This window comes from Methylomicrobium agile (assembly GCF_000733855.1).
Classification (GTDB): domain Bacteria; phylum Pseudomonadota; class Gammaproteobacteria; order Methylococcales; family Methylomonadaceae; genus Methylomicrobium; species Methylomicrobium agile.
Genome location: NZ_JPOJ01000001.1, coordinates 1,771,157 through 1,886,499, shown reverse-complemented (window position 1 = coordinate 1,886,499; position 115,343 = coordinate 1,771,157). Strand labels below are relative to the sequence as shown.

Here is a 115,343-nt window from a genome sequence, read left to right as displayed (position 1 = left end):
TCGTCTGCCCGCCGGCGTCGCACTATCGAGCTTGAACCAGACTTCGCCGCCGAACCGGCTCAGCGCTTTCAGGCCTTCCCGGACCTTGGGCCGATGCACCAGGCTGCCGTTGGTGATCAACACATACCGGCTGGCGGGGAACAGCCCGGCTTCGGTTGCAATACCGCCGATCAGTTCAATCGCCTCGGCAAACCGCAGCACGCTGGTCGGCTCGCCGTTTCCCGAAAGGGCGATATCCTTGATCGTCCGCCGATCCTCCGGAACCTGAAAGCGGCGGAAAAACGCCCCGGACCGGACCTGTTCCAGAAAACCGCGTAGTTCGGCTTCGAGCAGCCCGAAATCGAGTTCCGGCGCGGCGCCGATCGCCAAATCCGGCACCTGGCAATAAATGCACTGCCAGTTGCAGGCATTGTTCGTATTGAAATTGACGCCGATCGATATGCCGCCGGCGCGCCGGGACAAAACCGGGTAGATATAGGTCAGGCCGGCGCGGTCCCGGCTATGGTCGGAGGCGGTGAGCGGCGTCGACATCGTTCAATGCGGTTTGCTGCGGATAAAGCCCGCCCTGCAGATCGACTTGCTCGAAAAAGTGAAGGCCGGTTCCATTACCCTTATCCTTTGGCCATTCCGAACAGGTTTTTAATTTTTTTCATTTGGCTTTTCGCGGAATCTGACTCAACGGCATCCGGGGAGGCGGGCGCAGCGGGTTCAGCCGCACGGGATTCGACAGGCTCCGCTTTCGCCTCGGCGGCTTTTTGCCTGGACAATCCCAACAGGCCCTTCATTTTACCCAACGGGTCCTGCACGGAGCCGGCCGAAGGTTGCGGCTGCGGCTCGGGCCGCGTTTCGGGCGGAATTTCCGCCGCGGAATAACGGGTTGCCTCGGCTCTCTCGACGGGCGCGCCGGATTCCGGTTTGGATTCCGGTTGAGACTTGCCGAACAGGCCCTTCAATTTGCCGGCAAAACCGGCTGCCTGCCCCTTGGACGCGGATTGCGCTTCCGCTTTTGTCGGGACGGCTATTTCCGGTTGGTAATCCCAATCCGGCAGCACGATCGCTTGCGGCTGATCCGGCGCCCCTGCCGCCTGCTCGATCGCCGCCGGAGCCGGGATCACGGCGGCTTCGGCTGCCGCAGGCAGGGAAGCCGGGGTAAATGCCACAAGCTCCGCAGGCGCCTGGGGAATGATCGCTTCAACCAGTGACGACGCAGCCGCCCGAACCGGTTCGGGATGAATTTCCGGCAGAACCTGCTCGGCTTCCGCAACCGGCTCAGGATGAATTGGCGCCGGAGCCGGTTCGGCTCCCTGACGGGTTTCTACCGCTTTTTGCAGCCGGCCCAGTTCGGCCTCCATCGCCGCCAGCTTTTCCGCCATTTGCTGCCGTTGTTTTTCCGTATCGTCCCACTCCAGGCGCTGCCGTTCGAGTTCCGTGAGCCGCGCCGATTGGGCGCTATGTTTTTCGAGAATTTCGGCGACCTGCCGTTCCAGGCCGGTGATTTGAAGCGTTTTCTCGGCCAGCGTATTCTGCAGATTGTCGATGATCGCCTCTTTTTCGGCGCGACGCTCCTTCTCGGTTTGATAAGATTGCTGCAGCTCGGCTTTGGCCTGCCGCTCAACGCGCAAAGAGTCCGCCAATTGGGTAACAATCCTCTCATGCTGCTGCCACAAATCCTCGGACACCAGATCTTCGCTGACCGCGGGCACAGGTTGTTCGCCTACATCGAAACCGGCCGCCAGCGCCTGAACCGTGCCGGAAATCTGCTGATTGCGCAGCACCAGGCGCTCCTGCAGACCGGCGGTCTGTTGCTGCGTCATCGAAAGCTGGTCCGCCAGCTCGGCGCGCGCCTTCTCGCTGGCGGCCGCCCTTCTTTTGAGCGGCACCCTCCTGATCATGCCGACGAGGGAGGCCAGCAGCGCGGTGGCGAGTACCAGGGCCGCGGCAAACAACGGGTTGCCAAGCGCAAGTTGCGCCCACTCCAGCAAAGTGGCTTTTACGACGGGTAAGAATTCTTGCATAATTATTTCCTCATTCAAAAGAGCGTTCATGTGCAGCGGATTGGGGCATTTATTTTTTATTCTTGGACGCCCGCACACGGGTAAGTATCCGTCCGAACAGACAAACTATCGAATAACCGTCCTCGTTTCCCCGCTCCCCGGATTCACGATTCCGGCTATATTTCGGCCTCAGGATTTTCAGGGCGCCCGAAGCGCACCGACACGAGAGTTTTTCGACAGCCTTTCGTTCCGACAGTCATTTGGCGATCTCCCTTGCATTTATCGTTATTCGTCGAGATCGCGGCATTCGTATTCATCATCATTTCATTGATAGTCCTCCCCGAACGTTGCCAGCCGCCTTGTATACCACACCTTCACGGCATGCTTCAATGATTCCGGCTTTTTCTCCGCCGCGGGCAGATGCCGAAGAGACTTGCCGAAAACAGGCCAAATGAGCCTGCGCCCGTTTGACAACGGCTTTCTTGTCCAGTAATTTCCCTCATTTTGTAACTTAAATGAATACGGTATGAATACGATGAATCCGAAACACGCCGCGGAGCTTTTATTCGAGGGACCGCTTGCCGAAGAATACGGGATGCTGGCGGTGATTTGCCCGTCCGCGGCGGAAATAAGCCGCCGCGTAGGCGAATACGTCGACGGCTGGATGCCGCCTTATCCCGAGGCCTCGCTGAATCTGCTCGAAATCGGTTCGGGCACCGGCATCACTACCGCCTGCCTGCTGGCCAGCCGCAAGGTTGCGCTTGTCGAAAGTGTCGATAATGCGCCCGCGATGCTGGCGCAGGCGCGGCATAACCTGGCCGCAGCACTGGCCGCAAAACGGCTGCGGCTGATCGAGCGCGATGCGCTGTCGCATTTGCAGGCAACGCCGGATGCCTCGGTTGATGCCGTCGTCAGCGCGTACACGCTGCACAATTTTTTGTACGGCTACCGGCAAAGCGTGCTGAAAGAAATCCTGCGCGTACTGAAACCCGGTGGCCTGTTCGTGAACGGCGACCGTTACGCGCTCGACGATGCCGCCGAACATCTCAAAAGCACCCAGGCAGAGGTCAGGCATTATTTCCGGGTGTTTACCGAACTGAAGAGGCACGATCTGCTGGAGCAATGGATCGTCCACCTGTTCAGCGACGAGTCCGAGGAGCACATCATGCGCCTTCAGCCGGCGCTGGAAATGATGGCCGACACCGGTTTCGCAAACACGCGCCTGCATTTTCGGGACGGCGCAAATGCGCTGGTCAGCGCGGTCAAACCGGCATGATCCGGCCGCGAGCCCTCTCCCGGCCAAAACGTCTCGTTTGACCGTCCCGCCAACTCGGGGCGAACGCTTTTTTGAAACAGGGTTATAATCGGCGAAATTCAATACGGGTTAAGAGCTAAAGGCTGTCATGCTGTGGGAGCAGCCTAATTTAAAATCCCCCCCCTTTTTCAAAGGGGGGGGGAAGCGGCATTGTCAAACGTTATTTGGTTGTCGACGTGGTCAATGCTCAACTGAGCGGGACAGGTTATAAACCCCGTCCCCACTGTTTGAAAATTCTCCGCAAACATAAAATCATCCTCCCTGTCCACCCCGCTTTAAACGTTACGGACGGGATCAATATCCCGTCCGGGCCTGAAACAAGGTAGGATGGGTAGAGCGAAGCGAAACCCATCAATCGGAGAAGTACTATAATAGCTATCCACGATGGGTTTCGCTTCGCTCTACCCATCCTAACAGACTACAGACTGGCGACATCCCCCTTTGAAAAGAGAGCGATTCTGCCGGCAACATCCCCCCTTTGAAAAAGGGGGGCAGGGGGGATTTGCTCTGCATAGTTGATGGAGCAACGCCGATGCAGTGCTTAATTCGCATTTCAATGCCACGGAAGGCTTGCCTTTTTGCTCCGTTGATTGAAAGGTCCTCCAAATGAAGCCTACACTGCAGCGCCTGGAATCGATCGACATGATGCGCGGACTCGTGATGGTTCTGATGGCGCTGGACCATACCCGCGATTATTTCTCGAACGCGATGTTCAATCCGGTCGATCTGAGCCGGACCGATGCCGCCTATTTTTTGACGCGCTGGATCACGCATCTGTGCGCGCCCACCTTCATGCTGCTGGCCGGCGCCGGCGCGTTCTTGTCGACCTACCGCAAAAACCTGACGCAAACGCAGCTTTCCGCTTATCTGGCCAGCCGCGGGCTCTGGCTGATCGTATTGGAATTGACGCTGGTGCGTTTCGGCTGGACGTTCAACTGGGATTACAGTTACGCGCTCGGCCAAGTGATCTGGGCGCTGGGCTGGTCGATGCTGGCGCTGGCCGCGCTGGTCTTTCTGCCGCGCCGGGCGATTGCGCTGTTCGCGGTGCTGCTGATCGCCGGCCATAACGCCTTCGACGGGATTCACGCCGGCAATAGCCCCCTTCCCCGTTGGCTGTGGATACTTCTGCACGAACCGGGCACATTCGAATTCTGGCCCGGCCGTTCCTTCGATTCGCTCTATCCGCTGATTCCCTGGATCGGCGTGATGGCGGCGGGCTATTGCCTGGGGCCGGTGTTTCTCGAACCGAACAGAAAAACCGTGCTGTTCCGGCTGGGCCTTTTATGTCTCGGATTGTTTCTATCGCTGCGCCTCGGCAACTTCTACGGCGATCCCCAGGCCTGGGCGCCGCAAGAAAACGCGCTGTTTACGCTGTTTTCGATCCTGAATTTCCAAAAATACCCGCCCTCGCTGCTGTATTTGCTGGCAACGGCGGGCCTGATGTTTATCGGCCTGGCGTTTTTCGAGGGGTTCAAGCCGGAACCCATCCGGCGCCCGTTGCTGACCGTCGGCAAGGCGCCGTTATTTTTCTATCTGCTGCATATCTATCTGATTCATGGCGCGGCTCTGGCCGTCACCCGCTACCGGCAACTGCCAGCCAACTGGCTGCTGACCGGTTCCGCCGAAAGGCCGTACCCCGAAATGCCTTCCCCCGAATTCGGCTACGACTTGCCGATGGTTTACGGGATCTGGCTGGCATTGCTGTTGCTGCTGTATCCCTGCTGCGACGCTTTCATCCGAATCAAACGCCGATACCCGCATCTTGCCTGGCTGAGCTATTTCTAACTACAGCGTGGCGGCAATTCGGCCGGTCACCACCGATGCCACCCCCGAAACGGCCAATAAAGAATTCGATCTACGGGAAATATTCCGAAGCTTTGCGGTCGAACGATCGGAGTGAATTTAATTCGCGGCATTGAGACCGGAAGAAGAGGTTCTGCCGCATCACTAAATCTCTCGCTTCGTCACTTTTTCTAAAGGGCGCCGATGCACGATTCAGGATCCGAATATCGACATTGCGTTGCGGCCGGGAGCGCTTTTTTTCCGCTTGCCTTTGGAGGTATGCCGGACATGGCGATGGCGGCCGAAGCCGCGCCGCTGAACTATTTTCTGCATAGCGATGGCCCGGCCTCCCTGCCCACGATGCACCTCGGATGGGTGTTTACGGCCGTCGTGGTCGCGGTTTTGGCGATTATCGCGCTGCTGCTGGCGGGCGCCTTGTTTCGCAAACGCACGCTGGCGGCCCCTCGGACGGTCGGCCGCGAAAACGAGGGCATGCGCTGGATCTACATCGGCACCGGCCTGTCCACCGCGGCGCTGTTCGCGCTCGCCGTCTATATGCTGATCACGCTGGATAAGGTCGCCCAACCTACGCAAACCCCGGCATTGGCGGTGACAGTCACCGCTTACGACTGGTGGTGGAAGGTCGAATACGACGATGACGACCCCAGCCGCCGCTTTGTCACCGCGAACGAAATCCATATTCCGGTCGGCCGGCCCGTGCGGGTCAGACTGCAAAGCGCCGATGTGATTCATGCGTTTTGGGCGCCGCGGCTGGCCGGAAAAACGCAAATGATTCCCGGCCTGCAAAACCGGCAATGGCTCCAGGCCGACGCCGAAGGCATTTATCGCGGGCAATGCGTGCAGTTTTGCGGCCTGCAGCATGCGCACATGGGGTTCGAAATCGTCGCGCAAAGCCCGGTCGCTTTCCAGGCATGGCAGGACGCCCAGCGCAAAGCGGCCGCACCCGCTTCAGAGCCCGATGCCGCCGCCGGCCGGAAGTTTTTTATCGAGCAGTGCGCCGGCTGCCATTCGGTACGCGGCACTGATGCGGGAGGCAAGCATGCGCCCGATTTGACGCATCTGAACTCCCGCCGAATGCTGGCGGCGGGATTGTTGACCAATACGGCCGAACACCGGATCGAATGGATCACCCGTGTCCAGGCTCTCAAGCCGGGCGCCCGCATGCCCGCTTTCGCGCTGACACCCGGCGAAACGGCCGCATTGTCGGCATTTTTATCGACCCTCGATTAGGAGCGCTGGCTATGAAGGACGCAGTCGAAACCCCACCCGATCGCACGCTCGCACGCATCCCCGAAGTCGGCAGCGCTCCGATCGGCTCGGACGCGGAAAGATACCTCTCCGAACTGTGGGAATCGCCCCCCGGCTGGCGCGGCTGGCTGTCGACGGTCGACCATAAGGAAATCGGCCTGCGCTACCTGGTCACTTCGTTTATTTTTTTGCTGATCGGCGGGGTTGAAGCGCTGATCATGCGCGTGCAGCTCGCCGGGCCGGACCGGCACCTGTTGACCCCGGAACAGTACAACCAGCTCTTCACGATGCACGGCATTACGATGATTTTCCTGTACGCGCTGCCGGTGCTGTCCGGGTTTTCCAATTACCTGTGGCCGCTGATGCTGGGCTCGCGCGACATGGCGTTTCCGCGCCTGAATGCGCTTTCTTATTGGCTGTTCCTGTTCGCCGGCCTCTTTCTCTACGCCAGCTTTCCGTTAGGGGAAGGGGCCAATGCCGGCTGGTTCAACTATGTGCCGCTGTCCGGCCCGGAATATAACACCGGCCCGAATATCGACGTGTATGCGCTCGGCATGGTGCTGCTCGGCATTTCGACGACGGTCGGCGCGGTCAATTTCATCGTCACGCTGTTCCGGATGCGCGCGCCCGGCATGTCGATCGACAAGGTGCCGATCCTGGTCTGGGGCACGCTGACCGCGTCGGTCGCCAACCTGTTCGCGGTGCCTTCGGTCAGCCTCGCTTTTTTCCTGTTATGGCTGGACCGGCAGAACGGCACGCATTTCTTCGATCCGCTGAACGGCGGCAAGCCGATGCTCTGGCAGCACCTGTTCTGGATGTTCGGCCATCCCTGGGTCTACGTGATCGTGCTGCCCGCGATGGGGATCGTTTCGGATGCGCTGCCGACGTTCTGCCGGCGCCCGCTGGTCGGCTATGCGGCGGTGGCGTTGTCGACGATGGCGACGATGCTGCTCGGTTTCGGCGTGTGGATTCACCACATGTTCGCGACCGGCCTGCCGGCGCTGGCGATCTCGTTTTTCGGCGCGACCAGTCTGGCGATTTCGATCCCGAGCGCGGTCGCGGTATTCGCCTGGATCGCGACGATCTGGCTCGGGCGGCCGGTATTCCAGACGCCGTTTCTGTTTTTTGCCGGGTTCGTCCTGTTGTTCGTGATAGGCGGCCTTTCCGGCGTGATGACGGCGGCGGTACCGCTGGATTTACAGCTGAACGATACCTATTTCGTGGTGGCACATCTGCATTACGTGTTGCTCGGCATCAACGTGTTTCCGGTCATCGGCGGCGTCTATTACTGGTTCCCGAAATTCTGCGGCCGGATGATGAACGAAACCTGGGGAAAATGGAGCTTCTGGGTGCTGTTCATCGGCTTCAATCTCGGCTTCTTTCCGATGCATGTGGCCGGCCTGTTGGGCATGCCGCGGCGGATCTATACCTATGCCCCGAACATGGGCTGGAACACCGTCAACCTGATCACTTCGATCGGCTCGTTCGTGTTTGCGGCCGGCGTTCTGATCTTTCTGGCCAACATTGCCGTCAGCCTGAAGCGCGGCGCCCTGGCCCCGCAGAATCCTTGGGACGCGCCCACCCTGGAATGGGCAGTGCCTTCTCCACCGCCGCCTTACAATTTTGCGGTGATTCCTTTGATCGCCAGCCGGCATCCGTTATGGGAGGACCGGCTCGATGCCGCGGAAGGCCGTTCGAATCTTCAGACAGGCTATTTATTGATGGACGGGCGGGAAACGCTCGGAACGACGGCGCTCGACGCGGTTCCGGACGTGATTCTGAAAATGCCGGACGATACTTATGCGCCGTTTTTCCTGGCATTGTTCAGCTCCTTGGGATTCGCGGGCCTGCTGCTGGACTGGAACCGATTTACTTTTCTGATGACGGCTGCCGCCGGCCTGTCGCTGGTCGCCTGGATGTGGCCCAGGCAAAAACTGGTCCAGCGGGTGCCGGGCGTTAGCCGTGTAACGGAGGCGGGCCGTGGCTGAGGCGCTGACGACGTCGGAAAAACCGTTGCCGATCGGCAGCGCGGGCAAACGCTCGGGCGGCTGGTGGGGCGTGATGGCGCTGATCGCAACCGAAGGTGCGCTGTTCGGCTACCTGCTGTTTTCTTACTTCTATCTGGCGTCTCAAACCGAGCGGCACTGGCCGCCGGAAGGGTTGCCGAGGCTGCTGGTGCCGGGGATCAATACCGTCATTTTATTGTCCAGCAGCGTCTTCGTTTGGGCAGGCGAACGCTGCTTGCGGTTGAGACAGCCGCGCCGTAGCTTGGCGGCGATGGTCGCCGCGTCGCTGCTCGGTGCAGGCTTCGTGGCGATCCAACTGGGCGAATGGCACAACAAACCCTACGGCCTGGCGTCGAGTTTGTACGGCTCGCTGTATTTCACGATCACCGGCTTTCATCTGCTGCACGTAGCGGTAGGGCTCGTCATGCTGGCGCTGCTTGCGATCTGGATCGCGCTCGGTTATTTCGATCACCGGCGCCATGCCGCGGTCACGATCGGCGGCCTGTACTGGCACTTTGTCGATGCGGTCTGGCTGTTCGTGTTTTCCGCCTTATATCTCTTTCCGTATTTGGGTTAGTCAAGAACGATGAATCCGATATCCGAATTGGAAGTTCCGGCTCGCCGGCAAAACAGGCTGAGCACAGTGCGTATCTTGCTGGGCTTGTTCGGGGCGCCGGCGGCGTGGACGGCACAGCTCGTACTGAGCGAGCCGCTGGCCGCTTATGCCTGTTATCCCTACCGGACGCCGCTGTCCGCGCCGCTTTGGGCGGAGTTGCCCTGGCTGCTCGCGGCGATCAATGTGGCCTGTATCGGCCTGGCGCTGTTTTCGGGAAGCATGGGCTGGCGCGCGTGGCGGCTGGCAGCGCGCCGGCCGCCCGGAACCGGCGGATTTTCCTCCGAATCGGGTAAAGCGCGGAACCGCTTTTTGGCAACGCTCGGCCTGATGTCGAGTTTTATCTTCATCGCGGCGGTCATTTTCAATGCCTGCGCACTATTGCTGGTGCCGCCGTGCGGCTCGCCGTCGTGATGAACCGGTCATTCGCAACCCTCTTCGCCGCCGGCGCGGCCCTGTGCATCGGGCTGGCGGCGATCCCTCAGATCGAAGCGGCGGACATGAGCCGGGGCGCCTATCTGGCCAAGGCCGGCGACTGTATTTCCTGCCATACGGCCGGGCCGGAGGCGGCGCCTTACGCGGGCGGGCTGCCGATCGAATCGCCTGTCGGAATCATTTATTCGACCAATATCACCCCGGATCCGGTCCACGGCATCGGCCGCTATACGCTGGACGATTTCACGCGCGCGGTCCGCGACGGGATCGCCAAAGACGGCAGGAGGCTCTACCCCGCGATGCCTTACACATCCTTTACCGCGCTCAGCGATGAAGACATCCGTGCGCTTTACGATTATTTCATGCATGAAGTCGGCCCGGTCAGCTCCGCGCCGCCGGAAACCCGGCTGCCTTTCCCGTTTAACCAGCGCGTCGGCCTGTTTTTCTGGGATTTGGCTTTCGTCGAGCACGCACGCTTCAAGCCGAATGAAAAACGGAGTGCGGAGTGGAACCGCGGTGCCTATCTGGTGCAGTCGCTCGGCCATTGCGGCGCCTGCCATACGCCGCGCGGGTTCGCCTTTCAGGAAAAAGCCTATTCGGAAGCCTCGCCGCATTATTTGAGCGGTGCCGTGATCAACCACTGGTATGCGTCGAACCTCCGGGGAGACCCGGCCTCCGGACTCGGACGCTGGCGGGAAGCGGACATCGTGGAATTTCTGCGGGTCGGACATGGCGGAGGCGCGATGGCGTTCGGCAGCATGACCGACGTGGTCGAAAACAGCATGCAGTATCTGCGCGACGACGACTTGAAAGCGATCGCTCTTTATTTGAAGTCGCTTCCCGCCCGCGGCGAAGACGCCTCGTATCGGCCCGAGGGGCCGGAGGTCGCGGTCAAGCTCGCGGCGTTACAACGCGGCGAAGTCGAACGGCCGGGCGCGGGCCTCTATGCGTCGTTTTGCGCCAAATGCCACCGGCTCACGGGGGAAGGGAAGCCCGGTCATACTCCGAAACTGGCCGGAAATTCGCTCGTGCTGGCCGACAACCCGACCTCGCTGATCCGGCTGCTGCTCGAAGGCGCCGAGCCCCCGAAAACCGTGGCCACACCGAAACCCCATAAAATGCCGGGGTTCGCCGCGAAATTTACCGACGGGCAAATAGCCGAAGTGCTGAGTTTCATCCGCAGCAGTTGGGGTAATGCCGCTTCGCCGGTCACGACCCGCCAGGTGGCGACTTTGCGCCGTGCCTTGCGGAAAACGCCCTGACAGGCTTTTGCGGAGCTTGTTATCCCGGTTACCGGTAATTGAAATCCGCCATCGCCTGCCGGATTTCCTCCTGGGTATTCATTACGAACGGTCCGTAACCCGCGATCGGTTCGGCGATCGGCTCGCCGTTCATCACCAGCAGTATCGAATCCGAAACCGCGTTCAGCTCGATACGGTCGCCCCGGTTTTCGAAAAAGGCCAGTTCCGCCTCGTTCAGCATGGCTTCGCGGTTGATTTGCAGGCACCCGTGCAGAGCAAGCAGGATCGTCGTGTAGTTTTCGGGCAGGTCGAGGGCGAGAGTTTGTCCGGCCGACAGTCTGAGGTCCCATAAATTGACCGGCGTGTAAGTATCGGCCGGGCCTTTTACGTCCTGATAGCTGCCGGCGATCACCCTGATCAGGCTGCCTTTCCCGTCCAGCCTGACTTCCGGAATCTGCGCCTTCGCGATCGCCTGATAATGCGGGTCCACTTGCTTGTATTGGGCGGGCAAATTCACCCAGAGCTGTATCGCTTCGAAGGTTCCTCCCTGCCGGGTAAACGCGGCCGAGTGCATTTCCTGGTGCATCAGCCCTTTTGCCGCGGTCATCCACTGCACCTCGCCGGGGCCGATCAAACCGCCATTGCCGGCGGTGTCGCGGTGTTCGACCTCGCCCTGGTACAGGATCGTGACCGTTTCGAAACCGCGATGCGGATGGAATCCCACGCCTCGGGGTTTGGATGCGGGAGGAAATTCGGCGGGACCGGCATAGTCCAGCAGCAAAAACGGGCTGACCTCGGCGTCGGGCGTCGCGTAAGAGAACAGCGTCCGCACCGGAAATCCGTCGCCGACCCAGTGAAACTGGCCTTTTCTGACGATTCGATGAAGCTTTTTCATGCGGCGCTCCTTTGGTGGAAAGCATCAATTCGCGCGAGACAGCCCGTACGTGACGGGTAATGTATCCTTGGTTTCCCGGTTGATTCGATAAGTTCCGGAGAAACGACCGTAAAACCCTTGGCGCGATAACGGTCAGCGGTTGCGCGCCGAATTCCGCCCAATCCGCGGCAGCTTGACGGCAGCAATTTTTGTCATTATCTTGCCGGCAACCGGATTTTTCCGAACCGTCTGCCTTTTGAGGAAAGCCCAGTGGATGCCCTAGCCAACAATATCCCCCCCGTTGCCCATGCGATTCAGCAAGCCGTTGCCCCGGTCTTTCTGCTGACCGGCATCGGCTCGATCTTGAGCGTGCTTGCCGGACGTCTCGGCCGGGTGGTGGACCGTTACCGTCTGCTGAACAAAATGGAAGGCGATGCGCTGCGGCAGCACCATGACGAGATGCGCACCTTGTCGCAGCGGGCGCTCTGGAACCATTGGGCAATCTCCTTATGCACCGTCTCGGCCCTGTGCATCTGCCTGTCGATCGCGGCGCTGTTCATCGGCGCCGAGTTGCGCGCGGATCTGTCGGGTACGGTGGCACTGCTTTTCGTCGCGGCGATGCTAACGCTGATCGGCGGCCTGTTGTGTTTTCTTCGCGAGATCGCGTTGGCAACCGGGGTGATTGAGGTTCGGAAGCTTTAGTTTTTCGTTCCAACCCGGCGCCTCCGACGAAGCGTCGGGCATGGCGATACGCTCCGGGGGTGTCTCGCGGCGGCGAATCCGATACGCTCTGCACTGGAGAACAGAACCGCCGGCTCGGTTTCATTTCTCGTATTGAAACAAGATTACGTTTCACAAGAAACATCATCGAAACAAAACGTCCGCAAAAAACCTGCCTCGCACGAAGGCCGGCGGCGAAAACCGGGATTCCGGAATCGTGGCATGACCCTTGCATTATGTTTCTTCGAGAGCAAAGCCAATGCTTATTCGTCATCCTCATCCTCGCCTTCTCCGGAATGGCTCCGTCCGCGAAGGAGAAGGCCCTTTTTTGCCGGCTGCGGCTTTACGTCGGGAGCCGAATTTGCACTGAACGCCTCGCAGCCGATTTTGTCTTCGGTAAGTTACGCTGAAAATCCATTCGAGACTCGCCATGCCGAAACTTCAGGGGTTATTTCGCCGCCGTAAAAAACCGGACGGCTCCGGCAATGCCGATTTGGCGCGCGATCTTTCGATAGCGCTATGTATCAAATTTTGTTTGCTGGGCATTTTATGGTGGGCTTTTTTCGCGGGGAAGAAAGTTCCGGTTGATGCGGGCAGCGTAGCGCAAGCCCTGCTGAATCCTTCAATGAACCGTTTACAGGAGAAACCCTGATGATTGTCGATGAGGTCGTCGAACTGTCGCGGCTGCAATTCGCGCTGACCGCAATGTATCATTTTCTATTCGTGCCGTTGACGCTCGGGCTATCGTTTTTGCTGGCGATCATGGAGTCGGTCTATGTGATGACCGGCCGGCTGATTTACAAGGACATGACCCGCTTCTGGGGCAAGCTGTTCGCGATCAATTTCGCGATGGGCATAATGACCGGCATTACGCTCGAATTTCAATTCGGCACCAACTGGGCTTATTACTCGCACTATGTCGGCGATATTTTCGGCGTGCCGCTGGCGATCGAAGGCATGATGGCGTTCTTCCTCGAATCGACCTTCGTGGGTTTGTTCTTCTTCGGCTGGGACAAGCTCGGCAAATTGCAGCATTTGTGCACGACCTGGCTGTTGGCCCTGGGCACCAGCCTGTCGGCACTGTGGATTCTGATCGCGAACGCCTGGATGCAGCATCCGGTCGGTGCCGCCTTCAACTACGACAGGATGCGGATGGAGCTGAGCAGTTTCGAAGATCTGTTTTTCAGCCCGGTCGCGCAGGTCAAGTTCGTGCATACGGTGGCGGCGGGTTATGTGACCGGCTCGATGTTCGTGCTCGGGATCAGCGCTTATTACCTGCTGAAAGACCGCGACAGCGCCTTTGCGCGGCGCTCGTTCCGGATCGCGGCCGGCTTCGGCCTGGCCTCGGTACTGTCGGTGATCGTGCTCGGCGACGAAAGCGGCTATACGGTCGGCGAAGTGCAAAAAGTCAAGCTCGCCGCGATCGAAGCCGAGTGGGAAACCGAAAAGCCGCCGGCATCGTTCACGCTGATCGGTTTTCCGAACGAGGAAACGATGCACACCGACTACGCGGTCAAATTTCCCTGGGTGATGGGCCTGATCGCCACGCGCTCGGTCGACGAGCCGGTACTCGGACTAAAGGAGATACTGAATACGAATCGCGAACGGATCAAGAACGGAATCATTGCGTACGAAAACCTGCAGATCATCCGCCAGGATAAAAACAACGCCGCCGCCAAAGCGCTTTTCGAGACTCATAAGGCCGATCTCGGCTACGGCTTGTTGCTGAAACGCTATGCGCCGAACGTCGTCGATGCGACAGAGGAGCAGATCGAAACCGCGACCCGCCGGTCGGTGCCGAAAGTCGCGCCGATTTTCTGGAGTTTCCGGATCATGGTGTTTTGTGGCGTCGCGATGCTGTTCATCTTCGCGGCGGCATTTTATTTCAATGCCAAACACACCGCGCATGCCCAACGCTGGCTGCTGCGCTTGGCGTTTTACGGCATTCCGCTGCCGTGGATCGCTTCCGAACTGGGCTGGGTGGTGGCCGAATACGGCCGGCAGCCCTGGACCATCGCCGAAATTCTGCCGACCCATCTGAGCAGTTCGAGCCTCAGTGCCGAGCAACTGTATCTGAGCCTGGCGGGTTTCGGGTTTTTCTATACGGTGCTGCTGGTCATCGAATTGTTACTGATGGTCAAATACATCCGCCAGGGACCGAGTAGCCTGCATACCGGCCGCTATCATTTTGAACGGGAGCAAGGCCATGCTTGATTTCGAAATTTTGCGGCTGATCTGGTGGGGCATTCTGGTCTTTCTGGTGTGCGGCTTCGCGGTTCTGGACGGTTTCGACTTCGGCATCGGCATCCTGCTGCCGTTCGTCGGCAAGACCGACGACGAACGCCGGGTTATGCTGAATACGATCGGGCCAACCTGGGAAGGCAGCCAGACCTGGCTGATCACCCTGGGCGGCATCAGTTTCGGCGCCTGGTCGATCGTATACGCGGCATTTTTCTCGGGGCTTTATACCGGCTTGCTGGTGCTGCTGTTCGCGTTGTTTTTGCGCCCGGTCGGGTTCGACTACCGGAGCAAGCTGCCGGATCCGCGCTGGCGCAATGCCTGGGACTGGGCCTTGTTCGTCGGCGGCCTGGTGCCGGCGACGGTACTGAGCCTCGCGGCCGGCAACCTGATCGTGGGCCTGCCGTTCCAGCTCACCGATGAACTGCGATCGGTTTACTCGGGCGGCTTCTGGGACTTGTTCCGGCCTTTTCCGCTGCTGTGCGCCGCCACCGGCGTCGCCCTGTTCACGTTGCACGGGGCGGTGTTTTTGCACTGGCGCACCGAAGGCGCACTGGCGGAGCGCGCGCTGCGGGTGATCCGCCGGAGCAGCCCGCTATTCGCGGCCGGTTTCGTACTGGCCGGCGTCTGGGTCGGACTCGACGTGGATGGCTACCGGATCGTTTCGCCGATCGACACCTCCATAGCCGCAAACCCCTTGGCCAAAACGGTCGTCAAGGCGCCGGGCCTATGGCTGAACAATTACCGCCTCTTTCCCTGGCTGGCCGCGGCGCCTGCAGTCGTACTGGCCGGTTCCTGGCTGGTCGTCAAGTGCAGCGCGGGAAACCGTCACGGGTCGGCATTCGTGGTCAGCAGCCTGATGGTGATCGGCGCGGTCGTGACGGCGGGCGGTTCGATGTTTCCGTTCATCATGCCGTCGAACACCCATCCGCACAGCAGCCTGACGGTCTGGGACGCAAGTTCGAGCCAGTACACGCTGCAATTGCTGCTGGCCGCCACGGCAGTGCTGATGCCGATCGTGCTGGCTTATACGATCTGGGTATACCGGGTATTGCGCGGCAAGGTGACGGTGGAGCACATCCGCGGCAACGAACATACGCTTTATTAGGAGGTGCATCATGTGGTATTTCGCTTGGATATTGGGTGTGAGCTTGGCCTGCGCGCTGGCGGTGATCAACGCCATGTGGCTGGAACTGGACGACAACGCCGAACAGGACGAGTGATTTTCAGAATTATTGCCGACATTTCGGCCTTTTACGATCGGTTAAAGCGCAAATCAGCTTGAAAACTCGTTGACAATTTAGTAGAATTCGCAGTCTTTTTTATTGTTCCTTTAAAAGCAAGACCGAACTTACGATGAAAACATTTAGTGCAAAACCTGCAGAAGTTAAGCGCGATTGGTACGTGGTTGATGCGGAAGGGAAGACGCTTGGCCGTCTTGCTTCTGAGATTGCACGTCGTCTGCGCGGCAAACACAAGCCCGAATATACGCCGCATGTGGATACCGGGGATTACATCATTGTCGTGAATGTCGAAAAAATCGGCGTGACCGGCAACAAAGAAAAGGACAAGCTGTATCATCACCACACCGGCTATATCGGTAATCTGAAAACCGTCAGCCTCGGCAAATTGAGAAAAACCTACCCGGACCGCATCCTGACCACCGCCGTCAAAGGCATGCTGCCGAACAACCCGCTCGGCCGCGCGATGTTCAAGAAGTTGAAGGTCTATTCGGGCCCGGAACACAATCATCAGGCGCAACAGCCCAAAGTTTTAGAATTTTAAGCGAGTAACCCATGGCAGCAGCTCAATATTACGGAACAGGTCGTCGTAAAAGTGCAGTAGCACGGGTTTACGCCACCAAAGGCACCGGCAAAATCACTATCAACCAAAAATCGATCGAAGAATACTTCGGCCGCAAGACCGATCAGATGGTCTCCCGTCAACCGCTGGAATGCGTGAAGATGGAAGGCGAATTCGACGTCAACGTGGTCGTCAAAGGCGGCGGCCCATCCGGCCAGGCCGGTGCGATCCGTCATGGCCTGACCCGCGCCCTGATGGAATACGACGAAACCTTGCGCCAAGCCCTGCGTAAGGCAGGCTACGTCACCCGCGACTCGCGCGTGGTCGAACGCAAGAAAGTCGGCTTGCACAAAGCCAGAAAACGTCCGCAATACTCCAAACGTTAAGCTTTCGGGCATCTTGCGGGTGGCCCGGCCGCTCATCGAAAAAGGCTGCATTTCATTCGGATGCAGCCTTTTTTATTGCTTGAAATTACCGAAAAACTAGATAGTGTCGTCACAAGATAAGTCTTTGTCAGGTATAATACGGAGATTGTCGTTGCTGATGAGATTAAAGAGCCATGTCCCAACCTGCCCACCGCCGCCATGACATTTCCGATACGGTTTGGAGCTTACTGGAACCCCATCTGCCCGGCCGTGCCGGGGCCTGGGGCGGAAAAGCGCGAGACAACCGCTTGTTTATCAATGCGGTCTTCTGGATTTTGCGTACCGGTGCGCCATGGCGCGACCTGCCACCTGACTATGGCGATTGGAAGAACACCCATCGCCGGTTTTGCCGTTGGCGAGATCACGGCGTCTGGGAAGCCCTGTTGGAACAGTTGGTCACCGAACCCGACTATGAATGGTTGATGATTGATGCCAGCCACATCAAAGTCCATCCGCATGCGACCGGCGCGCAAGGCGGCAATCAGGGCATGGCGGTCACAAAAGGGGGCTCAACAGTAAGATACATCTGGCCGTGGATGCGCATGGTATGCCGGTCAGAATCCTTATTACAGCAGGTACCACAGCAGATTGTTCGCAGGCTTCAGCCTTGATCGAAGGCGTGGATGCTCAGTACTTATTGGCGGACAAAGGCTACGATAGCGATGCTATCGTAGCCCAAGCCGAAGCAAATCAGATGACGGTGGTCATTCCGCCACGCCGCAATCGAAAACAACCCCGCGACTACGATCGCGACCTGTACAAACTGCGGCATTTAGTAGAAAACGCGTTCTTGCACCTCAAGCGCTGGCGAGGTATTGCCACACGCTATGCCAAGAACACCGCATCGTTCCTGGCCGCTGTGCAGATCCGGTGCATCGCCCTGTGGACAGCTATCTTATGACGACACTATCTAAATCATTCTCAAATCCGCCCGGATTGTGGGCGGCTGTCATCATTTCGTAAAATTTACGCCGTATAGTATTCGGTTCGCTGCAAAACACCTCAATGAAAATTTCCATCGTCGTTCCTGTCCATAATGAAGCCGGCAATATTTTGCCGCTGATCGAAGAAATAGAATCCGCCATGACACAAGCCGAAGCTTATGAGATCATTTACGTGGACGACGGCAGCCGCGACCGGACCGAAACCGAACTGAAAGAAGCCATGCGGCACTACAAGGCATTGCGCGTGATCCGGCACCGGCAAAGCTGCGGCCAAAGCACGGCGGTCCGCACCGGTGTGAAGGCTGCGGTTTATCCCTGGATCGCCACGCTGGACGGTGACGGACAAAACGATCCCGCCGACATTCCCCGTCTGTACGAGACCTTGCTTGAAAAGAGCCGGAACAACGCCGACTTGTGGATGATTGCAGGCTGGCGCAACAAGCGCTACGATTCGAAATGGCGCCTGTTCTCGTCCAAATTCGCGAATGCGGTCAGATCCACGCTGCTCGGGGACAATACGCCGGATACCGGCTGCGGCCTGAAAGTCTTCGCCAGGGAGAAATTCCTGGAACTGCCTTATTTCGACCACATGCACCGGTTTTTGCCGGCACTGGTGATTCGGGCCGGCGGCGCGGTCGTTTCCGAACCGGTCAATCATCGGCCGCGCGGCGTAGGCGTTTCCAACTACGGAACGCTCGATCGCCTGTGGGCGGGCATCACCGATCTGCTGGGCGTGATCTGGCTGCAAAAACGCGCAAAATTACCGGAGACCCACGAAATTGAACTTGGATAAAGAAACCCTTTGGCTGGCTGTCGGCTTTCTGGGCCAGGCCCTGTTTTCCGCCCGCTTTCTGGTGCAATGGATCCAGAGCGAAAAGCAGAAAAAAAGCGTGTTCCCGATCGCCTTCTGGTATTTCAGCATCGCCGGGGGCATCACCCTGCTGGCCTATGCGGTTTATCGGCAAGACCCGGTTTTCATTCTCGGCCAAGCCAGCGGCCTGTTCATCTATCTCCGCAACCTTTATTTCGTGATCTACGAACGCCGGCAGCTCAACACCTGAGTGTCCACCTGAATCCGCCCGGCACGGGCCACTCTATGTATCATTTTCTGTCCGTCAAAACCTGGGTATTCGTCATCTGGGCGATACTCGTCAGCGTTGCGCTCTATGCCAGACCTTTGCTGCCGGTCGATGAAACCCGCTACGCAGCGGTGGCCTGGGAAATGTGGCTGCGCAGCGATTTTCTGGTGCCGCACCTGAACGGCGAACTTTACAGCCACAAACCGCCGCTGCTGTTCTGGCTGATGCAGCTCACCTGGCTGCTGCTCGGCGTCAATGACTGGTCGTTGCGGCTCGTTTCGCCGCTGTTCGCGCTGGGTACCGTTTATCTGACTTCCGCCATCGCCCGGTTATTATGGCCGGAATGCAAAACGGTCGCCGACATGGCGCCGATCATGCTGCTGGGTTCGGGCTTCTGGATCGTCTTCAGCACGTTGACCATGTTCGACATGATGCTGGCGTTTTTCGTCGCTCTCGGCATTTACGGCCTTTTGAAACTGGCCGACGCGGGACTGACGCTGCCGCGCTGGCTGCTGCTCGGCGCCGCCGTCGGCGGAGGCGTACTCTCCAAAGGCCCGGTGGTCCTGCTGCACTTATTGCCGGTGGCGTTGACGGCGCCCTGGTGGCACCGCGAACTCCGGCCCGGATCTTATTGGAAAAGGTGGTATGCCGGGCTCGCCTTCAGCATTCTACTGGGTGCCGCGATTGCGCTGTGCTGGGCGCTTCCGGCCGGCATGGCGGGCGGTGAAGTTTATCGGAATGCGATTTTCTGGGGACAAACGCAGGGGCGCCTGGTCGAGTCGTTCGCCCATCCGTTACCGTGGTGGTGGTATGCGCAATTTATGCCGGCCGTGTTATTACCCTGGCTATTGATGAAACCGATCTGGCAGGGTCTGAAAACGTTGAATCCGAAAGAGGCGGGCCTGCGTTTTTGCGCGGCCTGGGGCGTGCCGTTGTTTATCGTGTTTTCGGCGATCAGCGGCAAGCGCATCCACTACCTGTTGCCGATGTTTCCGTTATTGGTGCTGGTGCTGGCCAGAGCGGCGGAACAGGCCGACGAGCGCCGATCCGACTGGCGGCACGCCCACCAAGGGATAACGGCCTCATTGGCGCTGCTCGGCGGCGTGATGGCAGCCCTACCCTGGACCGACGCATTCCAGCACCGCATTGCCGAACTCGCGGCATTGTCCCCGCTATGGGGGGCAGGCGTATTGATCGTGGCGGGATTATTATGGCGATACCGGGCCAAAAATGCTCCGGAGTCGGTTTTTGCCGTCAGCACCGCCATCGTGATCAGTGTGCTGATTATCTCTTCGGCGGTTTTTTCCGTTATCGGCGAACGTTTCGACACGCGCCCCATCGGCGCCCAAATTACCGAAGTTTTAAATCAAGGCAAGGAAGTGGCTTATATGGGCGCCGTCTATCACGGTGAATATATTTTTACCGGACGCCTGACGAAACCCGTTAAGGTCTTCCACTTTTTACCCCTTCTTGAGGAATGGATGCCCGAGCATCCGGATGATTATTTACTGATGCGTTTTAAAAGAGAATCCGATCTGCCGGCGCAATTCCCGTATTATCGGCACCGCTATAAGAACACCTATGTAGCGGTGGTACCGATTCGGGAATTTCTGGCGCATCCCGAACTGAAAAAGATATTGTATTATTAATGCCGGACCCTGGTTTTTTTGCCCATTGCGTCCCCTCCCCCAATAGCTCTTGTAGGGCGGATTCGCCGCCAGGCAATCCGCCATGGCTTTGAAGCCTGTTGGCGTTTTGCTATCGCGAAAACGCCCTACAACGCTGCTCTTCATAACGCTTGACGTGGGTAACAATATCTATTTGGGTATCTTACGGTCCCTTGGCGAGGCGGCATTTAGCTCTTGTAGGGCGGATTCGCCGCTAGGCAATCCGCCATGGCTTTGAGGCCTGCTGGCGTTTTGCTATCGCGAAAACGCCCTACAACGCTGCTCTTCATAACGCTTGGCGTGGGTAACAATATCTACTTGGGTATCTTACGGTAAAGGCATATCCCCTTGGCGAGACGGCATTTAGCTCTTGTAGGGCGGATTCGCCGCCAGGCAATCCGCCATGGCTTTGAGGCCTGTTGGCGTTTTGCTATCCCGGAAGGTTTATTTCCAGATCGTGACGATATTCGTGAAATCGTCGGTCCACGGCTTCAGGCCGAAGGTGATCGGCAGCTTCTGCCATCTGCCGAGGCCGCTGGCACGTAGCGAATCCAGCGTTTCCGGCTTTTCCGCCATTACGACCCAGTCGGTGGCCGCGACCAAAGGAATTTCCTGCTGCGGGACGAATTCCTGCAGCAGCGCGTCATAATGCAGTTGCTTGGCATGGTCAGCCAGCACTTTCTTCAACGCCAGATGCCGGTTGGTGATGTGCAGCGCCAGGATGCCGTTTGGCTTCAGTTTTTTGAAATACAGCCGGATCGCTTCCTGGGTCAGCAAATGCGTCGGGATCGAATCGGAGCTGAACGCGTCGATGATGTACAGATCGAATTTTTGATCCGGCTCTTTTTCGAGCGACAGGCGCGCATCGCCGACCTTCATGTTCACCTTCGGATTGCAGCGGCTGATGTAGGTGAAGTATTTCGGATTGCTCGCCACATCGACGACCAGCGGGTCGAGCTCGTAAAACGTCCAGCTTTGGGTCGGTTTCGCGTAACAGTTCAACGTGCCGGCACCGAGGCCGACGACGCCGATCTCCCAATTTTGATCGACGTTGTCGAACACGCTGAACACTTGTCCGATCGGTCCCGGCCGGCTGAAATAGGTCAACGGCGTCAAAGCCTGGTCGGAATTGATGCGTTGCGCGCCGTGCTTGGTGGTGCCGTGATAAAACTCGTGGAATCTTTCCGGCCGGCCGGCTTCATCAGTCAGCACGCTCTCACGAACCGACAGCACGCCGAAGAAGGTGCGTTCCTGGTACAGCGTGTTCGACAACAGGCCGTGCAGCCCCATCGTGAAGAAAATCAGCACGCCGGTCGACAGCGCCAGCGTCAGCGGCCGGCTTCTGAACGCGTACAGCAGGCCGGCCAAAACCAAAAGGCCGACGCCGATCGTATCGAGATATTCCGGTAAATTCCCGATCCCCAGATACACCGCGATCCCGAATACGAGCAGCACGGCCGGAAACAGCGCCTGCTTCAGCCAATCGAGCTTTTCCGCGCCGATCGACAGTTTCAGGCCAGGGCGCAACAGCAAGGCGGCCACGATCATGATCGGGTATTCGTAAACGCCATTGAACACGAACGGCGCGACGAAAGTATTGAACATACCCCCGAGCATGCCCGCGAACGACATGATCAGATAATAGGTGGTCAGGTGCCGGGTATGCGGCCGGGCCTTGGCCAGCTCGCCGTGGCAGACCATCACCGCGATGAAGAACGCGGCCAGATGCAGGGCCAGGTTGACCCAGTACGGAATGATCGCCGGGTTGATGAACGAATAGGCGATGAACGGCAGCAGGATCATCGGCTGCAGCTTGACCATCCACGGATGGATCGCATCGTGCCATTTCGAAAACACGATGATGAAAGTCAACAGGTACAGCGTCAGCGGAATGATCCACAACAGCGGCACCGAAGCGATATCGGTGCTGATGAAGTTGGTCAGGCCGAGCAGCAGGCTGGAAGGCACGAAGGCCAGCGCCAGCCAGTGCAGTTGTGTGTAAGGGCTCAGGCCGTTATCGCCGCCGACTGCCTCCTCGACGATCGGATTCAGCCGATGCGATTTCCACAGCGCAAACGCGCAACCGGCAATCAACAGGCACAGCAGCCCGTAACCGATGCTCCAGTCTGCCTTTTGCAGGTCCAGCCCGATGTTCGGCTCCAACAAAAACGGGTAGCTGAGCAGCGCGATCAAGCTGCCCGCATTGCTGGCTGCATAGAGGTAATAAGGGTCATGGCTGGTATGGTGTCCGGCGTTCGCAAACCATTTCTGGATCAACGGCGCCGTCGTCGAAACCACGAAAAAAGGCAGGCCGATCGCAATCAACAACGTCCAGAGCAGCCAGAAGGTCGGATTGCTTTCGGTTGGCGGCGCCGCGTTTTCGGGCATCGCGACCGGCAGCGCCAGCAGACTGACCAGAATCACCGCGCCGTGAATCAGCACCTGCCGGTGCGTGTTTTGCCGCGTCGAAATCAGGTGCGCATACAAATAGCCGAGGAACAGCAGCGTTTGATAGAACACCATGCAGGTATTCCAGACCGACGGCGAACCGCCCAGCAAAGGCAGTAGGATCTTTCCGAACATCGGCTGCAGCACGAACATCAACGACGCGCTGGCGAACAGGGTGGCGGCGAATAAAAGAATCAGGGACAGGCGGCGGTCGTTCGAATTTTCTGGAGACAGACTCATAGTGGTTTGAAGCGGTTCGCGGTTATTATTTTTTTGAGGCGCTAATGATAAAGCATTTGGCCGTCATTGCGGCACTTTAAAGCCGGATGGACAAAAAAAAGCCGCGTCACTGATGCTTTTCATGCCGTTTCCATTCGGCAATCAGTTTTTTGCACTCGGAACGCCACTTGCAGTCCGGGACTTGGCGGCAGGTCTCCTCGGTACCGATCCTGAAACACGGTATCGTTTGGCAGGCGCATTGGATGGCCTGAATCAGGTCGGTTTTGGCAGGGAAGCGTTCCGGCCGTTCGACGCCGATGGATTGGGCCAGGGCTTGCAGGCCGCGCATTGTCGGCGCGCCGTCTTCTTCGAGGATTTGCAGGAAATTTTCGACCCGGCTTTTCGCGTATTCAAGCTCCGCTTCGAGCCAGTCTTCCAATTCGCGGCCGGGGGTAAAGCCGCGTTTTTCGGCCTTGAAATAGGCGGCGACCGCAATCCATTCATGGCGGCTCCGTTTCCCCTCCGGCCCATACGCGCCGCATGGGTCCGGACTGTCGTCATGGCAATCCCGGCCATTCGGCCGCGGCGGAAATTCGGCGCTCATGTTCATGCGGCCCCTCGCGAATCAAAAAATCGATCTGACGCCCCAGCCAGTCCGGCCGTTACGACAACGCTACGGTAAAAACCGATTTTAACCCGGTAACTGCCGTTCTGAAACGACCGGTGGCAGCCGCTGATTTCAATGCGCCTCGTCCCAGTTATCGCCGACGCCGATATCGACGAGCAGCGGCACCTTCAAGTCGGCGGCGTAGCTCATGATCGATTCGATTTTCGCCCGGCAATCGTCGAGCTGGTCTTCGGCGACTTCGAACACCAGTTCGTCGTGGACCTGCATGATCATTTTCGCGTCCGCGCGCTCCTCGGTCAGCCAGCGGTCGACCGCGATCATCGCCCGCTTGATAATGTCCGCCGCGGTGCCCTGCATCGGCGCATTGATCGCGGTGCGCTCGGCATACTGGCGCTGCGACGCGTTGCGCGAGTTGATGTCGGGCAGATACAGCCGCCGGCCGAACAGTGTCTCGACATAGCCTTGCTCCCGGGCCAGCGCCCGGATCGAATCCATGTAAGCCTTCACGCCGGGATAACGCTCGAAATACAGGTCGATGTACGACTGCGCCCTGCCCCGCGGCACGCCGAGCTGTTGCGCGAGACCGAACGAGGACATCCCGTAGATCAGCCCGAAATTGATCGCCTTGGCGGAGCGCCGCAAGTCGTGCGTGACCATTTCCGGCGCGACGCCGAACACTTCCGCCGCAGTGGCGGTATGCACGTCCACGCCGTCGCCGAACGCGCGCAGCAGTCCCGCATCGTCGGACAGATGCGCCATGATGCGCAGTTCGATCTGCGAATAATCGGCCGCGAGAAGCTTGAAGCCGCGCGGCGCGATGAAGGCCTGACGGATCTTGCGCCCTTCGCCGTTCCGGATCGGAATGTTTTGCAGGTTCGGGTCCGAGGACGACAGCCGCCCGGTCGCGGCGACCGCCTGATGGTAAGAAGTGTGAATCCGCCCGGTCTTGGGATCGACCTGTTCGGGCAGCCTGTCGGTATAGGTCGATTTGAGCTTGCTAAGGCCCCGGTGTTCGAGAATCAGCCGGGGCAAAGGATAATCGGCGGCCAGTTCCTGCAGCACCGACTCGTCGGTGGAAGGCAGGCCCTTCGGCGTTTTCTTCAGCACCGGCAACTGCAGCCGGTCGTACAGGATTTCCTGGATCTGTTTCGGCGAACCGAGATTGAAGCTGTGCCCGGCCAGCTCGTGCGCATGCTGTTCGAGGCTGACGATCTGGCTGGCCAGCTCCAGGCTTTGCTGCGCGAGCATCTCCGTATCGATCGCGACGCCGTTGCGTTCGATCCGGGCCAGCACGCTGACCAGCGGCATCTCGATCTCGCTGTAGAGCCGGTACAGCGCATCGTGTTCGGCAAGCTGCGGGCACAGTTTGCGGTGCAGGCGCAGGGTGATGTCCGCATCCTCGGCCGCGTACGGAGCGGCCTGTTCGATCGGGATTTCCTCGAACGACAGCTGCTTCGCGCCCTTGCCGGCGATGTCCTCGTAGCGGATCGTGTCGACGTCGAGGTATTTCTTGGCCAGATCGTCCATGTTGTGCCGGGTCGCGGTGCTGTTATAGACGTAGGACTCCAGCATCGTGTCGTACGCGATGCCTTGCAGGCCGATGCCCTCGTTGGCCAGCACGTGCAGGTCGTATTTGATGTTTTGCCCAAGCTTGGACTTGCGCGGATTTTCGAGCAGCGGCCGGAGCCGTTCCAGTACGTGCGCCTTGTCGAGCTGTTCCGGCGCGCCGGGATAGTCGTGAGCGAGCGGCACATAGGCCGCCTGTCCCGGCTCGACCGCGAACGACACGCCGACGATCCGGGCCTTGCTGTAATCGAGGCTGGTCGTTTCGGTGTCGAAGGCGAACAGTTCGGCTTTCTCCAGTTGCTCCAGCCAGCGTTCGAATTGTTCTTCCGTCAAAACCGTTTCGTACTCGGTTTTGCCGGCAAAAGCTTCCGGCGCGGCAGCGGGGGGTGCAGCCGCCTCGCTGCCGAGCGCCTTCAGCCAGGTAGTAAAGCCGAACTCGGACAGCAGCGGTCTCAGTTCTGCCGGGTCGATCGGTTTGCGCGTCAGTTCGCCGATCTCGTGCGGCAATTCGACTTCGCACTTGATCGTGGCCAGCTGCTTCGACAGCGGCAACTGGTCGAGACTCGCACGCAGATTCTCGCCGATCTTACCGGTAATCTCAGCCGCATGCGCGACCAGATTGTCCAGCGTGCCGTATTGTTCGAGCCATTTCGCGGCCGTTTTCGGACCAACCTTCGGCACCCCCGGAATGTTGTCGACCGTATCGCCGATCAGCGCCAGATAGTCAACGATCTGGTCCGGCCGAACGCCGAACTTTTCGATCACGCCCTGAACGCCCATCCGGACATTGTTCATCGTGTTTTCAAGCGAGATGTGCTCGTTGACCAGCTGCGCCATGTCCTTGTCGCCGGTCGAAATAATGATGTCGAAACCTTCCTTCTCCGCCTTCCTGGCCAGGCATCCGAGCACATCGTCCGCCTCGATCCCCGCCTCGATGATCAACGGCAGCCCCATCGCCTTCACCATCCGATGCAGAGGCTCGATCTGGCAGCGCAGATCGTCCGGCATCGGCGGCCGGTGCGCCTTGTAGTGCTCGTAAAGATCGTGCCGGAAGTTGTTGCCGGGCGCGTCGAAAACGACCGCGAAATGCGCGTCCGGATAATCGCCGAGCATCTTTTTCAGCATGTTCGAAACGCCGTAGACCGCGTTGGTCGCCAGGCCCTGCGGGCTGGTCAAAGGCGGCAGCGCATGGTAGGCGCGGTACAGGAAGGACGAGCCGTCGACGAGAATCAGGCGTTTCGGAGCATTCATAAAAGCGGATAAAAAGATAAAGGCGCAAGGCTAAAGGAAAAAGACGCGGGACGCAAGATCAAACGGGAGAGCCGGCGTAGGGCGCAATAGCACAACGTATTGCGCCGCACGGAGGCTAACATTCGGCGCAATACGGCTATCGCCTATTGCGCCCTACGGTCCTTGAGAATTATTCGGGCAGGGTGAATTTGAGCGTGGCGCGATTGTTTTTCCGATAGTTTTTCGTTTCTTTGGTGGCCGAGGCGGCTTTGGCCCTAAGAGCGATTGTTCCGGTTCTTTTTTTGACTTGCATGCTCAATTCGACGTGGATTTCGGAACCGGGCGCTAACGCGTCGAAACGGCATTGCAAATGTTTTTTCACATCGCAAGCGCCGCTGTCGGATACCGCGGACATCAGTTTAAGACCGAATGGCATTCTGCCGCTCAGCTTTATTCTTTCGAGAGCTTTGCCGCCCTAGTTGATCACCTTTATCGTCAATTGAAGGTCATCGCCATTCTGACTCAGTTTGTATCGACCGAATTCGACGCCGAGGTCTACCGTATCCTCGTCGCCAGCCGATTGCGTGACAATGATGTCCGCAACGCCGTTGTCGTCGCCGCTTATCCGCTGTTCCGAATCCGTCGTGAACGACGTGATTCTCCCGTCGGCGGATACGCCGCCCAGATGATCGCGCGCAGCCGGGCCCGTCGGCGGGATGGCCGGGTCGTAGCTTACCGGTTCCGATGACCGGGATATTCTGTCGTAACGCATGACGTGGCGGGCTTGATTGAAAAATACATAATGTTCATTGCCGGATAGCGCGATCGTTTCGAACGCTTCGATCGGATTTTCGACCCACATACCGGGATCGATCGGGGTGTACTGCGGAAGGGTAGCGAGAACAAGACAGCTCCCGCTCATGCCACTGAAATAACGATAGTAATCCTCTTCGAGCGGGACGACAGTCTTTCTGTTGACATTTTGCAGGTAGGCGTAATCGTTTATGCGGCCGCCGCAAGAAGGGCCAAAAGATTGAAAAGGCGTCGCCAGAAATACGGCTTCTTCTCCATTATTTGCAACGGCTGGCATGGCCGAGGGGGAAAAAAATTCGATGCGCTTGTTATCGATGGCCGAGGTTTGACCGGTTTTCCGGTCGTGCACGAATACGTTGGTATTTCTTGCGTAACCCAACTTGGCGGAAGGCGCCCAGGATTGGCTATCGGAACTAAAAATGACATAGTATCCGTTGGCCGAGATGCGGGCCGAGCGGGTCGTCGCATCCGTGGGTTGGCCGCTGCCGCTCACGTTGACGCGTTCTGTCGCACCGTTTGAGCGATCCGTGACGAACACGTCGATTTCACCGTTACTGTCGCCGGCTATCAAATTGTCCGCGGCGGACAAATAAGCGACAAAACGCCCGTCTTGTGACAGCGACGGCAAAAATGAGCGGCCATTGGCTTCGGCCATGCCGGGGCCGTGGCTCACGCGTTCGATCGTTCGATTTTGCCTGTCGTAGACAAAGATATCTTGCTTGTTATTGGTGTCGTCGGCGACCAGATTGCTGGCGCGCGAGCTGAAGGCGATGAAGCGGCCATCGCCGGACATCGCCAAGGCATCGATGCGGCCTATGCCGTGGTTACGGGGGGCCGGGCATACCAGGTCGGATTCGGGATCGGGTTGAGAGCAAATGGGGATATCCCATGATCGGTAATCGCCCTCCGCTTCACTCCGATAGACGTCGATGCCGCTGGCCGCGTTTCCTTCCTGGCCCTCCGCGTTGATGCTGATCCGCTCGGTGGTGCCGGTTTGCCGGTCACGGACGAATATATCGACCGCCCCGTTCGTATCGCCTTCGACCAGGTTGCTTGCCGCCGACGAAAACGCCACGTAGCGGCCATCGGCCGATAAGGCCGAATGATAACTCGCGGCATTCGCTTGGTCGCCCTGGCTGGAAATACTGATCCGCTCGATCAGAGGAGCGGCGCTGTGCGCGGGAAGGGAAAGGGCCAATAAGAAGGCGGCGTGAACGATAGGGCGCATGATTAAGAGATTAAGGGCTGATTTTGGATAACGGCAACTCTAACATTTATTATGAAGTTTTCAAAGCCCGGCATTTTCGATGTTTGAATGGGCCTCGGTTTCGGATCATCGCCTATCTGCGGCATGATTGTCGATTTATTGGGGGAAAGAAGTAAACTGTAGGGCGTTTTCGCGATAGCAAAACGCCAACAGACTTCAATGCAAGGCGGATTGCCTGCCGGCGAATCCACCCTACAAACGTTGTAGGGCGTTTTCGCGATAGCAAAACGCCAACAGGCTTCAATGCAAGGCGGATTGCCTAACGGCGAATCCGCCCTACAAACGCTGTAGGGCGTTTTCGCGATAGCAAAACGCCAACGGGCTTCAAAACGATGGCGGATTGCCTGCCGGCGAATCCACCCTACAAACGCTGTAGGGCGTTTTCGCGACAGCAAAACGCCAACAGGCTTCAAAACGATGGCGGATTGCCTGCCGGCGAATCCGCCCTACAAACGCTGTAGGAAAAGAGGTGGTGCCAAGATCACAGGCGTCCGATTACGCTAACCGGACCTACGCGAGCCGGATATTTTTATCTCCTTCAAACCGTCTGCCGCCGCGAAACCTCGACAATGTTCGGCAGGCAGCTGATCCGGTTCAATACCTGGCTCAGCTGGCCGATGTTCTCGATCTGGATGGTCAGGTTCAGGTCGGCCGAGAAATCCGGATGCGTGTTCAGCGAGGCGTTCGAGATGTGAATCTTCGAATGGGCCAGAAGCTGGGTCACGTTGCCCAGCAAATCCTTGGCGCTCTGGGCCTGAATCCGAATCGGCACCGAATAGTAGGATTTGTCGCCGCCCCATTCGACCTGAATTAACTGCGCCTGCTTTTCGGGCGGCAAGTGCAGGATATTCTCGCAGGCCGTCCGGTGGATAATGATGCCTTTTTTGTGCGAGATGTAGCCGATGATCTCGTCGCCCTGCACCGGCGAACAGCAGTGCGCGAAGGTGGTCAGCACGTTGTCGATCCCGTCGACGGTAACCGCCGATTTGGCGGACGGCTTTTTTTGCCGCACCTTGGCGGGCGGCGCTTCCAGCTCGGGAATCTTGACAAACGCGGCGAGCTGGCGGCTGTTGATGTCGCCGCGGCCGATCGCCTCGAAAAACCTGTCCTTGTCGGTATGCTTGAAGTGCTTCGCCAAGTCGTTCAAGTTGACCATTTTCAGGCCGAGCCGCTGCGTTTCCTTGTCCAATATGCTCTTTCCGGTCGCGATGTTCTGCGCCATCTGCTGGTTCTTGAACCAGCTTTTGACGCGCCCGATCGCGTGCGGCGATTTCAGGTAGCCCAGATTCGGATCGATCCAGTTGTGGTTCGGCCCGCCTTCCTTCGCGGTCAGAACTTCGACCTGTTCGCCCGATTTCAACGCATAGGTCAACGGCGTAATGCGCCCGTTCACCTTGGCGCCGCGGCAGCGGTGGCCGATTTCGGTGTGGATCGCATAGGCGAAATCGAGCGGCGTCGAGCCTTTAACCAGGTCGATCAGTTTGCCGGCCGGGGTCAGCACATAAACGCGGTCGGAGAACAGTTCGGTCTTGAAATCCTCGGCCAGGGTCTCGTCATTGTCCTTTTCTTCGAGCAGCTTGCGCAGGGACGCGATGTTTTTTTCGACCGCGGCGTTGTGTCGGCCGCCTTCCTTATACGACCAGTGTGCCGCAACCCCCATTTCGGCGAACTCGTGCATTTCGCGGGTGCGGATCTGCACCTCGATCCGGTTGCCTTCGTTGTCGACGATGACCGTGTGCAGCGACTGATAGCCGTTTTCCTTGGGGTTGGCGATGTAGTCGTCGAACTCTTTCGGAATGGTCTGCCACAGGCTGTGCACGAGGCCCAGCACGGTATAGCACTGGGTCAGATTGGTCACGATCACGCGCACGGCCAGAAGATCGTACAGGTCCTCGATGTCGAGCTGCTTCCGCTGCATCTTTTTCCAGATACTGTAGATATGTTTCGGCCGGCCGTACACTTCGGCGGTGATGCCTTCGAGGCCGAGCGCGGCGTTCAGTTGTTCGATGAAACGGTTCACGCAGCGCTCGCGCTCCGTCCGCTTGTCGGCCAGCGATTTGGCGATGCTCTTGTAGACCAGGGGTTCCAAATAGCGGAACGCCATGTCTTCGAGCTCCCATTTGAACTGGTGAATCCCCATCCGGTTGGCGAGCGGCGCATAAATGTCGAGCGTTTCGCGCGCGATGAAGTGGCGCACTTCTTCCGGTTCGCCCGCGAGGCTGCGCAGCCGCTTGATCCGATAGGCCAGCTTGATCAATACCGCCCGCACGTCGTGCGTCATCGACAGCAGCATCCGCCGCAAGGTTTCGGTCTGGTTCGGCTGGTGCGTCATTTCGGGCGTGTAAACGGAAAGCTTGTTCAGCCAGTTCACGTCCTTGACCAGGGAGTCGACCGTTTCGCCGAACAGGCCGGCGATGTCCGGCTGGGGATCCAGGGTGCTCAGCCGCGGGTCGCTCAGAATGGCCGCCAGCGTGGTTTTCAGATCGACATGAAAATCCGTTAAAATAGCCGCCACTTCAAATCCTTTCGGGCGGTGATAATCAGGATCGTCGGGAATCCTGGCAATAATGGCGAGCGCCTGGTTCAGTTGCTCGCGGTCAGGCTCGGAAAACCCGTCCAGCAGCGATTTATTGGGATCGATTTTTTTCGACATCGTTAAGAGGATGCAAGAGCCGCACGGGCTGTTGACTCGATTACTCGGAAGCGTAGACAGGCGTTACCGCCGTTTAGAATCAAATTCTTCTTCTAATAATAAAACGAATGATATGAAAATTACAGTATTCGGTAGCGGTTATGTCGGTCTGGTGACGGGCGCCTGTCTGGCGGATGTCGGCAACCAGGTCGTTTGCATGGATATAGACGCGGAAAAAATCGCCAAGTTGCAGCAGGGTGGGATTCCGATCTTCGAACCGGGCCTCGATGCGATGGTCAGGGAAAATCAGGCGGCAGACCGCCTTCGGTTTACGACCGACGCGCAGGAAGCGGTTGAGCACGGCGTTTTCCAGTTCATCGCGGTCGGCACGCCGCCCGACGAAGACGGCTCGGCCGATTTGCGTTATGTGCTGGCCGTCGCCGAAAGCATCGCCGAGCACATGACCGATTACCGGGTCGTGATCGACAAATCGACCGTGCCGGTCGGCACCGCCGACAAGGTCAGGGCAAAAATCGGCGAAGTACTGGCAAAACGTGGCGAAGAAATCGAATTCGACGTGGTTTCGAATCCGGAGTTCTTGAAGGAAGGAGCGGCGCTGAACGACTTCATGCGGCCCGACCGGATCATCATCGGCGTAGACAACCCGCGCACCGCGGAATTGCTTAGAGCGCTGTATGCGCCGTTCAACCGCAGCCACGAAAGGATCATCACGATGGACGTGCGTTCCGCCGAACTGACCAAGTACGCCGCCAACGCGATGCTCGCGACCAAGATCAGCTTCATGAACGAGCTGGCGAATCTGGCCGAATATCTGGGCGCCGATATCGAACAGGTCCGCCAGGGCATCGGCTCGGACAGCCGGATCGGCTACAGTTTCATCTATCCCGGCTGCGGCTACGGCGGCTCCTGCTTTCCGAAGGATGTGAAGGCGCTCGAACGCACCGCGCGCGAACAAGGCTACCATGCCGAACTGTTGAACGCGGTCGAAAATGTGAACAACCGCCAGAAGAACCGGCTGTTCGAAAAAATTGCCGATTATTACCAGAATAAGCTCGAAGGCAAGGTCTTCGCGCTCTGGGGGCTCGCCTTCAAGCCCGACACCGACGACATGCGCGAAGCGCCGAGCCGGGTGGTGATCGAAAGCCTGTGCGGGGCCGGCGCGGCCGTTCAGGCCTACGATCCCGAAGCGCTGGCCGAAGCCCGGCGGATTTACGGCGGCAATCCGCGTTTGAAACTCTGCGCTTCGCCCCACGAAGCCCTGGAAAATGCCGATGCGCTGGTCATTGTGACCGAATGGAAAGAATTCAGAAGCCCCGATTTCGACGCGTTAAGCCGCTCGTTGCGCGACAAAGTGATCTTCGACGGCCGCAACATGTACGAACCCCGGTTTGTACGCCGCAGCGGCCTGGATTATCATGCCATAGGCAGACCTTAATCAATACTGTTATGATAAAAGTGTGATAAGGCGCGCCGCGGAGCGTACCCTGAACTTAACAATCGGAAAAATCTCCGAAAAAGGAGAAGCGTTGCGTTTCCTGTCCGATCTTCGAGATCACACTCCTAACTCTCCCTCCTGTGGAAGAACTCAACCATTTTTTTAACGCCCAACATGACTAAACAAGAGAAATCCCTCGCGATGACCGTGCTGATGACGCCGGACATGGCCAATTTCGCCGGCAATGTGCACGGCGGCTCGCTGCTGAAACTGCTCGACCAGGTCGCCTATGCCTGCGCGGCGAAATACTGCAAGAATTACGTCGTGACCGCGGCGCTGGATCAGGTGTTTTTCAAGGAAAATATCAACGTCGGCGATCTGGTGACCTTTTATGCGCATGTGAACCATGTCGGCCGTTCCTCGATGGAGGTGGGGATCAAGGTCGTCGCCGAAAATCTGACGACCCACGAAAAGCGGCACACGACTTCCTGCTATTTCACGATGGTCGCGATCGACGGGCACGGGCACAGCATCGAAGTGCCCCAATTGATACTCGAAACCGACACCGAGCGTCAGTTGTTCAAGGATGCCGAACAGCGCAAGAAAAATCGCGAGGAATTGCTCGAAAAAAACCGCGCGATCCGGGTCGATCTGCCGGAGGGGCTGCTCTAAGTGGGCATTCAGGACAATTTCGAACAGCAGCCTTTAAAAGAGTTCGCCGAGAAAGCCTACCTCGATTATTCGATGTACGTGATCCTGGACCGGGCGCTGCCGCATATCGCGGACGGCCTGAAGCCGGTACAACGGCGCATCGTCTACGCGATGTCCGAACTCGGCCTGACCGCGCTGGCCAAATATAAAAAATCGGCCCGCACGGTCGGCGACGTGCTCGGCAAATACCATCCGCACGGCGATTCGGCCTGCTACGAGGCGATGGTGCTGATGGCGCAGAATTTTTCCTACCGCTACCCGCTGATCGACGGCCAGGGCAACTGGGGCTCGCCCGACGATCCAAAATCGTTCGCGGCGATGCGCTACACCGAATCGCGCCTGACTCAATACGCGCAAACCCTGCTCAGCGAGCTCGGCCAGGGCACCGTCGAATGGACCGATAATTTCGACGGCACGCTGAAAGAGCCGGAACTGCTCCCCGCCCGGCTCCCGAACGTGCTGCTGAACGGCACGATGGGCATCGCGGTCGGGATGGCGACCGACATTCCGCCGCACAACCTGCGCGAAGTCGCGGCCGCCTGCATCCGGCTGCTCGACGCCCCGGACAGCACGCTCGACCAGTTGCTTGAACATATCCAGGGCCCCGATTACCCGACCGACGCCGAAATCGTTTCGGCGAAAGACGACATCCGCAAGATGTATCTGAACGGCGGCGGCTCGATCAGAATGCGCGCGAAATACGAAGTCGAGGACGGCAACATCGTGATCACCGCGCTGCCGTACCAGGTTTCCGGTTCCAGGCTGATGGAGCAGATCGCCGCGCAAATGCTCGCGAAAAAACTGCCGATGATCGAGGATCTCAGGGACGAATCGGACCACGAGAATCCGACCCGTCTGCTGGTGATTCCGAAATCGAAGCGCACCGATACCGACGCGGTGATGTCGCACCTGTTCGCGACCACCGACCTCGAAAAAAGCTACCGGGTCAACCTGAACATGATCGGCCTGGACAACCGGCCACGGGTCAGAGACCTGCGCGAAATCCTGGTCGAATGGCTGCAGTTCCGCACCGAAACGGTCCGGAAGCGCCTGCAGCACCGGCTGGATAAGGTGCTCGCGCGCCTGCATATCCTCGAAGGCCTGTTGATCGCCTACCTGAACATCGACGAAGTGATCAGGATCATCCGCGAGGAAGATCATCCGAAGCCGGTGCTGATGGAACGTTTCGGCATCACCGACATTCAGGCCGAGGCGATCCTGGAACTGAAACTACGCTATCTCGCCAAGCTCGAAGAAATGAAGATCCGCGGCGAACAGGACGAACTGCAGCAGGAGCGCGCCGCGCTCGAAAAGACGCTCGGTTCGCCGCGCCTGTTGAATCGGCTGATCCGCAAGGAACTGGAGCGCGACGCGGAAAAATACGGCGACGACCGCCGCTCGCCGATCGTCGAACGGGAAGCCGCGCAGGCGATGGAAACGACCCAATTGATCAACAACGAACCGTTGACCGTGATCCTGTCGCAAAAAGGCTGGATCCGGGCCGCGAAGGGCCACGACTTCGACGTCGAAAGCCTGAACTACCGGGCCGGCGACAGTTTTCTGGAAGCGGTCAAATGCCGTTCGACGCAGCCGGTTTACCTACTCGACTCGACCGGCCGCGCCTACGGCACGACCACTCACGACCTTCCCTCGGCCAGATCGCAGGGCGAACCGTTGACCGGCCGCCTGAATCCGCCGCCCGGCGCGCTGTTTGCGCATCTTCTGGCCGGCGATCCGGACGACTGGTATCTGGTCGCGAGCAGTTACGGCTACGGTTTCCGGGTGCAGATGAAAGAGTTTTACAGCAAAAACAAGGCCGGCAAAGTCCTGCTGACGCTGTCGGAAGGCGCCAGAGTGGTCAAACCTGTCCAACTCCACGGCGAGAAGGATCTGCTCGCGGTCGCGACCCTGCAGGGACGCTTATTGATATTTCCGGCGCAGGAACTGCCCGAACTGGTCAAAGGCAAGGGCAACAAGCTGATCCAGATGCCTACGGAGGATCTGGCGGCCGGCAAGGATGCGGTAGCCGCGGTGGCGGCACTGCCCGCAAACGGCCGGTTGAAAATCACCGCAGGCAAGCGCCAGTTGACATTGAAAGAGGGAGACATCGCCCAGTATATAGGCTCGCGCGCGAAACGCGGCCTGCACCTGCCGCGCGGATTCCAGCGGGTCGAGGCGCTGGAGGTAGAATGAAAAAATAGGCCGCGGCATGAATTAGGCGAATTTCACGCGGTCTTAATGTGAGGTGGATAATTGCCGAGTATAGTCGAGAGCGCGTTATTTTCTTGAATATACTGGCTACGCATAACAGGAAACGAATCGGGCCCGGGAAAAATCCCCCAAACCGTCTTCGATACTCCCTGATTTATGCCCACTCGATAAAATTTTTGCCGATAAGGTGCAAGAGCACCGACTACGGGAGGTTGATAGATGAACACATTACGTTTTTATTCGACGGTCGCGATTGCCGCACTATGGCTGGGCATCGCCGCCAACGCCAATGCCGACAATACGGCAGCCGGAAAATTCGGGCGCGGCCTCGCCGGAATGACTTGCGGGGTTCTCGAAATTCCGGGCAATATCGTGCATGAAACGCGCCGCAACGGGGCAATGGGCTTTCCGGTAGGTCTGGCCAAAGGATTGGGCATGACGGTAACGCGTGAATTGGTCGGCGTTTATGAATTTATCAGCGCGCCTTTTCCCGTGCCCGCCGGTTTCAGACCCATTTTAAGCCCGGAATATCCTTGGGATTATTTCTAGTCGACAAATCGTTCAACCCTTTCATCGCTCCCACGCGCGGCGCTCGCCGTTATATACATCGGATAGCCCGATCCCATCAACGGACCGGCAGAAGTCCAAAGCTGGCTTTGGATCGCTCCCGAATACGCCTTTCAAAGCGGGCTTTGAACTCCCCGGGATGAATATTGCAGGATTTGCGTATAACGACGAGCACGCGGCGGGAACGATCAGCGAAAGTTATTTTTGACCGGATCCTGAACATCTTAACCGGTTGGCACCAAGCCCTGTAGCCCTGTAGGTCGGGCACGCTTTTTGTGCCCGACATTTTCAAGACGACGATATCAGGTCACGGTTACGGATCATCGAACGGCCGCTTCGTCGCCCAAATGTCGGGCAACGGTGAAGCGGTTGACGCTAGGCCGTCATCCGCCGAGGCGATAACCGAGCGTCTGGCGCGACTTTACCGGCCACCTTCCGTTATCCATTATTTCGAGCCCCGAATCCCCGGCGTCAACAATGAACCGGACGCCAAACGGACGAGTCCAACCTTCAAGTAAATCCTCCGTGCAGCCTGCATCCGAACTTATTTTCGGGACAGGTTCTTAACCGATCGAAATTGAGAGGGCAACGCGATGAGACGCATCTATTTTCTAGTGCCGGACATCAAAACCACGCATCACATTGTCGACGAACTCCACCGGGAAGGCTTCAACGACCGCCACATCCACATACTCGCCAAGCGCGACACTCCGCTCGAAGACCTCCCGGAAGCCACCATTCTGGAAAAAACCGATTTCATCCCGGCCGTCGAACGCGGCATCGTACTGGGCGGCACCTCCGGGTTGCTGGCCGGCTTGATCGGCCTGTCCTACGCCGGCTTCGTGATCGCCGGCGGGCCGCTCCTGGGCGTTATCCTGGCCGGCGCCACCATCGGCTCGCTGGCGGGCGGGCTGACCGGCATGAGCGCAAGCAATTCCAAACTCAAACAGTTCGAAGAGGCGATTGAAAAAGGCGAATTGCTGGTGCTGCTCGACATTCCGATCGAACGAATCACCGAAATCACCCAAAAGATCCTGAAACACCATCCGAATGCCGAATTCGACGGCATCGAGCCGATTTTACCGCCGACGCACTGATCCTCGCGGCACGCGCTAAAACCTCAAGGCCGCCGAAGACAAGGCGAAACGGGCGTTTGCCGGCACGGCTTTGACGGGTTGCAATCCGTTCGCTCCGGCGGTAGAGTTGTCCGCTCACTCAGCTTCTCACTTTTCTGGAGTTTGTCGATATGACTTTCCGATCCATCTTGATGGGCCTGCTGGCGATCGGCTTTTACGGAATGGCTTGTGCGGCCGAGATCGACCGTGCGGAAGTCGAAAAGCGCCTTGCCGCGGCCAGCAAGAACCGTCCCGCCGACCTGCGCCGGAAAGACCTGACCGGCCTGGACTTGTCCGGTCTGGACTTCCGGCAGGCGGATTTGTGGGGCGCCGATCTGCGCCGGGCGAATTTCAGCCGAAGCAACCTGTCGGGATTGAATCTGGATCTGACCGTGATGACCCGCATCAATTTGTCCGGCGCAAACCTCTCCAACACCAGCATCTTCGGGGTTTCGATCATGAACGCCGACCTCAGCGGCGCCAACCTGACCGGCAGCCGGATCATCGCGAATCTGGACCGGTCCGATCTGAACCGCGCCGATTTGTCCCATGCGAACTGGGGCGCGGACATGAAGAACCAGCCGATGGGCTTGATGCGGGTCAGCCTGAACAACGTCGATCTGTCGGGCGCCGATCTGAGCGATGCGAATCTGAGCCGCGCCTTGATGCGGCACGCGAACCTGAGCGGCAGCCGTCTGCACAATGCAATGCTGGCCGGCGTCGATTTATCCGGCGCGAACCTGACCCATGCCGACTTGAGCGGCGCCGACCTGTCCGGCAGCCACCTGGAAGACGCCGATCTGACCGGCGCCAATCTGGCCGGCGCCCGCTTGACCGGGATAGGCAACAAGTCCACGATCAAAGGCCTGGATGCGGCAAAAAATCTGCAATCGGCGATTTTCGACTGACCGCGCTTTTTCCCGATAAATTCGCCGGCCGAAGAAATCCCGGCCGGTTCCGCACTGTCTTATTTATAATGACGCCAACTCGATTTCATTACCGGATATTTTCATGAGCAACCCATTACTGGCCCATACCGAACTGCCGCTATTCTCGCAAATCAAACCCGAACATGTCGTACCCGCGATCGATCAGCTTTTGGCGGAGGCGCGCGCTACCGTCGAAAGCTGCCTGAACACCGCCGACCGCTACACCTGGAAGAACCTGATCGAGCCGATCGAAAACGCCGAGGACCGGCTCGGCAAGGCCTGGTCGCCGGTCAGCCACATGAATTCGGTCGTGAACAGCGACGAACTCCGCGAAGCGTATAACGCCTGCCTGCCGAAACTCAGCGCCTATTCGACCGAAATGGGCCAGAACGAAGCGCTGTTCAGGGCCTACAAGTCGATCGCCGAGAGCGAAGAATATGCGGCGCTGGATACCGCGCAGCAAAAGATCATCCGGAACGCGCTGCGCGATTTTCATTTGTCCGGCATCGATCTCGACGCCGAAAAAAAGCAGCGCTACAAGGAAATCAGCCAGGAACTGTCGCAATTGGCGAGCAGCTTTGAAGAAAACGTGCTCGATGCGACGAACGCCTGGACGAAACTGATCACCAACGAACTCGACCTGACCGGCCTGCCCGCATCGGCCCTGGCGCAGGCCCGGCAAACCGCCGAACAGAACGGGCAGGAAGGCTGGATGATCACGCTGCAGTTTCCGTCCTACCACGCAGTCATGACCTACGCGGACAACCGCGAGTTGCGCCGCGAGCATTACGAAGCTTATGCGACCCGTGCGTCGGACCAGGGCCCCGATGCCGGCCGCTGGGACAACAGCGAAATCATGGAGAAGATTCTTGCATTGCGCCACGAGAAGGCGCGCCTGTTGGGTTTCGAAAATTACGCCGAACTCTCGCTGGCAAAGAAAATGGCCGAAAAGCCCAATGAGGTGACGCATTTTCTCGAAGACCTGGCCGACAAGTCCTGGCGGCAGGCACGGCGCGATCTGGCCGAACTGCGCGACTTCGCCCGCACCTATTATGGCGTGGGCGACCTGCAAAGCTGGGATATCGGCTATTACTCCGAAAAGATGCGTCAGCATTTTTATCAGCTGTCGCAGGAAGAAGTGAAAGCCTATTTCCCGATCACCAAAGTATTGCCCGGCCTGTTTGCGGTAGTGGAAAAGCTGTACGGCCTGCGCATCGCCGAAATCCACGATTTCGATACCTGGCACCCGGCCGTCCGCTTTTTCGAGATTATCGACCAAAACGGCGAACTGCGCGGCAGATTCTTCATCGATTTATACGCGCGTCCGAAAAAACGCGGCGGCGCCTGGATGGACGACTGCGTCGGCCGCAAAAAGATCGACGGCAAAGTGCAAACGCCGGTCGCCTACCTGACCTGCAACTTCACCCCGCCGGCCGGGAATGAACCGGCCCTTTTGACGCACGATGAAGTGACGACGCTGTTCCACGAATTCGGCCACGGCCTGCAGCACATGCTGACGAAAATCGACCATCTCGGCGTGTCGGGCATCAACGGCGTCGAATGGGACGCGGTCGAGCTGCCGAGCCAGTTCATGGAAAACTGGTGCTGGGAAAAAGACGCGCTGCCGTTGATGTCCGGCCAGTATCAAACCGGCGAACCCTTGCCCGATGAACTGCTGAACAAAATGCTCGCAGCAAAAAACTTCCAGTCCGGCATGCTGATGGTCCGCCAGCTCGAATTCAGCCTGTTCGATTTTAGAATCCATCGCGACTACGAGCCGGCCAAGGGCGGACGCATCTACGAAACCCTGAACCAGGTCCGGGAACAGATCGCGGTCGTGATTCCACCCGCCTTCAACCGTTTCGCGCACAGCTTCGGACATATTTTCGCGGGCGGCTACGCAGCCGGCTACTACAGCTACAAATGGGCCGAAGTGCTGTCCAGCGACGCGTTTTCGCTGTTCGAAGAGAAAGGCATCTTCGACTCCGCAACCGGCAATGCCTTCCTGACGAACATCCTCGAAAAAGGCGGCAGCGAAGAGGCGATGGACCTGTTCGTCAAATTCCGCGGCCGCAAGCCGACGATCGATGCACTGCTCCGGCACAACGGCATCGAAGTATGAAATATAAAGACCTCCGCGATTTCATCGCACAACTCGAAAAGGAAGGCGAACTGAAGCGCGTCAAAGTACCGGTCGACCCGCGCCTCGAAATCACCGAAATCTGCGACCGTACGCTGAAAACAGGCGGCCCCGCGCTGCTGTTCGAAAATCCGCTCGACTCGACGGTTCCGCTGCTCGGCAACCTGTTCGGCACCGCGCGTCGGGTCGCGATGGGCATGGGCGCCGATTCGGTCAGCGAACTGCGCGGCATCGGCGAACTATTGGCTTATCTGAAAGAGCCCGAGCCGCCGAAAGGCATGAGGGATGCGTTCGAAAAGTTTCCGGTGTTCAAACAGGTCCTGAACATGGCGCCGAAGCTGGTCAAGGAGCCGCCCTGCCAGCAGGAAGTGATCGAAGGCAGCGACATCGACTTGAGCCGCTATCCGATCCAGACCTGCTGGCCGGAAGACGCCGGGCCATTGATCACCTGGCCTTTGGTCATCACGAAGGGGCCTTTCAAGGAACGGCAAAATCTCGGCATCTATCGCCAGCAAGTGATCGGCAAGAACAAGGTGATCATGCGCTGGCTGGCGCACCGGGGCGGCGCGCTCGATTTCCGGGAATGGCAGAAAGCCCGCCCCGGCGAGCCGTATCCGGTCGCGGTCGCACTGGGCGCCGATCCGGCGACGATTCTCGGCGCGGTCACGCCGGTGCCCGACGCGCTGTCCGAATACGCGTTCGCGGGCCTTTTGCGCGGCAGCAAAACCGAAGTGGCGAACTGCCTGAGCAACGACTGGCTGCAGGTGCCGGCCAGCGCCGAAATCGTGCTGGAGGGCTTCATCTATCCCGGTGAAACCGCGCCCGAAGGCCCGTTCGGCGACCATACCGGCTATTACAACGAAGTCGACGAATTTCCGGTATTCACGATCGAAAAGATCACCCAGCGCCGCAACCCGATCTACCACAGCACCTACACCGGACGCCCGCCCGACGAACCGGCGATCCTCGGCGTCGCGCTGAACGAAGTGTTCGTGCCGATCCTGCAGAAACAGTTCCCGGAGATCGTCGATTTTTACCTGCCGCCGGAAGGCTGCTCGTACCGGATGGCGGTGATCAGCATGAAAAAGCAGTATGCCGGCCACGCCAAACGGATCATGTTAGGCACCTGGTCGTTTCTGCGCCAGTTCATGTATACGAAGTTCGTGATCGTGGTGGACGACGATGTCGACGTGCGCAACTGGCAGGATGTGATCTGGGCGATCACCACCCGGATGGACCCGGCCCGCGACCTGACGATCCTCGAAAACACGCCGATCGACTATCTGGACTTCGCCTCGCCGGTTTCGGGACTCGGCTCGAAAGTCGGCTTCGACGCAACCAACAAATGGCCGGGGGAAACGAACCGGGAATGGGGCCGGACGATCGCCATGACCGAAGAAGTCGTCAAAAAGGTCGACCGAATCTGGGAAAGTTTGTTTTAGGGGATGTAGATGCGATTGGCGCAGCGTAATCGCACGCACGTGAGCGGCAACCTTCCTCCGATTACGCTATCGCTAACCGGAGTACAGGTCCTGCCCGCTACATATCCGCCCACATGCGCAGCAGGTTGTGATAGCAGCCGGTCGGTCAGGTTGACTACTGCCGGAGTGTCCCCCTGCGTTTCGCGCAGTTCCAGAATCGCCATGTCCATTTCGAACAGCAAGCGACGGCGTTCGGTTTCGCGCACCCGGCTCTCGATCCAGAAAAACGACGCCAGCCGGGCGCCGCGGGTAACCGGCTCGATCCGGTGCAGGCTGAACCCGGATACAGCACCATGTCGCCGGCCGCCAGTTTCACTGCGTGCTCGCCGAAGGTGCCTTCGACCACCAGTTCGCCGCCGTCGTAGCTATCGGGATCGCTGAAGAACAAAGTTACGGACAGATCGGTGCGGACCCGAACGCCGGAGCCGGCGCAGACGCGCACCGCATATTGTCGATGTGATTGCCGAAGGCGTTGTAGGCGCCTTCGTAGCGGTTGAACAGCGGCGGAAAGATCCGTTTGGGCAGGGCCGCAGACAAAAAACAGAGCGTTCCGGCTCAGCGCGTCGAGCACAATCTAGCGGACGGCCAGGCTGGCCTCGCAAAGCTCCGAGCGCCCAGCCGATGCCCATGCCGACGCCTTTATGCAGATTGGTCAGCAACACAAACAGGTTGCCGGTGCCGCGCTTGACGGTCACGGAACGGTTGCCCGGCCAGTATTCGGCCTGCCCCGATTCCCGCGGCGTACGCAAGGTGACCTCTGCCAGCGCGGCGGCTGCTCGACACTGATGCCGTTCCAGACGACCGTTCTCGCCGGTTCGCGCTGAATCCTGGCATGACGAGCGTCTAGCCCGAACTCCTGCCCGAGCCATTCCGCCAGTACTTTCGGATCGGCAGGAAGCGGCTCCGGCAATGCCAGATGCGCTTCGGACTTTTCGATTTTAGCGGCGGGAATCTTCATCGCTTCATGGTGATTCAACAAAATGCCGGTAATCCCGAACAGCAGCCCCAGCGATGCCCCCCCAGAGCCCGAACCAGCCGTGGGTTCGGCGCAACCATTTCAAAAAACTGCCGCGCGCCCAGCGTTTCGGCAGGAGCAGATAGCCGCCCCCGGTTTTGGGGCGGGGATTGACAGTAATATTTTGCGATTTATGCATAGAGTCTCAGGATGTGATGGCCGCGTCCCTATCGCTCCGATGTTCCCCGCGAACCCTCAGCATAACAACGCCTTGGATACGACATACGGTAGGGTACGCTGTGCGTACCTTTTCAGAATGTTCTGCGGCTGAGGTGTTGTCAAAGGTACGCGCAGCGTACCCTACGCGCGTCCTTTCGCCGAATGCCTGCCGTCCAGGAGCAAAGGATATACCTGTACGGCCTGCATGTTAATATTTCAGCCTGACCGACAGTTGCCCGAACGCCGGAGCGCCCGGCAACGCGGAACGGGTCTGCCCGGACGCGTAATAGACCGTGTCGGTATGCCGCTCGCTGCTGTAGAACACCCCGCCGCCGATCTCCCAGGCACCGGTCAGATGATAACCGAGCCAGGTTACGCCGCTGTGCCGGGGCACGTTGACCGGGATCATGCCCTGCAACGACTTATTAACGTTGCTGACCGTACCGACTGCCTCCGTATTCGATTTGGTCACTTCGGCATCCAGATAGGCATAGGTCATCGACAAATCCAGACGCGGCAGAATTTCGCCGAACAGCCCCAGTTCAAAACCGTCGGTGCGCTGTTCGCCCGACAGTACGGTCAGATCGGATTGATTCGCCGCCACGGTGCGGGCATTGGTCTTTTCGAGCCTAAATAAGGCGGCGGTCGCCGATAGCCTGCCGTCGAACAGGTCGTACTTCGCGCCGATCTCGAAATTGCGGTTCCTTTCGGGCGGCAACGGGCCGGTCTGATTGCTCAGAGCGTAGGCTTCGGCGGACGGATTGAACGAGGTGCCGTAACTGAAATCATACGATTGCGCTTTGGTCGGCTGCCAGACGATCCCGGCGCGCGGATTCCACTGACGGTCGATGCGCTCGAAATCGCTCGCATCGTTCAGCCGGTCGTTCTGCGAAGCCGAGAACACATCATAACGCACGCCGCCCAGCAGTTTCATCCGGGGTCAGCTCGAACTGATCCATCAGGTAGCCGGCATAGGTGCGGGTTTCGGTGTAGCGGTCAGTATCCAACTTTCCGTTAAGATCGGTAGCGAGCCCCGTCCCGACCGAATATGGGTTTTATCCCGACGCCAAGCGCCAATTGAACGCAACGCAAATGCGGCCGATTGCCTAAATGAGACCGGCATGCTTATAATCCCCAGCAGAGCGGATCGAGCCCGGCCGATGCATTTTCCCTGCAACGTCCGGTTCGTATTTTTAATTCTTTGGAAATAGAACGCATGCAAGGCAATCAACAAGTCATCGAATATCTGAATCAACTATTGACCGGCGAACTGACCGCGGCGGATCAATACCTTATTCACTCCCGGATGTACCAGAACTGGGGCTTCGAAAAGCTGTACGAGCGCATCGCCCACGAAGTGCAGGACGAATTGGGCCACGCGGACGCCCTGATCAAACGCATCCTGTTTTTGGAAGGCACGCCCGATGTCGCCAAGCGCAATCCTCTCAACGTCGGCAACAGCGTTCCGGAAATGCTGAAAAACGATCTGGCGCTCGAACTCAGCGTCGTGGCGGCGCTGCGCGAGGCGATCGCCGTGTGCGAACAGCAGCGCGACTACCAGACGCGCGAAATTCTGCGGGTGATGCTGGAGGATACCGAGGATGACCACACGCACTGGCTGGAAAAACAACTGGGGTTGATCGGGCGGATAGGGCTGGAAAACTATCTGCAATCGCAGCTTTAGCCGGCGGCATAAAACCGCGCAGCAGATCGCCTCTTCGCCCAGCGCATTTTGGTTACGACGAATAGCTTACGGAGCAGGAAGTGAATTTTTCTCCGTTCCGGGCGAAGCGAAGGCGAACGGACGCGCTTCGGCCCACGCATTAAAACGCAATCCGTCGGCCGCGCGGAGCCGAAGCCGGCCATTTTCTGCTGCGTGCGAAATGGAAAGCGCTAGCGAGAGACTTCCGGCTCGGAAATAAAACCGATCCGGCTGACTCCGGCCGTGGCCGCATCGGCGAGCGCCTCCGCGACTTTGCGGTACGGCACGTTCTGGTCGGCGCGGACGTGCAGTTCCGGCTGCGGCGTCTCGGCTGCGATTCGCTGCAGGTTCTCCCGGAGCTGATCGCGGCTGACAGCGGCCGCATCCCAAAAGATCTGGCCCTCCGCATCGATCGCCAGATCGATGTGCGGGGTTTCCTGCGTCTGGGCGATGCTGTCGGCTTTCGGCAGATCGATCTTGACCGCATGCGTCATCAAGGGCGCCGTAATCATGAAAATGATCAACAGCACCAGCATCACGTCGATCAGCGGCACCATGTTGATCTCGACCACCGGGTGCGCATTACTGTTTTGATTGAAGCCTCCGAATGCCATCAGCGTTCTCCCTGCACGACAGGCAAAGCGCCTGTGGTCAACAGCGCGAACAGGTCATGCGCGAAGGCGTCGAGTTTCGCCAGCACCAGCCGGTTCGAGCGCGCGCAGGCGTTGTAGGCAAGCACGGCCGGAATCGCCACCGCCAGCCCCAGGCCGGTCATGATCAGCGCCTCTCCGACGGGACCCGCGATTTGTTCCAAAGTGGCCGCCCCGCCCTGGCCTATGTTGGTCAAAGCGTGAAAAACCCCCCAAACGGTGCCGAACAGGCCGACGAACGGCGCCGTACTTGCAATCGAAGCCAACGCCGTCAACCCCCATTCCAGACGCGCCGTTTCTTCATCGATGATACGACGCATCGCGCGGGTCAGAAATTCGGATGCGGAACCCGCTTCCTGAAGCCGCTCTCCACCGTGCCGGGCATGATGGCGCCGGGCGTTTATCGCATGCAGCGTCAACAGCGAAAACGACTCTTCCGGCGTTTTCTCTTCCAATCGTTCGGCAATCTGTTCCAGAGATGCGGCACTCCAGAACGCTTGCAGAAACTGTGCGGAGCGGCGGCGTGCGCGGATACCCTGCCAAGCCTTGATCAGAATGAAGTACCAACTGGCGACCGACATGGCCGCCAGAATAAAGAACAGCGTCCGGCCGACGCCGTCACTTTGAGCAAGAAAATGTTGCAGGGAGGTTGTCGTATTCATTGTTATCCTTCCAAAGAAAAAGAGATCGGCACCACGACCCAGGCCGAAACGGCCGCCGCGCCGCGCCGCGCCGGCACGAACCGCCATTTTTTGACCGTTTCCAGCGCGGACCGGTCGAGGTCGGGAAAACCGCTGCTTCGCTTCATCGCAAGCTCGGCGACGGTGCCGTCGGCATTGATCAGCGCCCGTACCAGAACCTTGCCCTGTTCGCCGCGTTCACGCGCGCCCTCGGGATAATGAGGCGCCGGGTTATCCAGATAATTGGCATTCAGATTCGGCAGAGTCAGCGGCAGACTGCTGTCGGCCGAGGGCGCCGCGGGAGCCGGCCGAACGGCAGTGGACGCCGGTTTGGCGACCGGCGCTTCATGAGGCTTTGTCATGGGCGGTGCGGTTCTCTCCGTGTTTTCTGCCAGTGCCGGAGCCGTTACCTGCGCCGGAGCATGGGTAGAAAGCACGGCTTTGGGACGGCTTTTTTTCGGCTTAACGGCCTTCGGCTTCGGTTTGGGCTTGTTTACCGTCTGCTGTTTCGGTGGCGAGGGCGGCGCGACCGGTGCGACCGGCGGTTTTTCTGTCTTCGGTTGGGGCGCAGCAATCCAGGTAACCTGGATCGGGGCCGGCGCAGTCAGCGGCTCTTCATGCTCCGCCGCAGACAGCCAGGCAAACCCGGCAAAATGCAGACCCACCACCAACAGCAAGGCAAAGACGCCCTCATGGCGTCGACAGCAAGGATACGCCTCTAAAGGGCGATACATCGCAAGATGTTCGGACTCCGGCGCGAAAGGAATCACCTTCCGGCCGATAAGGCTCGATTGGCTCGAACCGTCCGGGCGGTTCGCAGGCGCAGAAAAATCGACTTTATGAATAATAGTGGGCATGGCCGTACCTCCTGTATCGGAATTCAGAGTGGCCGCCTACCCGGTACGGGATAGCTGGCTATGGGTTGGCAAGAACACTATTTGGTCAGCATCGGCTTGCCGTTGCGGGTGATGCGCAGGCGGCATGCTTCTTCATTGGAAGAATCACGCTTTCGTTCCGGGTTCCGAACGAAACGTTGCTGCTGATCCTGCGCTTCTCGCCGAGCGAATCCATTGGCGGCATCGCACCCGCCGCTACGGAGAGCTTTCCGCTTTTCATCGACCCGCTCAATGGTAAACCGCGATTCTACGGGCGTGGTGTTGTTGTTCCAGAAGCTGCGCGGCGATCTTTTGCCAGTGTTCGAGCATTTGCAGGTACATGTCGCGCGCGCTCGAAACGGGTTCCAATTCCGGATGGGCCAGCAGTTGGTTTAATTGGTGAACGATCATGTGCGCCAGCTTGGGACATTGGTGTCCATTGATGAACCGCGTCATCGACAGGCAGGTTGCCGTATGCAGACGCGCCAATTCCCCCTTATCAACAGATTGTGATTCGAGCATAAGAGTCCTCGCTTCGAGTAATACGAAAAAATGTTCGACGCATCCGCAGAGAGGGTTGCAGATGCGCCGAACAAGAGCGACGAGAGGTCAATGTTATGGCCCTCGGATAAATGATAATCATTATCATTAATTAATGCAAGAATTGGCGGATCGTTTGCCGAATGAATGCATGCACAGCATGCCCATCAACAATCAAATTATTGATTAATAAATATTATTATCTCAGAGACGCGCCGGCCCGCGGTATTGATGAAATTCCGCCATTGCCGCTTATCGAATATTTGAAGGAAAAGAGCGCCGTCCCTTTACGGTCCGGCGCGAAACATGGAGAATTGGAAAGACAATTCAGTCTGCGGCCTCGGTCGAGACGACAAAGGCGTCGCAGTAGATATCGGCCAGCCTGGCGCCTTTCAGATAAGCCTGCTTTTGGGTGTTTTTGACCATATCCGGGTGGCCGCAAAGAAATACCCGCCAACGGGACAAGTCGGGATGCGCAGCCAAGGCCACCTCATTCGCACGTCCCGGAGCGAAGCCTTCCGGTGCATCCCCGCTCGAAACGCACGGCGTATAGGAAAGATTCGGGTAGCGCTTGGCAAGTTCGCGCATTTCCTCGGTCCAATACAGGTCTTCCTTCTCGCGGCTGCCGTGGAAAAGACGGATCGGCCCCGAATGGCCGTGGGCCAGCGCATCGGCCAGAATACCCGCAAGGGGCGCCAGCCCGGTGCCGGTCCCGATCAGCAGGAGTCCCTGCTCCTTGCGGTCGGGCAGGTAAAAACAATGGCCTTGCGGCTCCGAAACTCGAAGCGAGTCGCCGACCTTCAGCTCATCATGTACCCAGGCACTGAACCGTCCGCCAGGCAGGCAGCGAATATGGAATTCGAGAGCCCCCGACGATTGCGGAATGTTCGCGATCGAATAGCTGCGCGTCAGGCCGTCGCTACGCTGCAGATTGACGAACTGGCCGGCCTTGTACCTGTGCGCGTCATTGACCCGGATGATCAACAGGCGGGTATTCCGGTTCATCAGCTCACTGCCAATGACGGCACAATCCGTATAGCCGGCTTCCTGAGCGGGCAGCTTCAGCCTCATCGCTTGCTCGGGAACGCATTGGCAGGCCAAAAAATGCCCGCTGCTTTTGAGCGTGTCTTTCAGGTTTCCCTGCGCCTCGGCCGGCGGGGTGACGTCGAGGCTTTGCACGACACAGCTCTGGCAAATGCCTGCCCGACAGCCGTAAGGAATATTGACATTCTCGCGCAGCAGCGCATCGAGCACGGTTTCGCCCGGCCGACAGGTAAAACGGTTGTTTTTAATCAGTAAGTCGAACATAATGCCATCTCGACAATCAAGCCGCGGTTTGCAATCGCTCGATTACAAGCCCAGGACATCCGAACGCGCGCCGAGAGCAATACCGGCAGCTTCGGCGATCAACTCTCCAGGCACATTCAATTCGTGCAGCGTAGCCCCCAAATGCTCCATCACCACATCGAAATGCGAACCGTCCATACCCATTTTGACCAGACGCGCATGTGCGCTGCGCATGTCTTTGCCGGTGTAATGGTTCGGCCCGCCGAACGCATAAGTGAAAAACGCCTTTTGCTTGGCAAGCTGGCTGTCCATGTCGGTTTTGTCGAAGAAACGGTTGATCCGATAATCGTTCAAGACTTTCCGATAGAAAAGCTCCACGGCGGCGTTGACCGCTGCTTCGCCGCCAATTCTTTCATAAAGTGAATCACTCATTGTAATTTTCTCATAATTTCTGGACATTAAGTTCTTCATGCGGCCTCCTTCCGATAGCTCGAAAAAAACCCGCGACGATAATTCTAACTCGATATTACACTTATGCAATACTTTTATTGCAAAATAGAATAAAATAATCCGCAATCCCGAACCGGGCACGTCACTACTTTTTGCGAGGAACATTCCTGCAAAAACGCGTATTTGCTATGATGCATCCTGATAAACCTTAAAAAACAGACAGGCTTTTATGGCTGAAAGCATAAGTTCCAGGCAACATCAAATTCTCGATCTTTTACTCAACACCAAAGTTGGCCTAAGCATCGATGAACTTGCCGCTCAATTGTCGATTTCCCGGAATGCGGTGCAACAGCATATCGACAAACTGGAGCGGGACGGCTACGTAAAGACCGGCATGCTGAACAAGACCGCCGGACGTCCGGTGCGCGTGTTCGTGCTGACCGAAGCCGGCATCAACAGTTTTCAGAAACAATACGCCTGGTTTTCCGAACTGCTCCTGACAAAATTACGGCAGGAAATGGGAGCCGAGGAATTGAAACGCTATCTACATGATCTGGCGGAGTCTTTGGCGCAAGGCTTGCTGCCGCAATTTGCCGGCAAACAGGACGCGGAGCGGCTTACCGAGCTGATCAGAATCATGAACGAACTCGGCTTCAAGGCCAGGCTGAACACATCCGGCGAAGAGCCGGCCTCCATCGAGGCAGTCAATTGCATCTATCACGATCTGGCACAAAAGTTTCAGGAAGTTTGCGAGTTTGACCGCACCCTGATCGCGAAGCTGCTGGAGCGGGACATCGAGCATCTCGAATGCATGGCCAAAGGTGGAGGCGTATGTAAATTCAGGACCCAACCCAGCGCCCTCCGAATCCGTGAAACCTTCACTTCAGCGCTTAACCGCTTGCCAGAAACATCGCATCGCCGTAGCTGAAAAAACGGTAGGAGTGGTCGATCGCGTGCCGATACGCCTTCATGGTCGTTTCATAACCGGCAAAAGCCGATACCAGCATCAAAAGGGTGGATTCGGGCAGATGAAAGTTGGTCAGCAGTGCATCGACCACATGAAAACGGTATCCCGGCATAATGAACAAATCAGTATCGCCCCAGCCCGCTTCCAGCCGGCCGCTTCGGCTGGCCGACTCAAGTGCCCTAACCGAAGTCGTGCCGATCGCGACGACACGCCCGCCGCGCTCCCGCGCCTGTCGAACCGCTTCGACCGTTTCGGCAGGGACCGAAAAAAATTCCTGGTGCATCACGTGGTCGGCCAGATTCTCGACCCGCACCGGCTGAAACGTGCCGCTCCCGACATGCAGGGTCACGAAAGCGGTCGAGACGCCTTTCGCGGCAATCCGTTCCATCATTTCCCGATCGAAATGCAGCCCCGCGGTCGGCGCCGCCACCGCACCCGGCCGCTTCGCGAAAACGGTCTGGTACCGGCTCAGATCTTCCCGCTCGTCGGCCCGGTCGATATAAGGCGGCAGCGGCACATGGCCGATCTGTTCGAGTATCTCCGGAAGCGGCGCCGCCGAATCGAATTCGAGTTCGAACAAATCACCGGCCCGCCCGACAACCCTGCATTGATGCCCCCGATCCAGCACGATTGCCGCACCCGGCTTCGGCGCCTTGCTAGCCCGGACATGCGCGACGGCGCGATGCGCATCCCGTATTCGTTCGATCAGGATCTCGATCTGGCCGCCCGTGCTTTTCCGTCCGAACAGCCGGGCAGGAATCACCCGGGTATCGTTGAATACCAGCAGGTCCTTTACGTCGACCAGATCGATAAAGTCGGTAAACTTACGGTCCTCGATCCGCCAGTCGGGAGTCCGCATGCATAACAGCCGGCTGGCCTGCCGCTCGGGTAACGGATGCTGGGCAATTAGATTTTCGGGCAGATGGTAAAAAAAGTCGCTTTTCTTCATGATGGCAATGTTAAGGGTTTTCCCTGCTATTTTAAAAAAATGCTTGCCAATATGAAAATTATTTCATTATAATGTCGATTCTTTGCCGGGGTGGCGGAACTGGTAGACGCGCCGGATTCAAAATCCGGTGATGGTGACATCGTGTCGGTTCGATTCCGACCCTCGGTACCATTTCATGGTTCAGAGCCGTGCAAAGAGATTCAAAAACCCGCTAAGCCTTGGCTTAGCGGGTTTTTTATTGCCTAACGCAGCCGGGCATCCAGACACGGGATGGGATCCCGAGGTTATACATCGGCAAGCCCATTACGACGGCCCGCACCGCCGGTTTGAGTTCATTGATCGGCGCGCCTGTCGGCTACAGATGCCTGTTATCTCGGGCGCGCCCCCAAAAACCACCACCCGCTACGCATCCAAGTATTCTTTCTGGTCCAGATCGCCACTTCAACCCAGACCCTGCCACCCATCGTGATACACAAGTCCTGCAAAGCTCAAGTGTTGGCGTTCAAAGCTCGCTTTGAACGTGATAGAAGAGTGATCCAAAGCGAGCTTTGGACTTCTGCCGGTCCATTTAGGAGGCAGAGGTGCGAAAACCCTGCGCGAAGAGAGCGCTAATCCAAAATTGTCTCGCGATTGACGCCAGGTCATTGTCGGGCACAAAAAGCGTGCCCGACCTACTTCGCGGAGTTTGCGGTCAAGCATGAGTAGGGCTCCGAACGCCTTCAGTTGTGTATAACGATGAGGACCGTGCCATGGGTTTCGGCTTCGCTTAGCTTCCGTAAGAACCTATTTTCGTGAAGAGTTGGGAGCGCGCTCAAGCCGCCTTCTTTACGGTAAGGCGGAACACACGAAGGCCGCGCTATACATGATTTTTGCCAATCCGGACCGGGGGTCCCGGCAAATCCCCTGACCGAAATGACCAGAGAACGCTAAGGACTTGCAAACGCCTTGCCTGGAATGAATGAAAATCCGGACGCAGCTTGCAAGATTGTAACCGAGGGGTTTGAAGCAGGCTCCCGCGCCACATTGAACGCGGCGCGAGAAGCATTGGAATATTGCGGAGATCGTCTAACCGCTTTTACGCAAGAACAAACTCCGCTTTCGCCTTTTTGGGATCCGGATTATCCTGCCTGCGCTGAATGGTTTTTAACTTCGCCGCGCTGCATCCGGACGTAATCTTCGAGTTGCCTTGTCGCGGCATTGAATGCGTCGCGGATCGCGACATATACGTCTTCGTGAGCCTGGTTTTCATGGCGCTCGCGGCTGGTGACGATTTCCTTGCCCGGCGTGGTAATGTCGATGCGAATATGGTACAGATTGCCCTGGTGATGATGGTGATGACCGGATTCCACCGCCACTCTGCAACTCATGATGTGCGAGTGAAACCGATCGAGTTTGGCGACTTTTTCCCGAATTCTTGCTTCAACCGCCTCCGAGGGCTCAATGCCGCGGAAAATGATCTGTAACGGAATTTGCATGATGATTTACCTCTTCTGTTGTTTTCTAAATACGGCTTAGGCTTTTTTGCAAGTCAATGGCATGCTTAACAGCACTCCAGCCCAAGCTTGATTGTAAATCTCAGTCTACTTCGACTGTCATTGTTTACATTGCGAACTGTCCGCACAATCGGTACGAATACCTAAAACCGCCCGCTAATTCGACGCTATGCTACCGGAAGGCGCCTTCCCTACCAGATTACCATAGTTGATCGAAATCTTGAGCCCCGCAAACCGGCCCGACATTTTGGTCAGCTCCTGCGTTTTTTTATCGAAGCTGAGGTTGAGAGTGGTCAATTCCCGGTCTTCGTATCCTTTTTCGATCCCGTGCGTGATCAGCTTGAAATGGTACACGTAGATCTCCTGATCAGGGCCGTCGTTGATGCGTAACGGCTCGCCCAGTTTCTCCACGACCTTGCTTTTCAGGGGCAGGTCCACATGGATTTTGCCGAGATGCGACGTATCGGCTTTCAACTGCATTTTTTCTTTATTGATGTCCGCACCGCCTATCGAACGCAAGGAGACTTCGAGAAGCTTCGGCGGCGCGATTTCGAGAAAAAGCGAGGAGAACGACCAGGCCGTAATCCGGTCCTGCCTGTTGAAGTTCAGATCGGAATAGAACTCGATTTTCGGTTTGACCACTTTGCCTTGTCGATCGACTTTCCGGAACCAGTAGCGCCAGCGTTTCCCGTCAGCAGTCGGTTTTTCTTCGCTCGCGTGCAGTTTGGCGAGAGAAACGAAGTCATCGCTGTACAGAATCGGCTCCTTGAATTGCAGGGTAAAATCGTCGGCAACCGCAACCTTGAAGTAGCGGTCGAACTTACTCATCTGCAAATAGGTTTGATAGGCGCGCCACCAGTAAATACAGCCGGTTAGCGGCAGTGCCAGCAGCAGTATCAGGATGATGCGGAAAATTTTCCGGGAGAAAAATGAATTCATGAAAAAGGTTTTGAGAGAGAGACTTCCGGCTCTTGGGGATGTTCAGAGACAGCCCGGCCTAGACCAAGTGCAAGGAAGTCGACCGGATAAGCAACGGAAAAAGACTGCACCGGGCGGGTATCCGCGCTCGCTGCCGCGAGCTTGTCAAGAACCGGCGCCGAAAGGTAAATTATTGCGCGCCTGCACGCTTTGTCAAGCCAAGTCTCTGTTTTTTGCCGGCTGATCGCTCTATATACCGCCTTTTTCCCGAAAATCGCTCTGTCCGATAAATACCGGCCGCTCAAGCAAGCGCGGCTTTTTCGCCGGCATAGACTGTCTTTACTGGACCCATAGCAATTCAATAGATTCGGAACAGCGCGCCGGACAATCCGGATTTTCCGGCGTTTGACCCATTCCGGCCCGACGGCCATTTACTCCGAACCGCACACCCAACAACCCACTACGGCTGATTTTCGGTGCGCCCATAGTCTTTATCCACCGTTTCATGAAGCCTCAAAAACCCTTCTCGAATATATAAAATGGATATCTATTTCCTATCTTCTCAATATCCTTTTTTATAAGTATCAGCATATCATTATTAATATAAACTGTGCTCAACAAGAATAATAAATTAGTTGCTTCTATTTATGTCCCATAGCGTATCGGCAGTAGTTTATGGTTTGATTTTTTCACCCATGAGAAAACGAGGTGTATGATGAAATTAGGACAAAAAATAATAATGGGCTTAATGGTGATATTGTTGACTACGGGCAGCCCACTGGCGTGGTCCCACCCCAGTTCCGACTCCAATTTTCACAACTGGAAACATACCTGGTCACGCACTTGGTCACATGGTTGGTCACGCGCCAAGTCCCATAGCGGCTGGTTCCATAATAAGTTCGGATGGTTAAAAAATAACAATGAAACGAACACCAACATCGGCAAAAATCCCCCCAGTCAGTCCGGAGCGCTCTATGTAGTACCGGAAATCGACGCGGCATCGGGTACCCGCGCGTTTGCGCTGCTGACGGGCTTTTTGTTGCTGGCGGGAGAAAAATCCCGATCTAAACGCCGCTGACATTTTACCGGCGATACGAATGACAACCGGACCGGTAAATGGTTTTTTTGACTGTTTATTGGTCCGGCCTCTTCTCTTTGGCAACTTTTTCTTGCGAAAGCCTACAATCTTGCCGCAATCGAAAGGCAAAAGACAGAAAAGGCAGGGGCGACATTATGCGACAACATTCTTAGGATCGAAATGCATGGATCGGTATTTTCGAATGCCTCTTTCATTTATGCACCGTATTTAGCCAATGGCTTCTGAAAGTGTAATGCAAGTCCATGTATCGACATCCTCGAAGCCGTCAGCGATGCGCTGGCTGCTGATTCTGGGAATCGCGGCCGCCGAAATCACGGCGCTGGCGGCGCGATACGAAGCACCGCCGCTCCAGCCGTACGAGAACGACTGGACGGCAAAACTATTTCATTTTTCAAAAGAGGTCTGGCCTGCCGGCCTGTGGATGGCCGGAGCGTGCTGCCTTATCCTGAGCCCCCGGCATAAGGCGATCCTCGCTAATTTACGGGAGCACGGCATCGGCTATCGCTGGCAAAGCTGGCTGATAGGGCACATGCTCGCGTTTGCGGCCTTCGCCGGTTTCACTCAGCTCATATTCGGAATACCCCGCGATCCCGCCCATCTCACGTTACCCTGGCTCGCAGGCTGGACCGGAATGGCAGGCGTCACGGTGTTTTCGTGGATGATGGCGTTCGCGCCCGGCCACTTTTGGCAACGCCTGGTTCGCCGGGAGTACGCCGCCTTGTTCGCCGGCTGCCTGTTGGGAACAGGGGCCCAGACACTCATTGTCATGCTCGGCCGGTTCGAAACCTCATTGCTCGGGCAGAACGAATTCTGGAATATGCTCGGCACACCCACTTTATACATCGTCCATGCGCTGCTCGGCTGGATATATGCGGATCTCGTCATTCAGCCCGAAAATCTTATCCTCGGCACCGCTGCATTCCGCGTCAAAATCAGCTATGCCTGTTCGGGCATCGAAGGCATCTCGCTCATCGTGCTGTTTCTCGCCCTTTATCTCTGGCTGTTCCGCAAAGAGCTGCGTTTCCCGCAGGTCTTCTGGCTGTTCCCGCTGGGAATTGCAGCCGTCTGGTTAGCCAACGCCGTGCGTATCGCCCTGCTGATAGCGATCGGAACCTCCTTTTCACCGGAAACCGCCATGCAGGGCTTCCATTCCCAAGCGGGATGGATAATCTTTACCCTAATCGCGATCGGTGCGATTACCCTGTCAAACCGGATGCAGTGCTTTACTTTGACGCAACCCGGCCTGCCTGCCGCAACGCCCGCCAAAAATCCGGCCTCGGCGTTGCTCTTTCCTCTATTGGCTCTCATGGCCGCCACAATGATAACGTCCGTCTTTTTTTCCGGCTTTGATTCCTTTTATCCGTTGCGCATGGCGATTCTCGCCGCAACGCTTTACTACTTTCGCAAATACTACAGGAATCTCGGCTGGGCATGGGCCTGGCACGCGCCGGCCATCGGAACCGCCGTGTTCCTGCTCTGGATGCTTTTGGAACCGGACGCGGCCGAAGGCGTAACGCCTATGCAGGAAGGATTGGCCGAACTCCCGAACGGGATGGCCGGCGCCTGGCTCGTGTTCCGGGTGCTCGGTTCGGTGATTGCCGTGCCCTTGGCTGAAGAGTTCGCCTTTCGCGGCTATTTGCTCCGTAAGCTGATCGCCAAAGATTTCGAAAGCGTTCCGCTCGGACGGCTTACCTTGTTGTCTTTTCTGCTGACCTCCGTGCTGTTTGGATTACTCCATGAGCGCTGGCTTGCGGGCACCCTGGCGGGAATGGGGTACGCTTTGGCCCTTCACCGCCGCGGACAGCTGGGTGATGCGGTTATCGCCCATATGACGACCAACGCCCTGATCGCCGTCGCGGTCCTAACCCAAAGCAGATGGTCTTTATGGACGTGAAAGAACACGCGGTTTCAGAATGCCGACGATCGGTCCGGCTTGAATACATCTTTACACCGAGCCCGGCTGCTCGCTGCCACCGCAGCTGCCGGACAAGCTCCGCCGCGATTTTTTCATCTTTTGAATTGACGCCATGAAAACACGAAAAACTTTTCTGATCGTCGGCGGCGGCCTGGTCGGCCTGGCAACGGCTTACCGGCTGCTTGCGCGGCTCCCGTCCGCGCACGTGACCCTGCTTGAAAAAGAAACGCGCGTCGGCGCGCACCAAAGCACTCACAACAGCGGCGTCCTGCACGCGGGCCTTTATTATGCGCCCGGTTCCGCCAAAGCGAGATTAGCGGTCGGCGGCATACGGCAAATGACCGACTTTTGCCGCCGGGAAAACATCGCCCACGAAATCTGCGGCAAACTCGTCGTAGCCGTCACGCCCGATGAATTGCCGCGACTGGATGAATTACTTCGGCGCGGCATCGCCAACGGACTGAACGGGCTGAGAAAAATCGACGCAGCCGCCATGCGGAAAATCGAGCCTCACGTCAACGGCATCGCCGCCGTGCATGTGCCCGAAGAAGGCATCGTCGACTACGGTCAGGTTTGTGACCGGCTGGCCTTTCGCGTGCAGGAAAGAGGAGGGACGATCGTTACGGGCGCCAAAGTCGAACGTCTCGAAAGTAAAGCCGATGCCTGGGTCGCCGACACGTCAAGCGAAGAATTCAGCGCCGATTTCCTGATCAACTGCGCCGGGCTGCAATGCGATCTCGTAGCCAAGCTGGCCGGCGAACGGCGGGATGTCCATATCGTACCTTTCCGCGGCGAATACTATCATCTCGGACAGGAGGCCAGGCATCTGGTAAAAAACCTCATTTACCCGGTGCCCAATCCGCAATTTCCGTTTCTGGGAGTCCATTTCACGCGGAAGATCCACGGCGGCGTGGAAGCCGGCCCGAACGCCGTCCTCGCCTTTGCGCGCGAAGGCTATCGCTTGACGGATGTCGACCCGCACGACCTGCTGGATACCCTGCTTTTTCCGGGAATCTGGCGTTTTCTCCGAAAATACCGGGCAACAGCCTACGCGGAATTGATCCAGTCATTCAGCAAAGCCCGGTTTTGCCGCGCGCTGCAGCGGCTGGTGCCCGACATTCGCCCCGTCGACCTCGCTCCCGGCGGCGCGGGCGTCCGGTCGCAAGCGATGAAACCTTCCGGCGAGTTAATGGACGATTTTCATCTCGTCGTACGCTCGAACGCACTGCATGTCCTGAACGCCCCCAGCCCCGCGGCCACGGCGTCGCTGGCCATCGGCGAATATATTGCCGATCGGCTGCCGGACTGAAGCGGCGCCCAAGGGAAGAACAACTTAATAAATAATCGATGTATCTATTACTTACCTCTCCACTATCATTTTTTACCGATACCGCTACCTTGTCATTAAATATAAACTGTGACTCGTGTAATGACTGATAAAAATTATTACCTCAAAATAAAACAGACTTTTCGTATCAAACATTGATCATCAACCCAAACCTTTGATACGGGACACCGCCGGAAATTGGAAAACATTCCCGGCAGATACGCGCAATGTTTCTTCGATTCAAGCGGAAGCGATTGCAATTGAATGGACAACAAGAGCGATTTCCATGATGGGCCAGACTCTGAAAAACCCGTTGCCCCGCTGGCTGGGCCGGGTGCGGAGATCGCTCTCGATGATTTAGGATTATTCGCAAATGAACACATTCACTATCAAAAGAAGCCCGATATTTTTATCTGGCAAGGGTGCTGTTTCCGCCATTTTTTTCGGCTGCCTGCTCTGGCTGGCCCCTCCGGTCCTTGCCCTGCCCGACGACAGCTACCGGCTCAATCCGGGAGACAAGCTGGAAATTACCGTCTGGGAAGAAGAAAAGCTGAAACAGGAAGTCGTGGTGCTGCCCGACGGTACCATCTCTTTCCCTCTGGTCAGGCAACACGTGAGGGCTGCCGGCAAAACGACCGAGGAATTGGTGGGTACGCTGCGTTCCCTGCTGGGTCAGTTCATCGCCGACGCCGAAATCAACGTCAGACTGATCGCCGTCGAAGGCAACAGAATCTATGTCATGGGTGAAGTCGCCCATCCTGGCGCGTTCGTGATGACGAGCCCCACGAATATCATGCAGGCTTTGAGCATGGCGGGAGGCTTGACGGAATTCGCAAAAAAGAACGATATCCTGGTATTGAGACGTGAAGCGGACGGACACAGCCGGTCTCTGCCTTTCGAATACGGCACCGTGGAAGACGGCAAAAATATAGAATCGAATATCCTCTTGCAAAGCGGCGACACCCTGGTCGTGCCCTGAATGATTTCCATAACAGCATGTACCGCACCCGAAGTATAGGATTGATTGTCGTTGCCTGCGGTTTCTTCGGGAAAAACATCGCCGCAGCCGAATGGGAGTTAAAAGGAGAATTGGGCCAACAGTTCCAGTATAACGACAATTTTTCGTTGACGCCCGTCAGGCAAGAATCCGTAGCGGGCTATCTCCTGAATCCGAGATTCCACACCAGCAGAAAGACAGGAAACCTGGACCTTGCCGTTGATGGCCAGGCGGATATTCGCCGCTACAGTGACTCACGCTGGGATTGCGATAACTTCAATCTGGGCGCCAAAAGCGAATACCGGACCCGCCGCAGCATCTTTAACTTGAATGGCGGATACGGCGTTAACTGTACCTACTCACAACAGATCGTGGATACAGGCTTGATTCTGCCCAATAGCCAGTCCGAAAACTATCTGCTGGCACCGTCGTGGACTTGGCAATGGACGGCCCGCGATCAATTGATACTCGATGCCTCTTATACAAAAACAAGCTATAACAATTCGCAAAACGGAATAGCTTCGAGCAATCATTCATTCTCCTTCAGCGGCAACGACACCTACACCGTCGGACTCGGCGGCAATCATCAATGGAGCCGGCGCCTTGTCCTGAATGAAAAACTCTATTTTTCCAATATCCAATACACCAGTTCGAACGCTTCGACCCAAAACCTGTTCGGTTTCCAGCTCGGCGGAAATTATAAAATTAACCGCTTATGGAAAATTAACGCGAATGCAGGACCGGTATGGGTCGATGCCCGGATGGACGATTCGAGTACGATCGCTTCCGCCGGCAGTTCCTCGTGGACCGTAGGCCACGTCGCCAATATCAACTTACATTATGATGGGCGGCTAACCCAGTTCTCTACCGGTTATTCCAACGCCCTCAACCCCAGCGCCATCGGCCAGACACTGCAAAATCAATCACTCTTTGCCAATTATTCGTACCGCCTGGCCCGGCATCTGATGATGAATCTCTCCGGGATCTATAGCTTGAACGAGTCGATTGCCAACAATTCGATTAATCGTTCAAACGGTCAATTTGACCGCACTTACTTCACCGTAGCCGCGGGCATTACCTGGGATCTGACGAAACATTGGCAGCTTAGGGGCAGTTATGCCTATAACTGGCAGAACTATCGGCAACCGCAAAGCCAGCAAAATCTCGACGGCATAGCGAATTTGAACGTGGGATCGAGCGAATCCAATGTCGTAATGCTCTTTCTGAACTACTCCTGGGACGGAATTCGCCTTTCCCGCTGACCCGATTCATTTTCGCCCATTACCATGAAAATAGGCCGCGTAAGCGGCGCCCTTCGTCTAATCCCCTGGCATTTTCCCCGGAAAGCAAACAGCCCCGCCCCGTTCCGTTGTTACCGCAAAGGCCGTCCCCTCCACAGGGACATCTCAGGCCTTGCCGTCTCGCACCTCACCCTCCGGTCCAATGTTTCAGTCTGTCGGGCAAAGCCGGCAACAATGTCTCGACTTCCAAACCCAAAGATTTCCATTCGCCAGACCAACCGTAGACTTCTTTATACCAATGGGCCCACAGCGAAAACGCGGTACAAATCATGATGGCAAAAATCAACCGTTTCAGGCCCGTTAACGGTTTATTTACAAGTGCGGCTCCGGCTACCGTTATTTTGACGCACGGCGCCTCCGCATCTTCGTATCCGTACGAGCCGGCATCGATCAACTTGAATCCTTTCAATAATCTAAGGATGGGACCGGGCAACCGGTCGGGGGAAACAAGATCGAGCAAGACTTGCAGCGAATAAAGGCCGCTTAACAAGACGGCCAGCGTGCCGACGCCCATCGCCAACCAAGCAGGCAAGGCATAATAGCCGCAGAAAACGGCCGTGATCAGGGCCAGGAAAAGAAAGCTGGTCTGTAGGTTTTCGGTAGACCAGCGAAAGCCGCTCAGCTTCCGGACCATCACGTAGATCATCAGTACATGGAACACATACGACCCAAAGAAAGCGATACCCGCGCCTTTTAAGCCGAAAGCGTTCACGCCGGTCCACGCAAGCCCGAGATAGACGGCTGTCCAGGCCACCTCGGAAAATATCAATAGATTTTGCACGCCCTTGACTACAATAATGTAACCCATCGGCCAGGAAATGACGCGGAGAGTCATGCCCAGGCACAGCCAGCGTAAAATCTCCACCGCGCCCTCAAACTTCGGGGTATAAAAGATCGCAATAACCAGCGGTGCAAAAGTCAGGGTTCCTATGACTCCCGGACCAGCCAGCAACAAGCTGACATGGGCCTGCTCATTGACCACGCGGTTGCATTCGGCATTGTCCTTGGCGATCGCCGTCAAGCGAGGATAAAAATCCGCGCCCATCGCCTGCAAAATGAACCCGATATAAAGGCCGCCGAGCGCCCAGGCCGACTGGTACAATCCGGCCGCATCGAAACCGACCTTGCGTACGACGATCAGGCGCACCGCATAAGCCGCGCCGCTCATCAACAGGCCGCAGGCCATGAAAGCGAAGCCGAGCCTCAACATGGCGGCGGCTTCATGCCCGATTTGGACCGCCGATATTCGAGGCATGTGTAAATGAATTTTTCGGCTATACCACCAGGAGATGGCGAGCGACATGGCGGCAGGCAATACCAGTGACAGCACAAGCCCCTCTTCGCGAAACAAGTAGACGACGCCGATGCTGATCAGCGCCCCTCCCAGCGTGCCCCATATTCCCATCCTGGCCATATCCGAAATGCGGCGCATCCCTTGCAGCAATGCACCCTGGCCAGCGGAAACCAGATTGAAAAATAAGGCAATGGAAAGCAGCGCTACGGCGGGAGCATATTGATCGCTGCCGAAAGTCAAAGTGGACACGAACCGGGAAAATCCAAGCAGAAAAGCCGCGCCGATCAAGCCGAGAAAAATCGAAATCCGCCGCAGCACGACCGCAGTCCGCGCCACCCTTTCCGCCTCGCCGGAACCGGCTGCCTCGGCAATCTGGCGCACCCCGCTGCTGTTGATGCCCATGCCGGCAATGTTGACCGTCAGTTCCAGGATCGCCCCGTACAGCCCCATCATCCCGACGCCGGACGGGCCCAGCAATATCGCCATGACCTTGGTGCGAACGACTCCGATCGCAACGTTCACCAAGGACGAGCCGCCGATCAAGGCTGAAGATTTCAAAATCTGTCCGTAGGTATGCTTTTCAGCCATGACTCCTCCTGCATGTCAATGCCTCGGGCGAATGCCCCAGGTATCCGTTCGAAAATAGGCGTTCCTTTTTGCGAAAAGCGTTGTTATCCGCAGCCTGCGCCGGCCGGCCTTCCGGTTCCGAACCGCAACCGGACGCCATAAGGCGGCAACCGCACCGCTGCTATATATTTACTCAAATTATTGATTTTTAATATAGATATTATTTAACACAGCCAACATCACGACGCCATGCAAACATAAACCCGGCATAACTAAATAGATATTGTTTATATACATAAGGACCTGTTAAGTATTGTAGATTATGATCTTGAGCTACGGACATACCGACCATAAAAGCTACACTATTATTTTCACAGCTTTGCCAGGGAATTTTTTATATTAACTAATATATTGTTAATTAAAGTAGATTATGATCTTCAGCCATAGATTAAAATATCAGGAAACCCGCCTGACCTTCATCCGAAGACACTAGATTTCTATCCGCAAAATTAAAACTATCGAGGTATATGCTTATAAAAAACATGCAATTGTGAATTATTTTTTCAAAGATCCAAGAAATTCACATACTTAAGCCACCGGTATCCCTTAACCGCATGCGAAAGGATTGCCGGCAGATAAATGCGCACTCTAAACGGTAGCACGGCAAAACTATCGGAAAGGTGCTGCGCAAAATTTCCAGTCTAACTGGGCTTTTTCCTAATGACAGTGGGGAGCGACAGGCCACGCAGCAATGCGAATGCTGCTTAGTTGGCTGCCGCATACCCATAATGGAACTCGTCGCGATCGATCAAGGAACTCCTCGGCCCTATTTTTTACTAGGAGAAGAGTTTTGTACTCATCTATTCAAGACTTTCAAATCATATAAAAGTTCCTAAAGAATTCAGGAACATATCGACTTTTTCCTTGTGCCTTCTCAAGGGCTTCGACAAGCCCCGCGGGACGGCTTTGGGTAAAAAAATCATCCACTTTGTCCGGCTTGATTTTCGATGAGCCAGGCATTCAATCACTCTCGACAATAATGAAAAATTTTCTTATTACGAACACCGCCTTACGCAAGCTTTTTCCGCGTAATTTTTTGACCCTGCTTTCCCTGCTTTTGTTCGGCGTCAATTCATACGCAGGAACCATCAACCTCGCCTGGGATGCCAGTACATCCTCCAACATTGGAGGATATAAAGTTTCTTACGGAACCAGCAGCAATAAGTACACAACGACCGTTGACGCCGGCAGCAAAACCACTTATTCGGTTTCGGGGCTGCAGGATGGCACCCAGTATTTTTTTGCGGTAAAAGCCTACGATACGGCCAAAACGTCCGAAAGCGCTTACTCCAATGAAATCAATACAACAGCGCCTGCCGCGACGCCGGCGTTGACGGCCGATTTCACCGCGAGCAAAACCAGCGGCATGGCACCTTTGACGGTGGATTTCACACCGGCAACGACGGGCACAGTCACCAGCTGGAAATGGGATTTTCCAAGCTCGTACACGCCTACCGTCACGAACTCCAGCGCTAAAGTCACCACCGTGACTTACGCGACGCCGGGAACCTATAACGTAAGCCTGACGGTTACCGGCGCGAACGGCAGCGCGACCAAAACCAAGCCGGGCTTTATTACCGTCAGCGGCGGCACAGCCCCGGTAGCCAATTTCTCGGCCACCCCGACCTCCGGCGGCGCACCTTTGACAGTGAATTTTACCGATACCTCCTCGGGCAACATCACCGGCAGATCGTGGAATTTCGGCGACGGTTCGACCAGTACGGCAACCAGCCCGAACCACATCTACAGCGCACCCGGCACCTACACCGTGAGCCTGACGGTTACCGGCACAGGCGGCAGCAATACCAAAACGAACAGCAATTTCATCAATGTCTCTTCTTCTACGGGAGGAACCACGCAATCGCCAGCGAACAGCAACGACGGCCTGGTAGCCGCTTACGGTTTCGAAGAAGATAGCGGCACGACAGTGGCGGATGCTTCAGGTAAAGGCAACCACGGCACGATCAAGGAAGCGGTCAGAATCGCTAACGGTCGCTATGGGAAAGCGTTGAAGTTCGACGGTATTAACGATTGGGTCACCGTCAACGACAGCGCCTCGCTGGACCTTTCGACAGGCCTTACTCTCGAAGCCTGGGTGTATCCGCTGTCGCAATCGAACGGCGGCAATACGATCATTCTAAAACAAGCCTCAGGCGCCGAAGTTTATGCTCTGTATTCCGAAGAAGACGACAATCTGCCCGTCTCTTATATCAACGACGGCAGTTACCGCAGTGTCGTAGGGCCCAACCGGTTGCCTACAAATACCTGGACCCACCTCGTAGCGACCTACGACCAGACCTATCAACGGCTGTACGTCAATGGCGCCGAAGTGGCCAAGAGCACCCGGAATACCTTGATCCAGCCATCCGACGGCGTGCTGCGCATCGGCGGCAACAGCCTGTGGGGCGAGTATTTCCACGGTTACATCGACGAGGTTCGTATTTATAACCGGGCCTTGACCGCAAGCGAAGTCAGCACCAACATGAAAACCGCGGTCAGCGTTTCAAATCCTTCGCAGCTCGTGATGGGCGACAAAAACGTAGAACCGTGGGCCGAAGCTAGAGCCCGGGGTACGGCCGAAGCCTTCCAAACCGTGCCGTCGGCGTCGAAAACGATCACCTCGGTTCAGATCTACCTGGATGCCGGCTCGACTGCGACGAAAGTGGCGGCGGGCATTTACAGCGACAACTACGGCCATCCGGGCACCCGCATCGGCCAGGGTAAAATCGGCAACCTGAAGGCAGGCGCTTGGAACACCGTGCCGGTTTCCGCCGCGGCGGTGACTCAAGGCAAGCCATACTGGATCGCGATCCTCAGTTCGCAGGGACAGATCGTCTTTCGCGACCAAGTCGGCTCATCGACCGGTAAATTGGAAACCAGCGCCTCGACCGCGCTGACCGACCTGCCAAACACCTGGAGAGGCGCGGCGGCGAAAGGTCAGGCCGCTCTGTCGATTTACGGCAACGGTTATTAACCCACGGGCCAGCTTTAAAGGCATGAAAAATCCCGGCGTGTGCACCTGAATCCACACGGGTGCTTCCGCCAGGCCATCCGGGAAAGGAGAAAAAACCGCCCCGCATGCGTGAAGCGCGAACCGAAATTCGACAAATGAGATTTTAAAGAATCTAAATAGTCATTAACCTGCGGTCGCCCGCTCCGGGCGGCCCTCGATTTATGTCTTTGCTTTCCTGACCGAAAGACACTTACTGAGATTATCTAAATGAAAAAACATACCACTACCACTGCAACGCGTTATCTTCTGATTCCGGCCCTAGCCTTCCTGTCCTCGGGCGCCTGGTCCTACGCGAGCGCCGCGACTTACCACGTCCGCAAGGACGGCAGCGACAGTTCTTGCAACGGCTCGGCCAACACCGCGTCGTCCTCCGCGCCGAACTGCGCCTTCTCGACCATTCAAAAAGGCGTCAATGCCGCGCAAGCGGGAGATACCGTAACGGTCCATGCGGGCGATTATTCCGCTGCAGCCATTTCTTCCGTCAGGGCGGGCACATCGTCTGCGCCGATCACGATCCAGGCCGCATCCGGCGAAACCGCCACAATCGGCGCCGTGACCGTCAATAGTGGGCACAATTACTTGACGGTCCAAGACTTCCAGGTCACGGGCTTTCAAGGGCCGGCAGGTCTGTTCAGGCTGAACGCGAATAATACGAAGATCCTGAATAACTATTTCTATTCGAACAAAACCCAGGATTATTACGATGCGATCGGCATCTACATGAACATCAATACCTCGGGCGTATTGATCGACGGCAATACGTTCGACGGCAAGAGCACCCCGAACAAGGTCGGCCCGTCGATCTATATTCCGATTGCCGCGAAAGGCTCGAACCAGAAGATTTCTCATAACATCTTCAAGGACATGGTCGATCCGGAACGCGTGATGGACCTGAACGGCTTTTCCAACTCGACTATTTCCAACAACGAGGTCCGCAATATCACTTACAACGGGGCGAACGGCGCGCACGTCGATATTTTCCAGTACTGGGTCAGCGGCGAACCGACTCAGAACGTGATCATCGAAAACAACTATTTCCACGACCTGCAAAGCCAGATCGGGGATCTGGTCGACTCGACGACCGCGAACAACATCACCTTCCGTAACAACGTATTCGCAAACATGTGGCAGGGCAACAGCGCGATGTTCGGCGGCTCGCCCTACATGAAAATCTACAACAATACGTTCTACCGGGTTGGCAACGGGGTACAGCCGCTCTTGTTCAACTACGCGCCAGGCGCCAATAACGCGGATATCAGGAACAATATTTTCTATAACTGCGGCAACAGCAACAGCATGGGCTGGTACGGCACCAACGGTTCGAACACGATCAAGGATTACAATTTCGTGGCCAACGGCAGCAACGCAGCGAAGTCCGGATTTTCCGAACCGCACGCGGTGAATGGCGGGGATCCGGCGTTCGTGGCGGCCTATTCGAATTGCGTAACCAACGCGTGCGACTTCCACATTAAATCCACTTCCGTCGTGAAGGGTAAAGGAACCCCCATTTCGGGCATCACCACCGACATGAGCGGCGCGTCGCGGTCGTCGGCGCCTTCGATCGGCGCCTACGAAGCGGGCGGCACGGTTTCGGCCTCGCTGAATCCGCCGACGAACCTCAGATACCTTCCCTAAAGTCCGGGCATTTCCCGGCTTCTGAATCGGCAGGCCGATCGGCTCGACCTGCCGACTGCGTTTAGCTTCCGATCCTTTCGTTTCCGGCGTTAGCCGGGCCGGAGGGATCGCTCTCCGGTTCGACCGCGCCTTCCTGCCAACTTCGGGCTGGCCGCTATATCCCGACTCCCTACGCGTCCAGCACGAGCTGGCTATATCCCGCCTCGCCTCCGCGAAACAGAGCGTAAACCTTTTTCACCTTTTCCCGGGGTATGAACAGATAATCGCAAAGGTCCTTGTTGTCCATAGTCCAGTAGGCGGAAGGGAAATTCTGAATTCGCCTGACGTCGACGACAGACTTGTCGTCGGACGACTTGATCAACTGCAGCACGTCATAATTCAATTCGCCTAGAAACTGCATCAGTCGGCGGTTCCGTTCCCGATGCCGCTCGATGTCCGCCTTGCCGTCGGTGAACAGCACTTCGCAGAGAATCTCGGGCCTGAATGCCTGCAAACTGTCTCGCATCCCTTTCAGACATTCAAGCTCGGAACCTTCCGCGTCGATTTTTATAAAATCGATCCGCCCGATGCCGAGGCGATGCCGAATCTCATCGAACCTGAAGCAGAGTGCATGATCGACGTCATAAAACCTTTCGGGGCGCAAATCCGAGTTGATCGTCGCGCAAACGTCGTCCTGGTGGTCTTTGGCACGATACAGCGACAGGCAGTTGGTTTCGTCGTTCAACGCCGCGGGTATGATCTGGCAGTTCCGGAAGGAATTTACCGAAATCAATTCTTTTAGATAAAAAACGCAGGAAATGTTGGGCTCGAAACCGACATACTGCGCGTTCGGGTGCGTGACCCGAAAGTCCAGCAGCGTTTGCCCGATATTGGCGCCGACATCGATGAAGACCCCCTCCTCGGCATCGAACAGGCGTTTGACGATTTCAGTTTTCCAGGTTTTTTTCCAGTAGACATTCGTAAATTTGGTACTGACGCTGAACGGAATGTGGATCTTCGGACAATCGTAATTCAGCGAAATTCCGTTGAATAAAATCAGGATCCGCCTGATGACTTTTGTCTAAAAACGCAGGGCTTTGCAAAAGAGCATATAAGCGTGTCGCATCATAGCATCGCCGGCCAAGCCGCGACCGGACAGCAGCACCAGTTTGAGCAGATATTTCATGTTCGAAGGTTCCAGGGATAGCGCGGCCCGGACGGCGCGGACCGCCTCACTGCCGCGAGCCTCCGTCGCCAGCCGGTTTGCCAAGTGCGACCATTTTGCCGCCAGCCGCTTTCCGGCCGCCGCATAGGCTTGAGGATGGACGCCGGCCGTCCGCTCCCTGATGCGGGCGAACACGGTGATCAGGCTACGCAGGGACTCTTCCCGTTCCTGGCTGATCTGGCCGGGATGGAAGCGCCGGCAAAGAACCGTTTCGGGGGTGTAGCGGAATTTTTTTTTCAGCGAAGCCCGGCTGAACCAGTCCTCATCTTCCCCCATGCACAGGCCCGTATCGAACCACCCGACATCCAGAAAGGCACTTTTTCTACACAGGAGCGTTCCGAGATGCAGATAACAGCCTTCGGCAACGTCCAGGACTGGATCGCTCACGTAACCGGCAGTGTCGCAATGTGGCCAGGTCACGCTTTCGGATTGGCCCAGCAAATGACGATCCTCCGCATTGTCGACAAACCATTCGACGCCTCCGAAGCTGAACACATCTTCGCCGGCGGCCGCCTCCAGCCGGGCTTTCAGTTGCCCGGACACCCAACGATCGTCGCTGTCGAGAAAAGCCAACCATTCGCCGCGGCTTTCCCGGACGCCGTGATTACGCGCGGCGCTGACGCCTTGGTTGTCCTGGTAAACGTAACGGATCTCCTGCTGGTAGGGCTCGAGCAGATGCCGGGTTCCATCCGTCGAGCCGTCGTCGACCACGATCACCTCCAGATCGTCGATTTCCTGGCTCAAAACGCTTTCCACTGCCTCGACAATAAATCGATGCCGATTGAAGGTTGGAATGATTACAGAGATTAGCGGGTGTTTTTCCATGGCACTGTCTTCTTTTATATCTAAAAAATGACTGGCTGAAGCGGTAGATGTCTGTTTTCGCCGGCCGGAACCTCCGGAAATCCTTTCGCCAAAGGATCGGACTCCAGCATGGCGCGCTGCATGTCCCGCGCGGTTTGGGCCAATCGAGCCGCCGCTTCCCGATAGGCCGGATTCGAGAGCAACTCCCCGATTTCCCGGTTGATCCGGCGACTTGTCAGCTTACACTTGAGAACGGTCCGGCCGAAACCCAGGCGTGCCGCAAGGGCACCGTTGTAGGGCTGGTCCCACAGGAACGGGATGCACAGCACAGGCTTGCCGGCCATTACCGCGTCCTGCAGGCTGCCGGCGCCGCCATGCGTCACGAAGCAGCCCACCTTCGAAGACGCCATCAGTTCCGCCTGCGGCACGAACGACTCGATCCGGATGCGCGCCGGCAACGCGTACCCTGCGAGGCACGAGGCCTGTGGCTCGGGCAGCGACCAGAGCACCGGCGCACCGGTCGCGGCAAATCCTTTTGCCAGGACTTTCAGTATCCCGTCCGATAACGCGATCATGGTTCCGAAGCATACATACACGACCCTTCCGTCGGACTGGCGGTCTAGCCATTCATTCAGGCCGGCCGGCAGGGAGGACTCGCCGATCTCGACCGTCGGCGGAAAGAAAAGCTCGCGTTCTGCGGGCAGAGTCCGGCGCAAGGATGCGAAGTCCGGTTCCAGCACGGCGAGGCCGGCGTTCAGGTAAACGGGTTCAACCCCGCCATCCGGACGATTTTTAAAGGCGGCCTCCGTGAGGCGTCCGGTAGCCAGATCAAGGGCGATGCTGCGCCGGCGGCGCCGGGAATGGACGAACGCGCGCCAGTAGCGGAAAAACGTCCTCGCGCCCCAGCCTGCCGTTTCGACCAGTGTCTGCTGCCACGGGGACGTAGCGCCGATCCCGTAGGCCTGGACGAACGGCCGCCTGAATTCCCGGAGCGTGCCTTCGGAACGGTTGAGCAGCAGCGCGGCGCCGCAGGCCTGGGCGAGGCGCTCGTAATAATCGGAAAATATGTGGTTGTCGCAGAGTAGATACCGGGGTTCAAGGCTTTGTAGACTTCCGGCCAGACCGGCCAACTTTTGGCTCGCCGCCGCGCGGAGAGGCGTCCAGTAATAGTCGGAGAGGTCGTAATAATTGGAAAAAGCATTGTAAAAAATCGATTTTCCGGCCAGTCTGACGAAAACGGCAGCGTCAGGCTCGAACTCCGCGCCGCCCGGATCGTAATAATCGAATCCAAACGCCCGCGCCGCGGTTTCGAACCTGCGCGGCAGAAAGCAAGCGACCCGGCAGGCGCCCCGGCGGCTTAGCCATCGGGCCAAACGGAGCAGGGGCAAGACGTGGCCTGCATCCGGCAGTAAGCAAACCACCGCAAGGATTGCTCCCGACGTACCTGAAGGATACTGCATCTGGAGGTTCATGCCGTCTTCCCGAACCATTGCCAAACAGTCACTACAGCATCGCGCGCATGGAAGCGACGGCCCGGCGCCATACCGCGGCCAGCAGGGAATAACGCCGCAACGCGGATTTAAAGCGGTGCCATCCCGCCCAAATCCCATCCGCCAGCCTGTCCCAGGGTCTCCTGCCGAACCGGGTCCGGTTGCGGAACCCGTCGTAAAAATCGGCGTTCAGGTTCGGAATCCGGGCATTCCAGGGTTTGACCTTAGTCACGAAGTGCACGATGCCCGGCCGTTGGTGCGGAGCCATCGCCGCCAGGCTTTTTTCGACGTGGCTGTGGAAATTCCAGCGCGAATCCAGTTTTTTCCAACGGCCGTCGCAGACGACGTTCAACGCGTCCTGGTCCGAATACGGCGTGTCCGGGTGCGCGGCCAGATAGGCCATCGCCTTGGCTGCTATGTCCTCCTCGCGCCAGCGGCCAAGGTCGATCAGCAATACGCCGGCGTTGAAATAATTGCTGACGCGCGGCACCGCGGCAAATAGCGGTTCTCCGCGTTTCAGACAGGCGTCCAGGTAATCGGTCACGGCTCCGAGCAGGGCGCCATTCAGTTCCATCCGGCACAGCGGCGCGATGTCGTCGAGCACCAGAATGTCGGCATCCAGGTAAAGCACCTTCGAAACGGTCTCCGGAAACACGTCCGGAATCAGGAAGCGCGCGAAGGTGATCCTGGAAATATGCGCGATCGTCGAGAATTCCCTGAACGGCTTCATGTCCACCTCGATCCAGCGGATTGACGCGGAGCCTGCCGGCAGCGAGTCGAGAATCTTATTCCGGGTCTTTTCGGTAATGCCGTCGGAGAAGATATGAAAGTCGAAAGGCGCATTTACGGGGCCCGCTTCGATAATCGATCTCAGCGTCGTCGCCAGCGGCATCGCGTATCTTTCATCGCTCGCCAATACGATCGGCAGCATCGTGTTTTTCGGACTCATCCGGTTTTCACTCCTGAAAATTAGACGGTTTTTCCTTCAATCTCGGCTAAAGCCTTTTCCTCAAGACAGCATGCATGGCGCGCCGAGTCAGTCGATTAAGCCACCGGGCCGTGTTACCTCGATGCCGGCATGTTCTGCCGCCAACGGGCTAAGCCTGGCAAACCCTACAGGCTCTCTTTTATATATTCCGCAAAGAAAATCCCTTTTGGAACCCTTTCTCACGCACGCCTTAAGCACTGCCTGAGCGATCTTGCCGGCTTCCCCAGCATAGCGATCACAAACAAGCGCCAGAATATCCATCGAGACGGACTCCTTAGAACGGCGCGCCAAGCAAACCGGCGCGCCGTTTCATAATCCCCGACATACTTCGCCACAAACGCTTTATGGGAGAAAACAGCGCTTTCAAAATCGCTCTCAACAAAAGTACCACTCGTATGTACATCGGCAACGGCATCCCATTGGCTTAAGCCGGCATTTTCCCTTGTACATTCGGAAACGGGAATCGGTCTTGGGTTGTGTTCTAAAGCGCCAGTGACTTTATACAGTTCTGCCAGTCGTTTCTGCCAGTTTTCGCCGACATGGTCGGCCAGAATCCTGTCCCGCAAAACCTTGCCTCTGGCATGACGCAAGCTCGGATTTCGAATCAGCTCTGCAGCGTTAGAAATATATTCCTGCTCGTTCTTGGGATTAGGCAAGATGTCCAAAAGCGAATCATCATTAGCGACCAGGAGCGGAAATAATGGAGCATAAGCCGGCACAATAGGCAAACCGGCCAAACCTGCCTCAAGAAGCGCCGTTTGAGATCCGTAGGGAAAGGACTCCAAATAAATATCGGCAGCGGCCAGATACAAGGAAGGATCTTTCGCACTCCCCATAAAATGCAGGCGATTATGCGGCGCACAGCGCAAGTAGGGCTTTATTCCATCGGGCGTTTCGCCGATCACATATAGATGAGCATCGGGATCGTGATCTAGAATTTGGCCGGCTGTCGCTACGAAGTCATACCTTCCACAAGGCCGGTATTTCAAAGCCCTGCCCACGCTTAATAGTACGACCTGGTTTTTTTCAATCCCCAGTTTTTGCCGGGCTTTATCCCGCGAAACATTTGCATGCCGATCCCGTAAAGGAATGGGGATCACCGCCGTGCGAGCGGCAAATCTTCTTCTAGAAGAATGCTTCGCCCCGGCCAATCTCAAATTAACCACGATATCCGCGACTGTGCTGCCCAACCAGAATAAATGGTCGGCGTGATCGATGAGCGCGACCGGCGGGCATTGATCAGTCGCAAAAGCCACTACAGGCAAGACGTCAGGGCAGATTACATGCCAGAGGACCAAATCAGCTTCTTGCTTTGCAAGCTGTCTTAGCGAATTCGCTCTGCTCATGAAGCTGGAATTCACGGGAATTACGGTCAATTTGCCCCCTTGTTTCGCGACCGCCTCAGTCAATCGGTCTGGGAGGCTTCCCCTATGATTAAGCAAAACAATCGAGTGGCATGAAGCCGGATCATTCTGCATCCAATGATACAGAAAGGGCATATGCCCACCAAAGGCGACCACAGAAACTACATGCAGGATCTGTCGGCGGCTATCCACACGCCTATTCGGTGTTTGGTTAATATCGGCTTCAACGCCAATACTCTCCAGCCTTTGCCCGATTTCAAGCGCCACATTCTCGATAGCCCCGTCCGCGAATCTTCCTGTAAAAAACCTTTCCGCAACATGCGCAGCCTGGCTTATTCCATTTAATATCGCCTCGGCGTCCTTTTCTACATCTTTTGCATGAAGCATTTTTAAAATGCGCTTATAGACATCATTGTTGGCCAATAGAAAAGACTCATTGGCTGTTTGCGAAATTTTTCTGGATACTTTCCGCAGAAGTAACGGGCTCATCTTGATCTCTTGCCTCCTTATCTATTCCGCCGATGGGGAAAACTTTCTTATAACACTCATCTCATAAACCCGTTTTGCGGACGCAATTGACAATTCTCTGACTCGCCAGCAATCTGCTAAAAACGAAAGAGATGGCAATAAATAATCCCTTATTAAAATAATATATGGATTGCATTCAAACTTCCAAATCAACATTTAACTTTGAATAAAACCCGTCACCTGTCTTTGGAATTCAGTATACATATATTGAAGATTCATTAATATATTCATTAAAGGCTATTAGAATGATATCTAATGGATATGTACCCTATTTATTCTTTAAATTCTATCTGGAGACGAATAGGTTTAATAGTGAACTCCCGTATCCGGAAGCCTGATAACATGTTGAATATAATTACCCATGCAAAATTAATCCGGGAGTCTTCCAGCGGTAAAGACGATATTGGCCGCAGTTAAGGAATCGGGTAAGAGAGAGACCAGTCCTGTCCATGAGCGGGTTGAGGAAAAACCGCTGTAACTTACTGCCTGCATGTTGAAGCCGCTTTTTTTTAGCCAGGCTTTCAGCATAAGCGCGCTCGGCCGATGCATTCCCATTTTTCTGAAGCTGCCGTTTAATTGGGTCCATTTATTGCTTTTGGCCCTGAGACGACCGATGATCCTTCTGTTCAGGTTGAGATTAGGGACCGCGCCTACCATAACCCCGTCCGGGCCGAGATACGCGCTTAATTTTTGTAGGACTTCGACAGGATCGGGCAAATGTTGAAGGACATCGGATAAAAGGATCGCATCGAATGTATTCCCCTCCAGCCGCCGGAACGCCTCGGCAAAATCCGGCGGCAGCACGGTCACGCCACGCGCCTCGGCCAGCCTGCCGATCACCGCGTCGAGCGGAATTGCGGTCACGCGTTTGCCTTGCGCCACCAGTTGTTCCTCGGTTTTTCCCCAGCCGCAGCCGATTGACAGAATCTCATACGCGGCGGACGGAACCCTCAAGGCCAGATCATTCCGGCAAGGCTCGTAATAGAGCTTGTCCCAGGCGGATGTATCCAGGGGTTTTTCAGCGGCGAACAGTTCCGCGGCGGAACGCTCGTTCCGCAGCACCTCCAGTAGTGCGTCGATCTGCAGCCGGTATTCGTCTTCGTCGAGCCCGACCCGGTCCAGGTAGGCGTTGGACAGGTGGTGCAATTCGAATTCCGCCAGATGCGACAGGCAGATCACGCGCGTAAAACCGCAACGGGTATAGGGATCGGTTCCTGCGGAACAGATCAGATCGTAGCGACCGCTGTGCGGTTCGACCAGGAACCCGCCGGACCGGATCGCCTGACGTAACTGCGACCGGGTCAGCATATAACAGGCCGAATGCAAGTTGGACAGCCGCACGTAGACATACTCGCCCGCCTGCCGCACCGAATCGGGCAGCCAGTGGTACGGTCCATGGATATCGGTGTAGTTCTTGCTGCCGTCGGGATAAAGCTCGTAGCGGACGAATCCGGGCAGCAGCCCCTCGCCCAGCGCTTCGGAGGCGCCCAAATAAGCACGTAGGTTCTCTTCCCGGATCAGGGTATCGTCTTCGGTGTAGATGAACAGGTCGTAGTCCTCGGCATGGTCGGCAAAGAGCCGCTTGTGCGCAAAGGGTAGCGACCACGGATCCGGGGACGGCAGCCCGACCAGCACGTTGACCTCTTTACCGTAATCCTTCGGCGCTTCGGACAGCACGAAAATATCCACGTCGAAGGGCATTGCCTGGTATTCCCGAATCAGTCTTGCGGCGTATTTGGCGTTTTTGGTGCCGTAATTGGCGATCGCGACCATGATCTTCATAGTGGTTTCATCCTTCTATCAATATTGTTTTTCCGGAAGGGAGCCGGCCGTCGCTTCGCGCTCTACCCGATAGCGGAATTGGGGGTAAACCGCGCGGATTGGGACGGCCGTTCGAGCCTCGGCCGGCGTGCTTCGAGCATGGGCGACGCAGACGATCGCCCCTTCCAGCCAGAACCAGACCAGCACGGTCTGGTCGAAATAATTGGCCGAAATAAAGGACAGGCAATGCGCGAAAAACGACACGCCCATCGCCCAAACCAGGAACTGGTCCGGCGACACGGCCGGAAACGCGCCGAGGCGGCGGCCAAGCGCGCGGAAACAGGCGACGATGATCGCCAGGAATAGGCCGAGTTTCAGGATGCCGCCTTTCACGCCTTCCATGATGTAATGGTTGGTGATGTCCATCATGTTCGGGTCAGCCGGCGTCACCTCGCCGGCGGGTCCCCAGTGCGCGGTGAACGTGGTGCCGAACAACCACCATTCGTCGAAATGCCCGATCGCCTGGTCGATCAGCCAGGCGCGATGCCAGCCGGTTCCGCCGGTGATTTCGCTCATCCGGGCCAGCAGGTACCAGACCGGAGCTTTCATCACCATCGCCAGGCCGATGATCGCCGCCAGGGAGCCCCAGCGCAGCCAGGGCATCGCTTTCCTGAAACGCCACAACGCCAGCCCGGCCAGGCAGGACAGAAAGGCCAGAAGGCCGCCGCTGGAATGCGCGGTGCCGATGATCGCCAGCGAAGAAACCATCGCCAGCGCCGCCAGTTTGCGGCTCCTGCGGTCGTACCACCAGAGGGCCGCGAACAGCGGGAATTGCGTGGCGCCGAACACCCCCGCCAGGATCGGGTGACGAAAGGCCCCCTGGCAACGCAAATGCCCGTCGCGCATCGCGGTGATTTCGGACACGCCGCCGAATACCGCCAGAAGGTTGTGCGAAGTCCGGTTCTCCACCAGCATGAAGGCCGCGATCGGCAGGGTGATATAGGCCAGGGCGCGCACGCTCGCCACTACGTCGTCGAACTCCGCGAGCACGCAACGGGCGAAAAAATAGCAGCCTAGCGCATTATAGGCATCGCCCAAACGGTTGATCAGCAACTGCGTCGAAGGCTTCGACAGGGAGCCCATCACGACCGTGGCGCCGATCCAGCCGACGAACAGCCTGTCTATACCGGTCCAGTTAAGCCGTGCGAATTCGCCTCGCGCCACGACGCGCAAAAGTCCGCACAGCAGCAGAATCCGGAATAAATGGAAATGCAGTCCCATGACCACGATCTGCTGCCCCATCGGCATCAGCCCTATCATGATCAGTACCGGCGAAAACGCCTGGCGTCGGGGCAGTACCCAAATCAGAGAAGCCAGCGTCAGCAGCAAGCCGAGGGCCAAGGGATTGAGGCTTGAGGGGTCCTGTATCTTATCTTCCATAGTCCATTACCCGCTGTAAACCAACACCGGCGCCAGGCCGTCCCAGACACCGCCTGACCGGCTCAGGCCGAAGGCCATGCCCAGCGACGCAGCTTCGAAAGCTGTTCCTTTCTCAAGAACTCGACTTTCTCGCTGGCAATGACCGGTTTTCTTCGGGTCAGATGCCACCAGAGATAGCCGCCAAAACGGACGATGCTGCCGAACAGGACCGGCGAATTGCTTATGCGCCGGCAGCACTTCATAAATTCGAACGCGGGATGGGAACCGAAAGAAGCATCCATCAGCCCTTCACGGAACTTGCCCCGCCAGATGCCGCCCACGCTCGAGGTCGGCCGGTAATGCAGCATATGCAGGTCCGGCCGCGTGAAAATCTCCCAACCCCGGCTTTTGGCGTCGAGTTGCGCCAGCCAGTCCGAGCCGCCGTAAGGCAGCGGCGTATAGCCGCCTATTTCTTCGAAACAGGCGCGGCGGAACATGGCGCTGCCTGTCGTCGAATCCTTCGAATTACTCTTCCGGCACGCCCACGCGCCGCCCGCGCGTTCGTAAATAAAGCCGCTCGCCACCCCGATGCGAGGGTTGCGCGCGAATTCGCCCAGCAGCGATTCGTAGTAATACGGCTGTTCCGGCGCCAAGTCGCCATCCTGCACGGCGATATAATCGAACGCAAGCGCCTTGGCCAATTCGTAGGCCGCCTGCAAGGCCTTGTACTGCGAGCCGAAACTACGCCCGCCCCGAGAATCGGCCGAATGGAGCTGGATGAAAGGGTATTGCGCGGCATACTGGCCAACGATTCTGGCGGTGTCGTCGCTCGACCCGTCGTCGATGATGATCCAGGCGTGCGGCAGTATCGATTGCCGCAGAATAGAACGAATGCCTTCGGCGATATAGTCCGCTTCGTCTTTTGCCGCGGTAAGTAGTACGTATCGATTGTCCATTTCCAAATGCCTGCTTCGGTTGAATTGATCAACTGCCGGTCTCGGCGGGTGAGCCGCGGAAACTGTCGGCGTTTCTTTGTGGGAAGAGCTCCTTCATGCGTGCTCGGCCTTGCCCGAAACGATCCATTTCAGGCAAGCCCAGCTTCGTTTCATCTTGTATTTTCCCGACTGCGTAGCCGGATCGAGCAGCATCACGCAGGCGTAGCCGGCCAGCCGCAATGCCATGTGCAGGCACGAGATCAACAAGTAGGCCGCCACCGCCGGAGGCGAATGATGTTTGCGCCAGTATTGCAGGTCCGCCTTTTGCCGTTCGATGTAAAAGCGGACCGGTGCGTTTGACGAACTGGCGCCGCCGTAATGGATGGCCTTCGCCTCGGGGTAAAACACCACTTTCCAGCCGTGTTTCCAGAAACGCTTGCACCAGTCCATATCCTCCCCATAAATGAAGAAGGCTTCGTCAAGCAGCCCAACCCGATCCAGTGCCGGCCTCCGAACCAGCCAGAAGCAGCCGGAAAGGATGTCCACCGGGCGAAGACTGTCCTGCGACCAATAAGCCATTGAATAACCGCTGAACAGCCTGACGCTTCGAAACAGCGTATCCAGGGCCAATGCCCGGCAGAACATGTTCCAAACGCCTGGAAAGCCTCGGCAGGAGCGCTGCATGCGGCCGTCGCCGCCGATGATGAACGGCCCCGCCATTCCGACTTCGGGATGCGCTTCGACATAGTCCACGAGCCGTATCAGGCAGTCCGGCAACACTTCGACGTCCGAATTGATGAAAGCGAGGTACTGCCCGCGACTGGCTACGACGCCGATATTGTTCGCTTTCGCAAACCCCAGGTTATCGGCATTGCGGATCAATCTAACGTGCGGAAATTCGGCGGCTACGCACTCGGCCGAGCCGTCGGACGAGGCATTGTCCACCACGATGATTTCCATCGGATAGCTGCACATACCGCCCGCCAACGACTTCAGGCACTTTTTGAGATAGTCGCGGGCATTCCAGCTCACGATGATGACCGACACGGTCGGGAGGGGAGTTTTGTCGTTCATGGTCGGATTCTTTATTGCTCACAAATAATGATGGGTTTTCGGCACGCCCTGCCGCGTGCGATAACTTTCCGGTTATCGCGACGCTCCTGTCTCAAAACGCGAATTAACGGGCCGAGATAACGGCCCTTAGGCGCACATGCGGCCTCTTTGCCGAATCAGCGAACGTCCAGGTCCAGCCTGATGTTGCGGGATTAATTTTAACTGGCTTTAAGGAATGCGAAACCAGTAAAAAAGGGTAACGAAGCGGTAAATAATAGATAGCGGCGCTATCGATTCCGCAGTTTAGGTTGACGTATCGGCAGGTCTATCCGGCATTTTTGAAGTCGACGATTTGATCCTACGGTAACAGCCCGGGAATTCCGATAAGACGTCGAACGGGCCGGGACAACGACCGGTTCTCTTCCGCCGTGCAACTTTATTCTGAAAAACGAACCTAACTGGTTCAGCGTAGCAGAAACCGATTCCCCCCAGCCTGTAAGGGAATCCGTATCGGTATGCTTTTCAGCACAGAAAGGAAGCGCCCTCATGTCGAAGCCCTTACCCATCGTTTTACGTTGCGGCGACGCGCTGCAGCCCAAAGTCCGCTACGTCTTTGATACCCTGTTCATGGCGCGCGGAATACCCGTGGCCTATTACGACACCCCGCCGGTGGAAGGCCCGTGGATCCTGTACGGAGACGCCATTGAAGCGTCCCGGCTACCCGATGGCTGCCTGGCCGCCGCCCATTGTCCGAATGCCTGGCGACTCTTCGAAGGCACCGATGATGTCGATTCGGCAGACCCGAACGACGGTCTGCCTCTGGTCTTTCCGCAGCGCGCCGCCAACCTTGAGATGCCGCACATTCCGTTCGACCTCGCCGCCAACGCGTTCTATTTTTTGAGCTCCTGGACGGAACGCCGCACGCGAAAGGCGGAGCAGACGCGCCGCCTGTATCCGGACAGCGCGTTCGCCCGGCTGGAAATTCCCCAAGACATCGTCGACCGCTACCTAGAAACGCTGGATGGCTCGCTGCAGCAGGTTTGCGAACGGCTGGGCCGCATCGACTGGCGGCGTTCCGTCTGGCCCAAAGGAGCCAGCTATGCGCTAGTGCTGTCGCACGACGTCGATTTCGTCCCATACGGTTTTTGGGACATCGCGAAACAGGGTGCGAAAACCGTGCTGCGCCACCTGGTCCGCCAGCGCGACCCCAAAGACGCAGTGCTCGCTGCCAAAGGCCTGGGGCTTGCGCTGCTGCATCGGCAAGACCCCTATGGCTGCGTGCCGGAGATCATCGCGCGGGAAAAAAAGTTGCGCGTGCGTTCATCGTTCCAGGTCGCGGTCGCCCGCCGGCATCCCGTAGACGTGAATTACCGGATCGAGGACGATCCGATCCGCGACTATCTGCGCACAATACTGGAAGCCGGCTTCGATCTTTGCCTGCACGGCAGCTACAGCTCGACCGAGCATCCCGACCGGTATCTTGAAGAGGCGGCACTCTTGACGCGGCGCCTTGCAAGGCCTTTGGGTTCGCGCCAGCATTTCCTGTCCTTCGACTACGACACGCTCTTCACGGCGCAGGAGAGAGCCGGTATTCTGTACGACATGTCGATGGGTTTTCCGGATCGCAGCGGGCCGCGAACCGGATTTTCGCATCCCTATTTTCCCTATTGCCTGCCCGATGACCGGCCTTACAATGTGCTGCAGATCGGTCTGTTCCTAATGGACGTAACCTTGCGCAGCTATCAAGGGCTGAAAGGGGAGGCCGCCTGGCGGGCAATACGGCATACTTTGGACGGCTTGCAACGGAAGGGTGGCTGCGCCTCCGCGGTCTGGCATCCGATCGTGTTCGGCGGCGCCCGCGATCCGGGCTACGACCGGCTGTACTGGGACATGATCCGCTATACGCACGAAACCGGCGGCCTAGCCACGGACGGCCGGACCGTAAACGAATTCTGGCGCCGCCGCGCGCAAGCCTACGCCAGCTTTAACCGGACGTTCCGACCGCCCGTCCCCCACCTTGACGCCGCATCCGCGATTCCACAGGGAGGTTGACCGATGGCTACGATTTTCATGGCCGCCTATACCAATTACCGCCGCGATCCCAGAGTCAGGCGCGAGGCAGAAGCGCTCGCCGAGGCGGGCCACCGCGTCGTGTTCCTGAGCCGCCGCCAGCCCGGCGAGCCCGATGCGGAAACGATCGCGGGCGTGGAAGTAATCAAGGCGCCAGGTCTCAAAGAGAAGTGCGATTCTTTCGGCGAATACCTGGCCGACTACCTACTGTTTTTTGCGATCACTTTTCTCCACTTGCTCTGCCATCCGCGCCGCTACCGGCTGATCCACATCAACAACATGCCGGACTTCCTGGTATTTGCAGCCTGCGTGCCCCGCCTTCTCGGCGTGCCGGTGATTCACGACGTGCACGACCTGATGCCCGAGCTGTTCCTCGAAAAATTCGCCGCCGACGAAACGCACTGGGGCATCCACGCTCTAAAGCTGCAAGAACACTGGGCCGGGCGCTTCGCCTCGGCGGTTCTCACGGTCGAGGACCGACTGAAAACGATCCTTTCGGAACGCGGCATCCCGAAGCGAAAAATCCATGTGTTGATGAACCTGCCCGACGATCGGATCTTTGCCGCGCAAGAGCCGCCGCCACCGAAACCCGACGGCGCGCCGTTCGTGATGGTGTACCACGGCACGCTAGCGCGCCGGCTCGGGATAGATATCGCGATCGAAGCGGCTGCGAAGATCCGGGAGCATATCCCCGCAATGGAACTCAGGATCATCGGCGCGGGTGAGGAGCGGGAACGCTTGATCGCACTTTCCGAGCGGCTGGGTTTGCAGGCGATCGTAACGTTCAGCACAGGCTACGTACCAGTGGAAACAATCCCCGGACTGATCCGCGACGCGGATGCCGGGATCGTGCCGTTGCGCGCCTGCAGCGGTACCGACATCATGCTGCCAACCAAGCTGCTCGAATACGTGACGCTGGGAATTCCTTCCATTGTGCCGAAGACGCGGACGATCGGTCGCTATTTCGACGCCGACATGGTGCAGTTTTTCGAAGCCGGGGACAGCGACTCGCTGGCCGCAGCAATGGTCGAGTTGTACCACGATCCGGCCCGGCGAACCGCCCTGTCCGTGAATGCGGCCGAGCGGTTCGGCAAGCTATATCATTGGAGCCGGCATAAGGACGTGTACCTGAACCTGGTCCGGACCTTAATCGCCGATCAGGCTGGGTAACGGCCGATTGGCTCGGCGCGCGTGTCGGCCGATGCCCAAGTAATGGAGACCGGCGGCCTCGCAGGCGTCCGGCAACCAGAAATTGCGGCCGTCCAGTACAACTTCGACTCCCGCTTCGCGCCAGGCCCTGAAGTTGGGATTCGCGAACTGCTGGTGCGCCGTGCACAGCACGACCACGCCGGCCGCTTCGGAGACGCCGGGCTCGAATCCGGCCCGGCGCAGTTCGCCGTCGGTGTAATAAGGATCTTCAATGGTCACCTGGGCGCCTATCCGCTCCAGCTCATCGCGTAGCGCGTAAGCCGGGCTGAAGGTATCCACCTTCACCCCCGGCCGGAAGCCGAGGCCCAGGATGTGCGCCTTTTCGCCTTTCAAAGGCCGCCAAACCGCCTCGATCCGCTTCAACTGGCGGGCGGGCTGGTTATCGTTGATTTCGCGCGCGGTTTCGGACAGCAGTTGCGGCAGCCCCAGCCGCCGCGCCTCGCGGGTCAGAAAATACGGATAGACCGGCACGCAATGCCCGCCGACGCCGATGCCGGGTATCAACAGATTCGCTTCGCCGTCGGTATTGGCCGCGACCCGGACCCGTTCGAAATCGACGCCGGCCCGTTCGCAATACGCCGCCAGCTCGTTCGAAAAGGCGATATTCACATCGCGGTACAGCATGCCCAAGAGCTTGGTCATTTCCGCCGCTTCCAGCGTGCCCACGTCATCGACCGGCGCGCCGAGATACTGTCGGTAAAAGGCGGCCGCTTTGGCGCAAGAAACCGGGTCGAGGCCGCCGACGACTTTCGGAGTGTTTTCAAGCCGGTCCAGCACCAAGTTGGCCTTGACCCGTTCGGGGCTGTAGGCGACGAAAAACGCCTCGCCCGCCTTCAGGCCGCTGTACTTCTCCAACAGCGGAGTCAGGTTGCGGCGAGTGCCGCCGACCGCGACCGTGGTTTCGTAAATCACCAGCGTATTCGGCCTGAGGCCCTTGCCGATTTGAATGGACGCCTGCTGCAGGATGCTAAAATCGATGTCCCGCTCCGGCGTCAAATGCGCCGGCACAATCACCACGACCACGTCGGCAACGGATACCGCGATCATCGCATTGGCGCAGGCGCTCAACCGTCTCGTATTGTGCAGATGCCGCATCAGCTCGGGCAGGCCGGGCTCCTCGTAGGGGCATTCGCCGCGGTCGATTTTGTCCGCCAGCTCCGTATTGATGTCGCACACCGTCACCGATGCGCCGTGCTTGCCGAAAACGCATGCCAGCGGAAGGCCCATGCGGCCTCCGCCTACCACTGTAACTTTCATGTTGGGATCTCCCTATACAATAAAAATGGGTTTTGTCCAAATGGCCGACCCATCAATACGCCCGGCCGTGCGCGTTGCGCGCAGTCAGCCGTATTGATGGGTCGGCAGCGGCTGCCGCGACTTGTTCAGCACCAGGCCCAGAAGATTCGTATCCTCCAGGATATACATGGCATGCTGCAGCTCGTCGGGAGTATTCCTGCCATCCTCCACGACCAGGAGTGCCGCGTCGACATGCGGCATGAACAGCAGCGCCTCATCTGCGGCGAACAGCGAAGGCAGGTCGAAGATCACAATCCCGGAGGAGTAGCGCAACTTGATCTCACGTATCAAAACCTGCATGCGCCGGGAGGAAATCAGTTCGGACGCGTTGCTATCCGACTCCCGGCCCGGCAGCACCTGTAGGCGTTCGATGCCCGAATTCATAGAAGCTTCGTACAGGGACAGGTTTCCGTTCAGGCAATCGATCAGCCCGACGTCGAACGAGAGGCCGAGCGAGCGCCCGACGTTCGGGCATTTGAGGGCCGCGTCGACGAGCAGAACGTTCTGGCCTTCTTCCATCGCCATCGCGATGGCGAGATTGATGGACACGAAGGTTTTACCCGCGCCGGGTGTCGCGCTGGTCACTACAAAACTGTTCCAGCGGTTCTGCCGGAGCTGTCGCAATACGTTCGTCCTGAGCACGCGGAAGATGTCCGCCCTGGGATCGTGGGCGGTTCCCATGATTACCCGGTTATTGAGCAACACGTCCGCCTCGGCGTTTTCGTGGGTGATTCCGGGGTAGCGAACCGTCTCGAAAGACAGATCGACAGCGTTTTTGATCATAGATAAACTCTCCAGAAAAAAGGGAGGCGATGCAGTGTTACCTCAGCCCGAAAAAGGCTAGCCCAGCGACCACGAGGGCCACCGCGCCGAAGCCGAAGGCGGTCCGGACCATAAACTTGCGGATCCGGCACTGCCTGGCGAACTGCACGGTCAGCTCGGCGGGCGACGCGATGTAAGGAAGCACGACGAGCGGCATCAGTCCGGTAATTTCACGCACCGCGCGGTAACCGCGCACGCCCGGCGCCAACAGTTCAATCAGGAAGGCGACGCCGAGGCCCGCGATTAGGCCGAAGCAGAAGCCACCGATCGCGACCTTTCTGCGAATCGCCTTTTCCGGATGGTTCGGAATCACTGGCGGTTCGATCATCGTCAGTGTCTGACCCTGCTGCTGCTCTTCCAGGGTCTGGGCCAGTTTCGCGTCGAGCCGTTTCTCCTTGAGCTGGTTGTATTTCTTAATGATGTTGTCGCGCGTCCGCAGCATGTCGGTATAAACCATCTCGATTTGCGGCGCCTTCAACAGAATCTCGTGCAGGTTTTCGATCTTGGCTTTCAAGTATGACTGCTTCTGGACCAGCGCGTCGAGATCGTTCTGGCTGGCTTTGTACTGCGCCTCGACGCTACGGAAATACGGACTGCCCGACGAAGATCCCATGCCAACCACGCTGTTGCGCGCATTCGCTCGGAGACTTTTCAGCCGGCTTTCCAGCATAGCCGCCTGTTTCCGGCGCGCCGCAACGTCAGGGTGGCCGTCGCCGTAGGTTTCCTTGAGAGTTTTCAGTTCGGCTTTGGCCTGATCGAGCTGACTGCGGATGCCCTGCTCCAAAGCCTCGCCTTCGAATGACGGATCGAGCGCCCGAATTTCGCGCTTCAGGCGTAGCAAGGAGGGATGATTCGGCGAATAGATACTCGAATAGCGGAGGTATTTCGCCCGCAGCATCCGCAGGGCCTCGGCCTTGGTTTTCGGTACGGCATTCTCCGACGCCATCGGGTCATCGTCCTGTGTTCTCGCCAGTTCCGCGTTCAAAAAGATCAGCCGGTCCTTAGTCGTGCGAATCTGGGCTTCGGTATCACGGAGTTCGCCCTCGGCCCGGTCGATCGCCGCCTGGTTGCCTTCCATCTGCTCGGGCAGGCTGAAGTTATGTTCTTCCTTGTATTTGGCGATTTTGATATCGACTTCCTGGAGTTCACGGTTGAGTTTTTCCACTTCCTCGGTCAGAAAATCGGTGGCCTTGCTGGCCCTTTGCGTTCGCGCCCGGTCGTTCTGCTCGATGAACAAGGCAGCCAGCTTGCTAGCGATTTCCTGCGCGATGACGGGTTCGGCATGGCTGAACGAAATAGCGAAGGCGATCTCGGCCATTTGTGAATGCGCCTGCGGCGCGATCGACAAGGTGGTCAGCTCGACGTTGGTGCTGCTCTTGAACATTTCCGCCAGCTCGAACGGTGTCATGCTATCCCAGAACTCGTCGTAGAGATCGTTCTGTTCGATGATCGCCAGCACCTTGTCCGTGGACAGCACGCGTTGATAAATCGACTGGATTTGCTCTTCGCCATATTGGGAAACCGGCGCGTCGATATATTTCGGCGGTATCGGGGTTTCTATCAGCAGCGTCGCCGTCGAACGGTAAATTTTGGGCAAGTTATAGGCCACGATGACGGTAATCAAAGTCACCAGCAGCCAGGTCACGCCAATGTGAGCCTTGCGCCGCCTGACGATATCGAGGTAATCGGCCAGGGTTTTAGTATAGGGTTCCATAGTGCTGACAATAAGGTCTCATTCGTTCAATGTGACGACGCGCAACGCGTCCTGAAGCGACTCGGCGACCCGGTCCTGCTGCTCGAAGGTCATCTCCGGAAACAACGGCAGAATGACGGTCCGGTCCTGCGCTTCCTCGCTGTGGCGCAGACACCGGCAAACTCCCTCCGTACAAGACCGGTTCCGAATCCTGCCGGCGCAGGACCAGGTATCGGGCGGGTAGGCGGGTTCCCGGTGCGCGCACATGACGCCCCGGCGGGTCGCGATGCCTTCGTCCAGCATCGCCTGCATGACCCACCGCTGATCCGAGTCTTCGGGCAGGCGGACGCTGAAGCTTTGCCAGGTACTGCGCGCCCAGTCCGGCTCCGTCGGCAGGCCGAGCCCCGGCACCTTGGCGAGCAGGGTCCGGTAGCGCGCCGCCAGCTCGCGGCGTTTCCGGACGATGTCCGGGAGGCGCTTGAGCTGTTCCCTGCCCACCGCGGCCTGGATGTCGGTCATCCGGAAATTGAAGCCGACGATCGGGTAGGATTCGAAGATCACCCGGCTCGCGCCGTGGCGCACCGTATCCGGAACGCTCATGCCGTGCTGTCTGAGCAGCCTGAATTTGGCGTCCCATTCCGGATTGGCGGTCGTGAGCATGCCGCCGTCGCCGGTGCTGATCACTTTGCGCGGATGGAACGAAAAACAGGCGATGTCGCCCTGCGGCCTGCCGATCTTTTCCCAATGCCCCTGCCAGAGGATCTCGCTGCCGATCGCGCAGGCGGCGTCCTCCACGACGGCCAGCCCATAGCGGCGGGCGATTTCGCAGACAGCCGCCAGATCGCAGGGCATCCCGATCTGGTGCACGCATAAAATCGCGCGGGTGCGCCCGGTCACGGCGCTTTCGATCAGCACCGGGTCGATATTGAAGGTCGCGGGATCGATATCGACAAATACCGGCCTGGCGCCGCAATAGCGGATCGAGTTGGCGGTCGCGATATAGGAATGGCTGACCGTGATCACTTCGTCGCCGGGCCGTACGCCGGCCGCCAGCAGCGCCAGATGCAGGGCCGTGGTGCAACTGGATACCGCGCAGGCATAAGGCGCGCCTACATACGCCGCAAACTCCTTTTCGAACGCCGCCACTTCCGGCCCCTGGCTGGTCCAGCCGCTCGCGATCACGCGCCGCGCCGCCTCCGCCTCGTTTTCGCCCAACATCGGTTTGGTAATGGGAATCATGCTTCCGCCTCCATTTTCTTGTTCATGCGCCACCATTCGACCAGTTGTGCGAGGCCTTCTTCCAGACCGATCCGGGCTTTGAAACCCAGCAGTCTTTCGGCCTTGGTGGTATCGGCCAGCCGCCGCGAAACCGGATTCACCGTCCGCTCCGGGCCGTATTCCGGCCGCAGCCCGGAGCCCATCACCTTCAGCAGCGCCGCAGCCAGCTCGTTCAGGCTGGTTTCGCGGCCGCTGGCGACATTGAACACCTCGTCGCTCAACTCCGCTTGCAGGGCCAGAATATTGGAGCGCGCGACGTCTTCGATATAGACGAAATCCATCGTCTGCGCGCCGCTGCCGAGAATCAGCGGCGGCCGGCCGTCCGCGATCCGCTCCATCCACCGGATCAACACCTCGGTATATTTCCCGTGCATGTCCATGCGCGGGCCGTAGACGTTGAAATAACGCAACATCACGTAGGGCAGTCCATGCATGTCGTTGAACGACCGCAACAGCCCCTCCAGCATCATCTTGCTGGCGCCGTACCAGGTGCGGTTGTTGTAGGCATGGTGGTCTTCGCGCGTGGGAAAGCTCTCGGCCAGGCCATAGACCGACGCCGAAGAAGCCGCGACGACTTTCTTGACGCCGGCATCCTGCGCGGCTTCCACGACATTGAAGCTGCCGTTGCACATGACTTCCATCGCCTCGCGCGGCTGGCCCGCGCAGGCGGTGATACGCAGGGCCGCCAAATGAACCACCGCATCCATCCCCTGCATGGCTTTATGGACGGCATCCCTGTTCCGGATGTCTTCCTGGATCAGTTGTACGCGGGGGTCTTTTAACGCGTTTTCGACATTGGCCGGCGTACCGCGGCTTAAATTATCGAAAATGACGATCCGTGCCGGCGAGCAGTCCCGCAGCAACAGATCCACGGTCGTCGAGCCGATCAGCCCGCAGCCGCCCGTGACCAATATGTTTGCATTTTTGATTTTCATGAATGAGGTTACCTTGTCTTCAGCATTGTATAAGTTCAGTTTGAAGCGTTCCGAACCGAAGCGCGCGGATGGACCGGCAGTTCAGGCCACGGCTTTTTTCGTATTTCCCGTGCGGGATTCCCCGCTACCGTGGCATGGGCCTCGACGCTGCCGATCACGTTGCTGCCGAGCCCCACCAAGGCCCCGTTCCGGATACGTATGCCGTTCATCAGACTGGTGCCGCTGCCGATATAGCAGTTTTCCTCGACGACGGTATTGCCTGCGATCGTCACGTTGGAGCCGATCAGGCTCCAGTCGCCTATCGCAACGTCATGGTGGATTACCGTGTTCGGCAGAATACAGATATGCGAGCCGATCGCGGCGTTGCTGGTCACCACCACACCCGCCATGATCAGTACGTTGACGCCGAGCGAAGCGAGGGGAGACACCCTGGCGGCCGGATGGATCACGGTGGCGAAGCGCTCCTCCGCAAGCCCCAGTCCCCGGATAATATCCTTGCGGGCTCGATAGGAACGGGGGCTGCCGGGTACGGCCAACACCCGGGCATCGGAGAACCGGTCAAACGCCTCCCGGCCGAAAACCGGATACCCGTTCGGATCGATCCCCCGCTTACCGGGCGTATCGTCGACGAAACCGATCAATAGATAGGCGTCGCCGAGACAATCCAGGGCCTCCAGGCTGTTGCCGTTATAAGGAAAAATCAACAGCGGCTGCGCTTCTTTCATGGCATCGTCTCCTTGGGTCACGCGTCTTCGATAGCCGGCTGTTTTGCGAGCAAAGCGACCGCCTCGCCGACTTCTTCGCACTGCGCGCGGGTCAGCTCGGGAAACATCGGCAGGGAAAGCACTTCGCCGGCCGCCTGCTCGGCATGGGGAAAATCGCCCGGCGCATAGCCCAGATCGGCATAGGCAGGCAAGAGATGCACCGGAATCGGATAGTGGATGCCGGTATGGATGCCCCTGGCTTGAAGCGCCTCTTGCCAGGCACTGCGTTGGGGCGTGCGGATCGCGTAGATATGGTAGACATGCCGAGCATAGGCCATCGCTTCCGGGGTGGCTACGCCGCTGCCGGCGAGCAGTTCATCGTAATGGGCGGCGGCCGCCCGGCGGGCTTCGGTCCAGACTTCCAGATACCGCAGCTTGACCCGAAGGACGGCCCCCTGAAGCCCCTCAAGCCGATAGTTGTAGCCTTTCAGCACATGCCGGTATTTCTGTTCCGCGCCCCAGTCGCGCAGCATCCGGATCGTGCGGGTGTAATCCGGATCGTCGGTCACCACCATCCCGCCCTCGCCATAGGCGCCCAGGTTCTTGCCCGGATAAAAACTGAAGCAGCCCATGTCGCCCAGGCTGCCTACGCGACGCCCCTTGTATTCGGCCCCATGCGCCTGCGCGGCGTCTTCGATCACCACGAGCCCCCGGCGCCCGGCGATCTCCAGGATCGGATCCATATCCGCCGACTGGCCGTACAGATGCACCGGAACAATCGCCTTGGTGCGTTCGGTGATCGCAGCCTCGATCCCTCGCACGTCCATTGTGAAGGTGCGGGGATCGATATCGACGAACACGGGACGGGCGCCGGTATAGTGAATCGCCGCGACCGTCGCCACAAAGGTAAACGGTACGGTAATCACTTCGTCGCCGGGACCGATGCCGGCCGCGAGCAAAGCAAGATGCAGCGCGCTGGTGCCGGTATTGACCCCGATGCCGTAGCGGGCCTGGCAATAAGCGGCGAACTCTTCCTCGAACGCGGCGACTTCCTGTCCCAGGGTGAACTGGCTGGTTTCCAGAATACCCTGGATTGCGGCGTTGACTTCATCCTTGATGCCCAGGTATTGGGCTTTCAGATCGACGAAAGGAATCATGCCACTCTCCTGCCTTGAAACATGAACTTGCCGTTCACTTCGACGGACCGCCCGCGATCGTTCATCGACCGGGTAGCCGCCTCGATCAGCTCGACCACGCGCATGCCCAGAAAGCCGTCGGTCAGCGGCGTTTTGCCGGTCTCTATGCAATCGGCGAAATGTTCCCCTTCGACGCGCAGCGCCTCCGTCGCGTCCAGCCGAGGCGCCCACATGTCGCCGCTGCGGTAGCCGACCCGCATTTCATAGATCCGCTGCGGATCGTCGGTCAGGCTGATGCCCTTGTCGTAAACCTTGATTTTTTCGCTCGACTCCAGGTCGTCGTAGACGATCATCTTTTTGCTGCCGCCGACGAAGATCTGCCGCATCTTTACCGGCGCCAGCCAGTTCACGTTCACATGCGCGATGATGCCGGAGCCGTAAAACAAAGTCAGGTAGGACAGGTTTTCCGGGGTTCCGCGAAAATGGTTGGTGCCGACCGCGGACACCGCGACCGGCTGTTCGTCCAGCAGATAATCCAGGATGGAGAAATCGTGCACGGCCAGATCCGAAATCACGCTGACGTCGCGCTGGAATAGGCCGAGATTGATCCGTGTCGAGTCGTAATAAAGCATGTCGCCGAAATCGTCGCCCTTGACCAGTTCCGCCATTCTGCGGACCGCGCCGGTGTAGATAAACGTATGGTCGACGAGCAAAACGCGCTCCCGCTTCTCGGCTTCCTCGACCAGCTTGCGCGCCTGCAACGCCGTCTCGGCCAGAGGCTTTTCGATCCAGACGTGCTTGCCGGCTTTCAAAGCGGCCATGCCCAGTTCGAAATGCGTGCTGACCGGCGTCGCCACCGCGACCGCATCGATGGAGCGGTCCTCGATCAATTCCTGAAAGCGCGTGGTGGTTGCCACGCCCGGATACCGTTTTTTCACGATATCGAGCTTTTTCTGATCGATATCCGCCACACTCGCCACCGCAAGGCCTGGGGTTTCGGCAAAATTCCTTACCAGATTGGGCCCCCAATAACCATATCCGATAACACCTATTCTAATCATGGTCGTACTCCTTTATTTTTGATCCAAAAATCCCATTGTTTCGCAGCGGCCGCATCGCCTCTGTCTTGCCCGGCGCACCCGGCATAAAACGACATTCCGCCGGACCGGCGCGACGCTTACTTCCCGGACAAGGCTTGGGCAAAACCGCCCGATGCCTTGTATCTTGGGTCGCGCGTGCGCGCATCCGCAATGACCCGGGCGGGAACGCCGGCAACAACGGCATAATCGGGCACATCACGGGTCACCACGGCACCGGCTCCGATCAAGGCCCCTTCACCGATCGTGACGCCGCACAGAATGGTCGCGTTGCTGCCGATGGCGGCGCGGGTTTTGACCCGGGTTCTGACCACTTCCCAATCCGCCTCGGTTTGCAGGCCGCCGTCCGGATTGACGGACTTCGGATACATATCGTTGGTAAACATCACGCCATGACCCACGAAGACCCCGTCCTCGATGTCGACCCCTTCGCAAATGAAGGTATGGCTGGAGATTTTGCAGCGGGCTCCCACCGTAACGCCCTTCTGTATCTCGACGAACGTACCGATCTTGGAGCCCTCGCCGATCGTGCAGCCGTAGAGATTCACGAACTGAGGGTGGTAGATGGCGACCTCTTCGCCTAAAACGACGTTCTCTTTAATCATTCTTTATCCTCTGTTGGTTGGATTTTTCTCTCGGATGAAAGGCTTCTCCTATCCGGACCTTTATAATTTCGCCGCTCTGTCCCTAATTGGGCGTGAACAGCACGTCGACCCAATAATTGCTGGCCTGAAAGGTATCGGTCGGAAAGCCGCCCGTACCGTACCGGTACACGCCGTTGCCGCCGGCCGCCGCATTGCCCGGCGCGGTCAGCGGCCCGCTGGTCACTGCGCTGTTGAAGTAATTGACGTCGGCGGAATAGCGGCCGACCGGCGCCAGGTACGAGGCTACATAGAGGGTATTGGCCATGATCGCCACCGGGCTGGCAAAGCTGACCTGCTGCCAGCCGGAGGCGGTTTCGTTCTGGAACGTGGCACTGGCAAGTAAAGTGCCCGTGCTGCTCCACAGCTTACCGATATGCGTGCCGGTGTTGGTGCCGCCCTTGTAGAAGCGGATGCCGCAGACGAAGCCATTGGTGTTGGATTGGAACTTCACGCCCAGCTCGACCGATACCGTATCCGGATCGATTACCAGTCCCGGCGTCGGATTGCCGGGCCAGAGCGAGACGGCGGCCCCGGAGCAGGCTACGCCGCCTCCCCCGCTGGCGGTGGTGAACGTCCAGCTCACATCCGCCGCGAGCGGATTGCCGGCCGCGTCTTTCACTCCCGTACTGCCGCCCTTCACGGTCGCCGTATAGGCCGTGTTCGCCGCCAGCGCGCCGTTGGGGGTCAAGGTGGCCGTGCGACTGATACTGTTATAGTTGACGGTCGCCGGCACCGGGTTGCTGCCGGCCTGCAGCTGGAAGGTCGCGGTCGTCAGCGTGGCCGGGTCCATCGCTTCGCTGAAGGTCGCGGTCACCGCCGTCCCGGTCGCCACGCCGGTCGCGCCGGGCGCCGGGCTGCGCGACGTAAGGGTCGGCGGCGTCGTGTCAGGCCCCGAACCCGAGCCGACATTTACGGTAATGCCCGGTCCCGCCGTTTCCAGATTGCCACTGTCATCTACAGCCCGGCTTTTGATGTTTACCGTCGTGGACGCGCTCGGCGTTCTCCAGTTGTAAGTCCAACTGCTGCGTCCGCTGGCCGGATGCCAGGTCAGGCCGCCATCGACCGAAACCTCGATGCCGCCAACCCGCCCGCCGCCGCTGTCCGTGGCGCTGCCGCTGATCGTCACGTTGCTCCCCACAGGGACCGTTGCCCCGGACGCCGGCACCGATAGGGTCGATATCGGAGAGGCTATGTCAGTCGACTCCGTCGCCGCCTGGAGGCCCGACTGCAAAGTAGCCGGCTGAACATTCATATCCGCAAACAGATTGACGGTCGCCTGCTGCATATTGGTATCCGTCGGTGTGCCGGCCCGGTCATGATTACTGTCCAGGCCCCATATCCACTGTACGGAGCCTGCTCCGAAAACCAGAGCGTCGCTGGCTGCCCGGTACAGCGTCAGCGCATGATTGGCGGTGCCAGAGCCATAAGTGGAACCGAAATCGGTCAGGACGGGCGCATTATTGACTATAGTCGTTGACAGCCTGACCAGTCCGGCCGGACGGAAGCCGTTATCCAGGTCTTCATCCCACTCATAACCCAGCGTGCCGTTTGGCAGAGAGGCTGAACTTCCGGCCGGCAAGTTCGCAATGCCGGTGTTTCGCCAGAACCGCATCTGGCCTTCTTCCGCCGGTACGATGATTCTGGTAGTGGCGCCATCGTTGACAGTAAAGATAGTGCCCGTCAGCGCATTCTCAGGCCGGCCTCCGTCCGCCGGGGGACTGAAGCGCGGATCACGCCACGTGCCTGTCCATACATTGGGCAACGGATCGATCTTATTGTTGGCATGGGTTTCCTTATAGCAAACCAGCGTTCGATAAGATGCGGCGCCCAGGTTACCTGCCGAGTTGGTGATATTATTTTCCCAACGGGTTTTCCAGAATATCTCGTTGCCGCTGAAAAACCCCAGATGAGTACCCGCATCGCGGGCCACTTCGACATTCGTGCGTTGGGTATTGGACCAATACTCGTCATGCCCGACTGAAAGGAATACCTTATGGTTGGTTATCAGATTGCCGCGCCGGTCGCTGTCGACACCGGAGAAGTAGCTGACGTTATAACCATTGGCCTCCAGCCAGCGCACCATCGGATACTCGGCGTTGAATACCCAATCCTGGCCGTTGTCCACGCTGCGCGTATTGAAAGGCCGGTTATAGCTGACTTTGTAGGCACGGCCCGCCGGTGATCCCGTGTAAAGGCTATTGCCGCCGTACGTATTGTAAGCCTGCCAGGTGGTATCCGAAGTCTGGAACAATATATCGGAGGTGCTCGCGTCGTCCCGAACGATGAATACGATATGGCTGGCCTGGCCGGCGCTGTCCTGCTGGACCGCCTTAGCAAAGTAGATGCCGGAAACGGCATCCGTCGGAACCGCCCAGGAGGCCGACTCCGCCCAATTACCGCAGTCGATCAGTCCGGTCGCGCTATTGTTCAGACAGGCTGGCTGGGTCTGCGGCAAATTCGCCGAAGGCGCCACCGTGGCAATCTTACGAGCGCCATTCCCGCCGTAATAACCCATGCGGTAGATATCGAGCCGATAATTCGTGGATGGCGTCTTGATCTTGAAGTGAACGGTCTCGCCCTTGTTGACACTGATATCCGTGGCATAGCCCTGAATATTTGAACTGCCAGCCCCTGCGACATCCCACTCACTGGCAGGATTGCCGGCCTTGGAGTTCTCGCACACGATAGCATTGCCCCCGATTGAACAAGGATTTACGCCAGTGGTGAACGTCCAGCTCACATCCGCCACGAGCGGATTGCCGGCCGCGTCTTTCACCCCCATACTGCCGCCCTTCACGGTCGCCGTATAAGCCGTGTTCGCCGCCAGCCCGCCGTTGGGGGTCAAGGTGGCCGTGCGACTGAGACTGTTATAGTTGACGGTCGCCGGCACCGGGTTGCTGCCGGCCTGCAGTTGGAAGGTCGCGGTCGTCAGCGTGGCCGGGTCCATCGCTTCGCTGAAGGTCGCGGCCACCGGCGTCCCGGTCGCCACGCCGGTCGCGCCGGGCACCGGGCTGCGCGACGTGAGGGTCGGCGGCGTCGTGTCCGGGCCCGTATCCGTTGAAAACAACACATCGACCCAGTAATTGGTCGACTGAAAGGTATCGGTCGGGAACCCGCCCGTACCGTACCGGTACACGCCGTTGCCGCCGGCTTCCGTATTGCCCGGCGCGGTCAACGGCCCGCTGGTCACTGCACTGCCGAAATAGCCGGCATCTACCGAATAGCGGCCCACCGGCGCCACATACGAGGCCACATAGGGGGTATTGGCCGTGATCGCCACCGGGCTGGCAAAGCTGACCTGCTGCCAGCCGGAGGCGGTTTCGTTCTGGAACGTGGCACTGGCAAGTAAAGTGCCCGTGCTGCTCCACAGCTTACCGATATGCGTGCCGGTGTTGGTGCCGCCCTTGTAGAAGCGGATGCCGCAGATGAAGCCGTTCGTGCTGGAACGGAACTTCACGCCCAGTTCGACCGAATCCGTATCCGGATCGGCCGCCACTGCCGGGGCCGGATTGCTCGGCCAAAGCGAGGCGGCGCCGGAACAGGCGGCTGATGCTGGCTTCATCAATCCCGCAAATAGAAGACCCATCGATGCAATCATTATTATCCGCGGAATCGGGGATACGATAATGTTTGAAAAATTATTGGCAAAGCCAGATTGCCCGTCATTATTTTCAGCAACAATTTTTTCTATCATGACCGCGCTCCCTTGATTTTTAATGGAAAAACTTCATTGTTTTGAAACGGCAGAATCCCCGCTGCTGTGCCCGGCAACCGGTATAAACCTTCATCCTACCGGACGGGCATAACATTTACTTCCCGGCCAACACCTAGGCAAAACTGGCCTCTGTTTTGTATCTTTGCTCGCGTATGCGTGAATCCTGTCCTTACCCATCGTGCAGCCATAGAGATTCACGGACTGAGAGTGGTAGATGGCGGCCCCTTCGCTTAAAACGACGTTCTCTTTAATCATTCTTTATCCTCTATTGGTTGGGTTTTTCTCTCGGATGAAAGGCTTCTCCTATCCGGACCTTTATAATTTCGCCGCTCTGTCCCTAATTGGGCGTGAACAGCACGTCGACCCAATAATTGCTGGCCTGAAAGGTATCGGTCGGAAAGCCGCCCGTACCGTACCGGTACACGCCGTTGCCACCGGCCGCCGCATTGCTCGGCGCGGTCAGCGGCCCGCTGGTCACTGCGCTGTTGAAGTAATTGACGTCGGCGGAATAGCGGCCGACCGGCGCCACGTACGAGGCTACATAGAGGGTATTGGCCGTGATCGCCACCGGGCTGGCAAAGCTGACCTGCTGCCAGCCGGAGGCGGTTTCGTTCTGGAACGTGGCACTGGCAAGTAAAGTGCCCGTGCTGCTCCACAATTTACCGATATGCGTGCCGGTGTTGGTGACGCCCTTGTAGAAGCGGATGCCGCAGATGAAGCCATTGGTGTTGGATTGGAACTTCACGCCCAGCTCGACCGAATCCGTATCCGGATCGGCGGCGATCGACGGTGTCGGGTTGGCGGGCCAGATCGAGGCGGCTGCCCCGGAGCAAGCCACGCCGCCTCCCCCGCTGGCGGTGGTGAACGTCCAGCTCACATCCGCCGCGAGCGGATTGCCGGCCGCGTCTTTCACTCCCGTACTGCCGCCCTTCACGGTCGCCGTATAGGCGGTGTTCGCCGCCAGCGCGCCGTTAGGGGTCAAAGTGGCCGTGCGACTGATACTGTTATAGTTGACGGTCGCCGGCACCGGGTTGCTGCCGGCCTGCAGCTGGAAGGTCGCGGTCGTCAGCGTGGCCGGGTCCATTGCTTCGCTGAAGGTCGCGGTCACCGCCGTCCCGGCCGCCACGCCGGTCGCGCCGGGCGCCGGGCTGCGCGACGTAAGGGTCGGCGGCGTCGTGTCCTGGCCCGTATCCGTTGAAAACAACACATCGACCCAGTAATTGGTCGACTGAAAGGTATCGGTCGGGAACCCGCCCGTACCGTACCGGTACACGCCGTTGCCGCCGGCTTCCGCATTGCTCGGCACGGTCAACGGCCCGCTGGTCACTGCGCTGTTGAAGTAATTGACGTCGGCGGAATAGCGGCCGACCGGCGCCACGTACGAGGCTACATAGAGGGTATTGGCCGTGATCGCCACCGGGCTGGCAAAGCTGACCTGCTGCCAGCCGGAGGCGGTTTCGTTCTGGAACGTGGCACTGGCAAGTAAAGTGCCCGTGCTGCTCCACAGCTTACCGATATGCGTGCCGGTGTTGGTGCCGCCCTTGTAGAAGCGGATGCCGCAGATGAAGCCATTGGTGTTGGAACGGAACTTCACGCCCAGCTCGACCGAATCCGTATCCGGATCGGCCGCCACTGCCGGGGCCGGATTGCTCGGCCAAAGCGAGGTAGCACCGGAGCAGCTTATGGCGCCACCTCCGGTAGTGAAAGACCAGACGACGTCCGCCGCCAGGGCATTACCCGCCGTATCCTTCACACCGGCCGCTCCGCCTTTGACGGTGGCCGTATAGGTGACGCCCGCGGCCAGCGCCGTGTTCGGCGTCAGGGTCGCCGTATTGCCGGCATAGCTCACTGCCGCCGGCACTAGATTGCCGCCCGCATTCCGCAGCTCGAACGTCGACGTGCCAATGGTCGACGCCTGCATCGCCTCGCTGAACGTCGCGGTCACGGCCGTATTGGCGGCGACGCCGGTCGCATTCGGCTGAGGCGACTGCCCTGTTACCGTCGGCGGCGTGGTGTCGGTACCGGCGCTAGTCGCGAACAATACGTCCACCCAGTAATTGGTCGACTGGAAGCTAGCGGTCGGGAAGCCCCCGCCCGTGCCGTAAACAAATACGCCGTTACCTCCGCTCACGCCGCTTTGCAACAAATGGACCGGCGGCGCATCGACGCCGGTGCTGCCGAATTCGGGGCTGCTGGTGGCTGCGTAATGACCGTTAGGCGCATAGTATGAGGCGACATAAACCGTACCGGCATTGACTGCGACCGGCGGATTGAAACTGACCTGCTGCCAACCCGTCGCGGTTTCGTTGCCGAAGGTCGCCGACGCCAGCAATTGTCCGGTGTTCGTCCAAAGGTGACCCACATGGGTACCCGTGTTGCCGGTGCCCTTGTAGAAGCGGACGCCGGTGATAGAGCCGTCGAGGTCGACGGTGAACTTGACGCCCAATTCGACAGAGTCCGAATCGTTCGCGGACGGATTACCGGGAACGGCCGAGCCGGGCCAGGCGCTGCAAGGACCGGACACGCAAGGTTGCGCCTGGGTCGTGAAAGACCAGGTATAAGGCGAAGCCAGGGGATTGCCGGACGCGTCCTTGATGCCGGTCAGAATCCTGGCCGTATAAAGCGTGGTCGGCGACAGCAAGGTGGCGGGCTTCAGCTTCGCGGTACGCGTGTCGGCATCGTAACTGACCGTGGCGGCCACCGGGGGATTGCTGCCGGCCTGCAATTGAAAATTGGCTGTGGTGACCGTCGACGGATCGATCGGCTCACTGAACGTGGCCGTCACATCAGGCTGCTGAATGATTCCACCGGCGCCGCCCGCGGGAAAGGTCGACGTGACCGTCGGCGGCGTCGTATCCAGCCCGTAAGTCGCGGTATAGTTTCCCGCCGTTGCATTAAAAAAAGCGTATTGAATCCCTTTAACCGTAGGCGTCGTATATTGGACGGCTCCGCTTGGGCCGCCGATACCGGTCAGAGAAACACCGTTGGCGGCGGCAACCGGCACCATCGCCTGCAGGCCGTTGGCGCCCGCGCCGCGGCTCACCTGAAAACTCAGGCTGTTGCCGTTCCACGTCAGCGAGCGGAACGAGGACCCATTGCGCCCGTCCAGCCAGTCCAGCATCTGTTTGCTGGAGACAACCGGCACGCTGCGCGCCAGGGCCGAATCCACCGTCTCGGTCGCTTCCGGCGTTTGCGCCACATCGGTATGCGCGTTGATGGTAAAGGCGCCGTAATAACCCTCCTGGCCGAGCGCCCGGTCCAACAGGGTATCGATCGTGAACGGATAGGTCTGCCCCGACTCGTCCGTCATATAGGAAGTGGCGTTATAAACATCGATCAGCGAACCGTCCAGATTGACGAATCGCATCGGCATTCCGGAACCGTTGAAAAATCCCGGCCGGTTTTGTACCCAGCCGGGTGGCCAGAAGTAATAGCTGGTATCGAAACGAATGCCGTTTTCCAACTGGACGACCGCGCCGGTAACCCAATCGCTCCAGGTGATGCAATGATGGCGCATCGTAACGGGAGCCGGAATGCCGGAATACTTGGCGGTGAAATCGGAAAGTTGCTGGTTGTAAAAAGACCTCAGGGATGAAGGGGTAAAATCCTCGCAGTTCGTGTTGAGGTGCAACCCCATCTCGAAACCGTCCGCGTTATAAGCGGCAGCGTCATTAGGCGCCAGCGGCGTGTTCGGAAAGATGTACGACGTGCCCCGTACACATTCCCAATTCGCCACCGAGCAGCCCGATGGACTCTTGGATTTGAAATAGTTGAAACGCCCCTGCGTGCCGTTATTGCCGTGATCGTCCCCGGTCATGATCACAACCGCTTTCTCGCCGCGCGGAAAATACCAGAAACGGGGCAACGGCTTCCTGTCGCGGTTCATTTCGAGTATCAGATTGGCGAGCAAACGCTGCTGCTCGTCCGCTTGCGGAATCGCCAGCTTGTTGAAATCGATCCAGTCGGGCTGCGAGTCGCCCGCCGCATCGCCGTAAAACTTGTCGTCGGAACGGATGGGCGCAAATCCGTCGCGCTCCTGATCTTTCCAGTCAGGATTGCCTTGGCGGGTCTGCACGATGGATGTCGCAAGATCGTAGGCAAACGCCGCCGCCTGGCCGCCGCTGCTGCCGACGCTGCGCAGCGTCAGAGCGGGATTGGCGGTCGCGGTTGTGGCGTTCGAGTAAAGCGTCGCCAGGCTCGTGGCGCCGGAAAGCGTATAGCGGTCGGCAGCGCCATGAAACTGGAGTGTCTGGTCGACGATGCCGTTGCCCGGCACCCTCGAATTGTCGACGCGCAGATAAGCGTTCGACAACGGCGTTCCGCCAGCCATATTGACGCCCAGCAAATTGGCCAACTGTGAGTCCGGCCGCATCGTGATCAGATTGCCGCCGGCGCTCACCCAATTGGAAAACAGGGTTGCCTGGCTGGAGCTCAATGTCATCTTCGACAGAATCACCACATCATACGCGTTCAATGTTGTCGAATTGACGGTGGCAATGTCGGCCATTGCGAATTCGTTGAGCCCTTCTGTCCGCAGAATCTCCGCGTAGTACTTGCCGATGGAATCGGTGGTGGTCGTAACGATCAGAATGGGGCCACCCGGTGGGTCGGGGATGGCCGCCTTGGCCGTAGGAATCAGCCAATTCAGAATCCGTTCGAAGATCCCGTCCCGAGTATGCGCTACGGAGCTGGATCCCGTACGACCGGCAATCAGCACATCCAACGCAGCCGCGCCGGGCTCCACGACGGAGTTATTGGCCGGCGCGGGTGGTTTTATGTCAATCGACCGGATCTTTTGGCTCGTCCTCGGGTTCCATTCGGTCACTTGTCCGTCCTCGCCCCCCGCAATCAAATCGCCGAGTGGATTGTAGGCCAGCGCATTGACCGCCTTTGTCGCGGCGGGGATTTGCCTATCGAGCTGTTTGGCGACCGTATTCCAGACCAGAATCTGGGCATCCTCTCCCGTACTGGCCAGTTCCTGGCCGTCCGGATTGAAGGCGACGGCCCTAACGGCAGCCCGGTGTCCATCGAAGCGCGCTGCCTGGCTGCCGGTGGCGACATTCCACAGGTACACCGTATTATCCGAGCCGCCGCTGGCTACCCATTTGCCGTCCGGGCTGCAGGCTACCGCGTTCACTTCGCCCGTATGGCCGAGCAGGGTGTGGACGAGCCGCCCCGTCTCCACTTCCCACCAAAGGACGCTGCCGTCGGCGCCCGCGCTGGCCAGATGGGTTCCGTCCGCGCTGAAGCACAAGGCATTCACGAAATCGCTATGGCCGCCGGAGAGAATGTTTCTCAGCTTGCGCGCCTCCGCATCCCACACCATGATCCGGGTTTCTTCACCGGCGCTGGCGAGCAATTTTCCATTCGGGCTCGCGGCCACGGCTCTGATCGGATGTTCATGCGCCGCCAGCACCTGGACCTGCTGACCGTTCGCAACATTTCTTATCTCCAGTTCCGAATCGCGGCCGACGCTGACCAGATCCTTTCCGTCGACGATGAATGCGATAGCGGTTACGCCGGCGCCATGATGCGCCGACACGGTAAAGCGCTCGCTTCCGCCGGCGGTCCACACCTTGATCTGACCGTCCACGCTACCACCGACGAGCGTTCCATCCGGACTTACGGTAAGCGCCGCCACACCTTTCCAGTGGCGGGGACTTCTTTTCTTGCCGGAAACATCGGCATTCCGGCCCGCGGCCAGTCCCTGGGCGCTCTGCACGTTGCCCGCAGCCGGATTCGACACGCCGGCGGCCGCGGCAATATTGGGACTTGCATTCAAAGTCTCGGCGACAGCTCCCGTAAGCGCCGAGGCGACATCGGACAAGGAAGTCTGCAGCACCGCGAGCTTCGAAACGTCCGACAGGTTCCATACGATCATCTGGCCGGTTTTAGCCATGCTGATCAAATGGTTCCGATCGGCGCTGAAAGCGACCTTGACCACGGCGCTGTCGTGGCCGGTCAAAAGCTGCGGCCGTTTATCGGCCACATTCCACAGGAAAACCTGTTCATTTTCGCTTCCGGTTGCCAGCCAGTTGCCGTCCGGGCTGAAGGCCAGCGCGGTGACGGCCGCGTTGCCGGGCAGGGCCGCGGCCTCTTCGCCGGTCGCCGGATCCCACAATTGGGTCCGGCCATCCTGGCCGCCCGTCGCCAGCCATTTGCCGTCCGGGCTGAAGGCCACGGCATTGACCGCCGCCTGGCCGGTGGCAAGCTGCCGGGCCACGCTGCCGGCCCGGGCATCGATCAGCATCACGGCCGCCTCCTCGTCCACCGCCGCCAGCCAGTTGCCGTCCGGGCTGAAGGCCAGCGCGGTGACGGCCGCGCTGCCGGGCAGGGCCGCGGCCTCTTCGCCGGTCGCCGGATCCCACAATTTAGTCCGGCCGTCCTGGCCGCCCGTCGCCAGCCATTTGCCGTCCGGGCTGAAGCTCATGGCATTGACTGCCTCCTGGCCGGTGGCAAGCTGCCGGGCCACACTGCCGGACCGGGCATCGATCAGCGTCACGGCCGCCTCCTCGTCCGCCGCCGCCAGCCAGTTGCCGTCCGGGCTGAAGGCCAGCACCCGCATCGGCACCGTCTGGGAAAGCGTTAAGCGCACGCTGCCGGCTGACGTATCCCATATTTTGACCGAATCATCGCTGACGCTGGCCAGCGTTTTGCCGTCAGGACCGAAAAGAATGCCCTGGGCCGGACTTTCGGCCTGGGCCGGCAGCGCCTGGAGCATCCGCCCTGCGGCGGTATCCCACAAGACGATTTTTCCGTCGGTTTCCACGGTAGCCCAAATATTGCCGTCCGGACTGATCGCGACCGGATCGAGCCCCCGCCCGGAGAGCTCGATCCCGGAGGCCCCACTTGCCGAATCGGCGCTCGCGGCATGGGCGGCGCTTATAGGTCCGTCCCTATCGGGAATTTGAACATAAACGGTCCAAAACAAAATAGCCAGAATGAGGGTATTTAAATACAGATACTTTACTTTGGGCTTCTTCACGTGCGCACTCCTCTTGCAATTGAATGATTCAAATCCGGTTTGACGTCTTGACTGAATTTCAAGGTTTCGGCGCCGCTCATACGGCGCCTCTGCCTCGCAATACTTCTCCGATCGTTTTGATTAACAGCTTCAAATCGAACAGTAACGACCAATTCTGAAGGTAACGAATATCAAGCCTCACGGTATCATCCCAATCCGTCTTGCTCCGGCCTTCCACCTGCCAGAGCCCGGTAATGCCGGGTTTCATTTCTAATATTCGCCTGAGGTGCCAGGCCTGGTATTTCTCGGCTTCATAGGCAAGCGGCGGGCGCGGCCCGACCAGGCTCATATCGCCCTTCAGCACATTAAAAAACTGCGGCAATTCGTCGATGCTGGTTTTTCGGATGAATTTGCCGACGGGGGTGATTCTGGGATCGGATCTGATCTTGAAAAAAGGCGTTTCCCCATCCCCCTGATTAACTTTTTCATGATTGCCGCCGATCAAGTCGCGGATGTATTCGCGATGGATTTGATCATCCGTATTCGTATACATGGAGCGAAACTTGTAAAACGTGAAAGGAATCCCTTGTTTACCCAGGCGGGCCTGCCTGAAAATGACGGGGCCGGGCGAAGTCGCTTTGATGACCAAGGCAGTCATCAACATAACCGGCATGAAGGCCAGAATGCCGATGATCGATCCTGCGATATCGAGGCCGCGTTTCAGCGACAGTTCAATCCAGGAAGGACCTCTGACCTCCTCCAGCGCGAAAGGAAAAGCATCGGGGCGAATGCAGCCCTCCTTGGCGAGGCTCTCGAAGATGTGATCGGGATAAGTCGAGAGCGTAAAAGAAACCGGCAAATCCCGATATTCGTGAATCAACTTTTCACAGATTTCTTTTGCCCCTTTCTCATCCGTATCCGGCAGCAATACGCCCAGGTTTTTTCGCTGACCAGGCCGCAAATGTCGGTAGCCCGTGTTTTGGCCCGGACAGTATTCAAAAGCGCCATCCTGTCGATGAATTTGTCTTCCTTTTCCTGATCGAGCGTTAACATGATAATGGACAATTTGGATTTGGCCCGCTGCGCCCGGAGTTTTTCAAGGCGCAACTGATCGATAAAAAATGAGTTATAAAAAATTTCGCTGTAATCGACTGGATTGGGTTTTAAATTATTCGGTATGTCGGGAGAGAGCACGGATTCTACTTGAAAGGATTCTCTTTTTTCTTTCATTTTCATTATAATTTTTCCCTCCTGAAGTCTAACCGGCTTTAAACTCCATCTTACCGGACACGAGCCCATTTCCTGCCTTCACGCCGGCGACCGCATGAATATCCACGATACCAACTGTGTAAATATTAATGATAGGATTATTACCCTGTATTCCTTATAAAAACCACGGCTTGTCTTTGTGTTGGAGGGTAGAATAGAGCAACGAATAAAAATTTTCATTAGATATTATTGGAATGATTTTGAATAAGTTTCTGATACATTTTATATACCAAAAGCGGGCAAATAATCCCAGATTAAAACTCATACTCGACCATTATCGAGCCATTAAAAATATAATATTAAGCGCGCTATTCGACCTAAAAGGCCAATGGAATTTTCCGCCTAAACTTGCCATCAAAACATGCACACAGAATAATTCCCAAGGCGGAGTTCTAGACTCCATACCGTTAAATTAACAGAAGAGAGGAACCGAAATGAAACTCAACTTTGCCGACGATACTTTCGTATTAATGTTGAATCTGGGAGCGATCATTATTGGCCTGATAATCATGTGGCTTATCATATAAACGCCAACCCGGCATGATCGCCGCCGGGAACGAGCTTTTGAGAGTTGACATCGCCCGTTCCCGCCCGTCTGTCGTCCGCATACGGGAGCGCGATTTGCGGGGCCGGCGCATCGGCCTTGTTATCTTGAATTTTGACGCCCGCCAAACGCGATGAGTAAACCAAGCCCTCCCGTTTTATTGGCTTGCCTGTTAAATAGGGCGCCTATTCCGAATCGAAGACATTTTCCCCGGCAAGTGAACTAACCCGATCTCCAAATGGCCATATCTTCATCATTCCGTGGACAGCATGAGCCATAGCCTGAGAAGGGCATGAAAATTGCCTGTCAACCGGTCAGTTCCGAACGAACGTTTATTTTTGTAATGGATCATAATGAGTTAATTAACCCTTTGATTTAAAGAGCATACTCTCATGGAGTGAAAAATGTCGGTGAGTGACAACAATGGACAGCAAACACCAGGCTTTCCGATAGTCGGCATCGGCGCATCGGCCGGCGGAATGGAGGCGCTGCAAAACCTGTTTTCCGCCCTGCCGCCCCAAACCGGGCTGATATTTGTGGTGATACAGCACCTGCCGCCCGACCATACGAGCCATCTTCCCGAACTGCTCGGAAAGGTGTGCCGTCTGCCTGTTTGCGAAGCCAAAGACGGCATGCAGGTAGAGCCCGATCACGTCTACACGATCGCCCCCGGCGAAGCGCTGGCCCTGGATCAAGGCAGGCTGCGGAGCCGCCCGTTTCCCGCCAACGCCAGGGTCTGCATCGACATTATCAATATTTTCTTCAAAAGCCTGGCTGCAGACCGCGGCAACAATGCCATCGCGGTGATCCTCTCCGGCACCGGCAACGACGGCGCGGAAGGCGCCCTCCGGATCAAGCAGGCAGGTGGCACCGTTTTCGTACAGAACCCGACCACCGCCATGCACGGCGGCATGCCCTGTGCCGCGATCGCGACCGGTACGGCAAAGCATATTCTGCCGGCGGATGCGATCGCCCGTGAATTGCTCGCCGACACTTACGCTGCGGCGGTGCATCCGCCGGCGGCTACGGGACCGGAAGACATCGCGCAACCGCTGGAGGAGATTCTAATGCTGATCCGCCGCCATGCCGGCTCGGATATGAGCGGTTACAAGTTCAGCCCGCTGTTTTGGCAGATTCAGCAGCGTATGCGTGCCCGGGGCATCGATCAGGCCCACGATTACGTCGCGCTGCTGCGCGAGGAACCGGCCGAACTGGAAACGCTGGTCCGGAGCATACCGATTCACGTGACTGAGTTCTTCCGCGACCCGGAGGCATGGGACATGCTTGAAAGCAAAGTGATCCCGCCCTTGATCCGGGAGCACCGTGGAGACCGTCCCGTACGGGTTTGGACGCCGGCCTGTTCCTCGGGCGAAGAAGCGTATTCGGTCGCGATGCTGCTGGCCGGGCAGATCGATCGGCTGGGCGAACCGGCCGATTTCCGGATTTTTGCTACCGATGCGTCGCCGGATATCGTCGCCCGCGCCCGGCGTGGCGTATTTTCCGCCGCTGCGGTCGAGAGAATTTCACCGGAACGCCGGATGCGCTTTTTTTATCCCTACGGCGGAAAGTACCGAATCAAAAAGAGCCTCAGGGAAAAGCTGGTGTTCGCGCCGCAACACCTGCTTGCGGATCCGCCTTTTGCCGATGTGGATCTGGTCACTTGCCGAAACCTCTTGATCTATTTGGAACCCTACGCACAACAGCGGGTGGTGGCGCTGCTGCATGCCTCGCTGCGAATGGGCGGTTACCTATTCCTCGGCCGGGGCGAATCCCTGCCATTAAAACAGGACGGTTTCGAAACCGTATCGATGCCCCGGCGCATCTATCGAAAAGTAGCCCCGCTGGAGAATAGCCCGGTCCGGTTTCCAAAACGCCTGAAGCGGCTACCGCCCTCGCACACCAGCGCCACCCTCGGTGCTGAAAGCGCGCATCGGGCGGTACTGGAAGAATTCGATCTTCCGTCCGTGTTGATCGACGTGCAGTTCAACATCCTTCACATCTACGGCGACACCTCTTCTTTCCTGCGGCTGCCGCCGGGCCAGCCGACCCTGAACCTGCTGGCGATGGTTCCGCCGGTCTGGGCCGCCGACATTCGAGTTGCGGCCCAGACCGTTCTGTCCGAGCTGCAACCGGTGACGATGGACCGCCTGCGTGAACCCCAAACGGCCGAAGGCGCATTGCGCATCAAGCTCACGCCGATCCAGTCCGGAGAAGGGGAAAGCACATCCCGCCTGCTGGTTTCGTTCGTACGCTCGAACGGCTCCGGCACCCTCGCTCCCCGGAACGGCTCCGGCCAGACCGTGCCGGACGTTTCTGCGGCCGGACCGGGGACACTACCCTGCTGGTGCGATACGCTGAGTCTGACGATCGAAGAACTGGCAGCCTCCCGCGAAGAACTTCAGGTGCTGAATGAAGAACTCCGGGCCGTCAACGACCAGCTCAATCTCAGCAACGAGGAGATCAACGACGTCAACGCCCGGCTGCATGCCAAGATCCAGGAACTGGAAACACAGAGCCATGTGCTCAGCAGCGGCGCGGTGATGACCTTGTTCCTGGATAAGGAGCTGCGCGTACGCTGGTTTACGCCGGCCATCGGCGAACTTTTTCCGCTGCGGCTTTACGATACCGGACGGCAGATCACCGAACTCGGGCCGCGGTTTGTCGATCCTCATTTCATTGACGATGTACAGGCCGTAATGCGGACGGGCGAACCTCTCGAAGGAGAGGTGTGCAATATGGAAGGCCGCTGGTATTTGCGCCGGATCGGCCCTTTCCGTACCGGTAACGACAAAACCGCCGGCGTCGCCATTACCTTCACCGACATCACCGAACACAAACGGGCCGAAGAGGAGGCTCAGGCGCAGCACAACCTGCTGAAAACGGTTCTCGACCATTTGCCGGTGGCGGTCAACATCGTGCGCGCCTCGGATATGAACATCTTGCTGGTCAATCCGAAATACCAGGAATTGGCGCCGCAAAGAAAAATGGTGGGCAAGACGCCTCGCGAGGTATGGCCGGAGGAACCGGAGATAGAAAAACACGTTCTGAACGTCGCGAAAACCGGAAAGCCGTTTTCCGCGATAGATGCCCCCTATGAAGTAAAAAGCTCCGAAAACAGCCGCGTGGAGGAAGTTTACTTCAGCTGGTCCATATTCCGGATCGCGCTGCCCGGAGACGCGGGTTGGGGATTGATCACGACCGCCTGGGAAACCACCGACCGCAAACGCACCGAAGAGACGTTGCGCCGGACCTTGGCCAAAGCGGAGCAAGGCGACCGGATGCTGGCCGCCTTGATGGAATATCTGCCGGAAGGCATCGTCGTCGCGGACGCCCCTGACGCGAAAATCCGGATGATCAACCGGACCGGCCGGGAGATGACCGGCAAACCGGACAGGCACCTGAAAGTCGCCTGCGGCAAACTGGCGGAGCGATGGGGCATCCGCCGTACCGATGGGGTCACGAAGCCGGCGGATGACGAACTCCCTCTGGTGCGCTCGATCCGAAACGGCGAAACTGTCAAGGATGAAATTTGGGTAATCGTCCGCAAGGATGGGCAGCACATCCCGGTGCTCTGCAATTCAGGCCCGATCCGGGATGCAAAGGAAAACATCACGGGCGGCATTCTCGTCTTTCGCGACATCACCCGGCCGTAAACAGGGACGGCCGTGCGTACTTTATTCAACCTTTCATGGTACGCACAGCCTACTACAGCGGCTTATCCCCTTTGAGGACCAACCCAAGTCAGATAAGGGTGTCTCACGATGAACGCCCGGTATGGGAACGAGGGGGAAATTATGATCGGCCCAATCCTTAGCCGACGATGCGCCCGCCATAAGTTTTCAGCTTGCATGAAGCAAAAAAGAATCGGGGAATTGCCGAACTCTCGTTTACCGCAGCTCATCCAATTGAATAATCAGATTCCACAATGACGGACGAATTTTCGGGTATCGCCCGACCGGTACGATACCGCCAGAGCCGGAAGAGAGGAGGCAAAATATGACGGCATCCGCTTCTCTTAAATATACGGCGTCCGAAATCCATCGGGCGGCGCGCCTTTATCAACCCAGAAACAGAAAAGTAATCAACGGGTGCATCTTTTACGAGCCCCGGCTGATCTTACCGCTGGAATGGGACGGAGAAACGCTCTGCCAGATGAATGAACTGCTCGCGTGCCCCTCGGTGGTCTCTTATGCGATCCTGCAGCTGCTTTCGGCGACACGCACGAACCTTCCCATTTCGCAGCGGTTAAGGCGGGACTGGAAAATGGTTCGGTACGAAGATGAAGATTTCGATCCCTGGGAAGATGCGCTCGACGACCGCTATTTCACGGAACGGGTGCGCGTGCCGGTGGAACGGCACAGATACCTGCTGTCCTCCCAAGGGATACGCAGGATCATCGACCGGTTATGCGCGCAACAGACGGGCGACTACGTGGGCGTACCGGTGTCGGACAGCCCCTGCACCGCGCAAGAAGCAATTCAGGCCGCGCTGCTGGACCGATCGGTCAGCCTCAGGCAGGTGCGTTTCATCCTGCATCTCGACATACACTACCTCGTATCGCTGGTGTCCGTTTGATGAACAAAGGCTGTCTGAAGAAAGCGGATAGAAAGGTGAAGTCGTCCGCGCCGCATAGAAACCGCCCACCCCGGCCGAACGCTGGCAAAGCCTGTATCACTTTACCGTGGGCGAGGCACTGGAAGATGCAAGGCTGCAAAGCCTGCCCGCTTACGATCATTTGGAATGAGCCATCCCTTCCTTCTTCTACCGCGCGGCGGAATCGGAGGTAGTTGTCCTATGCCAAGAAAGAATTGCCCGATAATGCTCATGCAAGGTTTACACGCTTTTTGCGCCCACTTCGCCGAGGGTGAAGAAATTGGAACGATCGTCATATAGGCACGGTCTTTTTCAACTAAAACCCCGTTGAAATTTTATTTGCCGAGGAGGCGGTTATGGAAGAAAAGCCGTACGGTCGAAAGAACGTTTTTCCTGGCCGACGAGAGGAGACGAAGCACAGCAAACCGACCCGGCTGCCAAGGGAGAAGGCGCCATGAGCTTGTGGGACAGAATCAGGATGCCGGGCAGTGACTCCCTCGAAATGGAGCCCGTCGGGATCGGCAGCACGAACGGCCTGTTGACCAAAAGAACGCTGATCGTGGCGCTAACCGCGGCCGCGGTGATTGCGTTGCTACTGATGGTGTGGCAGGTCGCACAGATTCTTTTGCTGATTTTCGCCAGTCTGTTGTCGGCGCTGTTTTTGCGCACCTTGGCAAACCTGATCAGCCGGAACACGGAGTTGAGCGTAACGGCCTCTCTGAATCTGGTAGTGCTGGCGCTGCTGGGAACTTCCGTACTGATCCTCTTGCTGTACGGACCCGACATTGCGGAAGGTTTTTATCAGTTATCCAAGAAATTGCCGTCGACGCTGGACCGCCTGCGCACTTCTTTAGGCCAGTATGCCTGGGGACCTTTGTTGCTGGACACCTTTTATCAAATCGGAAACGCTCTGACCGATCCGCGGCAACTTGGAAAAATCGCCGGCATTTTTTCGACCGCATTCGGGGCGGTCGCGAGCTTCCTGATCGTAATCGTGCTGGGCCTTTACTTTGCCGCCGAACCCGGAATTTATCTCGATAGCACGGTTCGCCTGTTTCCCCAGGCGCGCCGGGCGCGAATCCGCGAAGCCTTCGACAGAATCGGGCAGGCGCTCCGCTGGTGGCTGGTCGGCCGATTCGCGTCGATGTTCGCGATCGGTTTGCTGACGTTTATCGGGCTGGCCGTTTTAGGGGTGCCTTTCGCCTTCATCTTGAGTCTGCTCGCCGGCGTCCTGACCTTTGTGCCGATCATCGGTCCCTTGATTTCCGCGGTACCGGCCGTCATGGTGGGCTGGGCCGAAAGCGGCTCGACGGCGCTGTACGTAATGATTCTCTATTCGGTGATACAGGCCCTCGAAAGCTACTGGATCACTCCTTATATCCATCAGAAAGTCGTGGCGCTGGCCCCGGCCTGGCTGCTGACCGCCCAGTTGATCATGGCCGCGGGCTTCGGCATTCTCGGCTTCCTGCTCGCGCCGGCGCTGGCGGTCGTGATAATGGTGCTGGTGCAGATGTTTTACGTACGCGACGTGCTCGGCGAGCCGGTGGAACTGCCCTGAAACCTTCGACCTGAACCTCAAAGTGCCATGGCCAGAAACGTAACGCAGAAACTGATCGAAAGCCATCTGGCCGAAGGCCGGATGGTGGCGGGCGAAGAAATCGGCCTCAAGATCGACCAGACGCTGACCCAGGACGCGACCGGCACGCTGGTGATGCTGGAATTCGAAGCGCTCGGCATCCCGCGCGTCAGGACCGAACTTTCCGCCCAATACGTGGACCACAACCTGCTGCAGGAAGACTTCAAGAACGCCGACGACCACCTGTTCCTGCGCAGCGCCTGCAAAAAGTTCGGCCTCTGGTACAGCCGTCCCGGCAACGGCGTCAGCCATCCGGTGCACATGGAGCGCTTCGGCATCCCCGGCAAAACCTTGTTGGGTTCCGACAGCCACACCTGCGCGGCGGGCTCCTTAGGCATGCTGGCGATCGGCGCGGGCGGGCTGGAGGTTGCAATGGCGATGGCGGGCGAGCCGTTTTATGTCAGGATGCCCAAAGTCTGGGGCGTCAGGCTGACCGGCGCATTTCCCGATTGGGTCAGCGCGAAGGACGTGATTCTGGAGATGCTGCGCCGGCACGGCGTAGACGGCGGGCTGGGGAAGATCGTCGAATATTACGGCCCCGGCTTGAAACACTTGAGCGCGATGGACCGGCACGTGATCGCCAACATGGGCGCCGAACTCGGCGCCACCACGACCGTGTTTCCGGCCGATGCGGCGGTCAGGGCGTTTTTGAAAAGCCAGGGCCGCGAAAACGCCTTTCGGGAACTGCTGGCCGACGAAAATGCGGCATACGACGAAGACGAGGATATCGACCTGTCGGCGCTGGAACCCTTGATCGCGCTGCCGAGCAGCCCCGGCAGCGTGGTGCCGGTGCGCGAGGTGGCGGGCCGGGAAATCTACCAGTCTTATATCGGCTCCTCCGCCAATCCGGGCTTTCGGGACTTCGCGGTCGCGGCCGAGATCGTCGCCGGCAAACAGGCGCACGACCGCGTATCGTTCGACGTGAACCCGACTTCCCGGCAGATCCTGGAAAACATGACCGCGACGGGCATCCTGGCAAAACTGGTCCATGCCGGCGCCCGCCTGCACCAGGCCGGCTGCGGCGGCTGTATCGGGATGGGGCAGGCGCCGGCGTCGGGCCGGATCAGCCTGCGCACCGTGCCGCGGAATTTCCCGGGCCGTTCGGGCACCAAGGAAGACCAGGTTTACCTGTGCAGCCCGGAAACCGCCGCCGCTTCGGCGCTGACCGGCATCATCACCGATCCGCGCACCCTGGATATGCCCTATCCCCGCATCGCGGAGCCGGCAGAAGTGATTCTCAACGTTTCGATGCTGGTTCCACCCGCGCCGGCAGCGGAAGCCGGATCCTATCCTCTGGAAAAAGGTCCCAATATCAAGCCGCTGCCCGACTTGGAACCGATGCCCGAGGCGCTCGAAGGGCCGGTGCTGCTGAAAGTCGGGGACGACATATCGACCGACGAAATCATGCCGGCCGGCGCCAGGGTGCTGCCGTACCGCAGCAACATCCCGGCCATCAGCCGATTCGTATTCAGCCAGGTCGACGAGACCTACTACGACAGGGCGATGGCATATCAACAACAGGGCTCGTTCGTAGCCGGAGGTGCCAATTACGGGCAGGGTTCGAGCCGCGAGCACGCCGCGCTGGCGCCCCGCTTTCTGGGCCTGAAGGCGGTCATCGCGAAAAGTTTCGCCCGGATTCACCTGCAAAATCTGAGCAATTTCGGCATCCTGCCATTGATTTTTATGAATCCCGAGGATTGGGATCGGATCGAACTAGGCGACCGGCTGTCGATCCCCGACGTGCGCGCTGCGATTCGCAAGGGAAAGCGCGTCCGGGTGATCAATCTGACCAAAAACGAGGCTTATGAAACCGAACACCCATTGGCGCCCAAAGCGGTCGACAGGGTGCTGGCGGGCGGGCTGATCAACTGGGTCAAACGGAAAAGCCCGAGCCCGGAATAGCGTAGCGGCGGCGGTAAAACCGGATCAAGGGCTAGTAGTCACTCATGTTGAAGCAAAGAAATAAAATCAGACCTACGAGGTTTTTTAAAACCTCGTAGGTCTTTTAGTGCGGTAATCCTGCATGCCGGACGGGATAAATGAGGCTGTGAAAGTATTCCCCGCCCTTGCTAAAATAACGGAGCCCGCCACCGCCCCGTTAGCGCCGATGACCCGTCCGTACAAAGAAGGACATTTGATAGAATGGCTGGCAGCGCCGGAATAAACCCGGCTGCGGCGCAGTTTCAGCGTCTGGATCAACCGGGTGCTCATGCGCCGGGCGAGGACCGGCCGACCGAACCGAACGATTTACGGGAGATCAAGACCATGCTGGCACAACGCATTTCGCAATGGCTACAAGAAGCGAGATTACAGGGCGAGGCGCAAGGGGAAGCTCGGGGGGAGGCTCGGGGCGAAACCAAGGGCGAAGCCCAAACACTGCTAAAACTGCTCCGGCTAAAATTCGGCCCACTGCCCGCGGACATGGAGCTGCGAGTGCACGCGGCCGCGAAAGCCCAACTGGACGCCTGGGTCGAGCGTATTTTGACTACCGAACGGTTGGAAGACGTGTGGGACGAACCGTTATCCGCTGCAGCCAAGTGCCTCCCCAGCGGTAGGCAACGCAGGAGCAGTTGCCGAGCGATCCGCCATTGAGCGGCCATCCTCCTCCGGCGAAATTGCTATCGCTTTCCGCGCGGTACTTCATTGGACAATAAAAAACCCGCTAAGCCTTGCAGCTTGCGGGTTTTATGTATTCTGTGGAACTCTAAAAAACTTATAAGTGGTGGGGGGTCAGGGACTCGAACCCTGGACCTATGGATTAAGAGTCCACTGCTCTACCAACTGAGCTAACCCCCCGCGTTGAATGATCAACTAGAGAATAGAAGCGGAATTATAGCGGATATTTCTACAAATTCCAATATCCTCCGCTTCATTTGACGACCTTCAGTTGCGGCCTGCCCGTCGGCGGCCGGGTATCCGGCGTTTCGGGCGGCGTATCGTCTTCAATTTCTTCTTCGGGATCGAAGATCATCCCTTTGCCGTTTTCTTTGGCATAAATCGCCAGAACCGCCCGAATCGGCACGAAAATGTGCCTGGCGATACCGCCGAAACGCGCGTTGAACTCGATCTGGTCATTGCCGAGCGACAAACCGTGGACCGCCTCCGGACGCACGTTCAGGACGATCCTGCCGCCTTCCACGAATTCGTGCGGCACGAGCGCACCGGGATGTTCGGCATTGACCAGAAGATACGGCGTCAGGCCGTTGTCGGTAATCCACTCGTAGATCGAGCGGATCAGGTAAGGTTTTAGCGGAGTCATTTCGGGAGTTGCGCCATGTCTTTTTCGGCGTCGCTCAGGCTGCGCTTGAATGCAGGGCGTCTGAAAATACGCTCGGCATAATTGATGATCGCCTCGTTCGGAGTCGAGACATCGATGCCCACCATGGGCAGGCGCCATAGCAGAGGGGCCAGCGCGCAGTCGATCAGAGAAAATTCGTCGCTCATGAAAAACGGCCGGGCCGCAAAGATCGGCGCGGACGCCAGCAGGCTTTCCTTGAGCATTTTTTTCGCGCGGGCGGATTTTTTCTCGCCGGAGTATAAAATCTCATCGAGCAGCTGATACCAGTCCTGATCGATGCGTTTGATCAGCATTCTTGCATTGGCGCGGGATACCGGGTCCATCTGGTGCAAGGGCGGATGCGGAAAACGCTCGTCCAGGTATTCCATGATGATCCGGGAATCGTAAAGCACCAGATCGCGTTCCACCAAAGTCGGCGATACGGCGGTCGGGTTCAGTTCGAGCAAGTCCTCGGGCGGACTGGCCGGATCGTAGTATTCGATGTCTGCGACGATCGCTTTCTCGTGTAATACAAAGCGAACGGAATGGCTCATTGCGCATGTTGGAGAAGAGAATAGAGTCATCACAGATTTATTACTAAACAAGTTGGTCACTAATCAAGAACCTCTTTTGAACGTCCTAAACGCTGAATTGAGGCATTATAACATTCAAGGACGCGGCTTTGGGCGACGCGGTACGCGAATCGCCCGGATTATGTGGAGCCGCTACGCCGAGTCGATCGCTTAATGCACGTCCTTCCAGTACTCCTTTTTGAGCACGTAGGCGATACCCAAAAACATGAACAGGTAAAGCAGCACATACTTGCCTAGACTGACTCTCTCCAGTTGCATGGGTTCCCCGACATAGGCCAGAAAATTCACAAGATCGTTCACCAGATCATCAAACTCTTTTTCGGACAAAGTGCCGGGCTTGTCGAGCACCAAACCTTCGACGATCTGTTTGCCTTCGACCATGTTGACCACCGCTTGCTGCTGGCCTTGCAACTGCCAGAATACATTCGGCATGCCGACATCGGGGAAAACCGCGTTATTAACGCCCAAAGGCTTGCTTTTATCGACATAAAAGCCTTTCAGGTAGGTGTACAGCCAGTCGGTGCCGCGTGAGCGGGCGATCAGCGACAGGTCGGGCGGCTGGATGCCGAACCATTTTTCCGCGTCATGCTTGTTCATCGCGGTGAACATCTTGTCGTAGATGCTGGCATTCTGCGGCGCGATCTGGGTCAGCATCTTCTTCTCGTCGAGCCCGAAATCCTGCGCCAGGCGTTTGTAACGCATATATTTGAGCGAATGGCATCCGAGACAGTAAGTCACGAAGGTTTTTGCGCCGCGCTGCAGGGAACGCTTATCGGACAAATCGATATTCGCCGCTTGCAGTTCGACGCCTTCCGACGCGTATCCTTCAACCGACAACGCGCAAAACAGCAGTAATGTTATTATTCTTCTCATATCAATCAAGGCTCGTTTTGAGGGTTTTGACAAAGCGCTTGGCGACACTGCGAACGCCGACAGGATTCAGCCGTCTTCTCAAAAAGGTGCATTTGGCCAGCGGCGATGCAACCGGTTTGGACAACGGTTCCACAAAAGTGACCTCTTCATAGACTTTCTTTAACGCTTGAAGGCGGTCGTCGAGACTCGGCTGATAAGTGACCCGGCTCGGCACCGGTTTCAATTTTTCCCAGCGCGTATAGATCGGCATCAGCAGGAAGAAGCCGAAATAGATCGCGGTGCAGATCCGCGCAATGACGCTTGCGAGCGGCGTCGGCGGCTGGGTACCCAGATAGCCGAGGATCAGAAAGCTGACCACGAACAGAAACAGCGCTTTTTTATAGATACCTCCACGGTAACGGACCGATTTGACCCTGCCGCGGTCGAGCCAGGGCAGGAAAAACAGCACGACGATCGCGCCGCCCATGCCGATCACGCCGGCAAATTTGTCCGGGATCGCACGCAAAATCGAATAGAACGGGGTGAAGTACCAGACCGGCGCGATATGCTCCGGCGTCTTCATCGGATCGGCCGGGATGAAATTGGCGTGCTCCAGGAAGAAGCCGTTCAATTCCGGCATGTAGAAGATCACGACCGAGAAGAAGACCAGAAACACCGCCACGCCGACGATATCTTTGACCGTGTAGTAAGGATGGAACGGAATGCCGTCGAGCGGAATGCCCTTGACATCTTTCTGTT

At 57.9% G+C, this 115,343-nt stretch carries 91 protein-coding genes, 2 tRNA genes and 1 pseudogene (2 of these 94 running past the window's edge); 44 read left to right on the top strand and 50 right to left on the bottom strand.

Annotation, left to right across the window (positions count from 1 at the left end):
• Both CC94_RS0109050 and CC94_RS22270 read right to left on the bottom strand, forming a co-directional pair.
• On the bottom strand, positions 1-531 hold the 5' portion of the coding sequence (locus CC94_RS0109050; protein ID WP_005369102.1) for a radical SAM protein. Its footprint begins 321 nt before the window's first position; the window shows 531 of its 852 coding nt (coding positions 1-531); the start codon lies at positions 529-531; the stop codon falls past the left edge of the window.
• A gap of 80 nt (positions 532-611) precedes the next feature.
• Positions 612-2,015, bottom strand: coding sequence for a hypothetical protein (locus CC94_RS22270; RefSeq protein WP_005369100.1), 1,404 nt, complete (start codon positions 2,013-2,015; stop codon positions 612-614).
• Positions 2,016-2,520: 505 nt separating this feature from the next.
• On the opposite strand from CC94_RS22270, the gene CC94_RS0109040 reads away from it, so the two are divergent.
• The 7 genes from CC94_RS0109040 (at position 2,521) to CC94_RS0109010 (ending at position 10,676) form a co-directional block, all read left to right on the top strand.
• Positions 2,521-3,270 carry a class I SAM-dependent methyltransferase gene (locus CC94_RS0109040; RefSeq protein WP_005369097.1) on the top strand — a complete coding sequence of 250 codons (750 nt, stop codon included), beginning with the start codon at positions 2,521-2,523 and terminating at the stop codon, positions 3,268-3,270.
• A 645-nt stretch (positions 3,271-3,915) separates the two neighbouring features.
• Positions 3,916-5,094, top strand: coding sequence for an acetyltransferase domain-containing protein (locus tag CC94_RS0109035; RefSeq protein ID WP_005369095.1), 1,179 nt, complete (start codon positions 3,916-3,918; stop codon positions 5,092-5,094).
• Between the two features lie 201 nt (positions 5,095-5,295).
• Positions 5,296-6,342 carry a cytochrome c oxidase subunit II gene (locus tag CC94_RS0109030; protein WP_245619724.1) on the top strand — a complete coding sequence of 349 codons (1,047 nt, stop codon included), beginning with the start codon at positions 5,296-5,298 and terminating at the stop codon, positions 6,340-6,342.
• Between the two features lie 11 nt (positions 6,343-6,353).
• Positions 6,354-8,348, top strand: a complete 1,995-nt coding sequence (ctaD, locus tag CC94_RS0109025) for a cytochrome c oxidase subunit I (protein ID WP_031430564.1) — start codon at positions 6,354-6,356, stop codon at positions 8,346-8,348.
• Positions 8,341-8,943, top strand: coding sequence for a cytochrome c oxidase subunit 3 (locus tag CC94_RS0109020; protein WP_031430562.1), 603 nt, complete (start codon positions 8,341-8,343; stop codon positions 8,941-8,943). The genes ctaD and CC94_RS0109020 overlap by 8 nt, the downstream gene beginning before the upstream one ends.
• Before the next feature lie 9 nt (positions 8,944-8,952).
• Positions 8,953-9,393 carry a hypothetical protein gene (locus CC94_RS0109015; protein WP_036303857.1) on the top strand — a complete coding sequence of 147 codons (441 nt, stop codon included), beginning with the start codon at positions 8,953-8,955 and terminating at the stop codon, positions 9,391-9,393.
• A complete protein-coding gene (locus CC94_RS0109010; RefSeq protein WP_245619723.1) occupies positions 9,375-10,676 on the top strand; it encodes a cytochrome c in 1,302 nt (433 codons plus the stop codon). Before CC94_RS0109015 ends, CC94_RS0109010 begins: the two co-directional genes overlap by 19 nt.
• Positions 10,677-10,704: 28 nt before the next feature.
• On the opposite strand, the gene CC94_RS0109005 is transcribed toward CC94_RS0109010, so the two are convergent.
• On the bottom strand, positions 10,705-11,550 hold the full coding sequence (locus tag CC94_RS0109005) for a pirin family protein (RefSeq protein WP_005369079.1): 846 nt from the start codon (positions 11,548-11,550) through the stop codon (positions 10,705-10,707).
• Between the two features lie 249 nt (positions 11,551-11,799).
• Between CC94_RS0109005 and CC94_RS0109000 the strand changes: the two genes are divergently transcribed.
• From CC94_RS0109000 to CC94_RS0108940, 11 genes are all read left to right on the top strand, one after another.
• A complete protein-coding gene (locus CC94_RS0109000; RefSeq protein WP_005369077.1) occupies positions 11,800-12,231 on the top strand; it encodes a DUF2721 domain-containing protein in 432 nt (143 codons plus the stop codon).
• A 448-nt stretch (positions 12,232-12,679) separates the two neighbouring features.
• Positions 12,680-12,901, top strand: a complete 222-nt coding sequence (cydP, locus tag CC94_RS0108990; RefSeq protein WP_031430558.1) for a cytochrome oxidase putative small subunit CydP — start codon at positions 12,680-12,682, stop codon at positions 12,899-12,901.
• Entirely contained in the window at positions 12,901-14,463 is a 1,563-nt protein-coding gene (locus CC94_RS0108985; protein WP_031430557.1) for a cytochrome ubiquinol oxidase subunit I, read from the top strand. Before cydP ends, CC94_RS0108985 begins: the two co-directional genes overlap by 1 nt.
• Positions 14,456-15,595, top strand: a complete 1,140-nt coding sequence (gene cydB, locus CC94_RS0108980) for a cytochrome d ubiquinol oxidase subunit II (protein ID WP_005369072.1) — start codon at positions 14,456-14,458, stop codon at positions 15,593-15,595. The genes CC94_RS0108985 and cydB overlap by 8 nt, the downstream gene beginning before the upstream one ends.
• Positions 15,596-15,605: 10 nt before the next feature.
• Positions 15,606-15,710 carry a cytochrome bd-I oxidase subunit CydX gene (cydX, locus tag CC94_RS22990; RefSeq protein ID WP_005369070.1) on the top strand — a complete coding sequence of 35 codons (105 nt, stop codon included), beginning with the start codon at positions 15,606-15,608 and terminating at the stop codon, positions 15,708-15,710.
• A 133-nt stretch (positions 15,711-15,843) separates the two neighbouring features.
• A complete protein-coding gene (gene rplM / locus CC94_RS0108970; RefSeq protein ID WP_005369068.1) occupies positions 15,844-16,272 on the top strand; it encodes a 50S ribosomal protein L13 in 429 nt (142 codons plus the stop codon).
• 11 nt (positions 16,273-16,283) lie between these two features.
• Positions 16,284-16,676: a 30S ribosomal protein S9 gene (gene rpsI, locus CC94_RS0108965; RefSeq protein WP_005369067.1), complete on the top strand. Its 393-nt coding sequence runs from the start codon at positions 16,284-16,286 to the stop codon at positions 16,674-16,676.
• A gap of 173 nt (positions 16,677-16,849) precedes the next feature.
• A protein-coding gene (locus CC94_RS25455; protein ID WP_157203341.1) for an IS5 family transposase occupies positions 16,850-17,616 on the top strand; the annotation gives its coding sequence in 2 pieces (ribosomal slippage) (positions 16,850-17,225 and positions 17,225-17,616; 768 coding nt in all).
• Positions 17,617-17,720: 104 nt separating this feature from the next.
• Positions 17,721-18,452, top strand: a complete 732-nt coding sequence (locus CC94_RS0108950) for a glycosyltransferase family 2 protein (RefSeq protein WP_005369065.1) — start codon at positions 17,721-17,723, stop codon at positions 18,450-18,452.
• Positions 18,445-18,720 (top strand): lipid-A-disaccharide synthase N-terminal domain-containing protein, encoded by a 276-nt coding sequence (locus CC94_RS0108945; RefSeq protein WP_157203410.1) that lies wholly within the window; start codon positions 18,445-18,447, stop codon positions 18,718-18,720. Before CC94_RS0108950 ends, CC94_RS0108945 begins: the two co-directional genes overlap by 8 nt.
• Before the next feature lie 35 nt (positions 18,721-18,755).
• Positions 18,756-20,387 (top strand): ArnT family glycosyltransferase, encoded by a 1,632-nt coding sequence (locus CC94_RS0108940; protein ID WP_031430555.1) that lies wholly within the window; start codon positions 18,756-18,758, stop codon positions 20,385-20,387.
• Between the two features lie 462 nt (positions 20,388-20,849).
• Here the strand turns inward: CC94_RS0108940 and CC94_RS0108935 are convergent, their stop codons facing one another.
• The 6 genes from CC94_RS0108935 to CC94_RS0108910 all read right to left on the bottom strand — a co-directional run bounded on the left by CC94_RS0108935 (position 20,850) and on the right by CC94_RS0108910 (position 31,229).
• Positions 20,850-23,093 carry a fused MFS/spermidine synthase gene (locus tag CC94_RS0108935; RefSeq protein WP_031430554.1) on the bottom strand — a complete coding sequence of 748 codons (2,244 nt, stop codon included), beginning with the start codon at positions 23,091-23,093 and terminating at the stop codon, positions 20,850-20,852.
• Between the two features lie 106 nt (positions 23,094-23,199).
• The gene (locus CC94_RS0108930; protein ID WP_157203409.1) at positions 23,200-23,682 is read right to left on the bottom strand and encodes a DUF2934 domain-containing protein; all 483 of its coding nucleotides are present in this window, start codon (positions 23,680-23,682) and stop codon (positions 23,200-23,202) included.
• A 129-nt stretch (positions 23,683-23,811) separates the two neighbouring features.
• Positions 23,812-26,517 carry a DNA polymerase I gene (gene polA / locus CC94_RS0108925; RefSeq protein WP_031430552.1) on the bottom strand — a complete coding sequence of 902 codons (2,706 nt, stop codon included), beginning with the start codon at positions 26,515-26,517 and terminating at the stop codon, positions 23,812-23,814.
• Positions 26,518-26,686: 169 nt separating this feature from the next.
• A complete protein-coding gene (locus tag CC94_RS0108920; RefSeq protein WP_425411957.1) occupies positions 26,687-26,950 on the bottom strand; it encodes a hypothetical protein in 264 nt (87 codons plus the stop codon).
• 21 nt (positions 26,951-26,971) lie between these two features.
• Positions 26,972-28,537 carry a TolB family protein gene (locus tag CC94_RS0108915; RefSeq protein ID WP_031430550.1) on the bottom strand — a complete coding sequence of 522 codons (1,566 nt, stop codon included), beginning with the start codon at positions 28,535-28,537 and terminating at the stop codon, positions 26,972-26,974.
• A gap of 577 nt (positions 28,538-29,114) precedes the next feature.
• Complete coding sequence (locus CC94_RS0108910; protein WP_005369051.1) at positions 29,115-31,229, bottom strand: RelA/SpoT family protein; 2,115 nt, start codon at positions 31,227-31,229, stop codon at positions 29,115-29,117.
• Between the two features lie 112 nt (positions 31,230-31,341).
• Between CC94_RS0108910 and CC94_RS0108905 the strand changes: the two genes are divergently transcribed.
• From CC94_RS0108905 to ubiD, 8 genes are all read left to right on the top strand, one after another.
• A complete protein-coding gene (locus CC94_RS0108905) occupies positions 31,342-32,664 on the top strand; it encodes a UDP-glucose dehydrogenase family protein (RefSeq protein WP_005369049.1) in 1,323 nt (440 codons plus the stop codon).
• Positions 32,665-32,838: 174 nt separating this feature from the next.
• Positions 32,839-33,336 carry an acyl-CoA thioesterase gene (locus CC94_RS0108900; RefSeq protein WP_005369046.1) on the top strand — a complete coding sequence of 166 codons (498 nt, stop codon included), beginning with the start codon at positions 32,839-32,841 and terminating at the stop codon, positions 33,334-33,336.
• Complete coding sequence (gene parC, locus CC94_RS0108895) at positions 33,337-35,568, top strand: DNA topoisomerase IV subunit A (protein WP_031430548.1); 2,232 nt, start codon at positions 33,337-33,339, stop codon at positions 35,566-35,568.
• A gap of 237 nt (positions 35,569-35,805) precedes the next feature.
• Entirely contained in the window at positions 35,806-36,135 is a 330-nt protein-coding gene (locus CC94_RS0108890; RefSeq protein WP_005369041.1) for an exosortase system-associated protein, TIGR04073 family, read from the top strand.
• Positions 36,136-36,746: 611 nt separating this feature from the next.
• Positions 36,747-37,250: a hypothetical protein gene (locus CC94_RS0108885; protein WP_005369039.1), complete on the top strand. Its 504-nt coding sequence runs from the start codon at positions 36,747-36,749 to the stop codon at positions 37,248-37,250.
• Positions 37,251-37,399: 149 nt separating this feature from the next.
• Complete coding sequence (locus tag CC94_RS0108880) at positions 37,400-38,176, top strand: pentapeptide repeat-containing protein (protein ID WP_031430546.1); 777 nt, start codon at positions 37,400-37,402, stop codon at positions 38,174-38,176.
• Positions 38,177-38,279: 103 nt separating this feature from the next.
• Positions 38,280-40,319, top strand: a complete 2,040-nt coding sequence (gene prlC / locus CC94_RS0108875; protein WP_031430543.1) for an oligopeptidase A — start codon at positions 38,280-38,282, stop codon at positions 40,317-40,319.
• Positions 40,316-41,779 (top strand): 4-hydroxy-3-polyprenylbenzoate decarboxylase, encoded by a 1,464-nt coding sequence (ubiD, locus tag CC94_RS0108870; protein WP_005369033.1) that lies wholly within the window; start codon positions 40,316-40,318, stop codon positions 41,777-41,779. The genes prlC and ubiD overlap by 4 nt, the downstream gene beginning before the upstream one ends.
• 97 nt (positions 41,780-41,876) lie before the next feature.
• On the opposite strand, the pseudogene CC94_RS25035 reads toward ubiD, so the two are convergent.
• From CC94_RS25035 to CC94_RS0108855, 4 genes and pseudogenes are all read right to left on the bottom strand, one after another.
• A pseudogene (locus CC94_RS25035) lies at positions 41,877-41,921 on the bottom strand (hypothetical protein); the annotation flags it as partial.
• Between the two features lie 287 nt (positions 41,922-42,208).
• The gene (locus CC94_RS24665) at positions 42,209-42,355 is read right to left on the bottom strand and encodes a hypothetical protein (RefSeq protein WP_245549439.1); all 147 of its coding nucleotides are present in this window, start codon (positions 42,353-42,355) and stop codon (positions 42,209-42,211) included.
• Positions 42,356-42,509: 154 nt separating this feature from the next.
• Complete coding sequence (locus CC94_RS24260) at positions 42,510-42,776, bottom strand: hypothetical protein (RefSeq protein ID WP_051040258.1); 267 nt, start codon at positions 42,774-42,776, stop codon at positions 42,510-42,512.
• Between the two features lie 424 nt (positions 42,777-43,200).
• On the bottom strand, positions 43,201-43,926 hold the full coding sequence (locus CC94_RS0108855) for a TonB-dependent receptor (RefSeq protein WP_005369032.1): 726 nt from the start codon (positions 43,924-43,926) through the stop codon (positions 43,201-43,203).
• Positions 43,927-44,208: 282 nt separating this feature from the next.
• On the opposite strand from CC94_RS0108855, the gene bfr reads away from it, so the two are divergent.
• Positions 44,209-44,676 carry a bacterioferritin gene (gene bfr, locus CC94_RS0108850; protein ID WP_005369030.1) on the top strand — a complete coding sequence of 156 codons (468 nt, stop codon included), beginning with the start codon at positions 44,209-44,211 and terminating at the stop codon, positions 44,674-44,676.
• 209 nt (positions 44,677-44,885) lie between these two features.
• Here the strand turns inward: bfr and CC94_RS0108845 are convergent, their stop codons facing one another.
• The 6 genes from CC94_RS0108845 to CC94_RS0108820 form a co-directional block, all read right to left on the bottom strand.
• Positions 44,886-45,308 carry an ExbD/TolR family protein gene (locus CC94_RS0108845; protein ID WP_005369029.1) on the bottom strand — a complete coding sequence of 141 codons (423 nt, stop codon included), beginning with the start codon at positions 45,306-45,308 and terminating at the stop codon, positions 44,886-44,888.
• Positions 45,308-46,006, bottom strand: coding sequence for a MotA/TolQ/ExbB proton channel family protein (locus tag CC94_RS0108840; protein ID WP_005369027.1), 699 nt, complete (start codon positions 46,004-46,006; stop codon positions 45,308-45,310). The genes CC94_RS0108845 and CC94_RS0108840 overlap by 1 nt, the downstream gene beginning before the upstream one ends.
• A 2-nt stretch (positions 46,007-46,008) precedes the next feature.
• A complete protein-coding gene (locus tag CC94_RS0108835; RefSeq protein ID WP_005369025.1) occupies positions 46,009-46,881 on the bottom strand; it encodes an energy transducer TonB in 873 nt (290 codons plus the stop codon).
• A 267-nt stretch (positions 46,882-47,148) separates the two neighbouring features.
• Entirely contained in the window at positions 47,149-47,421 is a 273-nt protein-coding gene (locus tag CC94_RS0108830; RefSeq protein ID WP_005369023.1) for a hypothetical protein, read from the bottom strand.
• A gap of 345 nt (positions 47,422-47,766) precedes the next feature.
• Positions 47,767-48,747, bottom strand: coding sequence for a 2Fe-2S iron-sulfur cluster-binding protein (locus CC94_RS0108825; protein ID WP_005369021.1), 981 nt, complete (start codon positions 48,745-48,747; stop codon positions 47,767-47,769).
• Positions 48,748-48,789: 42 nt separating this feature from the next.
• Positions 48,790-49,158, bottom strand: coding sequence for a group I truncated hemoglobin (locus CC94_RS0108820; protein ID WP_213069433.1), 369 nt, complete (start codon positions 49,156-49,158; stop codon positions 48,790-48,792).
• Positions 49,159-49,405: 247 nt separating this feature from the next.
• Here CC94_RS0108820 and CC94_RS0108815 point away from each other — a divergent pair, with 247 nt between their 5' ends.
• Positions 49,406-50,104 (top strand): helix-turn-helix transcriptional regulator, encoded by a 699-nt coding sequence (locus CC94_RS0108815; RefSeq protein ID WP_005369016.1) that lies wholly within the window; start codon positions 49,406-49,408, stop codon positions 50,102-50,104.
• On the opposite strand, the gene queA is transcribed toward CC94_RS0108815, so the two are convergent.
• Entirely contained in the window at positions 50,067-51,092 is a 1,026-nt protein-coding gene (gene queA / locus CC94_RS0108810) for a tRNA preQ1(34) S-adenosylmethionine ribosyltransferase-isomerase QueA (protein WP_005369014.1), read from the bottom strand. The genes CC94_RS0108815 and queA overlap by 38 nt on opposite strands.
• An 84-nt stretch (positions 51,093-51,176) precedes the next feature.
• Here queA and CC94_RS0108805 point away from each other — a divergent pair.
• Positions 51,177-51,263 (top strand) — tRNA-Leu (locus tag CC94_RS0108805).
• A 947-nt stretch (positions 51,264-52,210) separates the two neighbouring features.
• On the opposite strand, the gene CC94_RS0108800 is transcribed toward CC94_RS0108805, so the two are convergent.
• Together CC94_RS0108800 and CC94_RS0108795 are read right to left on the bottom strand one after the other, a co-directional pair.
• Entirely contained in the window at positions 52,211-52,567 is a 357-nt protein-coding gene (locus CC94_RS0108800) for an HPF/RaiA family ribosome-associated protein (RefSeq protein WP_005369012.1), read from the bottom strand.
• Positions 52,568-52,741: 174 nt separating this feature from the next.
• Complete coding sequence (locus CC94_RS0108795) at positions 52,742-53,524, bottom strand: hypothetical protein (RefSeq protein ID WP_005369010.1); 783 nt, start codon at positions 53,522-53,524, stop codon at positions 52,742-52,744.
• Positions 53,525-54,218: 694 nt separating this feature from the next.
• Here CC94_RS0108795 and CC94_RS22975 point away from each other — a divergent pair.
• From CC94_RS22975 to CC94_RS0108770, 5 genes are all read left to right on the top strand, one after another.
• Positions 54,219-54,581, top strand: coding sequence for a VPEID-CTERM sorting domain-containing protein (locus tag CC94_RS22975; RefSeq protein ID WP_005369008.1), 363 nt, complete (start codon positions 54,219-54,221; stop codon positions 54,579-54,581).
• Between the two features lie 292 nt (positions 54,582-54,873).
• Positions 54,874-56,496, top strand: coding sequence for an exosortase E/protease, VPEID-CTERM system (gene xrtE, locus CC94_RS0108785; protein ID WP_005369006.1), 1,623 nt, complete (start codon positions 54,874-54,876; stop codon positions 56,494-56,496).
• A gap of 133 nt (positions 56,497-56,629) precedes the next feature.
• The gene (gene lhgO, locus CC94_RS0108780) at positions 56,630-57,826 is read left to right on the top strand and encodes an L-2-hydroxyglutarate oxidase (RefSeq protein WP_005369004.1); all 1,197 of its coding nucleotides are present in this window, start codon (positions 56,630-56,632) and stop codon (positions 57,824-57,826) included.
• Positions 57,827-58,217: 391 nt separating this feature from the next.
• The gene (locus tag CC94_RS0108775; RefSeq protein ID WP_031430536.1) at positions 58,218-58,823 is read left to right on the top strand and encodes a polysaccharide biosynthesis/export family protein; all 606 of its coding nucleotides are present in this window, start codon (positions 58,218-58,220) and stop codon (positions 58,821-58,823) included.
• A gap of 17 nt (positions 58,824-58,840) precedes the next feature.
• Complete coding sequence (locus CC94_RS0108770) at positions 58,841-60,103, top strand: porin family protein (protein ID WP_005369000.1); 1,263 nt, start codon at positions 58,841-58,843, stop codon at positions 60,101-60,103.
• Positions 60,104-60,269: 166 nt separating this feature from the next.
• Here CC94_RS0108770 and CC94_RS0108765 read toward each other — a convergent pair whose 3' ends face one another.
• Positions 60,270-62,024, bottom strand: coding sequence for an O-antigen translocase (locus tag CC94_RS0108765; protein WP_036303851.1), 1,755 nt, complete (start codon positions 62,022-62,024; stop codon positions 60,270-60,272).
• Positions 62,025-63,042: 1,018 nt separating this feature from the next.
• Here CC94_RS0108765 and CC94_RS25030 point away from each other — a divergent pair.
• Together CC94_RS25030 and CC94_RS0108755 are read left to right on the top strand one after the other, a co-directional pair.
• On the top strand, positions 63,043-65,037 hold the full coding sequence (locus CC94_RS25030) for a LamG-like jellyroll fold domain-containing protein (RefSeq protein WP_005368994.1): 1,995 nt from the start codon (positions 63,043-63,045) through the stop codon (positions 65,035-65,037).
• A gap of 246 nt (positions 65,038-65,283) precedes the next feature.
• On the top strand, positions 65,284-66,711 hold the full coding sequence (locus CC94_RS0108755; RefSeq protein ID WP_005368993.1) for a chondroitinase-B domain-containing protein: 1,428 nt from the start codon (positions 65,284-65,286) through the stop codon (positions 66,709-66,711).
• A 169-nt stretch (positions 66,712-66,880) separates the two neighbouring features.
• Here the strand turns inward: CC94_RS0108755 and CC94_RS0108750 are convergent, their stop codons facing one another.
• Positions 66,881-67,564 (bottom strand): FkbM family methyltransferase, encoded by a 684-nt coding sequence (locus tag CC94_RS0108750; RefSeq protein WP_245549506.1) that lies wholly within the window; start codon positions 67,562-67,564, stop codon positions 66,881-66,883.
• Here CC94_RS0108750 and CC94_RS24645 point away from each other — a divergent pair.
• Positions 67,544-67,744: a hypothetical protein gene (locus CC94_RS24645; protein WP_031430531.1), complete on the top strand. Its 201-nt coding sequence runs from the start codon at positions 67,544-67,546 to the stop codon at positions 67,742-67,744. The genes CC94_RS0108750 and CC94_RS24645 overlap by 21 nt on opposite strands.
• Before the next feature lie 27 nt (positions 67,745-67,771).
• Here CC94_RS24645 and CC94_RS22255 read toward each other — a convergent pair whose 3' ends face one another.
• The 8 genes from CC94_RS22255 to CC94_RS0108705 form a co-directional block, all read right to left on the bottom strand.
• Entirely contained in the window at positions 67,772-68,740 is a 969-nt protein-coding gene (locus tag CC94_RS22255) for a glycosyltransferase family 2 protein (protein ID WP_005368991.1), read from the bottom strand.
• A 20-nt stretch (positions 68,741-68,760) separates the two neighbouring features.
• Positions 68,761-70,107, bottom strand: coding sequence for a glycosyltransferase (locus tag CC94_RS0108735; protein WP_169740951.1), 1,347 nt, complete (start codon positions 70,105-70,107; stop codon positions 68,761-68,763).
• Positions 70,108-70,222: 115 nt separating this feature from the next.
• Positions 70,223-71,158: a glycosyltransferase family 8 protein gene (locus tag CC94_RS0108730; protein ID WP_005368986.1), complete on the bottom strand. Its 936-nt coding sequence runs from the start codon at positions 71,156-71,158 to the stop codon at positions 70,223-70,225.
• 218 nt (positions 71,159-71,376) lie between these two features.
• Positions 71,377-73,050, bottom strand: a complete 1,674-nt coding sequence (locus CC94_RS0108725; protein WP_005368984.1) for a glycosyltransferase — start codon at positions 73,048-73,050, stop codon at positions 71,377-71,379.
• A 408-nt stretch (positions 73,051-73,458) separates the two neighbouring features.
• Positions 73,459-74,871 (bottom strand): class I SAM-dependent methyltransferase, encoded by a 1,413-nt coding sequence (locus tag CC94_RS0108720; RefSeq protein WP_005368979.1) that lies wholly within the window; start codon positions 74,869-74,871, stop codon positions 73,459-73,461.
• A gap of 18 nt (positions 74,872-74,889) precedes the next feature.
• Positions 74,890-76,290 (bottom strand): O-antigen ligase family protein, encoded by a 1,401-nt coding sequence (locus tag CC94_RS0108715; protein ID WP_031430527.1) that lies wholly within the window; start codon positions 76,288-76,290, stop codon positions 74,890-74,892.
• Between the two features lie 62 nt (positions 76,291-76,352).
• Complete coding sequence (locus CC94_RS0108710) at positions 76,353-77,225, bottom strand: glycosyltransferase family 2 protein (protein WP_031430526.1); 873 nt, start codon at positions 77,223-77,225, stop codon at positions 76,353-76,355.
• 93 nt (positions 77,226-77,318) lie between these two features.
• The gene (locus CC94_RS0108705) at positions 77,319-78,278 is read right to left on the bottom strand and encodes a glycosyltransferase family 2 protein (protein ID WP_051911412.1); all 960 of its coding nucleotides are present in this window, start codon (positions 78,276-78,278) and stop codon (positions 77,319-77,321) included.
• A 525-nt stretch (positions 78,279-78,803) separates the two neighbouring features.
• On the opposite strand from CC94_RS0108705, the gene CC94_RS0108700 reads away from it, so the two are divergent.
• Positions 78,804-80,309 (top strand): polysaccharide deacetylase family protein, encoded by a 1,506-nt coding sequence (locus tag CC94_RS0108700; RefSeq protein WP_031430522.1) that lies wholly within the window; start codon positions 78,804-78,806, stop codon positions 80,307-80,309.
• 3 nt (positions 80,310-80,312) lie between these two features.
• Positions 80,313-81,497, top strand: coding sequence for a glycosyltransferase family 4 protein (locus CC94_RS0108695; protein WP_031430521.1), 1,185 nt, complete (start codon positions 80,313-80,315; stop codon positions 81,495-81,497).
• Here the strand turns inward: CC94_RS0108695 and CC94_RS0108690 are convergent.
• The 13 genes from CC94_RS0108690 to CC94_RS24640 form a co-directional block, all read right to left on the bottom strand.
• Positions 81,474-82,793 (bottom strand): nucleotide sugar dehydrogenase, encoded by a 1,320-nt coding sequence (locus CC94_RS0108690; protein WP_031430520.1) that lies wholly within the window; start codon positions 82,791-82,793, stop codon positions 81,474-81,476. The genes CC94_RS0108695 and CC94_RS0108690 overlap by 24 nt on opposite strands.
• An 84-nt stretch (positions 82,794-82,877) precedes the next feature.
• Positions 82,878-83,615 carry a CpsD/CapB family tyrosine-protein kinase gene (locus CC94_RS0108685; RefSeq protein WP_005368966.1) on the bottom strand — a complete coding sequence of 246 codons (738 nt, stop codon included), beginning with the start codon at positions 83,613-83,615 and terminating at the stop codon, positions 82,878-82,880.
• A 37-nt stretch (positions 83,616-83,652) separates the two neighbouring features.
• On the bottom strand, positions 83,653-85,368 hold the full coding sequence (locus CC94_RS0108680) for a GumC family protein (RefSeq protein WP_031430518.1): 1,716 nt from the start codon (positions 85,366-85,368) through the stop codon (positions 83,653-83,655).
• 18 nt (positions 85,369-85,386) lie between these two features.
• Positions 85,387-86,586: a DegT/DnrJ/EryC1/StrS family aminotransferase gene (locus CC94_RS0108675; protein WP_031430516.1), complete on the bottom strand. Its 1,200-nt coding sequence runs from the start codon at positions 86,584-86,586 to the stop codon at positions 85,387-85,389.
• Positions 86,583-87,560, bottom strand: a complete 978-nt coding sequence (locus CC94_RS0108670) for an NAD-dependent epimerase/dehydratase family protein (RefSeq protein ID WP_031430515.1) — start codon at positions 87,558-87,560, stop codon at positions 86,583-86,585. The genes CC94_RS0108675 and CC94_RS0108670 overlap by 4 nt, the downstream gene beginning before the upstream one ends.
• Before the next feature lie 35 nt (positions 87,561-87,595).
• Positions 87,596-88,285, bottom strand: a complete 690-nt coding sequence (locus CC94_RS0108665) for an LbetaH domain-containing protein (RefSeq protein ID WP_036303847.1) — start codon at positions 88,283-88,285, stop codon at positions 87,596-87,598.
• Between the two features lie 17 nt (positions 88,286-88,302).
• Positions 88,303-89,421 carry a DegT/DnrJ/EryC1/StrS family aminotransferase gene (locus CC94_RS0108660; protein WP_031430512.1) on the bottom strand — a complete coding sequence of 373 codons (1,119 nt, stop codon included), beginning with the start codon at positions 89,419-89,421 and terminating at the stop codon, positions 88,303-88,305.
• The gene (locus CC94_RS0108655) at positions 89,418-90,461 is read right to left on the bottom strand and encodes a Gfo/Idh/MocA family protein (protein ID WP_005368952.1); all 1,044 of its coding nucleotides are present in this window, start codon (positions 90,459-90,461) and stop codon (positions 89,418-89,420) included. The genes CC94_RS0108660 and CC94_RS0108655 overlap by 4 nt, the downstream gene beginning before the upstream one ends.
• A 116-nt stretch (positions 90,462-90,577) precedes the next feature.
• Positions 90,578-91,102 (bottom strand): acyltransferase, encoded by a 525-nt coding sequence (locus CC94_RS0108650; RefSeq protein WP_036303844.1) that lies wholly within the window; start codon positions 91,100-91,102, stop codon positions 90,578-90,580.
• An 82-nt stretch (positions 91,103-91,184) separates the two neighbouring features.
• A complete protein-coding gene (locus tag CC94_RS0108645) occupies positions 91,185-94,703 on the bottom strand; it encodes a DUF4082 domain-containing protein (RefSeq protein WP_215731670.1) in 3,519 nt (1,172 codons plus the stop codon).
• A gap of 490 nt (positions 94,704-95,193) precedes the next feature.
• On the bottom strand, positions 95,194-101,841 hold the full coding sequence (locus CC94_RS22250) for a DUF4082 domain-containing protein (protein WP_051911407.1): 6,648 nt from the start codon (positions 101,839-101,841) through the stop codon (positions 95,194-95,196).
• Between the two features lie 76 nt (positions 101,842-101,917).
• On the bottom strand, positions 101,918-102,700 hold the full coding sequence (locus CC94_RS21365; RefSeq protein WP_245619722.1) for a sugar transferase: 783 nt from the start codon (positions 102,698-102,700) through the stop codon (positions 101,918-101,920).
• Complete coding sequence (locus tag CC94_RS24640) at positions 102,697-103,119, bottom strand: hypothetical protein (protein WP_245619721.1); 423 nt, start codon at positions 103,117-103,119, stop codon at positions 102,697-102,699. The genes CC94_RS21365 and CC94_RS24640 overlap by 4 nt, the downstream gene beginning before the upstream one ends.
• Before the next feature lie 924 nt (positions 103,120-104,043).
• Between CC94_RS24640 and CC94_RS0108605 the strand changes: the two genes are divergently transcribed.
• The 5 genes from CC94_RS0108605 (at position 104,044) to CC94_RS21360 (ending at position 112,454) form a co-directional block, all read left to right on the top strand.
• The gene (locus CC94_RS0108605; protein ID WP_169740950.1) at positions 104,044-107,286 is read left to right on the top strand and encodes a chemotaxis protein CheB; all 3,243 of its coding nucleotides are present in this window, start codon (positions 104,044-104,046) and stop codon (positions 107,284-107,286) included.
• Positions 107,287-107,629: 343 nt separating this feature from the next.
• Positions 107,630-108,208: a hypothetical protein gene (locus CC94_RS0108600; RefSeq protein ID WP_005368936.1), complete on the top strand. Its 579-nt coding sequence runs from the start codon at positions 107,630-107,632 to the stop codon at positions 108,206-108,208.
• A 472-nt stretch (positions 108,209-108,680) separates the two neighbouring features.
• Positions 108,681-109,784, top strand: a complete 1,104-nt coding sequence (locus CC94_RS0108595; protein ID WP_005368935.1) for an AI-2E family transporter — start codon at positions 108,681-108,683, stop codon at positions 109,782-109,784.
• 27 nt (positions 109,785-109,811) lie between these two features.
• Positions 109,812-111,764: an aconitate hydratase gene (locus tag CC94_RS0108590; RefSeq protein WP_005368934.1), complete on the top strand. Its 1,953-nt coding sequence runs from the start codon at positions 109,812-109,814 to the stop codon at positions 111,762-111,764.
• A gap of 240 nt (positions 111,765-112,004) precedes the next feature.
• On the top strand, positions 112,005-112,454 hold the full coding sequence (locus CC94_RS21360) for an RpnC/YadD family protein (protein ID WP_031430497.1): 450 nt from the start codon (positions 112,005-112,007) through the stop codon (positions 112,452-112,454).
• Between the two features lie 128 nt (positions 112,455-112,582).
• Here CC94_RS21360 and CC94_RS0108580 read toward each other — a convergent pair.
• The 5 genes from CC94_RS0108580 to CC94_RS0108560 form a co-directional block, all read right to left on the bottom strand.
• Positions 112,583-112,658 (bottom strand) — tRNA-Lys (locus CC94_RS0108580).
• Between the two features lie 73 nt (positions 112,659-112,731).
• Entirely contained in the window at positions 112,732-113,121 is a 390-nt protein-coding gene (locus CC94_RS0108575) for a ClpXP protease specificity-enhancing factor (RefSeq protein WP_005368932.1), read from the bottom strand.
• On the bottom strand, positions 113,118-113,693 hold the full coding sequence (locus CC94_RS0108570) for a glutathione S-transferase N-terminal domain-containing protein (protein WP_245549438.1): 576 nt from the start codon (positions 113,691-113,693) through the stop codon (positions 113,118-113,120). The genes CC94_RS0108575 and CC94_RS0108570 overlap by 4 nt, the downstream gene beginning before the upstream one ends.
• Positions 113,694-113,882: 189 nt before the next feature.
• The gene (locus CC94_RS0108565) at positions 113,883-114,605 is read right to left on the bottom strand and encodes a cytochrome c1 (RefSeq protein WP_031430495.1); all 723 of its coding nucleotides are present in this window, start codon (positions 114,603-114,605) and stop codon (positions 113,883-113,885) included.
• Position 114,606: 1 nt separating this feature from the next.
• Positions 114,607-115,343 carry the 3' portion of a cytochrome b gene (locus CC94_RS0108560; protein ID WP_005368925.1) on the bottom strand. The gene runs 679 nt beyond the window's last position, so the window shows 737 of its 1,416 coding nt (coding positions 680-1,416); its start codon lies beyond the right edge, outside the window — the gene reads right to left on this strand; it ends in the stop codon at positions 114,607-114,609.

Excerpts from the sequence above, each read along its gene's own strand:
- CC94_RS22270 (WP_005369100.1), bottom strand. The coding sequence starts at position 2,015 with ATGCAAGAATTCTTACCCGTCGTAAAAGCCACTTTGCTGGAGTGGGCG.
- CC94_RS0109040 (WP_005369097.1), top strand. The coding sequence starts at position 2,521 with ATGAATACGATGAATCCGAAACACGCCGCGGAGCTTTTATTCGAGGGA.
- CC94_RS0109035 (WP_005369095.1), top strand. The coding sequence starts at position 3,916 with ATGAAGCCTACACTGCAGCGCCTGGAATCGATCGACATGATGCGCGGA.
- CC94_RS0109030 (WP_245619724.1), top strand. The coding sequence starts at position 5,296 with ATGCACGATTCAGGATCCGAATATCGACATTGCGTTGCGGCCGGGAGC.
- ctaD (WP_031430564.1), top strand. The coding sequence starts at position 6,354 with ATGAAGGACGCAGTCGAAACCCCACCCGATCGCACGCTCGCACGCATC.
- CC94_RS0109015 (WP_036303857.1), top strand. The coding sequence starts at position 8,953 with ATGAATCCGATATCCGAATTGGAAGTTCCGGCTCGCCGGCAAAACAGG.
- CC94_RS0109005 (WP_005369079.1), bottom strand. The coding sequence starts at position 11,550 with ATGAAAAAGCTTCATCGAATCGTCAGAAAAGGCCAGTTTCACTGGGTC.
- cydP (WP_031430558.1), top strand. The coding sequence starts at position 12,680 with ATGCCGAAACTTCAGGGGTTATTTCGCCGCCGTAAAAAACCGGACGGC.
- CC94_RS0108985 (WP_031430557.1), top strand. The coding sequence starts at position 12,901 with ATGATTGTCGATGAGGTCGTCGAACTGTCGCGGCTGCAATTCGCGCTG.
- cydB (WP_005369072.1), top strand. The coding sequence starts at position 14,456 with ATGCTTGATTTCGAAATTTTGCGGCTGATCTGGTGGGGCATTCTGGTC.
- cydX (WP_005369070.1), top strand. The coding sequence starts at position 15,606 with ATGTGGTATTTCGCTTGGATATTGGGTGTGAGCTTGGCCTGCGCGCTG.
- rplM (WP_005369068.1), top strand. The coding sequence starts at position 15,844 with ATGAAAACATTTAGTGCAAAACCTGCAGAAGTTAAGCGCGATTGGTAC.
- rpsI (WP_005369067.1), top strand. The coding sequence starts at position 16,284 with ATGGCAGCAGCTCAATATTACGGAACAGGTCGTCGTAAAAGTGCAGTA.
- CC94_RS0108950 (WP_005369065.1), top strand. The coding sequence starts at position 17,721 with ATGAAAATTTCCATCGTCGTTCCTGTCCATAATGAAGCCGGCAATATT.
- CC94_RS0108940 (WP_031430555.1), top strand. The coding sequence starts at position 18,756 with ATGTATCATTTTCTGTCCGTCAAAACCTGGGTATTCGTCATCTGGGCG.
- CC94_RS0108935 (WP_031430554.1), bottom strand. The coding sequence starts at position 23,093 with ATGAGTCTGTCTCCAGAAAATTCGAACGACCGCCGCCTGTCCCTGATT.
- CC94_RS0108930 (WP_157203409.1), bottom strand. The coding sequence starts at position 23,682 with ATGAACATGAGCGCCGAATTTCCGCCGCGGCCGAATGGCCGGGATTGC.
- polA (WP_031430552.1), bottom strand. The coding sequence starts at position 26,517 with ATGAATGCTCCGAAACGCCTGATTCTCGTCGACGGCTCGTCCTTCCTG.
- CC94_RS0108915 (WP_031430550.1), bottom strand. The coding sequence starts at position 28,537 with ATGCGCCCTATCGTTCACGCCGCCTTCTTATTGGCCCTTTCCCTTCCC.
- CC94_RS0108910 (WP_005369051.1), bottom strand. The coding sequence starts at position 31,229 with ATGTCGAAAAAAATCGATCCCAATAAATCGCTGCTGGACGGGTTTTCC.
- CC94_RS0108905 (WP_005369049.1), top strand. The coding sequence starts at position 31,342 with ATGAAAATTACAGTATTCGGTAGCGGTTATGTCGGTCTGGTGACGGGC.
- CC94_RS0108900 (WP_005369046.1), top strand. The coding sequence starts at position 32,839 with ATGACTAAACAAGAGAAATCCCTCGCGATGACCGTGCTGATGACGCCG.
- CC94_RS0108890 (WP_005369041.1), top strand. The coding sequence starts at position 35,806 with ATGAACACATTACGTTTTTATTCGACGGTCGCGATTGCCGCACTATGG.
- CC94_RS0108885 (WP_005369039.1), top strand. The coding sequence starts at position 36,747 with ATGAGACGCATCTATTTTCTAGTGCCGGACATCAAAACCACGCATCAC.
- CC94_RS0108880 (WP_031430546.1), top strand. The coding sequence starts at position 37,400 with ATGACTTTCCGATCCATCTTGATGGGCCTGCTGGCGATCGGCTTTTAC.
- prlC (WP_031430543.1), top strand. The coding sequence starts at position 38,280 with ATGAGCAACCCATTACTGGCCCATACCGAACTGCCGCTATTCTCGCAA.
- ubiD (WP_005369033.1), top strand. The coding sequence starts at position 40,316 with ATGAAATATAAAGACCTCCGCGATTTCATCGCACAACTCGAAAAGGAA.
- CC94_RS24260 (WP_051040258.1), bottom strand. The coding sequence starts at position 42,776 with ATGAAGATTCCCGCCGCTAAAATCGAAAAGTCCGAAGCGCATCTGGCA.
- CC94_RS0108855 (WP_005369032.1), bottom strand. The coding sequence starts at position 43,926 with ATGAAACTGCTGGGCGGCGTGCGTTATGATGTGTTCTCGGCTTCGCAG.
- bfr (WP_005369030.1), top strand. The coding sequence starts at position 44,209 with ATGCAAGGCAATCAACAAGTCATCGAATATCTGAATCAACTATTGACC.
- CC94_RS0108845 (WP_005369029.1), bottom strand. The coding sequence starts at position 45,308 with ATGGCATTCGGAGGCTTCAATCAAAACAGTAATGCGCACCCGGTGGTC.
- CC94_RS0108840 (WP_005369027.1), bottom strand. The coding sequence starts at position 46,006 with ATGAATACGACAACCTCCCTGCAACATTTTCTTGCTCAAAGTGACGGC.
- CC94_RS0108835 (WP_005369025.1), bottom strand. The coding sequence starts at position 46,881 with ATGCCCACTATTATTCATAAAGTCGATTTTTCTGCGCCTGCGAACCGC.
- CC94_RS0108830 (WP_005369023.1), bottom strand. The coding sequence starts at position 47,421 with ATGCTCGAATCACAATCTGTTGATAAGGGGGAATTGGCGCGTCTGCAT.
- CC94_RS0108825 (WP_005369021.1), bottom strand. The coding sequence starts at position 48,747 with ATGTTCGACTTACTGATTAAAAACAACCGTTTTACCTGTCGGCCGGGC.
- CC94_RS0108820 (WP_213069433.1), bottom strand. The coding sequence starts at position 49,158 with ATGAGTGATTCACTTTATGAAAGAATTGGCGGCGAAGCAGCGGTCAAC.
- CC94_RS0108815 (WP_005369016.1), top strand. The coding sequence starts at position 49,406 with ATGGCTGAAAGCATAAGTTCCAGGCAACATCAAATTCTCGATCTTTTA.
- queA (WP_005369014.1), bottom strand. The coding sequence starts at position 51,092 with ATGAAGAAAAGCGACTTTTTTTACCATCTGCCCGAAAATCTAATTGCC.
- CC94_RS0108800 (WP_005369012.1), bottom strand. The coding sequence starts at position 52,567 with ATGCAAATTCCGTTACAGATCATTTTCCGCGGCATTGAGCCCTCGGAG.
- CC94_RS0108795 (WP_005369010.1), bottom strand. The coding sequence starts at position 53,524 with ATGAATTCATTTTTCTCCCGGAAAATTTTCCGCATCATCCTGATACTG.
- CC94_RS22975 (WP_005369008.1), top strand. The coding sequence starts at position 54,219 with ATGAAATTAGGACAAAAAATAATAATGGGCTTAATGGTGATATTGTTG.
- xrtE (WP_005369006.1), top strand. The coding sequence starts at position 54,874 with ATGCGCTGGCTGCTGATTCTGGGAATCGCGGCCGCCGAAATCACGGCG.
- lhgO (WP_005369004.1), top strand. The coding sequence starts at position 56,630 with ATGAAAACACGAAAAACTTTTCTGATCGTCGGCGGCGGCCTGGTCGGC.
- CC94_RS0108775 (WP_031430536.1), top strand. The coding sequence starts at position 58,218 with ATGAACACATTCACTATCAAAAGAAGCCCGATATTTTTATCTGGCAAG.
- CC94_RS0108770 (WP_005369000.1), top strand. The coding sequence starts at position 58,841 with ATGTACCGCACCCGAAGTATAGGATTGATTGTCGTTGCCTGCGGTTTC.
- CC94_RS0108765 (WP_036303851.1), bottom strand. The coding sequence starts at position 62,024 with ATGGCTGAAAAGCATACCTACGGACAGATTTTGAAATCTTCAGCCTTG.
- CC94_RS25030 (WP_005368994.1), top strand. The coding sequence starts at position 63,043 with ATGAAAAATTTTCTTATTACGAACACCGCCTTACGCAAGCTTTTTCCG.
- CC94_RS0108755 (WP_005368993.1), top strand. The coding sequence starts at position 65,284 with ATGAAAAAACATACCACTACCACTGCAACGCGTTATCTTCTGATTCCG.
- CC94_RS22255 (WP_005368991.1), bottom strand. The coding sequence starts at position 68,740 with ATGGAAAAACACCCGCTAATCTCTGTAATCATTCCAACCTTCAATCGG.
- CC94_RS0108730 (WP_005368986.1), bottom strand. The coding sequence starts at position 71,158 with ATGAGTCCGAAAAACACGATGCTGCCGATCGTATTGGCGAGCGATGAA.
- CC94_RS0108725 (WP_005368984.1), bottom strand. The coding sequence starts at position 73,050 with ATGAGCCCGTTACTTCTGCGGAAAGTATCCAGAAAAATTTCGCAAACA.
- CC94_RS0108720 (WP_005368979.1), bottom strand. The coding sequence starts at position 74,871 with ATGAAGATCATGGTCGCGATCGCCAATTACGGCACCAAAAACGCCAAA.
- CC94_RS0108715 (WP_031430527.1), bottom strand. The coding sequence starts at position 76,290 with ATGGAAGATAAGATACAGGACCCCTCAAGCCTCAATCCCTTGGCCCTC.
- CC94_RS0108710 (WP_031430526.1), bottom strand. The coding sequence starts at position 77,225 with ATGGACAATCGATACGTACTACTTACCGCGGCAAAAGACGAAGCGGAC.
- CC94_RS0108705 (WP_051911412.1), bottom strand. The coding sequence starts at position 78,278 with ATGAACGACAAAACTCCCCTCCCGACCGTGTCGGTCATCATCGTGAGC.
- CC94_RS0108700 (WP_031430522.1), top strand. The coding sequence starts at position 78,804 with ATGTCGAAGCCCTTACCCATCGTTTTACGTTGCGGCGACGCGCTGCAG.
- CC94_RS0108695 (WP_031430521.1), top strand. The coding sequence starts at position 80,313 with ATGGCTACGATTTTCATGGCCGCCTATACCAATTACCGCCGCGATCCC.
- CC94_RS0108690 (WP_031430520.1), bottom strand. The coding sequence starts at position 82,793 with ATGAAAGTTACAGTGGTAGGCGGAGGCCGCATGGGCCTTCCGCTGGCA.
- CC94_RS0108685 (WP_005368966.1), bottom strand. The coding sequence starts at position 83,615 with ATGATCAAAAACGCTGTCGATCTGTCTTTCGAGACGGTTCGCTACCCC.
- CC94_RS0108680 (WP_031430518.1), bottom strand. The coding sequence starts at position 85,368 with ATGGAACCCTATACTAAAACCCTGGCCGATTACCTCGATATCGTCAGG.
- CC94_RS0108675 (WP_031430516.1), bottom strand. The coding sequence starts at position 86,586 with ATGATTCCCATTACCAAACCGATGTTGGGCGAAAACGAGGCGGAGGCG.
- CC94_RS0108670 (WP_031430515.1), bottom strand. The coding sequence starts at position 87,560 with ATGAAAATCAAAAATGCAAACATATTGGTCACGGGCGGCTGCGGGCTG.
- CC94_RS0108665 (WP_036303847.1), bottom strand. The coding sequence starts at position 88,285 with ATGAAAGAAGCGCAGCCGCTGTTGATTTTTCCTTATAACGGCAACAGC.
- CC94_RS0108660 (WP_031430512.1), bottom strand. The coding sequence starts at position 89,421 with ATGATTCCTTTCGTCGATCTGAAAGCCCAATACCTGGGCATCAAGGAT.
- CC94_RS0108655 (WP_005368952.1), bottom strand. The coding sequence starts at position 90,461 with ATGATTAGAATAGGTGTTATCGGATATGGTTATTGGGGGCCCAATCTG.
- CC94_RS0108650 (WP_036303844.1), bottom strand. The coding sequence starts at position 91,102 with ATGATTAAAGAGAACGTCGTTTTAGGCGAAGAGGTCGCCATCTACCAC.
- CC94_RS0108645 (WP_215731670.1), bottom strand. The coding sequence starts at position 94,703 with ATGAAGCCAGCATCAGCCGCCTGTTCCGGCGCCGCCTCGCTTTGGCCG.
- CC94_RS24640 (WP_245619721.1), bottom strand. The coding sequence starts at position 103,119 with ATGGGCTCGTGTCCGGTAAGATGGAGTTTAAAGCCGGTTAGACTTCAG.
- CC94_RS0108600 (WP_005368936.1), top strand. The coding sequence starts at position 107,630 with ATGACGGCATCCGCTTCTCTTAAATATACGGCGTCCGAAATCCATCGG.
- CC94_RS0108595 (WP_005368935.1), top strand. The coding sequence starts at position 108,681 with ATGAGCTTGTGGGACAGAATCAGGATGCCGGGCAGTGACTCCCTCGAA.
- CC94_RS0108590 (WP_005368934.1), top strand. The coding sequence starts at position 109,812 with ATGGCCAGAAACGTAACGCAGAAACTGATCGAAAGCCATCTGGCCGAA.
- CC94_RS21360 (WP_031430497.1), top strand. The coding sequence starts at position 112,005 with ATGGCTGGCAGCGCCGGAATAAACCCGGCTGCGGCGCAGTTTCAGCGT.
- CC94_RS0108575 (WP_005368932.1), bottom strand. The coding sequence starts at position 113,121 with ATGACTCCGCTAAAACCTTACCTGATCCGCTCGATCTACGAGTGGATT.
- CC94_RS0108570 (WP_245549438.1), bottom strand. The coding sequence starts at position 113,693 with ATGAGCCATTCCGTTCGCTTTGTATTACACGAGAAAGCGATCGTCGCA.
- CC94_RS0108565 (WP_031430495.1), bottom strand. The coding sequence starts at position 114,605 with ATGAGAAGAATAATAACATTACTGCTGTTTTGCGCGTTGTCGGTTGAA.